Origin of the sequence: Pseudomonas sp. 2995-1, from assembly GCF_002742505.1 — a bacterium.
Taxonomy (GTDB): domain Bacteria; phylum Pseudomonadota; class Gammaproteobacteria; order Pseudomonadales; family Pseudomonadaceae; genus Aquipseudomonas; species Aquipseudomonas sivasensis.
The window spans coordinates 1-115,343 of sequence record NZ_LJSA01000349.1 but is presented as its reverse complement, the minus strand read 5'-3'; the positions used below and the strand labels follow the sequence as shown (position 1 = coordinate 115,343).

Genomic DNA, 115,343 nt, shown 5'->3' with positions numbered 1-115,343 from the left:
GTTATCCACTCCACCGCGAACACCATCCGCCCTGCCCTGCAGCTGATCAAAACGGCGCCGGGCTGCACCCTGGTGTCGTCGGTGTTCTTCATGCTGTTCCCCGAGCAGGTGCTGGTCTATGGCGACTGCGTGATGAACCCGCACCCAAGCGCTGCGGAGCTGGCGGAAATCGCCCTGCAAAGCGCCGATTCGGCGGCGGCATTCGGCATTACCCCACGTGTGGCGATGATCAGTTATTCCAGCGGTGATTCAGCCAGCGGAGAAGAAGTGGAAAAAGTCCGCGAGGCCACCCTGCTCGCCCACGAACAGCAAAGCTCGCTGCTGATCGACGGCCCGCTGCAATACGACGCCGCCGCCAACGAAAACGTAGCGCGGCAATTGGCGCCCAACAGCCAGGTCGCCGGCAAAGCCACGGTGTTCGTCTTCCCCGATCTGAACACGGGTAACACCACCCACAAAGCCGTGCAACGCAGCGCCGACTGCGTAAGCCTTGGCCCAATGCTGCAGGGCCTGCGCAAACCGGTCAACGACCTGCCCCGTGGCGCCCAGGTCGACGACATCGTGTACACCATCGCACTGACTGCGATCCAAGCCGCCAACCGACCAATGGATATCTAAATGCTGGATTTTCTACCTGCCGCCGTGCGCGGGGTCATCGCTTCGCTGTTGCTGGCACTGAACACGATACTGCTGTGTTCGTTCCTGTTCATCGTCGCGCTGTTCAAGGCGCTACCGTTTGCCAAACGCTTCAGCGAATGGCTGATGAACCACACCCACGAAGCCTGGGTAACTAACAACAAGGGCTGGATGAACCTGGTACAGCGAACGCGTTGGCATCTCAAAGGCCTTGAAGGGCTGGACTATCAGCACTCGTACCTGGTGACCAGCAACCACCAGAGCTGGGTCGACATCATGGTGTTGCAATACGTGCTCAATCGACGGATTCGCCCGCTGAAGTTCTTCCTCAAGCAGGAATTGATCTGGGTGCCGGTGATTGGTCTGGCGTGGTGGGCGTTGGGCTTTCCGTTCATGAAGCGCTACACCAAGGCTTATCTGGAGAAACACCCAGAGAAGAAAGGCAAAGACCTGGAAACCACCCGCAAGACCTGTGCGAAGTTTCGCGCAAACCCGGTAGGGATTTTCAACTTTGCCGAAGGCACGCGCTTTACGCCGGGCAAGCACGCACAGCAGAAGTCGCCGTTTCGTTACTTGCTCAAGCCCAAGGCGGGTGGTATCGCGTTTGTACTGGATGCCATGGGGGAACAGCTGAAATCACTGGTCAACGTGACCATTCACTACCCTGGCGGACGCCCTGGGTATTGGGACTTGCTCTGCGGCAAGGTGCAGGACGTGGTGGTGCAGTTTGAAGAGGTGCAGATTCCAGCCGAGTTCATCGGCAGGAATTATGAGCAGGATGCGGAGTATCGGCTGGCGTTCCAGGGGTGGATTAACCAGCTGTGGGAAACCAAGGATGCGTTGCTGGATCAGCTTCACACCGAATTCCCAAGCAAGCGATGATCAACCTGCGGGAGGGGGCTTGCCCCCGATGAGGGAGTATCAGTTGATGCAGCCGTAGCGGACCCACCGCTATCGGGGGCAAGCTCCCTGCCACATTTGACCGCGCCCGATCTTGAAGATGTGAAAAAGCCCGCCACCGATCACTCGGTGGCGGGCTTTTTTGTGGCCGCGAGGTTTAGATCGCGCCGCGCTGACGCAACAGCTCCAGCACTTGCTTGACGCTCTCTTCCAACGACAGAGCCTGGGTGTCGAGTACCAGATCGGCATTCAACGGCACGTCGTACGGGAAGGACTCGCCAGGGATGTTATCCCCACCGGCAGCGTACAAACCTTGCGGATCACGCTCGGCGCACACCAACGGCGACGCTTGCACGTAGACGGTCAGCAGGCGGTCGCTGCCAATCAGCGCCTTGGCCTGTTCACGGCCTTCGGCATCCGGGGCAACGAACGCCGCCAGGGTCAGCAGGCCGGCCTCGTTGAACTGACGCGCCACGTGAGCAGCACGACGCCAGTTCTCGGTGCGCCCGGCACGATCCTGAGGCAAGCCTTTGTTCAGGTCGTGGCGTAGGTTCTGGCCATCCAGTACGAACACTGCACGGCCCATGTCGAACAGCTTGCGCTCAACCGCGTAGGCCAAGGTGCTTTTGCCAGCGCCCGAGAGGCCGCTGAACAGAACGGTGGCCGGTTGCTGGCCAAAGCGCTGGGCACGTTCTTCAGTGGCCACATGAGCCAACTTGCCATGCTGCGCCGCGCTGCCGTGGGTAACAGGCGGTGCGATGATCATGCCCGCGGCGACGGTGCCGTTGGTCAAACGGTCGATGACAATAAACGCGCCCGTGGTGCGATTGCTGTCGTAACCGTCCAACGCGATGGCGGCGTCGAGGCTGACCTTGACCCGGCCAATCTCATTCAGTTGCAACGAACTCGCCGGGCCTTCGGCCAGGGTGTTCACGTCCACGCGGTGCACGATGCTGGTGATGGAACCCGGCACATAGCTGGTGGCGCGCTTGATGTCGTATTTCTTGCCCGGCAGCATCGGTTCTTCGGCCATCCACACCAGCATGGCATCGAAGGCGTCAGTCACTTGCGGCACGTTGTCGGCATGCACCAACAGGTCGCCACGGGAGATGTCGATCTCGTCTTCCATGGTCAGGGTCACGGCCTGACCTGGGCCGGCGTGCTCCAGTTCACCGTCGAAGGTGACAATGGATTTGACGCGGCTGCTCTTGCCCGATGGCAGAACAACGATTTCGTCGCCCTTATGCACGATGCCGCTGGCCAGGGTGCCGGCGAAACCGCGGAAGTTAAGGTTTGGACGGTTAACGTACTGCACCGGGAAACGCAGGTCGGTGTAGTTGCGGTCGTTGGCGATCTCGACGGTTTCGAGGATTTCCATCAGCGACTGGCCGGTGTACCAAGGCGAACGCTCGCTCTTGTTCACCACGTTGTCACCCTTGAGCGCCGACATCGGCACGAATGCCAGGGTGCTCGGCTTGAACGCGATACCGTCGGCGAACTTCAGGTAATCAGCCTTGATCGACTCGAATACGCTTTGGTCAAAGCCATTGATGTCCATCTTGTTGATGGCAACGACGATGTGCTTGATGCCCAGCAACGAGGCGATGAAGCTGTGGCGACGGGTCTGGGTCTGCACACCGTAGCGGGCATCGATCAGGATGATCGCCAGGTCACAGGTGGAGGCACCGGTAGCCATGTTGCGGGTGTACTGCTCATGGCCAGGAGTGTCGGCGATGATGAATTTGCGTTTGGCGGTGGAGAAGTAGCGGTAGGCAACATCGATGGTGATGCCCTGCTCACGCTCGGCCTGCAGGCCGTCGACCAGCAACGCCAGGTCGATGTCATCACCGGTGGTGCCGGACTTCTTCGAATCGCGGGTAATGGCTTCCAGGTGATCTTCGTAGATCATCTTGGAGTCGTGCAGCAGGCGCCCGATCAGGGTGCTTTTGCCGTCGTCGACGTTGCCGCAGGTCAGGAAGCGCAACATCTCTTTGCGCTCGTGCTGGCCCAGGTAGGCGAGGATGTCCTCGCTGATCAAATCAGATTGATGCGACATGACAGCCCCTTAGAAATAGCCTTGACGTTTTTTATCTTCCATCGAGCCTGCACCATCGTGGTCGATGACACGGCCCTGGCGCTCGGAAGTTCGCGTCAGGAGCATTTCCTGAATGATGTCCGTCAGCGTCTCGGCTTCGGACTCCACCGCGCCCGTCAACGGGTAGCAGCCAAGGGTACGGAAACGTACTTTCTTTTTGACGATACGGGCTTTGTCTTCGTCGGACAGGTGCTCGAGGATGCGGTCGTCGTCGATCATGATCAACGTGCCGTTCTTCTCGATGACATCGCGTTCGGCGGCAAAGTACAGCGGCACGATCGGGATGCCTTCAAGGTAGATGTACTGCCAGATGTCCAGCTCGGTCCAGTTGGACAGCGGGAACACACGGATCGACTCACCCTTGTTGACGTTGCCGTTGTAGACATTCCACAGCTCGGGGCGCTGGTTCTTCGGGTCCCAGCGGTGCTTGCTGTCGCGGAACGAGTACACGCGCTCTTTGGCACGGGATTTCTCTTCATCGCGACGGGCACCGCCGAAGGCAGCGTCGAAACCATGCTTGTCCAATGCCTGCTTAAGGCCTTCGGTCTTCATGATGTCGGTGTGTTTGGCGCTGCCGTGGGTGAATGGGTTGATGCCCTGCGCAACACCATCGGGGTTGACGTGGGTGATCAGGTCCAGGCCCAGTTCTTCGACCATCTTGTCGCGGAACGCGTACATCTCCTGGAATTTCCAGCGGGTATCGACGTGCATCACCGGGAACGGCAGTTTGCCCGGGAAGAAGGCCTTGCGTGCCAGATGCAACATCACGGCGGAGTCTTTACCGATCGAGTAGAGCATCACCGGGTTGTCGAACTCGGCGGCGACCTCGCGGATGATGTGGATGCTTTCCGCCTCCAGCTGTTTCAGATGCGTCAGTTTGTCGACCATGGCTACTCACGGAAAAACGATCTTATGGACGGCCAGCGGGCCGTGTTCGAGCGAGGCATGCTAGCACAGCACCTTCTTCTATTCAGGGAGCCAGCTAGATCGAAACGATATAAGAATATGCCCCCAGGTTTGGCGCTCAAATCGGGTTGGGACAATCGATAAACAGATGCTCCAGGGCGAAACGTCGCGCTAAATAATCTCCCAAAGCCTGCACACCGTAGCGCTCGGTTGCGTGGTGCCCGGCGGCGATGAAGCTGATGTCGTTTTCCCGCGCACTGTGGAAGGTTTGCTCGGAAGCTTCACCGCTGAGGAACAGATCAACGCCGGCGGCAATCCCATGGTCGATGTAGCCTTGGCCACCGCCGGTGCACCAGCCGACGCGGCGGATCATCTCGCTGCCTTCGATCAGCAGCGGTTCGCGGCCCATGACGTCCTGTACGCGGCGGGCGAAGTCACGGGGCGACAAAGGTTCGGCGAGGGAGCCGACGAGGCCGACGATCTTGGGGTTGCTTGGGTCCAGCGGGCCCTCGACGGTGATGTCCAACTGCTTGGCAAGCTGCACGTTGTTGCCGACGTCGGGGTGCAGGTCCAACGGCAGGTGGTAGGCCAGCAGACTGATGTCGTGCTTGAGCAGGGTTTTCAGTCGCCGTTGCTTCATGCCGGTGATGCAGGGGTTTTCGCCTTTCCAGAAATAACCGTGGTGCACCAGGATCAAATCGGCCTGGGCTTCGACGGCTGCGTCCAGCAGGGCTTGGCTGGCGGTCACGCCGCTGACGATGCGCATCACCTGCGGGCGACCTTCGACTTGCAGCCCGTTGGGGCAGTAGTCGGGGATTTTTGCACTGCCGAGGTAGCGGTCTGCTTCCTCAACGAGGGTGGTAAGGGGGACGGCCATAAAAGACTCCTAAATATCCCGTTCCGAGGCGCTCGCAGCCTCGTATAATGCGCGACATTATGGGCGCTCTCCCGCCCCCTGCAACCTGTCAGGACTTACTTGATGCTCAAGGCACTGCGTTTTTTTGGATGGCCATTGTTGGCTGGCGTGCTGATCGCGATGCTGATTATTCAGCGTTTCCCCCAATGGGTGGGCTTACCGAGCCTTGATGTGAACCTGCAACAGGCACCGCAAACCAGCGCGGTGGTGCAAGGCCCGGTGACATACGCGGACGCAGTGGTCATTGCCGCTCCGGCAGTGGTCAACCTGTACACCACCAAGGTCATCAACAAACCAGCGCATCCGCTGTTTGAAGACCCACAGTTCCGCCGCTATTTCGGCGACAACGGGCCCAAGCAACGGCGCATGGAATCCAGCCTGGGTTCCGGGGTGATCATGAGCCCCGAGGGCTACATCCTCACCAACAACCACGTGACCACCGGCGCCGACCAGATTGTGGTGGCCCTGCGTGATGGCCGCGAGACCCTGGCTCGTGTGGTGGGCAGCGACCCGGAAACGGATCTGGCGGTATTGAAGATCGATTTGAAAAGCCTGCCGTCCATCACTCTCGGCCGCTCCGATGGACTGCGGGTGGGTGATGTGGCACTGGCCATCGGCAACCCGTTCGGGGTGGGACAGACGGTGACCATGGGCATCATCAGCGCCACCGGACGCAACCAGCTGGGGCTTAACAGCTACGAAGATTTCATCCAGACCGACGCGGCGATCAACCCTGGCAACTCCGGCGGCGCGCTGGTGGATGCCAATGGCAACTTGACCGGTATCAACACGGCGATTTTCTCCAAGTCGGGCGGTTCCCAGGGCATCGGTTTTGCGATCCCGGTGAAGCTGGCGATGGAAGTGATGAAGTCGATCATCGAGCACGGCCAAGTGATTCGCGGCTGGCTGGGGATCGAAGTGCAGCCGCTGACCAAGGAACTGGCCGAGTCGTTTGGCCTGACCGGGCGCCCAGGCATTGTGGTCGCCGGGATCTTCCGCGACGGTCCGGCACAAAAAGCCGGGCTGCAATTGGGTGACGTGATCCTGAGCATCAACGGCGAACCGGCGGGTGATGGTCGCAAATCGATGAACCAGGTGGCACGGATCAAGCCGACCGATAAGGTGACGATCCTGGTGATGCGCAACGGCAAAGAGATCAAGTTGTCGGCGGAAATCGGACTGCGCCCGCCGCCGGCTCCGGTTAAAGAAGAGGAATAAGCCGCTTCGCTCAGGTGCCCGCTCGCGGGCACCTACAAGCCAACACTTCATAGCGATTCATTCTCATTGGTCATGTTATATTGTTTCAATATTGCTATTGGAACGCTCTATCATGCCGTCTCGAAGAATTGCCCCCTTAGCTGGCCTGGCCTTGGGCTTGCTGCTTGATCCCGCTTTTGCCGAAGAAACCACCGTCGAACTCGATACCATCAGCGTCACCACCGACGCCTATGAATCCGCAACCGGCCCAGTGAAGGGCTACCGCGCCACGCGTTCAGCCAGTGCGACTAAAACCGACACGACCCTGCGCGATATCCCACAATCCATCAGCGTTATTCCGGCAACGGTGCTCAAAGACCTGGGCAGCACCAACGTGGAACGCGCCCTGGAATTCGCGGGCGGCGTATCCAAGCAAAATAACTTTGGCGGCCTGACACTTTACGAATACAGCGTGCGCGGCTTCACCACCTCAGAGTTCTATCAAGACGGTTTCAGCGCCAACCGTGGTTACCCGAGCACACCGGACGCGGCCACTATCGAACGCATCGAAGTGCTCAAAGGCCCCGCGGCCAGTTTGTACGGGCGTGGCGACCCAGGGGGCACCGTGAATATCGTGACCAAAAAACCTCAGCCAGAAGCCTTCACTACCCTGCAAACCAGTGCCGGTAGTTGGGACCGTTATCGCACCGCTCTCGACGTCAACACGCCGCTGGACAACGAAGGCCACGTGCTGTCGCGGGTCAACCTGGCAGTGGAAGACAACCACAGCTTCCGCGATCACGTGCAGAGCAAGCGCGTGTTCGTCGCGCCCTCGTTCAGTTGGCAATTGGACCCAGACACCAGCCTGCTCGTCGAAAGTGAATTCGTGCGCCACAGCTCAACCTTCGACCGTGGCATCGTCGACGCCCCCGGCCTGTCACGCGAAACCTTCCTCGGCGAACCCAACGACGGTGACATCGACAACCACAACAATCGCATCCAGGCGACCCTCGAACATCACCTAAACGACGCCTGGAAACTGCGCCTGGCCAGCCACTACAAACAAGGTAGCCTGTGGGGCGACGCCTCGGAAAACCGCGCTCTCAATGCAGATGGCCATACCCTAAACCGCCGCTACCGCGAACGCTCCATGGGCTGGCACGACAGCATCACCCAGTTGGAACTGCGCGGCCTGTTCGACGTCGGCAGCTGGCAGCATGAACTGTTGATCGGCACTGAATACGAGGACTACCGCAAGAAGGAACGCGTGACGGCCATCGCCGGCAGCCCCGGTAGCTCGTACGCCATCGACATCTACAACCCGGTCTACGGCCAAACCAAACCCAATGGCATACGCTCCGGCACCGACTTTTTCGAGCACACCAAAAGCCACGCACTTAACCTGCAAGACCAAATCGTCTTTACCGATCGCCTACGCGGCATGGTTGGCGCACGCTTCGAGCATTTCCAGCAAACCGTCGACGACTTCACTGGAAATGTCCCACCGAGCCGGCAAACTCACGACGCTCTTACCCAGCGCGCCGGCCTGCTTTATCAACTCACCCCCGAAGTCGGCGTGTTCGCCAACGCCTCCACTTCGTTCAAACCCAACAGCGGCCTGGACGCGACAGGTAACACCTTCAAGCCCGAAGAAGGCGTGGGTTATGAAGTTGGGATCAAGAGCGAGCTGTTCGACGACCGCCTCAGCGCTACCCTCGCGGCGTTCCATATCGAAAAGGAAAACGTATTGGCCCTGGACCCGGCCACCAACACCAACCGTGCAATGGGCAAGGCGCGCAGCCAGGGCTTTGATCTGCAACTGACCGGACAACTGACCGACGCGGTGCGAGTGATCGGCGCCTTCGCCTACATTGACGCCGAGGTGACCAAGGGCGACAAGGCCATTCCGGCGGGCAGCCGCATTCTCGGCGTGGCCAGGCGCAGCGGCAGTCTGTTGGGGGTGTATGAATTCCAGGACGGCGCCTTGCGCGGCTCAGACGTCGGCGCGGCGTTCACCTCTGTGGGAGACCGCTCGGGTGAAGCCGGCAGCAGTTTTGAACTGCCGGCCTACCACACCGTGGATTTGCTGGCGCACTACAAGGCCACTGAGAACGTGACTATGGGCCTGAATCTGAACAACCTGTTTGACGAGAAGTACTACGAGCGGTCCTACAGCAACTACTGGATCAGCCCCGGCGAACCGCGCAATCTCACCGTCAGCTTGAGCCTCAGCCTATAGGGACAACGGCGCTCTTTCGCACAAAGTATTGAGCGCCGCCGCCCACTGCGGATCATCATTCAAGCACGGCACCAACACCAACTCCTCGCCCCCCGCCTCACGGAATTGCTCCACCCCCCGATCGCCAATTTCTTCCAGCGTCTCGATGCAATCGGCCACAAACGCCGGGCACATCACCAGCAGCTTTTTCACGCCTTGCTGGGCCAGCGCCTCCAGGCGAGCTTCAGTGTAGGGCTCGATCCACTTCGCACGGCCCAGACGCGATTGAAACGCCACCGACCATTTGCCATCCGGCAAACCCAGGCGGGCGGCTACATCGCGGGCAACACTGAAACATTGTGCGCGATAGCATTTGGCAAGCACTTCAGGCGAGGCTTTCTTGCAGCAGTCGGCATCCTTGAAACAATGCTGGCCAGTCGGGTCGAGCTTAGTCAGATGGCGCTCGGGCAAACCGTGGAAGCTCAGCAGCAAGTGATCGTAATCCTGCTCGACATAACGCCGTGCGCTCGCCGCCAGGGCATCAAGGTATTCCGGCTGATCGTAGAACGGCTGCAGAATCGACAGTCGCGCATTCAGTTTCTTGCTTCGCACCACGCGCCGGGCTTCTTCGATCACCGTGGTCACGGTGCTGTCGGCGAACTGCGGGTACAACGGCGCCAGGGTGATCTTCTGAATACCCTGGGTGGCGAGGCGCGTCAGTGTCGTTTCCAGGGACGGCTCGCCATAACGCATGGCCAGTTCCACCGGGCCTTGTGTCCACTGCGCCGTCATCTGCTGTTGCAGGCGACGACTGAGCACAACCAGCGGCGAACCTTCATCCCACCAGATCGACGCATAGGCATGGGCCGACTGCTCGGGGCGCTTGATCAGGATCAGCGACACCAGCAATCGACGTACCGGCCACGGCAAGTCGATCACATAAGGGTCCATCAAAAACTGGTTAAGGTAGCTGCGCACATCCGCCACCGAAGTGGACGCCGGTGAACCCAGGTTGACCAGTAACAACGCGTGATCCGTCATGCAACATCCTATTTCTAGAGGCGGCTGGACAAGTCATCCAAAGCCGTATGCAACTCAGTGAACTGGAAAGTGAAACCGGCGGCCATCAAGCGTTCGGGAATCGCCTTCTGCCCGCCCAGCAACAGCCCCGACAACTCCCCCAAGCCTACCTTCAGCGCAAAGGCCGGCATCGGCATGAACGCCGGGCGGTTCAGTACCTGGCCCAGGGTCTTGGCGAACTCGCGGTTACGCACTGGGTGTGGGGCGCAGGCATTATAAGGACCGCTGGCGTCATCCTTGTGCAGAAGAAAATCAATCAGGGCGATTTGATCCTTGATATGCACCCATGGCATCCACTGCCGACCATTACCGATAGGCCCGCCCAGCGCCAGTTTGAACGGCAGCAGCAGCCGCGACAAAAAGCCGCCCTCGGCCGCCAACACCAAACCGGTGCGCACCAGAACCACGCGCATGCCCAAGGCTTCGGCACGCTGGGCGGTTTCCTCCCAGGCGATACAGAGCTGGCTGGGAAAATCGTCCTGTACCGGACCACTGGCCTCGGTCAGTTCGCGCTCACCACCGTCGCCGTACCAGCCCACCGCCGAGCCGGAAATCAACACCGCCGGCTTTTGCGCAAGACCTTCCAGCCACGCCAACAGGGTTTCGGTAAGACCGATGCGACTGCTCCACAACAGCGCCTTGCGTTTGTGGGTCCAGGGACGATCGGCGATGGCGGCGCCGGCGAGGTTGACCACAGCGTCCACGACGCCGATCACCTCTTCCAGGCGCGCAACGCCCAGCACCTCGGCGCCACACAAGGCGGCAACCTCTTCGGGATGACGGCTCCACACGGTCAGGCGATGGCCTTGACCGAGCCAGTGTTGGCAGAGTTGGCGGCCGATCAAGCCGGTACCGCCGGTCAGCAAAATGTGCATGGGATCTTCCTCATGTAACGTTCGCCGCCGATCACTGGTCTATTTTATAAGCAGGGATCAATTTGTAATCGTGCGTGACTGTTGTTTAAGCCTCAGCTTTAACCATAGGTCACGCCACACGTTCAGGTACGCCAAAACTTATACCAAAAAACAATATTGTACAGCTATTGGTGTCGGCGTAGTCTGTACCCAACGGTAGAACGAGGCCCTCCATGACTGTCCCCATCGCGATCATCGGTACCGGCATCGCCGGTCTCTCCGCCGCCCGAGCGTTACGAGACGCCGGGCACGCTGTGCAACTCTTCGATAAAAGCCGCGGCAGTGGTGGCCGCATGTCCAGCAAGCGCAGTGATGCCGGTGCGCTGGACATGGGCGCCCAATACTTCACCGCCCGCGACCGACGCTTCGTCAATGAAGTGCAACGCTGGCAAAGCAATGGCTGGGCCGAGCAGTGGAAACCGCAGTTGTACAACTTCAAATCCGGCCAGCTCACCCCTTCCCCCGACGAGCAGATCCGCTGGGTAGGCTCACCGCGCATGAGCGCCATCACCCGTGCCCTGCTCGATGACTTGCCGGTGGAGTTCGGTTGCCGCATTACCGAGGTGTTCCAAGGGACTCAACACTGGAACCTGCTCGACGCTGACGGTGGCAATCATGGACCATTCAGCCACGTGATCATCGCCACGCCAGCGCCACAAGCCACCGCCCTGCTCGCCGCTGCGCCGAAGCTGGCCAGCGCCGCCGCAGGGGTAAAAATGGACCCCACCTGGGCCATCGCCCTGGCCTTCGACACACCCCTTGATACGCCAATGGAAGGCTGCTTCGTGCAGGACAGCCCCCTCGACTGGCTGGCGCGCAACCGCAGCAAACCTGGACGCGACACCACCCTCGACACCTGGGTGCTGCACGCCACCAGCGCCTGGAGCAAAGCCCACTTGGACCTGTCCAAGGAAGCCGTGATCGAACACCTGCACGGCGCCTTCGCCGAGTTACTGCACAGCGCCATGCCTGCGCCGTCGTTCAGCCTGGCGCACCGCTGGCTGTATGCGCGGCCGTCCAGCAGCCATGAATTCGGTGTGCTGGCCGATGCCGACCTGGGTCTGTACGTGTGTGGCGACTGGTGCCTGTCCGGTCGAGTGGAAGGCGCCTGGCTCAGTGGCCAGGAAGCCGCGCGACGCCTGATCGAGCACCTGCAATGAACCGCATCAACCCCGCTAAGCTGCTGCTGTCAAAGTGGACAGCAGCCCATCCCCGTAATAAGGAAAAACACTTTTTGGTCACCGAGCTGTTTCGGGATGAAGAAGGCACGGTGCTGGAAATCGAGCTGCAAGCCATCATGACCAAACGCGGCAAACGCCTTCCGTGGCAGACCTTGCAGAATGCCGAGGCATGGAAAATGGGCTGGAAATAGTCTCCCCCGCAAAAAACCTGTACAAATAATTTGACTTGTACAGCTTCAGACCTATGATGAGATTAGTTGTACAGAAATCAACGCTTGTACAAGAATCTTGCAGAGGTTTGGCCATGTCCAGCAGCGCAAAACCGAAGATCGCTATCAGCGCCTGCCTACTAGGCGAGAACGTGCGCTTCAATGGCGGCCATAAACAGTCCCTGCTCTGCAGCCAAACCCTCGCCGACTACTTCGACTTTGTGCCCCTGTGCCCCGAAGTTGCGATCGGCCTGGGCATCCCCCGCGAACCGATCCGCCTGGTTGGCGACCCTGCGCATCCGCAGGCCGTGGGCACTGTGCGCCGCGAACTCAACGTGACCCAGCCCCTGAACGAATACGGCCAGCAAATGGCTGAAGAACATACCGATCTGTGCGGCTACATCTTCATGCAGAAGTCGCCGTCCTGTGGACTGGAGCGAGTCAAGGTGTACCGCGAAAACGGCACACCGGTCGACGGTGGCGGACGCGGCATCTATGCCCAGGCATTTTGCGCGCGCCACCCCAACCTACCGGTCGAAGAAGACGGCCGACTGAACGACCCGGTGCTGCGGGAAAACTTCCTGACCCGCGTTTTCGTCTACGCCAGCTGGCAAAAACTGCTGGCCGAAGGGCTGACCCGTCACCGCCTGCTGGCCTTTCACTCGCGCTACAAATACCTGCTGATGGCCCACAGTCCCGCCCATTACAAAAGCCTGGGTCACCTGCTGGGCAGCATGGGCAAAGGCACCGACCTTAATGAACTCGCCGAGTCTTACTTCAGCGATTTGATGACCGGCCTGACCAAATGCGCCACTCGCGGCACCCACACCAATGTGCTGCAACACATCAGCGGCTACCTCAAGCAAGTGATCAGCGCCGATGACAAGCAGGAAATGCAAACCGTCATCGGCCAATACCGCCACGGCATCGTGCCGCTGGTGGTGCCGCTGACGCTGCTCAAGCATCACTTTCGCCAACACCCGGACCGCTACATCGCGCAGCAGGCGTACCTGCAACCGCACCCGGAAAATCTCAGCCTGCGTAATGCGATCTAGACCATGAAAGCTGCCCTGCAAGACGAACCCGGCGAAGACATCGCTCAAGCCCTGGAAGACGGCTGGCTGCCGATCCGCGAAGTGGCGCGCCAGACCGGCGTCAACGCTGTGACATTGCGCGCCTGGGAGCGTCGCTATGGCCTGATCGTGCCCCAGCGCACACCCAAGGGCCATCGGCTGTTCAGCGCCGACCATGTACAACGCATCCACGCCATCCTCACCTGGCTCAATCGCGGCGTGCCGGTCAGCCAGGTGAAGCACCTGATCGACTCTGCCCAGGCCAACACCGACACGGCGCAGAATGAATGGCACACCCTGCGCCAGACCTTGGTACAGGCCATCAGCGAACTGACCGAACGCCGGGTCGACGATGCCTTCAACCAGGCCATGGCACTGTACCCGCCGCGTACCCTGTGTGAACAACTGCTACTGCCGCTGATCAAGGAGCTGGAGCAGCGTTGGCAGGGCCAGTTCGGCGCGCAGATGGAGCGGGTATTTTTCCTGTCCTGGCTGCGCAGCAAGTTCGGTGCGCGCATCTACCACAATAATCGCCAGTTGCACGGTGCGCCGCTGCTGCTGATTAACCAGTCCGACCTGCCCCTGGAGCCGCATTTATGGCTCAGCGCCTGGCTGGCCAGCAGCGCCGACTGCCCCGTGGAAGTGTTTGACTGGCCGCTGCCCGCCGGCGAGCTGGCCCTTGCAGTCGAGCACCTGCAACCGCGCGCGGTCTTGCTGTATTCGAGCAAAGCCCTGCACCTGCCGGGCCTGACCAAGCTGCTCACGGGCGTCAGTCGCCCGACGCTGCTCGTCGGACCAACGGTCTGCATCCATCAGGCGGAGTTAGCCGTATTAACCCATGACACTCCTGAATTATTCGTGGCCGAAGATGTGTTGTCGGCCCACCAGCTACTGATACAGCGTGGACTTATTTAAATGCACTTGATCTGGCTGCGCACCGACCTGCGCCTACACGACAACACCGCCTTGGCCGCCGCGACCCAGCGAGGCCCGGTTGCCGCCGCGTACCTGATCACGCCTGAGCAATGGCTGGCCCACGATGATGCTCCGTGCAAGGTCGACTTCTGGCTGCGCAACCTGCAGCACTTGAGCAAAGACTTAGGCGAGCTGAACATTCCCCTGCTGATCCGCACAGCTGCCACCTGGGACCAGGCGCCCAGCGTGCTCAGCGAACTGTGCCGGGACCTGTCGGCGCAATCGCTGCACGTCAACGAGGAGTACGGCATTCATGAAAGCCGTCGTGACGCCGCCGTCGCCCAGGCGCTGGAAGCCGAGGGCGTGACCTTCCACAGTTACCTTGATCAATTGTTCTTCCAACCGGGCAGTGTGCTGACCAAGACCGGCACCTACTTCCAGGTCTTCAGTCAGTTCCGCAAGGTCTGCTACACACGGCTGCACAGCGCGCTTCCACAGTTAGTGCCCACGCCAAAGGCCCAGGCCAAACTCGACCTTAAAAGCGATCCGGTGCCGACCACCGTCGCAGGCTTCGAGCCGCCCAGCGACACCCTGCGTGCCCTATGGCCCGCCGGTGAGGACGAAGCCCGGCGGCGCCTCGATGCATTCGCCGACCAGCAGATCAGCTACTACAAAGACGAGCGCGACTTCCCCGCCAAGCCCGGTACCAGCCAGCTGTCGGCCTACCTCGCTGCCGGCGTGGTTTCGCCGCGCCAGTGCCTGCATGCAGCATTGCAGAGCAACCAAGGCGAATTCGAAAGTGGCGACATAGGCGCCATCACCTGGATCAACGAACTGCTCTGGCGTGAGTTCTATAAACACATTCTGGTGGGCTACCCACGGGTGTCCCGTCACCGTGCGTTCCGCCCCGAGACCGAGGACGTGGCCTGGCGTGATGCGCCCAAGGATCTGGCAGCCTGGCAAGAAGCTCGCACTGGCCTGCCGATCATCGACGCCGCCATGCGTCAATTGCTGGAAACCGGCTGGATGCACAACCGCCTGCGCATGGTAGTGGCAATGTTCCTGACCAAAAACCTGCTGATCGACTGGCGTGAAGGCGAGCGCTTCTTCATGCGTCACCTGATCGACGGCGACTTGGCCGCCAATAACGGTGGCTGGCAGTGGAGCTCGTCCACCGGTACCGACTCGGCGCCCTACTTCCGGATTTTCAGCCCGCTGAGCCAGTCAGAAAAATTCGACAGCGAAGGCGTGTTCATCAAGTACTGGCTGCCGGAATTGGCCGCACTGAATAAAAAGGAAGTGCATAACCCCGAAGCCGCCGGTGGTCTGTTTGGCGTGGCAGATTATCCGCGCTCGATTGTCGACTTGAAGAAGTCCCGCGAGCGCGCCCTGGCCGCTTTCCGCAGCCTGCCTTCACGTCAATCGGTCGTCGAACATGAGTGACTTCCTGCAACGCTTCGCCCAAACCTTCGCCACGCTGGACAAGCACAACTTGCACCTGCTCGACAGCCTGTACAGCAAGGACATTGCCTTTACCGACCCGCTGCACGAGGTCCATGGGCTGACCGCGTTGCACAGTTATTTCGCCGAGTTGTACAGCAACGTCAGCCAACTGCGCTTCGACTTCCACGGTTTCGACCAAGTGGCCGAAGGCGAAGGCTACCTGCGCTGGAAAATGAGTTTTTGCCACCCACGCCTGGCCAACGGCCAAGTCATCCGGGTGGAAGGATGCTCGCACCTGATGTGGCGGGACAAGGTGTACCGCCACCGCGATTACTTCGATGCCGGCGCCATGCTCTACGAGCACCTGCCCGTGCTGGGCAGAGTCGTCAGTTGGCTCAAAAGGAGAGTGGGATGAACGCAGTGTCGCCACGTCGTTATTGGCTGACCGGTGCCAGCAGTGGGATCGGCGCCGCCTTGGCCGTGGAGCTGCTTAACAGCGGCGCCCATGTCGCCTTGAGTTCTCGCACCCAGGCACCGCTGGATGCGCTGGCTCTACGCTACCCCGGCCAAGTGTTGGTGGTGGCCGGTGACCTGACCAACAGCCAGACCGTGCGCGAAATTGGCGAGCACATCGGTGACGTCTGGGGCTCGCTCGACACCGTGATCCTTAACGCCGGCACCTGTGAATATGTCGACGCCAAGCAGTTTGATTCATCGATCATCGAGCATGTGGTGCGCACCAACCTGCTGGCCAGCAGTTATTGCATCGAAGCGGCCCTGCCGTTGTTGCGTGTCGGGCGTGCACCGCATCTGGTGGGCGTCGCCAGCGCCGTGACCTACCTGCCGATGCCCCGCGCAGAAGCCTATGGCGCGTCCAAGGCCGGCCTGCGTTATCTGTTCGAGTCCCTGCGCATCAGCCTGTCGCCGGAAAATATCGATGTCACCGTGATCAGCCCGGGCTTCGTCGATACGCCACTGACCGAGCGCAATGACTTCCCGATGCCCCTGAGCTGGCCGGCCGACAAGGCTGCTCGGCATATATTCTCCAAGCTGGACAAACGCCCACTGGAAATCGCCTTCCCGGCCTTGTTTATCGCCACCCTGTGGCCGCTGTCGAAACTGCCTAATCGCGCGCAATTGATCATCGGCAAACGCATGCTGCGCAGCCCGCCACCGAAAAAGGACGACCTGTGAAGATCGCCATTATCGGCAGCGGCATTGCTGGCCTGACCAGCGCCTACCTGCTTAGCCGCAGTCACGAAGTCACCGTGTTCGAAGCGGGCGACCGTATCGGCGGGCATACCCATACGGTCAACGTCAGCGTCGACGGCAAAAGCTACGCAGTGGATACCGGCTTCATCGTGTTCAACGACTGGACCTACCCCAACTTCATCCGCTTGCTGGGGCAGATCGGTGTCTCGTTCAAACCCACCGAAATGAGCTTTTCGGTGTGTGACGAAAAAACCCGGTTCGAATACAACGGCAATAACCTCAACAGCCTGTTCGCCCAACGCCGCAATATCCTGTCGCCGGGCTTCTGGGGCATGTTGCGCGACATCCTGCGGTTCAACCGCCAGGCACCGCTGGACCTGCAGGAGCAACGCATCAGTGCCGAGATGACCTTGGGCGATTACCTCACGGCCGGCGGCTACGGCGAGCGCTTTGTGCGGCACTACATCGTGCCGATGGGTGCGGCGATCTGGTCGATGTCCCTGGCGGACATGCTGGGTTTTCCGCTGCAGTTCTTTGTGCGTTTCTTCAAGAACCACGGCTTGCTGTCGGTGAACAACCGGCCGCAGTGGTGTGTGATCGAAGGTGGATCCAGCAGCTATATCGAACCGCTGACCCGCGGCTTTCGCGAGCAGATCCGCCTCAACAGCCCTGTGCATAACGTCGAGCGCACCGAGCAAGGCGTAGTTATCCACAGTCCTGCCGGCTGCGAGGCATTTGATCGGGTGGTATTCGCCTGTCATAGCGACCAGGCGCTGGCATTGCTCGCCGACCCAAGCCAGGCCGAACAAGAGATTCTCGGTGCCCTGCCCTACGCCGATAACGACGTGGTTTTGCACACCGACACGCGCCTGCTGCCCGACCGCCAACTGGCCTGGGCCAGTTGGAATTACCGGCTGAGCGGTAACACCCAGACTCAGGCCGCCGTCACCTATGACATGAACATCCTGCAAGGCATCGACAGCGCTACCACCTTTTGCGTCAGCCTCAACCAGACGCCGATGATCAACCCGCTGAAGATCCTCGCGCGCTTCACCTACGCGCATCCGCAATACAGCCTGGCGGCGGTGGCCGCGCAAAACCGCTGGGAAGAACTGGCCGGCGTGCGCAACACGTTTTATTGCGGCGCCTACTGGGCCAATGGTTTCCACGAAGACGGCGTGGTCAGTGCGCTGCGCGTGGCCCAGGCCTTTGGGGAAACCCTGTGAACAGCGCCCTGTACAGCGGCTGGATTGCCCATCGACGGTTTGCGCCCAAGGCCCATGCCTTTCGCTACCGCATCGGCCTGCTGTACCTGGATTTGAGCGAACAAGACGAAGTCCTCGGACTGTCACCGTTGGCCGGACCAAGTCGCCTGGCGCCCTTCGGCTTTCGTCAGCAGGACTATCTGCGTGAATTCACGCGTCACGGCATGAGCTTGAGCGATGCCGTGCGCCAGGAAGTCGGCAAGGCTCTGGGGCATACGCCTCAGGGCGTTATCTGCCTACTGACCCAGGCCCGCAGTTGGGGCCTGGCTTTTAATCCCGTGAGTTTCTTCTACTGTTTCGAGGCCGATGGGCAACTGGCCGCGATCTTGTGTGAAGTGACCAACACCCCGTGGCGCGAGCGCTACCACTACGTACTGCCGGCCCAAGCCCTGGGCGCTGATGAGCACCAGCATTTCGCGGTGGCCAAGGCCTTCCATGTGTCGCCGTTCCTGCCTCGCGACCTGGAATACCGCATGAGCTTCAGCCCGCCCGCAGACAGGCTCGGCGTGCACATGGCCGACTGGCAGGGCGAGCTGAAAGTCTTCGACGCCACCTTGAGCCTGCAAAAGGAAGCGCTGACCCGCGCCAGCCTGCATCGCTACTTGTGGCGATTTCCGTGGATGACCGCCAAGACTTGCCTGGCCATTTACTGGCAGGCGATACGCCTGTTTCTTAAACGCACACCGATTTTTTCCCACCGGGCCGCCGATGGCGCCTCTCGTACAGCAGTCGGGTATACCAAGGATCGCCGCCATGAAATCCCCTAGCTTATCGGTCAAGACCAGCCGCCTGAACGTCAACGGCGTGACCAGTGCGCTGCTGCGCAAGGGCGTACTGCGCCAACTCAGCCAATTGCGCCATGGCCAATTGGTGGTGATCGAGGACGGCGAACGGCGAGTGTTCGGCGCACGGGAAGCGCACTTGCTGGGGGAAATCCAGATCCTCGACCCTGCGGTGTGGGGCCTGGTGGCGGCCAACGGTTCCATCGGCGCCGGCGAGGCGTTTATTCACGGTTATTGGAGCAGTCCGGACCTGACCGCGGTGGTACGTGTGATGGTCAGCAACCTGGACGTGCTCGACGCCATGGAAGGTGGCCTGGCGCGGCTGGCACGCCCGTTCACTCAAGGTCTGCACTGGCTCAACCGCAATACGCGCAAGGGCTCGCAGAAAAACATCGCCGCGCACTACGACCTTGGCAACGACCTGTTCGAAGAATTCCTCGACCCGACCATGATGTATTCGGCGGCGCAATTTCTGAGCGACGACGACACCCTGGAACAGGCGCAACTGAACAAGCTTGAACGCATCTGCCAGAAACTCGCGCTCAAACCCACCGACCACCTGCTGGAAATCGGCACCGGTTGGGGCAGCATGGCGCTATACGCGGCGCAACACTATGGCTGCAAGGTCACCACCACGACCTTGTCCAAGGAGCAATTCGCCTACACCGAAAAACGCATCGAAACCCTCGGTTTGCAAGGCCAGGTCACGCTGCTGCTGAGCGACTATCGCGACCTCACCGGCCAATACGACAAGCTGGTATCCATCGAGATGATCGAAGCCGTGGGCCATCGCTTTCTGCCCACCTACTTCAAGCAGTGCGCGCATTTGCTCAAGAGCGATGGGCTGATGCTGCTGCAGGCCATCACGATCCGTGAGCAACGGTTTGAGCAGGCCAAGAACAGCGTGGACTTTATCCAGCGCTACATTTTCCCCGGCGGCGCCCTGCCCAGTGTGCAGAACATGCTGCAGATCGTCAGCCGCGACACCGATATGAACCTGCTGCACATGGAAGACTTTGGCCTGCACTACGCGCGAACCTTGCGCCTGTGGCATGAGAACTTTCGCCGCGCCCACGGCCGTCTGACGGAGCTGGGCTACGACGAATACTTTTTGCGGTTGTGGGAGTTTTACCTCTGCTACTGCGAAGGTGGCTTTATGGAGCGCACCATCGGCACCGCGCAATTGCTGCTGGCCAAACCGGCAGCCATCAACCCGCCGTTGCTCGGGCGCTTCAATGCTTAAAACCCTGGCCAATGCCGCGCTGTTCCAGTGCGGCTGGTTTGCCTGTGTGCTGGGCGGCGACAGCCTGTGGCTGCTGGTTGGCCTGGCGGTGCTGGCCGTTCACCTGCTGTGGATAAGTGCGTGGGCCGAGGACGGTGTACTGATCATCAGCGTGATGCTGGTGGGCACCGCAGTGGACACGCTGCTGCGCGCCGTAGGGGTTTTCCAGTTCAGCGAGCCGGGGCCATTGATTCCGTTCTGGTTGATGCTGCTATGGGCATTGCTGGCGACCACCCTGCGCCATTGCCTGGCCTGGAGCGCGCGACCGTGGTGGCGTGCCGCACTGCTGGGCGCGATGGGCGGGCCGCTGTCCTACTACGCGGGGAGCCAATTGACCGATGTTCAATTTGGCTATGGCCTGGGCCCTACAATGGCCGGCCTTGCCGTGCTTTGGGCGGTGCTTTTTGTCGGGCTGCACCGGCTGGCACGCTGACGTCCGTCAGAGCATTCACACGTAAATGACCGGCTTGCCTTACACTGCTCGCCTATGACCAACATCCCCCACACCCAAATCACTGAGCCCACCGTCACCTGCTCGACGTGCGCGGCCTGCTGCTGCCAGCTGGAAGTCATGTTGATCACCGATACCGGCGTGCCGGAGCGCTATATCGACACCGACGACTGGGGCGGCGAAGTGATGCTGCGCCTGGACGACGGCTGGTGCGCGGCGCTGGATCGGGACACGATGATGTGCACGATTTATGAGCGTCGGCCGCTGATTTGTCGGGAATTCGAGATGGGCGCACCGGAGTGCCTGACCGAACGCGAAGGAATCGCCACGGCGTACCGCTGATCTCAGGCCAGTGACGACCTCAATGTGGAAGGGGGCTTGACCCCGATAGTGGTGGATCAGTTGGAAAATTCCGCGACTGACACTCCGCCATCGGGGCAAGCCCCCTCCCACAAGGTTTTGAATTACAGCGGCATCGTGTAGTGCAGTGAGTAGCTTTCTACACCGTCGTTATTGCTGCTGATCCCGGCATTGGAGTAGTGCGTGGCGCGAATGCCCACTTCATGCCCACCGGTGAAGCGCAGGCCGAAACCCAAGCGGTCTTCGAACTGGAAAGCCTGGCCGATGTTGTTGTCCTCCAGTTTGGTACGGGAGAACACCGCCACGCCGATCCCGGCTTCGATGTAGGGCTTGACCGACTGACCGGCAAATTCATACACAAAGACAGGCGAGAACGACAGGCTGCTGGCGCCTGCACGGTCATCACCTTCCCAATAGGTATAGGCGCCGCTCCAATAGCCGGTCAGGCGACCGACATCACTTTGCATCCAACTCTTGTCCCAATCCGACGTCAGCCCCAATCGATAGGTGAGCGTCGAATCACTGGTGGCCCCCAGGCCAAACTCAAGCCCGGCGGCCTGCGCCGAAAAAGAGTGTCCCACCACAGCGGCCGCAATCGCAGCCAAACAGAACAAGCGCTTCATAAGAAACATCCTTTCCGAACGAAGTTATATGGTTTTGTACAAGCAATCTGGCTATAGAAGCCTACGCAGTGCCAGAAGTTCAGCGTCTAATGGCGATATTTCACGAAATTTTCACGCGCCAAAGCTTCGCACAACTCCGGAATATTTCCACAGTGTCGGTAGGATATTTCTTAGGTGATACACATCACCGCTGGTCCAGAACTGCGCAGGCTCAGGATCACCGTGGGCAAGCAGGTCGCGCTCGCCCAATAAACGCTTGAGCTGGCGAGCCACGGCGGCGCCGGTGTCGATGAGGATGATGCTGGGGGGCAGCATCTGCGCCAGGAGCGGCTTGAGGAAGGGATAGTGGGTGCAACCGAGGATGAGCGTGTCGCAACCGGCGCTTAGCAGCGGCTCGATGTAGCCCTGCAACAACTGACGCAGGGCCGGGCTGTGCAGATCACCGGTTTCAATCAGCTCCACCAGGCCCGGGCACGGCTGGGTGATCACCTGCACATCGGCGGCGAAACGGTCGAGCAACGCGGCGAACTTGGCACTTTGCAGAGTACCGGTGGTGGCCAGCACACCGACCACGCCACTGCGCGTGGCAGCAGCCGCAGGTTTGACGGCGGGTTCCATGCCCACCAGCGGCCAATCGGGATAGTCCTGGCGCAAGTCGGCTACGGCGGCTACGGTCGCGGTATTGCAAGCGATCACGAACGCCTTGGCGCCCCGTTCGCGGAAAAACTCAGCGACCCGCCGTGAACGCTCACGAATAAAGTCGGGGGTTTTCTCGCCATAGGGGATATGTCCGCAATCGGCCACGTAAAGCAGCGATTCGTGGGGCAACAGTTGCTGGATTTCATCCAGCACCGACAAGCCGCCGACCCCGGAATCGAACACACCGATCGGCGCGTCCTTAATCATGTTGCGTCCCACAGACACTGCATCCGGGATCACGCTTGACCCGCAATTCACGAAAGCGCGTGGTCAAGGCATCAATCAATAACAAGCGGCCCACCAGCGGTTCACCAAAACCGGCAAGCAGCTTCAAGGCTTCCAAGGCTTGCAGGCTACCGACCAGCCCCACCAACGGCCCGACCACCCCCGCTTCGCTGCACGTAAGCTCGGTGTCGCTGCCATGCCCGTATAAACAGTGGTAACACGGGCTTTCGGCGCGACGCGGGTCGAAGACAGACAATTGGCCTTCAAGCCGAATTGCCGCGCCGCTGATCAACGGCTTGGCTGCGACGACGCAGGCGGCGTTGACCGCTTCGCGTGTGGAGAAGTTGTCGCTGCAATCGAGCACCACGTCTACCGCCGCCACTGCGGCCGCCAGGGAGTCGGCGTCCAGCGCGGTGCGATGGGCAACCAACGTGATTTCAGGGTTGATGGCGGTCAGGCGGCGCAGCGCCGAGTCGACCTTGGTCTGCCCAACGCTGTCGGTGTCATGGATGATCTGGCGTTGCAGGTTGGTCAGGTCGACGGTGTCGAAGTCGGCCAAATGCAGCTCGCCCACGCCCGCAGCGGCCAGATACAGCGCCACAGGCGCGCCCAGGCCACCGAGCCCGACGATCAGAGCTCGGCTGTTTTTCAGGCGTAATTGGCCCTCGATGTCGACATGTTGCAACAGAATCTGTCGGCTATAGCGCAACAGCTCCTGATCAGTCAGCACGGGCGACGTCCCAGGGTGATGCGTTCGTGACCACCGAGGTCGAGACGGCTATGCACTTCGTCAAAACCCTGGCTCAGCAACAGATCACGTACGGCCAAAGCCTGATCGTAACCGTGTTCGAGCAGCAGCCAGCCACCCGCATTCAGGTGGGCCGGCGCCTCGTTGATGATCAACCGCAAGTCGTCCAGACCATCATGGCCCGCCACCAGCGCACTGGCCGGTTCGAAACGTACATCGCCTGCGACCAGATGCGGGTCGCTGTCGGCGATATAAGGCGGATTACTGATGATCAGATCGTAGCTGCGACCTTGCAGTGAGCTGAACCAATGACTGCTCAGCACTGTGGCGTTATTCAGGTGAAGACGCTGGCGGTTGCGTTCGGCCAGGGCCACGGCTTCAAGCACACGGTCGACGGCCGTGACTTGCCAGGCCGGGCGCTCACTGGCCAGGGCCAGGGCGATGGCGCCGCTGCCGGTGCCGAGGTCGAGAACCTTGGCTGGCGTGGCCGGCAGTAATTCCAGGGCCGCCTCCACCAGCAGTTCGGTTTCCGGACGCGGGATCAGCGTGTGAGGCGCGACCTCCAAGTCCAGCTTCCAGAAGCCTTGCTGGCCGAGAATATAAGCGACCGGCTCACCCCCGCGGCGGCGCTGGAGATAGTCGGCAAAGGTCAGAGCGTCTTCGCTGCTGACGATTTTTTCCGGCCAGGTGTGCAGGTAGCTGCGGGATTTGCCCAGGGCAGCCGCCAGCAATAATTCCACATCCAGGCGCGCAGTGGGCGAGTCTGGCAAATCAGCGGCACGCAGCAGGCTGGCGATGATGGTCATTTATTCACCTATCGCGGCCAGTTGATCGGCCTGGTATTCGGCGAGCAAGGGCTCGATCACCGCATCGACGCCACCGGCGAGAATCTCGTCGAGGGAGTACAGGGTGAGGTTGACCCGGTGGTCGGTGACCCGGCCCTGGGCAAAGTTGTAGGTGCGAATGCGCTCTGAACGGTCGCCCGACCCCACCAGCAACTTGCGCTCACTGGCAATCGCATTGGCGGCGGCGCTGGTTTGCTGGTCGTTGAGTTTGGCCGACAACCAGGACATGGCCCGTGCACGGTTCTTGTGCTGGGAACGCTCTTCCTGGCATTCCACCACGATGCCCGACGGCAAGTGGGTGATGCGGATCGCCGAGTCGGTCTTGTTGACGTGCTGCCCCCCGGCACCCGACGAGCGGTAAGTGTCCACGCGCAAGTCCGCGGGGTTGATCTCGATGGCTTCCTGCTCGTCAGGCTCAGGCAGTACGGCCACGGTGCACGCGGAGGTGTGGATACGGCCTTGGGATTCGGTCGCTGGTACACGTTGTACGCGGTGCGCGCCGGATTCGAACTTCAGCTTGCCGTAGACATTCTCGCCTTCAACCCGCGCGATGACTTCTTTATAGCCGCCGTGCTCGCCCTCGTTCTCGGACAGGATCTCCACACGCCAGCCACGTCGCTCGGCATAGCGCGAATACATGCGGAAGAGGTCGCCAGAGAAAATCGCCGCCTCGTCACCACCGGTGCCGGCGCGGATTTCGAGGAACACGTTGCGTCCGTCGTTGGGGTCCTTGGGCAGCAGCATGCGTTGCAGATCGCCTTCCAGCGCGATCAGCTTGTCCTTGGCTTCGCGGACTTCTTCGACGGCCATTTCGCGCATGTCCGGGTCGCTGTCCTTGAGCAGCGCCTGGGCGCCTTCAAGGTCGGCTTGGGTCTTCAGCCATTGCCCGTAGGTGCTTACGATCGGCTCAACTTCCGCGTATTCCTTGGAATAGGTACGGAATTTGGTCTGATCGGAGATGACTTCGCCATCGCCGAGCAAGGCGGTCAGTTCTTCGAAACGGTCCTGGAGCACGTCCAGTTTATTGAGCAGTGACGCTTTCATTGCGATTTTTTATCCGAAGAGCTATCTGACGCGCCCTCACCGAGGGCAAAGAGTTCCTGGGCCATGGCCAGCGCATCGAGGCGGCCTTCGGCAGTCAATTTTTTAAGCTGCACGCTGGGAGCGTGGAGTAACTTGTTGGTCAGGCCACGGGCCAGTTGCATCAGCACCTCTTCGGCGCTACCGCCGTTGGCCAGCAAACGCTGGGCCTTGAGCAGCTCCTCGTCGCGCAGGCGTTCGCCCTGCTGACGATACGCCTTGAGCACATCCACCGCCGCCAGTTCACGCAGGCGCACCATAAAATCTTCGGCACCGGTGCTGACCATCTCCTCGGCAGCCTGGGCAGCCCCTTGGCGACTCTTGAGATTTTCGGCGACCACTTCGTGCAGATCGTCGACGCTATAGAGGTAAACGTCGTCCAACTCGCCGACTTCGGGCTCGATATCCCGGGGAACGGCGATATCCACCATGAAAATCGGTTTATGCTTGCGCAGCTTCAGCGCACTTTCCACCGCGCCTTTGCCCAGAATCGGCAATTGGCTGGCAGTGGAGCTGATGACGATATCGCTGCGCACCAGTTCAGCCGGAATATCCGCCAGCAGCACGGCGTGGGCACCGAATTGTTCGGCGAGGATGCTGGCCCGCTCCAGGGTGCGGTTGGCGACCACGATGCGCTTTACACCCAGGTCATGCAGATGACGGGCGACCAGGGTGATGGTCTCGCCGGCGCCAATCAGCAAGGCCTGGCTGCGCTGCAAGTCGCTGAAAATCTGTTTGGCCAGGCTGACGGCGGCAAATGCCACGGACACCGGGTTTTCGCCGATGGCTGTATCAGTGCGCACTTGCTTGGCAGAATTGAACGTGGCCTGAAACAGCCGACCCAGCAACGGACCAACGGTACCGGCCTCACGCGCCACGGCGTAGGCGGACTTCATCTGGCCCAGAATCTGCGGCTCGCCCAACACCAGCGAATCGAGACCAGCGGCCACACGCATCATGTGACGAACTGCCGCATCCTCTTCGTGCACATAAGCGCATGCGCGCAGGTCGTCGAGGCTCAAATGGTGGTAATCGGCCAGCCAGCGCAGGACGACATCCGCTGAAAGATGTTCCTGCTCTATATAAAGCTCGCTGCGATTGCAGGTCGAAAGGATCGCAGCTTCGCGGCTGTCGGTGAGCCGGCAGAGCTGCTGCAAGGCCTCAACCAACTGCTCTGGCGTAAACGCCACGCGCTCGCGCACGTCTACGGAGGCAGTCTTGTGGTTAATACCGAGTGCGAGGAAGGCCATTCAATATCGCTGATGATGTCGGGAAGCCGACAATTGTCCTACTTCGAAAGATTCAGAACAACCACCGTCGTCTATTGTCCTAATGCCTTGTGTCTATAAAGGCATCAACTGAGACTCGGTTATGTTTGGCCGAAGGCTTGTGTCATGATGATCCGACCGCAGGTTAGTCGTCCTCTTCCTATATGAATAGATCCTCCGCGTTGCTCCTTGCTTTTGTCTTCCTCAGCGGCTGCCAGGCCTTGGCCCCCGTGTCGTCGGACGGTACGCCGCCGGTAGAAGACAGCACCCCCGCCCCTGAAAAGCCCAAGGTTTATTCCTCGTTCAGTGAAGAAACGGTGTTCAGCCTGCTGAGTGCGGAACTGGCTGGCCAGCGCAACCGCTTCGATATTGCGCTGGATAACTATGTGACCCAGGCCATCAACACCCAGGACCCAGGCATCTCCGAACGCGCATTTCGCATCGCCGAGTATCTGGGAGCCGATCAGGCTGCGCTGGATACCTCGCTGATCTGGGCAAAAAACGCACCGGACGATCTGGAGGCGCAACGTGCCGCAGCCATTCAACTGGCGCGGGCCGGGCGCTATGACGACTCCATGGTCTATATGGAGAAAGTCCTGCAAGGCAAGGGTGATACCCATTTCGACTTCCTCGCGCTGTCGGCTGCCGACACCGACCAGGACACGCGCAATGGCCTGATGAAGAGTTTCGACCGCCTGCTTCAAAAGCATCCCAAGAACAGCCAACTGATTTTCGGCAAGGCCCTGCTGCTGCAACAGGACGACGAGCCTGACGCCGCGCTGAAGCTGCTGGAACAGAACCCGCCGGACGATGGCGAGATTGCGCCGATCCTGCTGCGTGCACGCCTGCTGCAGAATCTCAATCGCGGCAAGGAAGCCATTCCGCTGCTGGAAAAAAGCATCAAGAAGTACCCGGACGACAAACGCCTGCGATTGACCTATGCGCGAATGCTGGTTGAGCAGGACCGTATGGAGGACGCCAAAGTGCAGTTCGCCAATCTGGTCCAGCAATACCCGGACGACGATGAGCTGCGTTACTCACTGGCGCTGGTATGCCTGGAGGCCAAGGCCTGGGATGAGGCCAAGGGCTATCTGGAAGAACTGATCGAGCGTGAAAGCCATGTGGACTCCGCACACTTGAACCTGGGCCGTATCGCGGAAGAACGCAACGACCCACAAGCTGCCCTGCTCGAATACGCTCAGGTTGGCCCCGGCAACGACTACCTGCCCGCCCAGTTGCGCCAGGCCGACATCCTGATGAGTAACGGGCGCACTGATGAGGCGGAAAAACGCCTGACCGCGGCCCGCGATGCCGAGCCGGACTACGCGATCCAGCTGTACCTGATCCAGGCCGAGACCTTGTCGGCCAACAATCAGGGCGAGCGCGCCTGGAAACTGCTGCAACAAGCCTTGTTGCAATTCCCCGACGATTTGAACCTGCTGTACACCCGTGCCATGCAGGCGGAAAAACGCAATGACCTGGCGCAGATGGAAAAAGACCTGCGCCTGATCATCAAGCGCGACCCCGACAACGCCATGGCTCTCAACGCCCTGGGCTACACCTTGTCTGACCGCACCACGCGCTACGACGAAGCCAAGGTGCTGATCGAACAAGCGCACCAACTCAATCCGGAAGACCCGGCCGTACTCGACAGCCTAGGCTGGGTGAATTACCGCTTGGGCAACCTGGATGAGGCCGAACGCTTGCTGCGCCAAGCGCTGGAGCGCTTCCCCGATCAGGAAGTCGCGGCGCACCTGGGTGAAGTGCTGTGGGCCAACGGCAAGCAGCGCGAAGCACGTCAAATCTGGGAAAAATTCCTCAAGGAACAACCCGAAAGCCCCATCCTGCGCGGCACCATCAAGCGCCTGACCGGATCCGAGACCCTTTAAGCTTATGTTCTTGCGCCACGTTGTAGTGTTCAGTCTTATTGCCCTGCTCGCCGGTTGCGCGGGTGTAGGCACCCGTGAATCCGTTGAAGGCCAGGGCAACCCGGCGCAATGGAAACAGCATAAGGATCAGCTCAGCAGCATCGATGGCTGGCAGATCGAAGGCAAAGTCGGCGTTCGCGCCCCCAAGGACTCGGGCAGCGGCACCTTGTTCTGGCTGCAACGCCAGGACTACTACGACATTCGTTTGTCGGGCCCGCTGGGCCGTGGTGCCGCTCGCCTGACGGGTCGCCCGGGTCAGGTCAGCCTCGAAGTGGCCAACCAAGGTCGCTATGAGGCGACTTCGCCGGAAGCGCTGCTTGAAGAACAGATTGGCTGGAAGCTGCCCGTGTCACACCTTGTGTGGTGGGTGCGTGGCTTGCCCGCGCCCGACAGCAAGAGTCGACTGAGCCTTAATGGCGACAGCCGCCTCGCCTCGCTGGAGCAGGATGGCTGGCAGGTCGAATACCTCAGCTATACCGAACAGGGCGGTTACTGGCTGCCGGAGCGTATCAAGCTGCATGGCACTGACCTTGACGTCACGCTGGTGATCAAGGACTGGCAACCGCGCAAGCTGGGGCAATAACGTGACTGTAGAAAAACTGACCCTGCCCTCCCCCGCAAAACTCAATCTGATGCTGCACATTCTCGGTCGTCGTGAAGACGGCTATCACGAGCTGCAGACGCTTTTCCAATTTCTCGACTACGGCGATGAACTCACCTTCGCCGTACGCGACGACGGCGTGATTCAACTGCACACAGAATTCGAAGGCGTGCCCCACGACAGCAACCTCATCGTGAGGGCAGCAAAAAAACTTCAGGAACAATCCGGTTGTTCGTTGGGCATCGATATCTGGATCGATAAAATTTTGCCCATGGGCGGCGGAATCGGTGGTGGCAGCTCAAATGCCGCGACGACATTGCTGGGCTTGAATCACTTATGGCAACTCGGTTGGGACCATGATCGCTTAGCAGCGCTGGGCCTTACGCTGGGGGCCGACGTCCCGGTTTTCGTGCACGGACACGCCGCTTTTGCTGAGGGTGTAGGGGAGAAACTCACCCCGGAATACCCCGAAGAGCCGTGGTATGTCGTGCTTGTGCCGCAAGTATCTGTAAGTACAGCAGAAATTTTTTCAGATCCGTTGTTGACACGTAACTCTTCTCCCATTAAAGTGCGCCCCGTTCCCAAGGGAAACAGTCGAAATGACTGCTTACCGGTTGTAGCAAGGCGTTATCCAGAGGTACGTAACGCTTTGAATTTGTTAGGTAAATTTACCGAAGCAAAATTAACCGGAACTGGAAGTTGTGTGTTTGGGGGCTTCCCAAACAAAGCTGAAGCTGATAAAGTCTCGGCCCTTCTTACAGAGACCCTTACAGGGTTTGTAGCAAAGGGAAGCAACGTTTCGATGTTGCATCGCAAGCTGCAAAGTCTGCTCTAAAAGGAACTGAGTACTGGGTACTCGTTGCAACAGATACAGGGGCGTCGCCAAGCGGTAAGGCAGCAGGTTTTGATCCTGCCATGCGTTGGTTCGAATCCAGCCGCCCCTGCCATTTTCTAATACTCATCCAGGTTACCCTCAGCCTCTAGGTACTGCGCGTGTCCAAGATGATGGTCTTTACGGGGAACGCCAACCCCGATCTGGCTCGACGTGTCGTACGTCAGCTGCATATCCCTCTCGGTGACATCTCTGTCGGTAAATTTTCCGACGGCGAAATTACAGCCGAGATCAATGAAAACGTCCGCGGTAAAGACGTATTCATTATTCAGCCGACCTGCGCTCCGACCAACGATAACCTGATGGAACTAGTCGTGATGGCTGATGCCTTCCGCCGCTCCTCAGCGACTCGAATCACAGCTGTAATCCCTTACTTTGGTTATGCCCGTCAGGATCGCCGTCCGCGTTCCGCACGTGTGGCTATCAGTGCGAAAGTCGTTGCTGACATGCTCACCGTGGTAGGTATCGATCGTGTTCTTACGGTTGACCTGCACGCTGACCAAATCCAGGGGTTCTTCGATATTCCAGTAGATAACATCTACGGCTCGCCAGTACTGGTGGACGACATCGAAGACCAGCGCTTTGAAAACCTGATGATCGTGTCCCCGGACATTGGTGGCGTCGTGCGTGCACGGGCTGTTGCCAAATCCCTGGGCGTTGATCTCGGGATCATCGACAAACGCCGCGAGAAAGCCAATCACTCTGAAGTGATGCATATCATCGGTGATGTCGAAGGGCGTACCTGTATTCTGGTTGATGACATGGTCGACACCGCCGGCACCCTGTGCCACGCGGCGAAAGCCTTGAAAGAGCACGGTGCTGCAAAAGTGTTCGCCTACTGCACACACCCTGTGCTGTCGGGCCGCGCGATCGAGAACATCGAGAACTCTGTGCTGGACGAACTGGTGGTGACTAACACCATCCCTTTGTCCGCTGCTGCACAAGCCTGTGCGCGTATCCGTCAACTGGATATCGCACCGGTAGTTGCCGAAGCGGTTCGCCGCATCAGCAATGAAGAATCGATCAGCGCGATGTTCCGCTAAGGGTCAAACCTTCGGATCACCTCACTGACGAAAAGCGCCCCGCCCCAGCATTCTGCTGGGGCGGGGCTTTTTTGCCCATATCGCCTTTAGCGCTGGTCGCAAACGCTGGGGCGAATGTGGTTATTTTGGAGATACAACATGAACGATTTTACTCTGAATGCTGAAGTGCGTTCCGACCTGGGGAAAGGTGCGAGCCGCCGCCTGCGTCGTCTCGCAAGCCTGGTTCCAGCTGTAGTTTACGGTGGCGAAAAAGCCCCTGAATCCATCAGCATGCTGGCTAAAGAAGTTGCCAAACTGCTCGAAAACGATGCTGCCTACAGCCACGTTATCGAACTGAACGTTGGCGGCAAAAAGCAAAACGTCATCATCAAAGCTCTGCAACGTCACCCATCCAAGGGTCACGTCCTGCACGCTGACTTCGTACGTGTCGTAGCCGGCCAGAAACTGACCGCTATCGTACCTGTGCACTTTGTTGGTGAAGAAGCTCCGGTCAAGAAAGGTGGCGTTGTTTCCCACACCACTACCGAGCTGGAAGTAAGCTGCCTGCCGAAAGATCTGCCTGAGTTCATCGAAGTCGACCTGTCGGCTGCTGAAATCGGCACCATCATTCACCTGTCCGACCTCAAGGCCCCTAAAGGCGTTGAGTTCGTTGCACTGGCTCACAACGACGACAAGGCTGTTGCCAACGTCCACGCGCCACGTGTTGTAGCAGAAGATGAAGCAGGCGAAACCGCTGCAGAGTAATGCTCTCTGCGGCATCGGAGCTTGAGGAAACATCGCGGACCGAAACGTAGCGAGAAAGCGGGCGATAACGCGAAGTTTATCTCTGGATAAGTGAGCTCCTGTCGTCCACTTTCGCCGCACTCCGGTCAGGCGATGTTATCCACAACTCCAAAGGAAGGGCCCCTGTCGTGACTGCCATTAAACTGATCGTTGGCCTGGGAAATCCAGGCGCCGAATACGAACAGACCCGGCATAACGCGGGGGCCCTTTTTGTTGAGCGTATCGCCCATGCCCAAGGTGTAAACCTGGCGGCCGATCGCAAATATTTTGGCCTGACCGGGCGCTTTTCGCACCAGGGTCAGGATGTTCGTCTGCTGATTCCCACCACCTACATGAACCGCAGCGGCCAAGCTGTTGCGGCGCTTGCGGGCTTCTTTCGAATCAAACCCGAAGAAATCCTGGTGGCCCATGACGAACTGGATCTGCCACCCGGCGTAGCCAAGCTCAAGCTTGGCGGCGGGCACGGCGGGCACAACGGCCTGCGCGACATCATCGCGCAGTTGGGTAATCAGAATAATTTTTACCGTCTGCGGCTCGGCATTGGCCACCCAGGCGTTGCGAGTATGGTTTCAAATTTCGTCCTGGGTCGTGCGCCACGCGCCGAACAGGAAAAACTCGATGCCAGCATCGACTTTGCCCTCGGCGTGCTGCCGGATATCTTCGCCGGTGAATGGAACCGCGCGATGAAAAACCTGCACAGCCAGAAGGCCTGACTTTTTTCCGAGGGGAAACACCATGGGATTCAATTGCGGCATCGTCGGCCTGCCCAACGTCGGCAAATCCACCTTGTTCAACGCTTTGACCAAGTCCGGTATTGCGGCGGAGAACTTCCCCTTCTGCACCATCGAGCCTAACAGCGGTATCGTGCCGATGCCGGATACACGCCTGGACGCTCTGGCAGCGATCGTCAATCCGAAGCGTGTACTGCCGACCACCATGGAGTTCGTCGACATCGCAGGCCTGGTAGCCGGCGCATCGAAAGGTGAAGGCCTGGGCAACAAATTCCTGGCCAACATCCGCGAAACCGATGCCATCGCCCACGTGGTCCGCTGCTTTGAAGACGAGAACGTGATTCACGTCTCCAATAGCGTCGACCCGAAACGCGACATCGAGATCATTGACTTGGAATTGATCTTCGCTGACCTCGACAGCTGCGAGAAGCAACTGCAGAAAGTCGCGCGCAACGCCAAGGGAGGCGACAAAGACGCCGTGATCCAGAAAGGCCTGTTGGAACAGTTGATCGCGCACTTCACCGAGGGCAAGCCGGCACGCAGCCTGATGAAAAGCATGGGCGCTGACGAGAAGGCCGTGATCAAGGGCTTCCACCTGCTGACCACCAAGCCAGTGATGTACATCGCCAACGTGGCTGAAGACGGTTTCGAGAACAACCCGTTGCTCGACGTGGTCAAGGCCATCGCCGACGAAGAAGGCGCCATCGTGGTGCCGGTTTGCAACAAGATCGAAGCGGAAATCGCCGAGCTTGATGACGGCGAAGAAAAAGACATGTTCCTCGAGGCCCTGGGCCTGGAAGAACCAGGTCTGAACCGCGTGATCCGCGCCGGCTACGAAATGCTCAACCTGCAGACTTACTTCACCGCTGGTGTCGAAGAAGTCCGCGCTTGGACCGTCAAGGTCGGCGCCACCGCGCCACAAGCTGCTGGCGTGATCCACACCGACTTTGAAAAAGGCTTTATCCGCGCAGAAGTGATCGCCTACAACGACTTCATCCAATTTAAAGGTGAAGCCGGTGCCAAGGAAGCCGGTAAGTGGCGCTTGGAAGGTAAGGAATATATCGTCAAGGATGGCGACGTGATGCACTTCCGCTTTAACGTGTAAGCAGCCGCCGCAAATAAAAAAGCCGATGCAATGCATCGGCTTTTTTGTGGGCGACGATTAAAACTCAGACAAAGAAAACACCCACGCTCAATTATCAGATTCCCCCTACTCACTTCCCAGGTTTATAGATACAACAACACTCAAACAACTAAATAGCTATAACCAACGATGTTTTCCTACACCATTGCAGTACATACCCGCTTTAAGCGCACATCATAATCCTTATACGCTTCACTTTAGCGATCGGCGTCTGGATAACGCCGTTAAACAGTGAAACACTCGCAACAATGGAGCGCCCAGTGAATGCCGGCCCACTCTAATGGGGAAAATGAATCGACCATCTTACTCAATGATGGCCCGGATATTGAAAATACACTTAACAGTACGGCATCCCTCAACATTGACATTTTACTACTGGGGGAAACCGGTACTGGCAAAGATACATTGGCACAACGGGTTCATCGCTTATCGGGACGACGGGGTAATTTTGTTGCCGTGAACTGCGCAGCTATTCCTGAAAGCCTCGCAGAAAGCCAATTGTTCGGAGTCAACAGCGGTGCTTATACCGGGGCAATGCAATCACGGGCCGGATTTGTCGAAGCCGCCCATCTAGGTACCCTGTACCTCGACGAAATCGACAGCATGCCATTGTGCTTGCAAGCCAAACTGCTACGGGTGCTGGAGTCGCGTGGGGTGGAGCGCTTGGGCTCAACCCGTTTTATCCCGGTGGACATGCGTGTCATCGCGTCCGCACAGCATTCGCTTTATCAGATGGTCGAGCACGGCACTTTCAGGCGTGACCTGTACTTTCGCCTGAATGTCGTCAACATCCAGCTCCCGCCGCTGCGCGATAGGCGAGAACGCATCATCCCGCTGTTTCTGGAAATGATCCAACAAGAAGCTGCCCAGTTCAAATGCAATGCCCCGCCACCGCCTGGTGGGCTGTTGCAACAGCTGCTGTGCCACCCCTGGCTAGGCAATGTTCGTGAACTACGCTCGACGGCCAAAAGATTCGTGCTGGGCCTGCCACCGCTTTCGACGTCGTCGAGCCAGTTGCAGGATAACCAAATGAACCTTAAGGCACGCCTGCAGCACATTGAAAGGGCATTGATTGAAGAGTCCTTGTGCCGCCATCTCTACTGCGTGGATACCGTGGCGATTGAGTTGGGTATTGCGAAGCGCACGCTGTACTACAGGATGAAACAATTGGACATCTCATTGGCTTGAGGACACAGAGCTCATTAAAGGCTAAGTAAGGGGGCCATGCTTCTACCCTCAGCACTCCAATCATCCAGAAATATCTAGCCATAGACATATCAGGAACGCTTTAGCGTTGCGAGCCACATATTCAAAGCCTGGTTCAAGTTACAAAAAGTTCCAGACATCAGGGCTTGGCTCACGACACGTGAATCAACGTTCAAAATATCCAAATCGGAGTCTTATTATGAATGGTATATCCGGTAGCAGTTCATACGGTGGATACGCATACGGCAACAGCATGATGTCCAGTGAACTCGATGGAGTACAGAGTGGCAGTGGTTCCCGTTCCGCTTCTGAACGCGCAGAGGAAGTCGCCGAGCTTACGTTCCAAGAAAGTTTGAAATCAAAGATGATTTCGGGCTTGTACGCCGCGGCTAAAGAAATTCGCTCGTAACATGATTACCTCCCTGGCTCATTAGCCGGGGAGGTTGTCATATGAGTCGATGTAATAAATGCGGCATCAGCCATTATCAAGAACCTGCTTCAGACACCTCACCGCAGGCCCTATATGCAGATAGAAGCATTTGACTTTTCAACGCCAAACAAACTTCACAGCAACACGGGCGTCACACGGGAACCTTCAGCTTCTAGTACGGATGTTGGTTTCTTCACCTCAATGCTCGAAGGTTCGATATCAAACACGCCTGCCTCCGCCAACCATACTGTATTGGCCATGCTGACAGAGCCATCAAAACATATCGTAGATGCCAAAGATCGCCTTGCACGCGCGTTGAAATCATCAAGTAAAGGGATGGACGCTGACAAGTTCAGAGAGTATCCGCAGGAACTTTCTAATGTAGCGCTAACGACCCAACTTTTAGTAAAGAGCCTTGGCAAGACAAGCCAATGCATCGACAAAATCTGTAACCTGCAATAGTGAACATGACTAAATACCTGCCTGCCGCCCTACTTCTGACTTTTGCATTCATGCTAAACGGTTGCAGCGACCGCGTTGAACTTCATCGACAGCTTTCTGAGCAAGAAGCCAATGAAGTGGTAGCGGAATTGGCAGACAAACATATTCGCGCCCAAAAAATCCCGTCCAAAGACGGTGTCGTCGTGGCGGTTAACACCGCCGATATCGGGCGTGCCGTACGTACATTGGAAGCCGCAGGATTACCTAGAGTGGCACGAACCACGCTGGGCGATACCTTTCGCAAGGAAGGGGTTATTTCCACTCCACTGGAAGAACGAGCACGCTATATCTACGCCTTATCCCAGGAGCTTGAAGCCACCTTATCCAACATTGACGGGGTAATTATTGCCCGGGTGCACGTGGTATTGCCCGAACGCATCGCACCGGGAGAACCAGTCCAGCCCGCTTCAGCGTCAGTATTCATTAAGCATGACCCACGGCTGGATCCCGATAATATTCGCGCGCGCGTTCGCAGGATGGTGGCGAGCAGCATTCCAGGCATGACCACTGCAGTGGATAACCTGCAAAAACTCAGCGTGATCTTTGTACCTGCCACCACCTACCAGGAGCAGCAGCGGCTGGTGTATTTCGGCCCTTTCCTGGTGCCAAGCGATGATCTTGGGTTTTGGCGAGGCAGTGTTATCGCGGTACTGCTTGGCGTGGCGTCCTCCTTGGTTGCCGGGCTATTCCTGTTCAGCCGCCGCCAGCATCCTCCGCAAGAGCCGCGCATAGCCCACGAACAGGATGGCACCTCTCATGACACCTGAGCTGGATCACTCCATGAGTGAACATCTGGCCTGGGCTCAATGGTGGGCGTTCCCCTGGAGGCACGCCCACGAGGACTGGAGGGGCGACAAGTACCCCGCAATTAAAGTGCTTTATCGCAACAGGGGGTCCGCGCCGGACGACCTCACTGGCATTGTTGCGTGCTTGCCTCCTGCCCCTCACCCGACGGTACTTCGCTTGGCCCTTGCTTCAACTGAACAACTCAACCTGGCGCTGACACTGGTTCACGACACGTTCAATCCTGAAGCGGCGACGCCGTTGAGCGAGAGTCAGCACCTGTGGTGCATGCGTTTATCCAAGGCGCTGCCCCCTACCATGCTGTCGCACGATGCTGATCCATTGCAATTGCTCTCCAGCTGGGTAGAGCCCGATACCTGGCGGCGCCTTCGACTGAGATTCCCCCGTAACCGCGTACAGGCGGTTGAGAAAAGTACCGTCTCACTCGAAAACGCAAGCAGTCGACTGAACACGCTATGGCAAGCCGTAGTCTGGCGCGTGACGACATTGGCAAACGCCCCCCTGTCACCTGACCCGAACGCGTAAGGAAAACAGCGATGTTATGCCGACACACCATTGAGTTGCTCAAGGATGCTTCGGAATTGCCGCGTTGCCTGATCCCCCGGGAAGAGCTTGCAAACTGGGCACACGCTAACCAACTCATCAGTCGCGCCAAGGCACAGGCTGATGAACTGGTAATCCAGGCAGAGAAGCGATGCGAAATGCTGCTGGAAAAGGCGTCCCTGGATGTCTGGCAACGCGCAGACGCCCAACTCAAGCGCTGGGAGCGTGACCGTCAAGCGATGTGTGACAACCTGGAGGTGTATGCAACATCAATCACCAACCAGGCGATTCGCCGCCTGCTTGACGACACGGTGCCCCCCGAGCGGCTGGCCGCCCTTCTGAGGCAACTACTGGCAAACCAGATTCATGAGATCAACGCCTCGCTGCTCTGTCACCCACAGGACATTGAGGAGATAAAACAGTGTCTCGCCAATCAACAGGCAACACTCTGGAAGCTTCAGCCCGACGAAACAATCCCTGCGCAGACCCTTGTATTGAAAACCGATGAGGGTGATTTCCGTATTAGCTGGCACTCGATGCTCGATGCTTTTTTCAATCACGCAAAGGAATACCGGATAGACATTTAATTGAATCCGCCTGGCGTCCTGCACAACGCTACTTAACAACAATTGATCCACCCATGCACGTCCACCCAAGACAAAGGAACGCCCATGAGTCTTTCCAACAATCTTTCACAAGAACTTTCAAGAAGCAGCAGTATTGCCCACAAGCTGTATAGGCAGAGTTCAAGCAACGGCTCTAAAGACGGGGCTGACGCTGAATTATTCTATGAACTTGCCGTCAAGAACACCCTTTCCCAAATGGCGTATCTGGAACATAACCGCGTTTCGCATATGTTGCTCAAAAGTACTTTTGAGAGTTTCCAATAACATGCAATCGCTAGTTCGTGATTGGTTAAGTGGCTGTAGAGAACAACTCAGTTTGTTTGAGGGTGATGACCAAATCATGCTGAAACGTCAGGGAGACGCTTTGTTACTTAGCGCTCAACTGACCTCAATCCGCGCAGACACCACCACCTTGCAGCACTGGATGCGCCTGGGCGCGGCCAGCCTGAATCATTTCCATGGCGCACTGGCTCAAAAAGTTGACAGCGGCGCTTTATGGCTGATTCAGAAACTGCCAGGTGGGCAGGGAGAGGCTTACGTCCTCGGTTGCCTTGAGGCCCTGCTGAACCAACGCGACACCTGGCGCGCCACAGTCGCGCGCTTTGCTCGCCCGACTCAAAACCTCAAACCCACCTCGCTACGCTCACTGTCGTACTAACCCGAGAACCGACAATGCATAACAAGAACCATGAGCACAGTCGCTTACGCCGTGCTTCGCCCAAAGAATTTCCCTGGCGTAACGCTATTCTGCTTTCCTGGCTGCTGATCCCGGCACACACCGCATTGGCCGCCATCCCTTCCGATTGGAAAAACACCGCTTACGCTTATGAGGCAGAACATAAGCCCTTGCGTGACGTGCTCGTCGATTTCGCTCAAGCCTTTGGTACTCAACTGCAAGTCGAGGGGCTGCTGGAGGGCAACGTCAATGGCAAGATCCGCGCTAACACCCCGCAATCGATGCTCGACAGGTTGGGGGTGGAACACCGTTTCCAGTGGTACATGTACAACAACACCCTCTATATCAGCACGCTGGACCAGCAAGAGTCTGCGCGCCTGGAAGTCTCTTCCGAGACCATTGCCGATCTCAAGCAGGCGCTCACGGATATCGGCTTGCTCGATAGCCGCTTCGGTTGGGGTGAGTTACCAGAGGACGGCGTAGTACTCGTATCTGGCCCTCGTCGCTATATCGAGCAAATCAAACAGTTCAGCAGTCAGCGTCGTTCGCCGGATGAAAAACAGAGTGTGTTGAGCTTCCCGCTCAAGTTTGCCAATGCAACGGACCGGCAAGTGGATTATCGCGGCGAGAAACTCAACATTCCGGGTGTTGCGAGCATTTTGCGAGGGTTACTGGAGCCGCGCGCCAACTCGACCCTCAATCGACTGAATCAGGGCTCCACGTCACAGCCTGCGCCCCTCGTGCCGAACATCCCAAGATTGGGCAACCCGTTGCTGGGGCAAATGCTGGGTGCAAACGGCCATACCGCGCCGTTGGACGCTCCCCCCGCACTCACACCGCGCGCTGCGGCGCCTGGCAGCCGAATTCGCGTTGAAGCCGATGTGCGCAACAACGCCGTGCTGATTTACGACCTGCCTGAACGCCTGGCCATGTACCGCGAGCTGATCACCCAACTCGATGTCGCGCGCAAACTGGTGGAAATCGACGCGATTATTCTCGATATCGAGCGCACGCAATTGCGAGAGTTCGGGGTGAACTGGGGCTTTCAGAACAGTCGGTTCCGCGGCGGCGTCAATATGGCTCCGGGCACTTCGTCGCAGCTGTCGATTGAAAACCGCGAGCGCTTCTACGCGGATATACGCGCGCTGGAAGCCAAAGGGTTGGCAAGCATGGTGTCCAACCCCTCCGTTCTCACGCTGGAAAACCAACCGGCGGTAATTGACTTCAATCGCACCCAATACCTGACACCGGGTCGAGAGAACGCCACCATTTTACCGGTCACTGTGGGCACCAGTTTCCAGGTTGTTCCCCGTGTCATCACCAGCCGTGGCGGTCACCAGATCCACCTGGCGGTGGATATTGAAGACGGTAATTTCGACGAAACCAACCCATCTCCCGGCAATCTGGATGTGCGCCGAGGCAAGGTCAGCACCCAGGCGGTCATGGAGGAAAAACGCTCGCTGGTGGTCGGAGGCTTCCACGTCACCGAAAGCAGCGACCAGCGCAACAAGGTGCCCTTGCTGGGCGATATTCCATTCATAGGCAAGGCGCTGTTTTCGTCGACCGAACGGCAGAACAACCGGCGTGAACGCTTGTTCATCCTCACTCCGCGCGTCATTGGCGATCAAGCAGACCCTTCACGCTACCTGCCCCAGGCGGACCAGGTCGAATTGCAAGCGGCCCTTGCACCTCTGGCCAGGCGCGATGCCCCTCACCCGCCCGTGATAAAGCGCAGCGATATCATCAGCACACTGGCGCATATGGTCAGTGGTGAAATCCCCAAGGGCTTCAAGTCTGCGCCAATGCCACTGGGGCTGAACACCTTGTGCAGCACCCGCGACATCCTGGCACTGAACACCGAACGCAGCCAGTGGTACACCGGCCCGGATTACAACGTGGCGGTGGTAGTGCTGAGCAACCAGTCCAAGCGCTATGCCCGTATTGACGAAAATGAATGCAGCACGCCGCAGACCCTGGCTGTGAGCGTGTGGCCGCGGGCCTGGCTGAAGCCGGGTGAAGAAGCCGAGGTATTTATCGCCATGCGCCCAGTGGTGAAGGATGAACACCTCAGCGTGCCCCGCCCCTCCTTGATCACTCCTGCTCCGAAGGCCACGCCATGAAACATCGCCTATTGTGCGTCACCCTGATCGGCACGGCACTGCTCGTCGCCGGCTGCACGCCCACCTGCAAGGGCGACTCCTGCTCACGCCCTCAATCGAGCAAAGACAAGATGGTGATCTGGTGGCCACCTCAGATGCGCGCCGAACCTGGCCCCGCCGGGGAACGGGCGGACTACCAGACCATCTCGCTGGAACGGTGAGTCTCCAAGAAATGCCCGACACTCAACGCCAGGTATTTCTGGACAACCTGGTGAGCGGCGCTGCCGCTCACCTGGCACTCGCTCCCGGTATCACGGCCTGTGCACTGCACGCAGGCAAGCGTTCGGGGCTGGCGTTGCAGGTGGCGCGTGAAGCGTTGCAGGCCGGGCAATTGCAGCGGATGCTGGAGCGGCGCTTTGAGCAGGCCGTCGTATTTGATGGCTGTTTTATCTACCTCGACGCCCAACACACCTTGGTAATCTGGCACGCACTGTCCGCACCGCGTAGCGCGCTCGACAGGATCCTCAGCCGGATGCTATCGCTGGCCAATCTCGAAGCCTTGGACACAAGTTCCGGTCGCTGATCAGCGCCGCTCCAACTCTGGCAACTCCAAGGTTTCGCGTTTGGCTTCATCATCGAGTTCACGCAAGGTGCGGTAGATCAGCGCCACAGCCTGCAAGGTTTCACGGGGAATGCTTGCGCCCAACTCCTTTGTGTAGAGCAACCGGGCCAGCCATACACATTGGATGACCGGCACCTCGGCGGCCTTCGCCTGCACAATTAATTGGCGGGCCACGGCATCCGTACCTTTGCTCACCAACAACGGCAGCGGCGTCGTGCCGGGGCGGTAATACAAGGCGACTGCAAAGTGGGTCGGGTTGACCACCAACATATCGGCCTCTTCCAGCTTGGGCAGCTTGACCTTCGGTTCTTCCTGGGCCAATTGCTGCGCCAATGCACGACGTTGGCCCTTCACATGGGGGTCGCCTTCCATGTCCTTGTACTCTTTGACAACCTCGACTTGCGTCATGCGCATGCGCTTGGCGAAGAAGTGCTTCTGCAATGTAAAGTCGAGAATTGCCAGTATCAGCAATAGCCCAAGACAGGCATGCAGCAGGTAGCGGAACAATGCGATCAGTGCCAGGAGGTAACTTTGCAGATCGCTGTTGGCAAGGTTGATCAACGCCCCAAGAGAAGGCCAGACCACTACATACACGATCACACCCAAAAGCACGGCTTTGACGATGCTCATCAACAGCGTCATTAGCGACTGGGCAGAAAAAAATTGCTTGAATTGACTGATCGGGTTGAGGCGATTGAAATCGAGCTTCAGTGTTTCCGGGGCAAACAGCAGACCGAATTGCATCCAACTGCTGATCAGCTTGGTGGCAATCGCTACGCCGGCCATCAACAGGCCGAATGAGAAAAACACCACCAGGCTTTCAAACAGCACTTCTTCCAGCGCCCGCACAAAGGGCTGGTCAAGACGTGAGATCGGCAACACCATCAATTGCTGGAAACGCTGCAAGCTGCTCTCGGCGGTGAATAAGGCAATTTCACTGATGGCGGCCAGCACCAGCAACTTGGCCACATCCTGACTTTGAGCAACCTGGCCTTTTTTACGCTGATCGCGCAATTTCTTGGCTGAAGCCGGGTGCTTTTTTTCCCCCGAATCACTCATGGCATTGAGGCCTTAAATAAAAGGCCCAGCGAGTGTTTCAGATCATCCAACTGGCTCATACGTCCAACGATCAGGTCCTGCAGCAGCGCAAAGTACAACAGCAGAATACCGATACCCGCCAGACACTTCACGGGAGGTGCCAGCGTACTCACCTGTAACTGCTGGCTGTAGACCCCCAGCAGCGCAATGCCGAACTCCAGCAACAGCAGCACCGCAATAAAGGGTGCTGCGTAGAGCATCATATGCATGAAGGTGTCCCCAAGCAGGCCGAGGAATACGCTCATGCCATTCGGTGCAGGGAGTGGAAACCACACGGTGGGTGGCCAGATCAGGTAACTGTCCCAGATCACCTGGGTCAATGCGCCTAACCCCAACGTCACCATCAATAGAAAAATCGCCAATTGCTTGAACAGATGTCCAATCGGTGTGGCGTCCGGACCCAGTGAAGGATTGAGCTGACCACCCGCCAAGGCCCCGCGCTGGTTATCCAATAGCGCGCCCACCGCTTCGAACATCCAGAACGGCATCGCCAGCAGCACCCCCAGCAACAAACCCAGCGCTACCTCCTTGATTATCAGCGCCGCGAGTATCATCGCCGAGTAGTCCTGGCCCTCCAACATTGCGTGAATGCCCGGCGCCGGCATCAGCGCCATGACCATCACAAGGACGTGCCTGAGCATGCCGCGTATATGCTGGAAACAGAACGCAGCCACCAGGATGCAACAGGGGTAGATACGTGCCATGCCGATGACCAGGCTGGGCAGGTAGTCGAGATAGAGCAACACAGGCGAGACCTCAGTTCAGGGCCGAGCGGCCAATCATGTCGAAGGTCAAATTGATCAGTTGGATCAACTCCACGCCAATCCAGCGTCCCGTCAGGATCAATGTGATCCCTACTGCCACCAGCTTGATGCCAAACGGCAGCGTCTGGTCCTGGATCTGCATCAGTGCTTGCACCAGGGATGTCAGCACCCCCACCACCACAGCCACAATCAACGGTGGCGCCGACAGCACCACCACCAGCAACATGCCCTGCTTGAACAGCACGATCGGTTCCATACGCCACTCATAGATAGGAAAGGAACAAGCTGTCGAGCAACCGCGACCAGCCGGACACCAGCACGAACAACAGCAATTTGAGTGGCAGGGAAATGGTCATTGGCGAGACCATTTGCATGCCCAGTGCCAGCAGCAGGTTGGAGACAATCAGGTCGATCACGATGAAGGGAATGTAGATCAGGAAGCCGATCTCGAACCCTGCCTGCAGTTGCGACAGTACGAACGCCGGAATCAGCAGGATCAGGTCTTCGCGCTGCACCTCCCGCGCCATTTGCTCAGGCCACAGGCGCGTGGTGTTTTCCTGCAGATGCGTCAATACATCTGCATCCACATTGCGCAGCATAAATGCGCGCAACGGTTGGATGGCCTCACTGCCCGTCTGCAGAAACGTTTGCACGTTACTCATGTCCAGGGGTGAGACCTTGACGCTCTCGGCAATCTCATAGCCAACCGGCGCCATGATGAACAGCGTGGCCGCCAGCGCAATACCATTGATGGCCATGCTTGGCGGCACCTGCTGCACGCCGATAGCGTTGCGGGTGATCATCAGCACAATGACGATCTTCAAAAACGATGTGCAGATGATCAGCAGCATGGGCATCAACGCCAATGCCCCCAGAAATACCGCCAGGATAAGGGGGTCTATCCCCTGAAGTGTCATGGGCCGAACATCACACGGGACAACTGCAACCCCAGGCGCCCGTCGACTTCCACCAACTGGCCCACGCCAATGGGCCGATCGCCGTAATACAGACCGGCCATACCGGGAGCATAACCAGCAATGCCCAGCACCGAGCCGGGCGCGAGGTTACGCAGTTCGCCCAAGGTCAGGTTCAGTGTTCCGCAGCGTACGTTCAGCGCCATGCTTAACTCATCGAACGGCTCATTGCCGAATACATCCATCACGGGCTCCTCTTCCTCATGTCCCGAGTGGTGGGGGGGTGCAAAATCTTCGTCCACAGACGTGTCCTCGATAGATGTAACAGTCAGACACAACTGCCTGGTGTCGTCGTCAATGCAGCCATGCAGCCGCTGCCTGCCAGCCTGTACATAACCGGTGCCCTGAGCTTGGAAAAAACTCTGCTCGAACACCAACACATCACCGGTGCGCAGGCTGCGTAGTTGTGCAATTGGTAACTTCATGCACCCGAGGGTGACGGCAATGGCCAGTTGAAAAGACGCCGGCATCGGCGCAGCAATGGCACGCCACGGTCCGGCCTCACACAAGGCCAGAAAGCTTTCACAGGCCAGCCAAACGTAACCGCCGACCCGGGAGCCTCCCAGGGTCACGCTGAGCCGACAGCCAAACTCCGTCGGGCGATCCGTTTCCAGCAAGCGCACATAACCCAGCAACGACCGTATCTCGGGGCTCAGGTGGTACTGATACAACGCCCAGAACCAGGAATCCGGATCGTTGCCAAACTGGGCCAAGGTCATCGGGCACTCACTCATCAGGCTGAGCAACGGCCCTGCTTCATCGAGCGCCAGCACACCACACGCCGTCTCAAAGCACACAGGCTTGCCACCGCCAGCAGGCGCACGCCCCGGCTCAAGCCGCAACTCGCCGGCCTGCCCGGCAACCTGAAACGGCAGGCTTAGCCCGCGCCCCAATCGACGGCGGGCGGCAACCGTATCGCCATTCATCAAGGGAACTGTCAGTGCCGGCATCAGCATGCGCAACCGACGACAGGCAGACGCAGGCTCACCGCAAGGCCCAGCTCTCCTGCGAGGCGACCCTCACACTGCTGGCGTACGCCACTGAGCCAGCGCGCCGTAGCGTCCTGTTCCGCCTCCAACTCGATCGCCCAGCCCCCCTGCTCACGGCGCACGCTGGCGTTGATTCGCCCCAAGCGAGGCAAGTACAAAACCGCCTGCAACGGCCAATGCGAAGCGAGCTGCACACGAGGCGCCAGTTGCTCGGTCAGTGCCACGATCATGGCAATGTCAGACGACGCCTTCTTGCTGGACAAGGAAGCCCCCGCCCCAGAAGCATTACCGTCGTCGGTAAAGAGTTGGGCGAACACTCGCCCGAGTTCCAGAGGCACACCTCCTGTCGCGCGTGGCTCAACATCTTCGCGTGGCTCACGGGGACGTGTGCGCTCCGTGGGTTTATTTGAAACCTGGGTCATGTCGGTTCCTCAGCAAGTAAACGGGACAATTCCTGAAGTTTTTCTACCTGCCGCAGGCACTCGGTGACCTGCTTCTGGGCGCTGCCAACGCGACTTTCTCTTTCACCCTGCTGGCTGCGTAACGCCTCCAACTGGCCCATGTCCCGCTGGGTGCTAGCAGAGAGGGATCGCTCCTTCGCACCCCACGATTTCAGAGCCTTCAGGCTCAGCACCTGACCCTGATGTTGACTGAACAATTGAGCACTCTTGCGGGCTTCCTCTTGCCGCGTTTGTTCAAGCGCATCCTGAGCCCGCTGGATATGTGCGAGCAGGGCCTGCTGGGCTCGCTTCGCCTCACGCAGGGCGCGCTCGGCCCGGTCAGCCCTATGCCTGCGCAGGCGCCGCAGCATTTCGACTTCACCAAGGTGCACATCAGAAGGGGACATGAGTGGTCAGATCCTTGAGTTGCTCCAGCGTCGTTTGCATGGGTGTCGGCTCACGCAGATCCTGGCGCAGGAAGCCATCGACCGCCTGACGACTGTCCACCGCCAAATCGGTCAGAGGATCGCTGCCTGGTTGGTACTCCCCCAATTTGAGCATCAGTTCGATCTGCTGGTACGCCGACAACAAACGACGCAATGCCGTACCCGCCTGGATATCCATGGGTTGCGCGACGTTGCTCAATATCCGCGAAAGACTTGCCAGTACATCCACCGCCGGGTAATGCCCACGCTCGGCTAATTTGCGCGACAGCACGATATGCCCGTCGAGTAGCGAGCGAACCTCATCAGCGACCGGATCATTCATCGAGTCCTGCTCAATCAGCACGGTATAGATCGCGGTAATCACGCCCTCACGGGTCAACCCGGCGCGCTCCACCAACCGTGGTAACAAGCTGTACACCGACGGCGGCAAACCTCCACGACCCAAGGGCTCACCGGCAGCCAGGCCGATTTCGCGCTGCGCCCTGGCAAAACGAGTCAACGAATCAATCAGCAGCAATACCCGCTGCCCCTTGCGCCGGAACCCCTCGGCCAACGCCGTGGCCGTGAACGCGGCACGGGCGCGCTCCATGCTCGATCGGTCGGAGGTGGCGCACACCAGCACGGCTTTGGCACGTAGTTGCTCATCCAGTTCATGGTCGAGAAACTCGCGCAGCTCCCGCCCCCGCTCACCGATCAGGCCGAAGACGATGACATCGCACTCCACGTTACGGGCGATTTCGGCCAGCAAAGTGGTCTTGCCGCAGCCCGCACCAGCGAATAGACCGACACGCTGACCTTCGCCAAGCGTCAACAACCCATCAATCGAACGCACGCCGGTAGCCAGCGCCCGGCTGATCCTCGGTCGCTCGGTGGGCAATGGCGCTTCACACAACACCGCGCTGGTATCCGGTAAGTCAGTCTCGACAAACGCACTCACGCCCTGCCCTGTAATCGGCCGTCCGAACCCATCCAACACTTGGCCCAACAGTGCCTCGCTGACGCGCACACGGTGCGATACCCCAAGGCGCTCCACGCTGGCACCTACCCGTACGCCTTCCAAATTTCCCAGGGCACTGAGCACCGCGTCCTGCTGATCGAAACCAATGATTTCGGCGAGCATGGAGTCGCCTGGATTTTTTTCCACTTGGCACAAGTCACCGATGCGCGCGTGGGGCAGCCGACACTGCAGCAGCATGCCGTTGACGCGTTGGATTCGGCCACGCATCGTCACCGGAGCAAAGCTGATCAGTGATTGGGCCTGGCGCTGCTGCCAGGCGTGGAGACGTGCCTGCATATCTTCACTCACCAGCGCACCTCGTAACGCTGCTCGCCATCGAAAACCACCTTGCCGTTATCGATCTGCACCAGTCGCAACCCTTCCACTTCGTCCCCAAGAAACAGTCGAATGCCCTCTTCCAAGAGAACGTGACCGTTCGGCCCTCCGACGATCTGAACAATCCTGAATGGAAGTGCGTTATCACGCACACGCACACGGCTGATCACCGGCACCGAGCTGTCGAACTGCTCACCAAAACGGCTGAGCATGCGCGTCACCAGTTCCACTTCGTCCTGGGAGACATCGCCATTGAGCGCGACCTGGCCATTGATCACTTGCAAGCTGACGCGCTGACCCAACTCCCGCTCGCTGAGCATCTTCAACAACTGCTGGCGCACCTCGAAGGGCGATGCCAATTCGTGCTTTTGAACCACAGGAGCCTTCAAGGACGCCTGTGCCTCGCGCTCCCCAGTGGAAACCATGCCAACCACAATGATGATGACCGCCAGCACTAACACCAGGCTGATCAAACGCTTTTGCTGCGAGTGGGAGATCGACGATAACTTCAGCTCCCACTCAAGCACACGTAGCTCAAACATCTTCAAAACCTCCACGCTGGCCATGGCCAAGTACTCATGCCACCGCACCACGCATCAGTTCGTCCTGGCCCAGGTCGATGCGCCCCAGCACTTTGACCTTTGAGGTACTCCCTAACTCGGCAAACGACAGCACCGGGACATGGTTGAACTCTTCCAACAGCAAGGTCCGCAAGGGGCTACGCAGGTCCTGCGCCACCAACATCACGCTCTTGCTCTTGGCCCTCAAACTAAAAGCTTGATTGAGCAGGTTGATCAACGCGGCGCTGTTGTCGTCGTCAAGCGCGAAAAACACACCCGTCTGAGTCTGTCGCAATGCTTCACGCAGGATGTTTTCAGTGTGTGGTGACAGCAGCCAGGCATGCAGACCGTCGGCCTCGCTGTACTGGTGGAAGATCTGCGCCTTGAGTGCAATTCGCGCATAGTCAGCCAATGCTTCCGGCTCACGCTCATGCTGGCCGTACTCGATCAGCGATTCGACGATCAGTCGCACAGCCCGCAGCGGTACCCCTTCGCTGGCGAGGCGTTGCAACACTGCCGAGAACCGTGACAGCGGCATGATTCGCTGCAGTTCCTGCACCAGTTCCGGCTGGTTGTGCTCCAGCCAACTGAGGATCGACTTGCTCTCCTGGATCCCCAGGAACTGAGGCCCACTGAGCATCATGGCCTGCTTCATGCGTTCAAGGATCAGGCTTGTCGCCGTGAAACGCTCCAATTGCGGATCATCAAGCAATGGATCATCCGGCTCCAGCCAGATCCATTCCTGCTCATCACGCTCAGCCAGCCCCCGTACTCCGTGCTCATGCTCACCCTTCAACGCGTTACGATCAACGGCAAGCAGGCTGACAACCGACGCCTTGACCATCGGCACTTCATGCACACAGAAACGCATCTCGTCGATGGCCAGCGAGTCATCGAGTTCGACTTCGAAGGGCGGCAGTGTCAGGCCGATGTTGGCAACCAGAGCATTTCGAGACTGGCGGATCCCGTGAATCAGCTCCATCACCTCCGGCGTTCCACGCAAAACTGGCGGAAACTGCAACAGGTAGGGGCGAGACGGGTCGAACCCGCGCAAGTCCTCTTTTCCGTTCTCCTCAGGACGCACGGCTTCGCTGGTTTCGGACGCGGGTTGCGCTTGTCGTTGACGCTGGCGCATCAGGTAATACCCAAGGCTGCCGGTTATGAGCGAAATAAAGACAAATACCCCGGTAGGCATGCCGGGCACTATCGCAAACGCGAGCATCCCCACCGAAGCGATCATCCAGCTCTTGGGCTCGCTGGTCATTTGCCGGGCGATTTCAGCGCCCATGTTGCTGACGCCCTTGCGCCCCTCCGGTGCAACACGGGTGATGATCATGCCGGCAGTCAGGGAGATCAGCAGCGCCGGAATCTGCGCAATCAGGCCATCGCCGATGGTCAGGACCGAATACAACGCCATCGAATCAGCCGCACTCAAGCCGTGCTGAAACATGCCCGTAGAGAAGCCACCCAACAGGTTGACCACAACGATGATTAACCCCGCGATGGCATCACCCTTGACGAACTTCATGGCCCCATCCATGGCGCCGAACAATTGGCTCTCACGGGACAACTGCTCCCGCTTGTCTCGTGCTTGCGCGCCGTCAATCAGACCAGCACGCAAGTCGCTGTCGATGGACATCTGCTTGCCCGGCATCGCATCCAGACTGAACCGCGCCGCAACCTCGGCAACCCGCTCCGAGCCCTTGGTGATCACCAGGAAGTTGACCAGGGTAAGGATCAGGAAAATCACCATCCCCACCGCCAAGTTGCCTCCCACCACGAAATTACCGAAGGCCTCGACGATGTCGCCGGCGTCTTGCTCCAGCAGGATCAAACGCGTGGTTGCAATCGACAGTGCCAATCGAAACATGGTGGTCAACAACAGGATCGACGGGAAGGACGAAAATGCCAGGGGGCCCGGCAGGTAGAGCGCAAGAACGATCAACAGGCACGATATGCAGATATTGAGGGCAATCAGAATGTCCACCAGCCAGGTGGGCAGCGGCACGATAAAGATAAATACGATGGCCATGACCACCACAGCGCCCAACACCTCGGCGCGCTGTGCCACTTTGAGCAATATACGGTTGACGGCTGACACAGCCGTCACGTCATGGGCCTCGGCTCACCGGCAAACCGTAAGGGGCCACGCACGGCTCGGTCCAACTCACCGATCAGCGTCAAAAGAATCTGCAGGGACTCCTGGCGGACCCGCTTGTCGGGCCACAAGGCCAAGGGCAACTGCTGAAACAGCGGGTAGAGCGCATTGAGGGATGCCATTTGTCGGTCAACCGGACCGCCACCCAAATCGTTTCCCAACCGCAGCATTTCATCGACAGAGATACAGCCGCCGGCGTACCCCAGTATGCGTTGCAGCAAGCTCACGGCGTCATGCTCAATACTCAAACGCTGGATCAACGTGTGACAACCGGATAACACCGCGCTCAACTGCCCGCAGCTTTGCAGACCCAGCAGCAAAGTGCGCAACAAAGGTGTGGGCATTGACGACACCAGGGCCGCCAGGTCATCCGCCAAGGCCTTACGCATCGCGTTGAGCACGTCGCGAAACCGCTCGCCACCGTAATCACCCAGCAAAGCCTGCATCATGGTTGCCAAGGACTGGCGCGTGACCACACTGGCGTAGTAAAGCTGGCGCAGTTTCTGGCGCTCATGCGGGTCGGCCACAGCTGCCTGCAACGCCGTAGCAATGTTCAGGCCTGCCTGAATTTCCCCTTTGAACCGGAGTTGCAACTGGGCAATGGCATCGCGTGCCAATGCAGCCTCGGACGGACGCACTTCGCTGTCTGCCTGGGCCGTCACGTAGTTGAGCACTACGAAGGCGCGTGCTGGGTCACCTCCCGCGAGGCTGACCAATTCCTCAGTACTGACGCTCTTGCGCAACTGCTCAATGATGCTTCGTGAAATGGAAGCCATGCTCTTCTGGGCCGGATGGCCCAACTGATTATAAAGCTGCACAAGCTGCTCAACCGGGGACACACGCAACCCCATCTTCCGCCCGCTCAGCGCCCGGCTATTGAGCTCCACCTCCTGATTGAAAATATGTCCCATCTCATCAACGCCCTTCGCGGGCACAGGCACTGAGGAGGGGCTGGTAACCGCTTGATCCAAGGGGCGGATTGTTTGCACATCGTTGTTGGATTCAACTTTCATGGGCACGCCAGTACAGGGAGAGAGTGTGTCCCTCTGTGGCAGTGCCTATGCATACGGTTCCATCGAAATCTGATCGCACACAGCGTGTGAAAAAATTTGCACGAGCCTTCCGTGCTCCATGCAAAGTACTGCGTGAAATCGTCACGATTCAAAATATTTATATAAATAAATCAATAACTTACGATTTTTTTCTTTTGGCACAGGGAGTGCAAAAGGGTGCTGTCGACTCCCGCTCGACTGCGTCTACCCTAAGGAAAAAAATCATGAATATCCCTATCGGAGCTTTAGCTCAGCTCGTTGGCAGCTCACCTCAATTCATGCTTCACCTGACAGACGACCAGCAAAAAAAACTCAAACGTTTCATTCACAAGCGCGTACTCAATCCGGAAGATGCGGATGATCTTCTGCAACTCACGTACCTGGAAGCCTGGCGCAACCGCGAGCGATTCTGCGGGAATGCTTCGCTTAGCACCTGGATGTGCGGCATCGCACAGAACCTGATCCGTAATCACTTCAGGCGCATGTACGCCAAACCCGTACATTGCGAATTTGATGAGTCGTTGTGGCATGGCCACGAGGAAACCAACAACCTGGATTGGGAATTTGAGATCAACCGCCGCTTGGAGAACACGTTGAGCGCCATCGACCACTTGCCGACGGAAATGCGAAAGACGATGTACGCCTCGCTGGAAACCGACGGCAGTTACCAGGATACGGCCAACGTATTGGACATCCCTATCGGCACCGTTCGCTCCCGTCTGTCGCGTGCACGCGAACAGCTCAAGCGCGCCACCCACAACCCTTTTCAACCTTAAATCTGGCTGACTAGCCAAACGTTGGGCGACAGGGATATTTGCCCAACCGAATCAGGCCTCTTGCATGCGCGCAAGAAAGAGCGCCAATCTCCCAAACAGCGTAAAGACCGAGCCCAGTGTGTAAACCCACTTGATGTCATGAGCATCCGCCCGGTGTCCCAGCAGCGCCGCCATCCCGGTAAAACCAAACATCCGCCCGAGCAATCCCCCGGCAATCATCCGCACGTTGCCCTGCCCCATACCTGTGTAGACGCCGCCTACGGCCAGCCAACACGGCCATTTTCGATAAACAATTGAAAGCGTAGAAAAATTCTTAATAAAAATGCTTGACGCATTCCCGTTCTGCGCGAATAATGCGCGCCACTTGGCTACATAGCTCAGTTGGTTAGAGCATAGCATTCATAATGCTGGGGTCCGGGGTTCAAGTCCCTGTGTAGCCACCAAGTACCGATCCATAGACGTCTACAGCAGTCTATGAATCACCTCAAGAAGCCCGCCTAGTGCGGGCTTTCTTGTTTCTGACTGTTCACCTCTATCTACCCCTATCCTTCCCCACCGTGTATGCCCACGTGTATGCTTCATAAATAATTGAACTGAAGGCATACAAGGATGAAACGCACCGATATCAAGCGGCGCCCTCTCGCTGACACCACACTTTCCAGCCTGGAGCCTGAGGCCGGGGCATACCGCGAACTAGACAGCCCAGGGCTGTATTTCAGGGTCAAGCCGAACGGCCAAAAGTCTTGGGAGTTACGCTACAAGAAGCCAGACGGCAAATGGTCGTGGCTTGGCCTTGGCGGCTACCCGGAAGTGGGCGGTGCTTTCGCTCGGCAGAAAGCGGCTGAACTACGCGCAGACGCATCGGAAGGTAAGAACCCGATCACCTCCAAGAAAGCTCGCCAAGCTGCCGAGATCGACGCGGCCAACGACACCTTTGAAGCATTGGCAAGGGAGTGGCACACGTCTCGCTTGAGCGGCTGGGATGCTGGTACGGCCAAAAGAATACTCGGTGCACTCGAACGCCATGTATTCCCCTCGCTCGGTAAACGTCCCTACACCTCAATCATGTCGATGGAGTGGATGGAGCTATTGAGAGGGCTTGAACGTCAGGGGATTCTGGAACAGATGAGCCGTGTGAGGGCCTACTGCAAAGATATCTATGACCTGGCTCGCGTAACAGGCAGAGCCGTCAACAACCCGTTGGAGGGTGTACATAAATTTCTGTCCTCGGGAAAGGCAGAGAACTATGCCCACGTCTCCCCCGATGAGCTTCCGGGGTTACTTCGAGCGATACGCTCCTACCCCCACGCCAAAGATGTTCAGCTTGGTCTAAGGCTGTTGACCCTGATGGCCGTACGCCCCAGCGAACTCCGAGAAGCACATTGGGTAGAGTTCGATTTCGACAAGAAGCTGTGGACCGTTCCAGTCGAGCGCAAGGGTCGCAAGAAAGGTCGTGAGCACCTGGTGCCACTCTGCATTCAAGCAGTGGAAGCACTGTTAGAGCTTCGGCAACTAACCGGCGCTTACCCACTCCTGTTTCCAGGTAGAAGCGACCGCACCAAACCCCGCAGCGATACCGTTTTCCTAATGGCACTAAGACGCCTTGGTTACGAGGGGCGCCAGACAGGCCATGGCTTCCGCCACATCGCCAGCACGATCCTCAACGAGCACGGATATCCAGCGGACCATATCGAGGCCCAACTCAGCCACAAGGCACAAGGTGTTCGCGGGATTTACAACAAGGCTCAGTACCTTGAGCAACGCACACAGATGATGCAATGGTATGCCGATCACCTTGACGCCCTAGAGGTCGGAGATGTAGTGCAAGGTCAATTTGGGAAGGCCGTGTGAAGCCGTTAACTCTATACCCCTTCAAAAATCGTGTTACGGGTGTTACGCGTGTTACGCCTAACAATAACCCATTGTATTTATTGAATATATTTAGTGTTACACGCACTGCAAAGCTTCTGAGCGCCGCGTGTTACATCGGGCAGTCGTGTTACAGAAAGGCCATACCCGCAACCCTGCTGGCATCCGCGTTTCCCTCCGAAAACCGCTGCGTTAGCCCACTGGTCTCGGGGCGTCGGGGAGAACTCAATGGACATTGATTACGGCATAGAACTAGAGATCGCCGGTGTGGATGTCGACTGCCTACTTTGGGATCTCGACGATGTTGAAATCGCTGTTCGTACGTTGTCGTTGTATCACCAATTCTCGGAAACATTTAGCGATGCGTTTCACTGCATCGACAACGCGATGTCCTACTGGTTAGAGGACGGCCGCTACGCTGACTGCGCAGAATCAACTACGACGAGGATGTTTCATCTTCGAAGCGTGATTGAACAGCACGTTTGTTTTTCCGAAGCGACCTCACTACCTAGAGTCATTCGAGGCGTCTTAGGGATCAGTCACCCAGCCAGCGACACCCAGCTTGTAGCAACCTACGCGCTCATTCAGGCAGTCGAGGCAGTAGCGGCACTTGGCAACTGGCTTTTCAACCTAGAGCTGAGTCTCTATGACCTTGACTATGATCTGGTCGAGCAGATCAGGCTAACTGACGCCACCCAGTATGCTTCTCTCCTCAAAAGGGAAAGGGAGCGTAATAGCGAACTTGAAATAGAGGCCCGGGAGGAGTTCGCCATTCGGTATGGCGAGACCTCAAAAGCATTGATGTTAGCTTCGCTGTACCAAGAAGCCGACCACATGGACAACCTCAGAAACGACTTGATCGCATCTCGGTTTCTGCGAACTGCACTCGATCAGGCATTTGCAGCAAAAGCGTCGGAAAGGGCCAAAGCAGCTGGGAAAGCCAATGGCAAGCCGGGGACAGCGAAGCAAGAGAACACCAAAAATCTTCTTGACGAGATAAGCAAATCGGCAATAAAGCAAATCGCTATTGACCCCAAAATATCAGCGGCCGACCTCATCAAAATACTCGTTCAACAGGGCAAGGGCTCTATACCCACCGTAAGGAAATACCTAAAGATAGGCGGTTTTCTACCAAGATAATTTTTACGCAGTGGAAGAAAAGCAAACCATGTTTGCTTTTTTTTTGCCTCTTAGTCTGTACCTGTCTTTCACTTTACAGGCACGACTATGACGAGCTCTCTCCCCTCCAAACCGACACACACCAAAGATCTGGCGCCTGCAACAAGGTTGATCAGAGTTACTGAAGTGATGGCCATTGTAGGCCTCGCCCGCCCCACCATTTACAAGCTCATGAGCCAGCCTGAAAGCGGCTTTCCACAAGCAGTAAAACTCACCGACAGCACTGCTCGTGGGGCCCCCGTCGCATGGGTCCTTTCTGAAGTTTTGGATTGGACTCACGCGCGCATCGCTGCTCGCGACAGGGTGGCGGCATGACTCCTATTTTCCTGCCACAAACGAATTTAGACACCGGCGATTTACTCGGCATCGGGCTCCTACCCAACGTTACTCCAAAAGGCCAAGACCGCCTCCGCACATTGCGCGATGACGCCATATCAAAAGGGGCCCACGTAATGCTTCTCGTCTGGCCGTCTCGCGAGTGGGTGATGCTTTCAATCGAGCCGCCAGAAGGGATCCCGGCTGAGGATACCGAGCAGCTCATTCCGAGTGTCCGGGCCAACGTGACTGCGCTCGAGCTCATGCTTACGAACTCTCGGCATGGCAATCACCTGTTCTGGATGAGCTTGAGTCGTGTCGCTTCCCAGCACTAACGAAAACGCCCCCGGCGGCAACCGGAGGCGTTGAGGTAAATCTACATGCTTGATCAATTTATGCCGCATCAAAAAAAACCGCAAGAGATCTGCACAGTTGCACTTTCAAAAAACGGACGTTACTCTCTGGCTGTCGCTGCAAATTCAGCGACCGGGTTTGACGGCCCGTTCAACAATAGGCGCACAGGCGCCCCCATTACGATTGCAGGCGCTTTTTTTGTGCCCGCATATCCGTTTTATGGTGGCTGTGCGTGGGAGACCTTCGGGTCTGCCGGGTTCCTATTGTCCCGGTCCGTCAACCTGCGCACAGCTGCCACCCTAATTCGTTTGACGGCGAACCGTGGCAGCTCCTCAACAATAGGAGTTTCGCCCCATGCACGCCCTCAATCCGTCCAAAATTCGCGCCGCTGCTCATCGAGCAATGGCTCTCGCCGCTTTACACGCAAACTCCAGCCTCGCTACACGCCTTTCCCGTTACAACGCCCATATGTCCAAGGCTCGCGCCCTGGAAGCCGCAGGGGGTGCCCAATGAGCATGCTCCCAGGCTTTTCACTGCCCGAGGATCTACTCTGCGTCAGCCAAGATGCTGAAGCCGGTATTCCAATCGACGCCATCACCTGCGCCCTGGACCGAGCCGATTCAGTTCTGATGCTGCTGGAAGATCATTTAGACGGCGATAAACCTGCGCTCTCCAACCGCGTACTGTCATCCGTTATTTGGGACGTGCGCGGCACCCTGGGCTTGATCAAAACACTCGCCTTGTACGGTGATGCCTCCTCTGTGCCAATGGGCCAGAAAGGCGGTGCGCTGTGAACACTGCCACTACTCTTGGGCGTGCTGAATTTTCGTGTGTTAACGACACCCACCAGAAATTATTTCGGGTGAATGCAGGCGTGCCGATCGAGGACGCACTTGAGGCCATATCGCTGTTTCAGTACTACGCCAATCAACTGACCCTCGACGCAGCCATGAGTGACAAAGGCGAGCGTTTCAGTTGGCCAGCGTTCTACCTGGGCGAGATGGCAAAAGCGCTGATCGATGACGTGAACGATGCTCTGTACGCAGCGAGTACAACGCCATGACTCAGCGCACCGGCAACACCTCAAAACGCCCCAGCTTTGCCGACGTAAAAAACGCTGCCCTCAAGAACATCGACCGCGTACTTGCTCACTGGCTGCCAAACGGCAAACGTGTTGATGGCGGCAAGGAATACACCGCACCGAATCCCACGCGCACTGACAAACGTGCGGGCTCACTCAAGGTCAATTTGAACAAAGGCACCTGGGCGGATTTTGCCACCGGCGATAAGGGGGGCGACCTGATCGACCTGGTGCGTTACATCGACGGCGGAACGGACGTTCAGGCCTGTAAAAAACTGGCAGATCTGCTCAACGTTTCCGCAGGATCTGCAACCACCAAAAGCACACCAGCCAAGAGTGCAACGCCGGAGTGGGTCGCGATTCAACCGATCCCGGCCGAGGCCATGAACAAGTGCCCTGCCAAACACCGGCAACACGGTGTTCCGTCCAAGGTGTGGATCTATCGCGATGCGCAGGGCCAACCGGTCATGGCGCTGTATCGCTTCGACCTAGGCCCAGATGAAGAGGGCAAACCGAGGAAGGTCTTTGCACCGTTGACCTGGTGCAAGCGCTCCGATGGGCAAACCACGCAATGGCGCTGGCAAGGATTGCTGGAGCCTCGGCGACTGCTGCGCCTGGATGAGCTGGCGCAGCGGGCCGATGCGCCTGTGGTGCTGTGTGAAGGCGAAAAGGCTGCTGATGCCGCCGCTGAACTGATGCCCGACCATGTAGCCACGTGCTGGCCGAACGGCTCCAACTCTTGGCACAAGGCCGACCTGACGCCACTCAAAGGGCGCACGGTGGTGCTATGGCCGGATAACGATGCCAGCGGGAAGACCTGCATGGGCGCCATCGAGCTCAAGTTGATTGAGCTGGGTGTCGCTTCGGTACAACGAATCTCGCTCGACGTGTTCAAGCTCAAGCCCAGCAGCAAAGGCGGAAAGCCCACGCTCATCAAGGGTGGAAAATGGTCAGACGGCGACGACGCAGCGGATGCATTAGCCAAAGGCTGGACCGCTGGCCACGTCGCCGAGCTGGTGCGCAGCGGTGAGTTTTTCGACGGTGCCTCTGAGCCAACTGAACCCCAAGAACAGACGACCAAGGCGCCCGCCAAACGCCCCGCGAAATCGAAAAATGATCTGTTGCCGGGCGGCTTTCGCCTGACCGCTGAAGGGGTGTTTTATTCCGGCGATGATGGTGAGGCACGCCCCGTGTGTTCGCCTCTCGAAATCATCGCTCGCACTCGCGACGACAAGGGCCAGAACTGGGGTTTGCTGGTTGAGTTCGACGACCCGGACGGCGCCAAAAAACGCTGGAACATTCCAGCCCGAACCATGACCGGCGATTTTGGCAAGGATGTACTCGGGCCACTGGTAGACATGGGCCTACGCCTTGCCGGAAGTCGGTCGGGGCGCAATGCCCGTAATGACCTGCAGAGCTATCTCGGCGGCTTCGACAGCGCCCAGCGCGCACGTTTGGTAACGCGCCTGGGTTGGCACGACAACGCATTCCTTCTACCCGAACAACAGATCGGCTCACACTCCGAGCACCTGCATTTTTATGAAGCCGGTGCTCAACTGCCACCGATCAGCGAGGCCGGCTCTCTGGAGCAATGGCAGCAACAAATCGGCGCGCTGTGCGTTGGCAACCACCGCTTGGCGTTTGTCGTCTCTGTGGCGTTTGCAGGGCCTTTTCTGAACCTACTGGGGCATGAGTCGGGCGGCTTCCACCTCTACGGCGACAGCTCCGGCGGCAAGACCACTCACTTGCAAGTCGCAGCCTCGGTTTATGGCGGGCCGCGTCTGGTGCGTTCGTGGCGCTCGACAGATAACGCCTTGGAGTCCATCGCCGCTGCACACTCAGACGGCCTCCTGGTGCTGGATGAAATCGGCATGTGCGATCCGCGCATTATCGGCGAGACGGTCTACATGCTTGGCAACGGCACCGGCAAGGCTCGGGCGAATGATCGAGGACAAGCGGGCCGACAGGTGCAGGAGTGGCGCTTGCTGTTTCTCTCGACCGGCGAGAAGACGTTGGCGCAGCACATGGCGGATGCCAACAAGGAACTAAAAGCCGGTATGGAGGTGCGCATGCTCGCCGTGCCTGCGGATGCCAGCAAAGGCCTCGGCATGTTCGACGTGCTAAACGGTTTTGAAGACGCAGCCGCCCTCTCCGATGCGCTCAAGGCCCGTGTAGCCAAATACTACGGCACGCCCCTCACCGCCTTCCTGAACGCGCTGTGCGCGCCTGGAGAAATGCTCAGATGGTCGGTGATCATTCGCCGCACTGTGGAGCAGTTCATCACTCAAAACCTACCCGCATCGGCCAGTGGGCAAGCCCAACGTGCCGCCCTTCGCTTTGGCCTCGCAGCAGCGGCCGGAGAGTTGGCCACCGCCTTCGGCGTCACCGGCTGGCCGGATGGTACGGCCACGACTGCTGCACGGGTTTGCCTGCATGCGTGGCTGGCTGAGCGTGGCGGCGCCGGTAACTTCGAGGGTGACGCGATCTTGGCGCGGTTACACCAAGTCATCGAACGGTTCGGAGAAAGCCGCTTTACCCGCTGGGAATCTGCCGCCGCCAAGATCGATGAGCATGGCCCACGCACGATTGATCGACTGGGCTTTCGCAAGACGATGGAACACGGCATGGGGGATGCCCTGCACACCACCAATACCTACTACGTTCTGCCTGAAGCTTGGAAGGCCGAGATCTTCAAGGGCATGAATATCAGTGCGGTGAACAAGGAGCTGCTGCAACGGGGCGTGCTCGAGCCGGGAACCGACGGAAAGGCGTACAGCTTGACTCGCCTGCCCGGGTTAGGACCTCAACGCTGCTACGTGGTGAAGACCGTTCCAGGAACGGATGAAGGCGAGGCAAAGGCCGCCTGACGGCATGCCTGCTGATCGAGGTAGCGCCGGCTCATTCCCGGCCTCGCCAGCCAATCAACCATTCCCATCAAACGTAATGCTCAGAGACAACACAGATGAACACAATCCAAGACCTGAAAGACCGCCGCGCCAAACTGACCGTCGAAATGGAGAGCCTTCAACTTGAACTAGGCCCCCTCGAGGCAGAGCTAGAGAATCCCGAAGGCATGGCGAGAGGCCGAGAAAGCACCGTTCGCAGTGAAATCAGCACTCGTAACATCCGCATCAACTCTCTCGAACGTCAAATCGAGGCGCTGGATCGTGGAGTTAATCGCCAAGAGACTCTCGCAGATCGTGAAAACATAGCAGCAGGCTATATCAGTGCTATAGCGAACTGGAAAGCCGACGAGATGGAACTCAACGAAAAACGCAACAGCATTGAGACCCGGTTGCAGCAGGTCCGCCAAAGCGCTCAGGAAGACATTGCAAAGGCTCGACAAGCTGAAACGGACGCAGCAACCGCTTATGCGCAGGCTGTAGCCTGGGGCGATGTGGAGGGCGAGAAAGCCGCAAACGCGGAGGCTCAAAAGGCAGCTAAAAATCTCACGACAGCGGTTGAGCATCACCGCCGCCAACAACTGCTGATCACCGCGCTAGACCAAGAGCTGGTGACGATTGATCTGCATATCACGGAGGCACAAACAGAACGCGCCAAGTTCGAGAACAAAGCGGCTCACTTGGCGAACACTGTGCTGGAAGAACAGTGGAACGAGGCTGCGAAAGCACTGCTGGAGGCCGGCGGCAAACTGTGGGCTGCGCGAAGACTGATTAATCGGGATCCGGTTTCATTGATGAAGCTGGATATCCCTGAACAGGGCGAGCGCTTTGGAAGCTGGACCTGGCACGAACTCGCAGATCGCTCGCGCCAGCATAGCCTACTTGACCTGCTGGCGGCCTAACCTGAACCTTCCCCGAAGCAACCAGCGAGGGTCGGCTGCTTCGGGCCAACCATCGGTCTAACCATGAATAAACCACCACAGAACAACGCCCAGATACCTGATTACCTAAAGGCCCGAAAGCTGCATTTGAACGGAATAATTGTCGTCTTGGCCGGCCTGAAAAAGCTCAATGCAAGAGCAAACAAAGCCACTAAGGTAGAGACACTCACGATTGACGCAATCAAGGCAGAGCTTGATTTCATTGAAGTCCAACTCAAAAGAAAGGGAGGGTGATGAAGAAGCGGAAGCCTAAGAAGCTTCCATCTTGCTAGATCCTTCCATTACAAAAAACACTCCAGATTTTTCGGCTTCCGGCCTGTGGCGGCTGCGAGCTTATGACCGCTTCCAGCCAGAAGCGGTCATCGGCCGTCTAGGATATTCGCGGCAACTCACCTGTCGGCCAGCTCCTTGTCAAAAAATAGTGAGCATCAGGTAGCCGGTGTCACGAAGTCGTCCCGCATTCTGAACGCTGCGGATGAGCCGCTTTCGACAAGCAAGTCGAGCACATACAGAATCGCCTCGCGCAGGTTTGGATCACGCTTGAGTTCTAGCGGTCGCGAGTAGACATGCCGCTGGAGCAGGCTTTCGAGTATGAAAACGGTATTGGACTCGCGCAGCATGTCGGCGCTATTTCCCAGTCTGAGCGCATTTGCGATGTGTACAAAAGCTGTTGGCATGGAGCGCTCGCCTATGTGGTAGAGAAAACGGGCGTAGCTGTCCATTACTAGCGAGACCGGCGGCAGAGCATTGAACAGCGAGTCGACGTTATGGGCGTAGCCTTCCAGGCTCCGCCAGTGCCGGACATCGTCCTTCCAATACGCGGTCAGGAAGATCGTCGAGAGTACCTCACTGCCGTATGGATGCTCATTTTCCAGATGGGCAAGCCACTTAGCGTTCTTGACCCTCTCAGCCAACAGACTCCACAAAAACCAGTACTGCTTGGTGTTGGGGTTGCGATCTTCGCTGCTGGTCAATCCTTGGATGACGCTATGGATTTCGCGTGGATGCCTGTCAACCGCATCCAGGATGGGCTGCAGGACTTGGGCCGCATCGACATCTGCCACACGCATGACAAATTCTTGCACGCAGTTCGATATCGACTGTTCACTTTCGTAGTTTCGGTCACGACGACCGTTAGAGCTGCCGTACTCGCGGTTCCAGCAGTCGACCAAGTATTCACTAGCGCGTCTGTACACAGCCACAGCGAGAGGTTCGTTGGGGACCTGTCCGAGAATCACGAGGACTTTTGCGAACGCCTCAGCACCGAATGTCTCGGTGATTTCGAGTCGGATGTGCGCATCTTCGGCGATGGCTCCGTCAGTCCAGAAACGCTCGCGGACCGCTGAGGCTGCGGCAGCGACGATTGCTTCCAGCGGGTTCCGCTTGTCGTGACGCTTCTTCTCTTCGGCTGTCCAATGATAATTGGAAATAGAGGCCTCTGTAGAAATAGCATTGACAGTGAGGAGGGCGAGAGCGGGATTTGCTGTCCAGAACTGGTCGTCAATGCCCCTGGTGGCATACCAACGGATTTCGTCAATCGGGTGGGTTATTGCAGTGATAAAGGCCAGGCGCACGCGCGGTGTTTGGCTTTGGGTCAAGGGCTTGGATAGAAGCAGCGGGACCACAAAAGCACACGGACGGTCTGCCTGCATCGAGAACCTCTGCATTCGGTTTATGCTTCCCCATGAGTCCGCGTGCCTGGAGATTTCCGAGCAGATGACATCAATGCACCAGTCCTGCTCTTTAGGTGACATCTCCTCCCAGTGATCGCGGACGCAGACCGCGGCGGCGAAGCCGGGGGCATTTCGGCTGCTGTCCGGGTATTCATTGGTGCGGTCCATCTCCTGCGCATCTGACAGTATCTCCCTCCATTGTGCCGGTTCAGCAGAGCCAAGTTTGTATTGGAAGATCTGAAGTCCCCAGTTGTAGATGCCTAGCCGGGCATTCGCTTCTCCCGTGTCTTTTACGCTCTCCTCAATGAATTGTTGCACTTCCGGGGCCGCGGGTTTGGGTTCCAGACTGATGTAGCTCTTCGTTGGCTTTTGGCTGTCCACTGTGGATGTCGCGGCCAATGCTGGCTGGGCTTCAGATACGACATACTGGCGCAAGTCCATCCGATGAAGTGCAAGTTGCCATATGAGGTCATCTTCTATGCGCTTATCCAATGCAGGCAGTTCAGCCAGGTGCTTGTCGATGATAGCGTGAACCCTTGGGGCAAGAGAGCCGAATTGCAGGTTCGCGATAGCTAATTCGAGGTCATGTTGACGATGCGGTAGCTCGTTCGACTGCTTCCTTTCCTCTTCGTAGATTTTGTCCTCGGTGCGCAGGGTAGGGAACATTCCCGCAAACATGGAAGTCTGGTGCTCGCTGGCCATGCGACTGCGGTCTATAAGGATATAGTCTTGCACAGAGAGCAGTGCCAGAAGAACCTCCCCGGATTGGTGAGGATGGGCGGTTGCCACGCTTGCTACGACAGCTGCGAGTGCTGCGGAATCGCTGCGGTGCAGGATCCCAAGCAGCACGGTGCCCAATCCCTCAGGGTGGGATTTGGCATAGTCGAGCAGCCATTTCTCGAGAGCCATCAGCAGCGACTGGAGCACATAAGGGCTGACGCCCAAGCCTCGGTACATCCCCCAGAGCCGCGGGTTTACCCATTGTTTCCGCACTAGCCCATCTGCGAGCGTCAACTCGACTTCCCAAGCGGGCTCCAGTCGGTCACCAAGGCGTGGATGCGCGTACCACTCGGCACTGTGATTGAAGACTTGTACCAGGAAATCGAGGCCCTTTCCCGGATGGCACTTGAGCAGGTTGACCCATGGTCCTCGAAACGCACTGGCAGGGAGAGAATGGCGGCTCAGGTGTTCCTTGATGCCGAAGTAAAGCTCAATGTCGAGGGATGAACGGCCAAAGGGTTCCTCTCTCAGGTACTCCTCCGTGGCGAGAAAGTTATCTAGTGCGATGGAGACCAAAAGGTCCGGCATGTCGCGGGCCGCAGGTGCACCGTCGAGACCCGCAAGAATAATGTCGCGGAACTCTTCGGCGACGGGGTCGTGATTCCAGCCATCCCTGATCTTTCCGCGCATAACAGCTTCGAAGCGAATAGGGTTGGCCTTCGGAATCTTGGCAATGACCTTGAGAACGCGTTTACGTGCATCGCCCCTTCTGTAGCTGTCAACGCGCGGGAGGAGCCAATGAGCAATCCCGGCGATCTGTTCAGCTCCTTCGATGTCCGGTGCCCACCAACTGACGCCGCGTACCGCATCCTCGATCAATGCAAGTAGCAGTGGAGAATCTTCCGAACCAAAACTGCCAATGTTGCGATGAACAAGCCCTGCCACGGTCGCCCAGACTACGCCGTCCGGCACGTTCAGGATCGAACTATGGCCGCGCACGCCGACAAGCCACGCAGGTGATGTCATGCAGGCAACCCGCAGTAGGTGGATTACCCGCTTGAGTACGGCGCGATCATTGGCGAGTAAATCAGCCTCGTGCCGCGCCAGAAATTCGGGGGCCGACGGTGCCTTCAACAGCGAAACCAGCGTGTCGTCGCGGAATTGAGCAGGAGCATCTGCTTGCGTGATGGCTGCTCGGAAGATCCGGTCTGCAGCAGGCTCATCGCGATCGACCAGTTCGGCAACCCACTTCCGGTAAGAGCGGCGCAGTGCGGGATGCGGACCAATCGCGGAGGAGAGCGCCTTGAATGCCATTTCATCCGTGAAGTGCTGCTCCTCAATCCATTGTAGGATGGCCCAGTCTTCAAGTACGTCGTGCGCCGTCGCAACGAGCAGGGGCTTCCCGTCCGGAGAAACAACGAGGGAATCCTGTTTCAGCAGAGTGATGGCTACCGGGTCGAGTCCAGAAGCGGGCACATGATCTGAAAGGGCACGCGCCCGGCGTACAGCCACCTCCTGCAAAGCCTCTTCGCGCAGACGCGGCATGCCGTTGGCCGGGTTGTGATCCGCACGTACGATCTGCCGCCAAAAAACAGCCCGAAAATCCCTCTCGCTTTCTGGAAGTGGGCGTCCTGCATCCCAGGGAATCTGGCGTGCCTTGTCAATAAAGTACGGGTTGCGCAGAATCTTGCGCAGAGTTGGATTGCCCAGCGGGATCGCCATTGATGGAAACGCTGTCTGAATCTCTTCTAGTTCGGAGTCGTCGAGTGTAGGTATCTCGATGACAGCGTGATCAATTCCTGCCGGTAGAAGGAAGCTGGCCTGTACCTGCTCCACGGAATAGTCCCGACAGGTCATGACGATACCGAGACCGTTGTCTCCCTGGGCAAGGGTCATCAGATCACTGAAGGCGTCACGTGTGGGCTTTTCGAGCAGGCGTTCGACGCTCTCGATGACGAGTACTTTGCGGTCCTGTGCTCCGAGAATGGCCTGTAGCTCCGTGGCGCGTGCAGGAATCTGACTGTTGTGCAGGGTTTCATCAATATGGGCGACGGCGAACTCCTCAACCCGGAAGCCAAAGGCGAAGAATTCGCGAGAAAGGAAAGACACTGCTTCCTTGCCAATGACCGACTTGCCGCTACCAGCTGGCCCCGTGATCAGGACTACTTGCTTCGTTTCGAGGGCTTCAAGAACTTTCTGAATAATCCCAGCGCGCTGCAGGTGTAAGGTTGGTCCAATCGTTTTGCGGATTTTCCTCAGGACGAAATCCGTATGGTTTCGCAGGGCCATCAGTACGTGTCTCTCGTGCGTTCCCACCTCGCTGTATGAAAGGACAAGAGAATCTGGAAGGTCAGTGCGCTTCAGGCTTCGAGCGGCTGGATTGGCGTCGCTGGTAAAGGACAGAAGTCTGTTCCAGGCTGCAGTCGCGCTTGCGAGCGGATCTGAGTCAGTGGACTTGAGAGCGAGCAATGTTTTGATATGTGCTTCGGTCTGACGGGTCGATGTTTGCAGATCGAGGCTCAGGACGTGTAACACGCACAAGAAGGGCCACAGATCTTTGGCAGTGACGGGCGTGTCCTCCAGTGCGCTTACAATCGTGCAAAGTTCATTGCACTGGGAGACTGACTTCTTAGAGATGAATCCGTTGAGAGACAGTCGCCGCTGGAAATCTTTGCCGTCAGCTGCCCCCCTGGCGCAATCGAGCAGCCCAGAGAAATTTTCGAGGAGCGTGTTCGTGCCACGTAGAGTGACGAGGACAAAGCGATCGTACTGGGGGTTGAAAGGACCGGCTTTCTTGAAGTCTTTCCAGAAATCTCCAAAAGCTTTCTTGCACTCATCGTCGGCAGCACTGATCGTGAGACTGCGCTTCACTTGACCAACAAGTTGTGCGGGGGCTTCACCTTCCCGCTCGCAGACGACGAGGAAGTCATCGGTGTTGAAACCGAGATGCTCTGTCTGAAAGTGGACCTCTGCAACACCTCTATCAGTCAGTATCGGTGGGATGCTGCGGACGAGCAGTTGCGCCAGCCAATACGCCTGAACGTGCTGCTCGAAATAAACGCCTGCGCCCCCGGTGGCAGCGGGGCTTGAAACTCGCTCCCGGTTTTGACCATCCATAGTGTCCACCTAATATATTCTCCGTCTTCCGAATGGGGGGCGGCTGCTTTGAAAGCCTGCCTCGATAGCAACATCATGCGAGCGCTCACACGGCCCGCGCAACGTACAAACTGATCAAGAATAACAAGAATGTAGGAATATCATTAGTTTGGTGGGGTTCTACTGAGAGTCCGCTTTTGGCCGCTTGCTGCCCCTCATGACATGCAGCAATCGGCCAAAAGCTGCCGTTGGTCAAAAGCAGCCAATCGGACGCGCGTAGGAAACGAGGGGCGGTTCATTCCACTCCTATCATCGCCATTTATATCTACTTTAAAGCTGAGTTTACAGCCTTAAATAATGCAGCAAACCGCTTAATCGTACCTTCTGAAAACTTTCTATTTGGCATCATGGCAATACTTGCGGCGACTGAGTAATGGTTGTATCCGCCAGAAGGCCTCACTTTTAGCTTATTATCATTTAGATAGTGCTCAATACGCTTAACAATTTGATCTCCTGCAGGAATTCTTTCCTCACTAAGTAAAACCCCACCCAGCTCCTTTTTGAACACTATATTAAAGTATTCCAAATATACGTCAGGATCAATCAAATCTTCTAAATCTGAAGCAATAGTATTTACACCCAAGGCTTCACAGTTTCTAAATTGAGAAAAGTTAAAAACTGATTTTTTCGATAGTAGCTTTTGACTTATCATAAAATCCAGCTTTTGCTCTGGTTTTCCAGTATAGTCATGAAGTACGGCAAAGCTAAGCCCGTTGCTGCCAAGCAAAGAAACAAAGGTTGCCACATTATTTAGGCCACCAACCGGAACAATTGTAATGGAATTATTTAAACCTTTCTCTCCATTATCCTCTACAACCTTTGACATGGCTTGGAGAAGTGCTAACTCACTAACACCTTCAACTAGCAAATTATGCTTTGCAATGAATAGGTTTTGCGCAATGTTCCATCCAAGTGCGGCCTGCAAAGGAAAAATAGTTCTCGCGTCAGACCCAGACAGATTTGATGATATAATAGTTCCCTCATCTCCTTTATCTTCTACCACGCGTATCTGATGCAAGCGATCCGCATGGACCATGAATGGTGAGTGAGTAGTATATAAGACCTGGTGATTTTCAGCCAATTGATCAATATAGTTCAAAAAATCTTTTTGCGCTAACGCATGAAGTGCCAGCGCTGGCTCATCAAGCAGTAATATCTGTTTTCTGTCCGAAGACTTCCCAACCAGATCCAACTGATATTGGATACTATCAAACCACACTAGAAAACTAAAGAACCAGATAAAACCCCTACTGCGCTGGTCGAAGGAAGTGGAAACCCCTCTGTGTCTTTTGTTTTTAATCCGCAAGTATAAATTAGGACCGTCATTAAACGGCGCAGAGTCTGAAGGATCAGATCGAATATCAACTTCAACTTCGATATCCTCATTTTGCTTCCAAAACTCAAGAACTCGATCTGTAAGGCTTATAGAAACCGATTCTATTTGTGATTTAAGCTGATCATATCCAGGACCGTTAGAAAAGTCATCCAGATCTACTTCTGCCATCCTTAGCAATGCTAGAATGGCTTGGTGCTTAGGTTCGATCTGTTTTTGATCACTTGTGGAGCCACCGCTAACCATCGCCTGTCGACGTTTGAGGTCATTTAGATTTAGCTTGCCTGGTAGCAAATCATAATCACTAAAATACAAAAACTGCGGAACTTTCTGGCTTAGGTGCACCCATACTTCTAATGCCGTCACATTACTCCAACCACTATAATTTTTTTCTTTATCTATCTTGGCTTTTAGTGCTTCAATTAGCTTAACATCCTCTTCAGTTGGCAATACAATTTTTTGAAGAAGCTCAAACGCCTTCTTAATCGCACCGCAGCTTTTAAGAGTCTTAACTGCTTCCAGACTTAACCCTTCCTCCTCGCTGAGTTTTTTTAGAACTGGCTTCTCATCTACTGCTATGCCTATATTCATTGCGCCGTTATAAAGATGATAAACACTGAACTCGAATCCTTGTTGAATTTCCGTGCCTATGCTTTGATTAACGTCCTCAATTTCCTCATCTGATAGCATGTACGTAAGTACTACGGCTTGATCAGGTTTTTTTTCATGGCGCTTACGATATGCTGCTAAGTCTTTGCGAGGATAGTCCTCTTGAATAACAAACTTTTCGTTTTCTAACGCATCTCTAGCTTTATGTAATGCTTTGAGAAAAACAGTTTTCCCTGCTTCATTCATCCCAACCAGACCGGTTATGCTGGTATCGATCTCAACTTCCTGGGGGGTGTTTATAGATCTAAACGGACCGACTTTCACACGCACTAATTTCATTGATAATCCCTCATCTAATAAATGCAAAAAATTTATACAGGCTGTCTTCCCCAAAAATTCATATGCTTTTAACAATGACTTTACATGCCATGACGCCCAAAAAGCCATCACTGTTTTTTTGTGATGAGATAGGTTGTTACCAGTGAAGTTAATCCTCCGAGGCAGCGGTTTCGATAGAAATCTGCAATAAACTCACAAGCGACGTGAATCGCCCCGGGTTTCGTAGGCGCTTCCGAGCCTCAACGGAGGCATGATAAGACGCTGCAGAACAGTCCTCTTTTGGCCGGTAAGCGCCCTAATGAGCGAACCCCCGTAGGTCGATGCCCCCCCCGCCTTAATAATCTCAAACCGCTCCTCCAGAGCACTCATTGATGTAACACCTATTTGCCATGTAACACGTACATCGGCAAACCAGCCACAGCGGTGTTACACCATAAAAATTGTTTATAATCATATGCTTATGCATTTTCGTAACACGCGTAACACCCGTAACACGATTTTATTAGGGCCTCCCCCTAGCCCCATTACTATTGCTCCTCCAGCGAAGCGAGAACGATCGTGGTCTTGGCTTTGGATCGATGATGGGGACCCTGGAGCATTCTTGAAGGTACGGGGTAGGAAACCCGCGTGATCGTGTCAGCGGAAAGGAGCCCAGCTTAGTGAACAGGTGAACCGGGTGAACTGCTGTCCACCAGTGCATTTGCCCTATGAATCTGAAAGCCGCTGGGGACCCTGGGCATTTCCGATAGACACGGGGCATAGAACCCGCGCGTTCGTGTTAGCGGCTGGATTTTTTAAGTTGGTTGACAGGTTGACGTGGTTGACACCCATCACCATGGTTGACGGCATGCAAGGTGTTCACTATCAGCAACAGATACAACCACCTTTACCGATGCTGTAACGATGGCCCTTTTTCTTCAACATCCTTTCAATTTCAACGATTGAAATTTCAGTAACTTCCTAGGCCTCCCACTATCTCGATCCCGCGGGTTTCTGACCCCGTACCCTCGGAATATCACCAGGGTCCCCAGCGGTTTTACAGTTCAGATGTGGCAGTAACCACGCCCAGAGCAGTATGCCGGTGGAGGATATTTGCTAAACCATTTGGCAACCTTTCAAATTGTTGGGGTGAGCACACAATTTGATCGGAATGCTCAACCCAATGGGGTAAAAATGGATCTGAACTTGATATGGGCGCCAATGCTTGGCTGTGCTGGTGGCATTACGCCATTCACAGCTGTGAATGCTCTGGGTACTAAGGGATAGAAGGGAAAAACGGCCCAGATAGGTGATTTATGGCTGTGGCTGTGGCTGCTATAACTACCGGCGAGCGATCCATAACATGGATCACCGCCACTCCTCCGATTTGGGAAAGGAAACTCAAACCTTGATATGCATAATCTGCAGACTTGATAAAGATGACATGAGCCTTGAACACGTCATCCCGCAATCGCTCGGTGGCTACTACCACATAAAGACCGTGTGCGTCGCTTGCAACTCGATGATGGGGAATAACATCGACTCCCCCTTGGTGAACCATAAGCTGGCCGAGCTCTACAGATTTGCCCAGAACATAGCTGGGAAAAACGGGGCTGTGCCCAACCCTTTTTCTGGTGTATTCACGGCAAAGGAGGCGCCCAAGAACAAGGCCAGATTGGATGTTGGAGAAGACGGAAAGCTCGAGATCTACCATCACCCGTCTATCGAGGTGAAAGAAGAAAACGGTCAGGTAGTGTCTATCGAGATTTCCGTCGACAGTAAGGACACAGACAAAATCGACGCAATGGCCGAAAAAATCTTGAGGCGTAGGGACATTCCCAAAGAAGCGATTCGGCGCGGTGAACGAAGAGTAGAAATTTCTACGGGAAGTTTTGGGTCAAGATGGCAGCTAGACACGCAGCGCTTCAAGATAGGTCTCCTGAAAATTGCGTATGAATTCGCTGTCGATACCATCCCAGGTTATTTCGAAGATGAGGACGCCATCCGGATCTCAGAAATATTGCATGACGCCCGATACGACGCCGTCTTGGATTACGTAAAAATCGGCAACGGCCTCCAGCAAGAAATCTGCAAACCCTTTGAGGATTTCATCGACTTTGAGCAAAAAAAACACTACCTCATCATGATGCCAACTGAAGATTGGGGACTTATGTGTTTGGTCAAGTTGCACGATCTATTCGCAGTTGGCGTCGTCCTTTCGAACAAAAGATACCTGCATGAGGGCGCGCTTCGGATCGGGGTTAACTCCATCGAAGATCGTAGCTTCACCAAGCTAACAGGGGAGGAAATGATAGGAGGCTGCTTGGGCTCAGGGTCGAGCATGTTCAGGTACTTTTTCGACAAAGCGGAGTTCGAGCAGTGTGTGCAGGAGGTCAATAATCCAGCCTTTAGATATGAAGGGCAAGCCAACGAGGCGGTGCCCCTTTACCGCCGATCAGGAGAGAAATTCTGTTATTTGGAGGATGCGCTCAAGCAATCGCGAATCACCATGGAAAGGAAACCAGGCGAGATGGTCAGTATTTTCGAATTTGATCCTGGGCAAGAGTATTTCATTCGGGCAGTTAGCACCGGGAAGCTCTACCAGGTCGCGGGCTATTGGAGATCTCAATCCATAGTCAGAACGATCTGACACCTACTCAGGCTCTTAAAGTGCTGGTCAAGGCTTACAGAAAAATGTGAGTCGGTGTAGCGGAGCTATAGGGATGCAGTTACACAAAAAAGAGCTGATGGCCCATGTCGCTTGGATGCACTTTGCAACCAACAACGCGCAGCGTGTATGCCCATATGTATGCCTTAATTAAAAATACAAAATAAAAGCGTTTAAAAACAAATCATTACATACTCAGTTCAAATGACTGTGTACCACCAAGTACTAAAAACGGCTTACCGAAAGGTAGGCCGTTTTTTTATGCCTGTAGAAAAGTGCTGAGGCATACTCGCAACGGTCTACCTCCACGACGCGGCGCTGAACCCCACAGGACATCCCTTCATGAGCCTTGATGTGTTCGTAATCATCATGCTGGGCGCTGCGCTGCATGCCACGTGGAATGCAGTGGTCAAGGGGGGTGACGACAAGCTGCTGACCACGTGCATGATCGCGTCCTTCGCTTCACTGATCGCGCTGGCGGTCATTCCGTTCCTGGCAGTGCCTTCGACGCAAAGCTGGCCCTTCATCGGCGCGTCGGTGATATTCCAGGTGCTGTATTTCGTACTGGTCGCCTCGACCTACCGCGTTGCGGACATGAGCCAGACCTACCCGATCATGCGGGGCACCGCGCCGTTGCTGGTGGCGACGGCGAGCTTAGGGCTGCTGTCCGAATCCTTGTCCGCGTTTGCCTGGCTCGGCATTGCCGTGATCTGCATCGGTATTTTGAGCATGGCAGCAGCCCCTTCAGCCGGTCAGCGTAAAGGGATACTCCTTGCGCTGCTTAACGCGGCTGTCATCGCGGGCTACACCCTCATCGACGGAATAGGTGTGCGCAAATCCGGCGCCCCGGCGGCCTACACGTTGTGGATATTCCTGTTGACCGGCATCCCACTCGGCGCATGGGCATTGGCCCGCCGTCGACGCGAATTCAGCCGCTATCTGGCGCGTCACTGGCGCCCTGGCGTGATAGGTGGCTTCGGTACCGTCGCGTCCTATGGCCTGGCGCTGTGGGCTATGACCGCGGCCCCCATTGCCACGGTTGCGGCGCTCAGGGAGACCTCGATTCTGTTTGGCGTCGTGATCTCGGCGCTGGTGCTCAAAGAGCAGTTGACCCGCGCCCGCATCGTGGCCGCGTGCATCATTGCCGCCGGGGCGATGGTGTTGCGACTGGGCTGACGCGTCGACAAACAAATCTTCCATCACCCTATCAAATGAGACAGCTTCTCATTAGTATGCCCGCTATCCGCGCAATGCAGCATCAAGGTATCAGGGGCCATGGAGACAGGGACGCCAGGGGATCAGGAAAAACTCAGCGCCGTTTTCATCGGGCAGCGCAGTGCGTTAATCCGTATGCTGTCGCGCGTCGTCGGCTGTTCGAGCCAGGCGGAGGACTTGGCCCAGGAAACCTATCTGAAGGTAGCTAAGGCGCTGTACACCCGCCCGATCGAACACTTGAAGCCGTTTCTTTATCAAACTGCGCAGTATCTGGCCTTTGATCATTTGCGCAGTGTGCGCAGTAAAAGGCGCTACGAGTGCCACTTGGCCGAAAGCCTGGTTGTCGAGGTGCCCACAATGGCACCCGGACCGGAGAGCCAGGCTCAGGGCCAGCAGCAACTGCAGCGGTTTCAACAGGTGCTCGCTACCTTGCCCAAACGCCAGCAACAAATCCTGGTATTGCATCGACTGCACGACCTGTCCCAAGGCGAGATCGCCCAGCGCCTGCAGGTGTCGTTGAGTACGGTGGAAAAAGACCTGCGCCAAGCCCTCACCGCCTGCGTCAAGCAAACGACCTATCATGATTGACCGTCCCGTCATTCCCGAAGCAGTACGTGAGCAGGCGGCTGATTGGTTCGCCCTGCGCGATGAAAGTGCGCGCAACCTCATCACCCGTCAGCGCTTTGAGCAGTGGCGCGCGGCCGATCCCCTGCACGCCACTGCCTATGCCGAAGTGGAGACGCTGTGGGAAAACCGCGCCTTTGAACAAGCCTTGAAAGACCTCGCCGTCGACCTAGAGTTGCCCTCTTCCCCGCTAACCGCCGAGCCTCCCAAGACGCGTTTTGTGGCTGCCGCCGCGACCCTGTTGCTCGCACTGGGCATCGGTTGGATGGCCGACGTGCCGATGCGCCTGCAAGCCGATCACATGACCGACGTCGCGCAGCTGGAACGCTTTGACCTGGAAGATGGCTCTCACATCGTGCTGGGCAGCCACAGCGCAATCAGCACCGCCTTCGACGGCGCCCAGCGGCGCATCAAGCTATTGCGTGGCGAGCTCTACGTCGAGGCCGCCCACGACTCTAAACGCCCACTGAGCATCGAGACCAACGAGGCCAGCGTGACCGTGGTCGGCACGCAATTCAGCGTCAGCCAGCGAGACTCGGGGGTCACTGTCGCCGTGCGCGAAGGCCAGGTGCGCTTCGCCAACCGCAAGGGCGAGCAGAGCCTGCTGCAGGCGGGTAACTGGCAACAGCTACGAGATGGTCAACTGCAACCGCGGTCCCTGGAAGGCAGTGAACGGCAGATGGCCTGGATCAACGGGCGACTGTCATTCCAAAACGCGCCACTGGTGCAGGTGCTGAAAGAGATCCAGCGTTACTACCCGGCGCCGATCCTGTTATTCAACGATGCCGCCGCCGGTGAGCGGGTCAGCGGGAATTACCAGTTGGACGACCCCCTGGCGATCGTACAGGCGTTGAGTAAAGTCACGTCCACCCACGCCCAGCGACTGCCCGGTGGCATCCTGGTGATTCGCTGACACAGAGCCCCCGATACCTTCGAAAAGTTTTACGGCTTTCGAAGGTTCAACCCGTCAAGAACTTTGCCTTTGCAAATCATTCCTATTTCTAACGGGGCTCACATGCACTTTCCAACACTCAATCCGACCCATGCCCGCAGCATGCTCGCGCTCGCCATCTGCCTGGCGTGCAGCCCGGCGGTTGCGGTGGAGCCAGCAGGCCAGCCAGCCACTCGCGAAGCGGCGGACACCCGCAGCTTCGCGATAGCGCGTCAGTCACTGGTCAATGCCCTGGATCAATTGAGTGTGCAGAGCGGGCTGCAAATTGCCTACGCGGCGGACCTCGCTCAGGGCGTCGAATCGCCCGGCGTCAGCGGCCGCATGACCGCCCTGGAAGCGCTGGCCCAACTGCTCAAAGGCACGCCCCTGAGCTTCGAGCCCAACGGCCCCAACGCGGTGATACTGAACCGCACCGAACAACCCGGCGCGGCCTTGCAACTCGGCACCACCACGGTGATCAGCAACCAACTGGGCACCGTCACCGAAGGCACTGGTTCCTACACCCCGGGGACCATCGCCACGGCTACGCGCCTGGTACTGACGCCCCGGGAAACACCACAGTCCATCAGCGTCGTCACGCGCCAGCACATGGATGACTTCGCCCTCGACAGCGTTGACGACGTGATGCGCCACACGCCCGGCATCACCGTTTCGGCCTACGACACCGACCGCAGCAACTACTATTCGCGCGGTTTCTCGATCAACAATTTCCAGTACGACGGCATCCCCTCGGCCGTGCGCAACGTGGCCTATTCGGCTGGCAACACCCTGAGCGACATGGCGATCTATGACCGTGTCGAAGTACTCAAAGGCGCCTCTGGCCTGCTCAGCGGCGCCGGTTCCCTGGGCGGCACCATCAATCTGGTACGCAAGAAACCCACGTCGGAATTCCTCGGCCATATCACCACAGCGGCGGGCACCTGGGATCACTACCGCACGGAAGTGGACGTCAGCGGCCCACTGACCGAAACCGGCAATGTGCGCGGGCGGGCGGTAGCGGCATATCAGGACAACAAGTCCTGGATCGACCGCTACTCCAACAAAAGCTCAGTGTTCTACGGCATCCTCGAATTCGACCTGTCGCCCGACACCCTGCTCACCGTGGGCGCCGATTATCAGGACAGCAAACCCAAAGGTTCGACTTGGTCCGGCAGTTTCCCGCTGTTCAACTATTCGGGTGCGCTCAACGACGCCAAGCGGTCTTTCAGTAATGCCACCGACTGGAGCAGTTGGCAGCAATACACCCGCACGGTGTTCGCGAACCTGGAGCACGACCTCGGCGACGGCTGGGTCACCAAGCTGCAACTGGACCACAAGCTCAATGGCTACGATGCCCAGATGGGTGCGATCCAGTTCTACCAGCCGGCAGCGGATGGCACTGCCGACATTAACGCCCAGCGCTACAAAGGCGAGACCACCAGCGATTCCGCCGACCTGTACCTCAGCGGTCCGTTCAACTTCCTCGGTCGCGAACATGACCTGGTGGTCGGCGGCTCCATCAGCACCGCCCACTGGAAGGGCAAGGGCTATTGGGACGAAACCTTCCCCACCGCCAACCTGGTCGACTACTTCAACTGGCACGGCAACCTGGCCAAGCCGGACTGGGGCGTGGCCTCACAAGTCATCGACGACACCATTCGCCAGACCGGCATGTACGTCACCACCCGCTGGAACCTCACCGACGATCTGAAACTGTTGCTCGGCGGGCGCGTGGTCGACTACACCCTGACCGGCACCACTGACACCTACCGAGAGACCGGGCGTTTCATTCCCTATGCCGGGGCCATCTATGACCTCACGGACAACCTGTCGGCCTATGTCAGCTACACCGATGTGTTCATGCCCCAGGAAAGCTACAACCTCGACCGTAACCGCAAGCTGATCGACCCGGACGAAGGCGAGAACTACGAAGTGGGCCTCAAGGGCGAATTCCTCGACGGTCGCCTGAACGCCAGCCTGGCGTACTTCGAAGTCAAGGAAAGCAACCGCTCCCTGCCCGACGATGCATACAACAACCAGACCCCAACCCCGCCCAACTTTGCCTTCAAGGGCACCGACGCGACGACCAAGGGCTATGAGCTGGAGCTGTCCGGCGAAATCGCCCCCGGCTGGCAGTTGCAGGGCGGCTACACCCACAAAGTGGTGCGCGACGATGCCGGCAAAAAAATCTCGACTTTCGAGCCCGAGGACCAGGTGAGCATGTTCACCATCTACAAGCTCAAGGGCGATCTGGACAAAGTCAGCGTCGGCGGTGGCCTGCGCTGGCAGAACACGGTGTGGCAGGACATCTACAACGGGCCCAAAGGAACGACGGACGCGTTTTCCCAGGAGTCCTACTGGGTGGTGGACTTGATGACGCGCTACCAATTCACCAAAAACCTGTCGACGACGCTGAACCTGAATAACGTATTCGATAAGTACTACTACACCAACGTGGGTTTCTATAACTCCGCCATCTACGGCGCGCCGCGTCACTTCATGCTGACCACCCGCTGGGACTTCTGATCACTTGAGCCACACGGCCTATCCCAGGGTAGGCCGCTTTTGACGCCCTCCTTTGCCACTGTTAGTGTCCAGCCTCCCCACACACGGAGTGCTCACTGCGACGCACCTGTAAACCGCTGCCCCCAAGGACAACAGATCATTCTCAAAATGAACGGAGTTCAGCACGTGCTTTCGATTTCTCGCCGTCAGTTGTCGGTTATTGCCGCAGCCCTGGCCCTTGCGGCCTGTCACACCCCGGTCAACGAACAGCCGCCGGCACCGGAGCTGGGCTCGGGCTATCGCACCGATCTGATCACTCAACACGCCGAACGCCATATGGCCGCCGCCGCCAACCCGCTGGCCGCAAAAGCCGGGCGCGAGATGTTGCGCAAAGGCGGTTCGGCGATTGATGCAGCGATCGCCATGCAGGCGGTGTTGACCTTGGTGGAGCCGCAATCCTCCGGCATTGGCGGCGGCGCGTTCATCATGCTGTGGGACGGGAAAAAGGTGCACGCCTATGACGGTCGGGAAACAGCGCCGGCAGGCGCGACGGAGCGGTTGTTCTTGAACGCCGACGGCACACCGATGACCTTCACCGACGCGCAGATTGGCGGGCGCTCGGTGGGTACGCCCGGTGTGCTGCGTGCCCTGGAGATGGCCCATAAGAAGACCGGTCAACTGCGATGGGCCGAGCTGTTTGAGCCAGCGATTCGTTTGTCGGAACAGGGCTTCGCCATTTCACCACGCTTGCACAGCCTGATCGCGGCTGACCGATTTATTGCGCAATCGCCGGAGATGGCCGCCTACTTTCTGAATGCCGATGGCACACCCAAAGCCACCGGCACGCTGCTGAAAAACCCGGCGCTGGCCGCTGTGTTCAAGCGCATCGCCAACGAGGGCCCTGACGCGCTGTACCACGGGCCAATTGCCGATGAAATTGCGCGCAAAGTGCAGGGCAATCGCAATGCGGGCAGCCTCTCCCAGGCCGACCTGAAGGGTTACGCCGCCAAGGAGCGCGAACCGCTGTGCACCGACTACAAACGCTGGAAAATCTGTGGCATGCCGCCGCCGTCGTCAGGCGCGGTTGCGGTCGCGCAGATCCTTGGTACGTTGCAGGCCCTGGAAGCCCGCGACCCGCGCCTGGCTATCGCACCGATGACACCGATAAAAAGCGCGTTGCCTGCCGGGTTTGAGCCGACGCCCGAGGCCGTGCACCTGATCGCCGAGGCCGGTCGCCTGGCCTTCGCCGACCGCGCGCTGTACCTGGCTGATTCAGACTTTACGCCGGTGCCGACCGCCGGCCTTGTCGCGCCCAACTACCTGGCCCAACGCGCCGCGCTGATCGGTGAGCGCAGCATGGGCATCGCCAAGCCAGGCCAGCCTGCGGGCATACAAGTGGCCTACGCGCCGGACCGTTCGCCACTGCGCATTTCCACCTCCCAAGTGGTGGCCGTGGACGACATGGGCGGCGCCGTGTCGATGACCACCACGGTGGAAGCCGCGTTTGGCTCCCATGTGATGGTCCAGGGCTTTTTGCTCAACAACCAGATGACCGACTTCTCATTCATCCCCGAAGAAAACGGTCAGTCGGTAGCCAACCGCGTACAACCCGGCAAACGCCCGCGCTCGGCCATGGCGCCGACCCTGGTGTTCGACCGCGAGAGCGGTGAGTTGCTGGCCACGGTCGGTTCGCCGGGCGGCTCCCAAATCATCGAGTACGTGAGCAAATCCCTGGTGGCCATGCTCGACTGGAACCTCGACCCGCAAGCCGCCATCAGCCTGCCCAACTTCGGCAGTCGCAATGGCGCTACCGAGTTGGAGGCCGGTTTGTTCAGCCCAGGGCTGAAGCAGGCGTTGAAGGACAAGGGCCATGCACTGAGCGAGATCGACATGACCAGCGGCATACAGGCCATCGTGCTCAAGCGGGACGCCCAGGGCAAGGTATCGCTGAGCGGTGGCGCCGACCCTCGTCGCGAAGGCGAAGCGCTCGGCGACTGACTTTATTGAACGGAGGTGATCCCTTGCATCAGGCTGAAAATCTCGCTGCCATCCCTGGCATCGACCACGGTTTCTGTTCGATAGATGACCCACTGCGCCCGGATGACGTGTTCATCTGCAAGCAAGTGCACAGCGCCTCAGTGATTGAATGGCAGGCGGGCCAGGTACCCAACACGATCGAGGCCGATGGTGTGTTGACGCACCACACTCACCCGATCGCGGTGATCACCGCAGATTGCCTGCCCATTCTGTTCGCGTCGAAAACGGGCGAACGGGTCGCCGCAATACATGGCGGTTGGAAGGGGCTGCAACGCGGAATTATCGCCAACGTCATGCAGCGCTTTGCTGCCGAGGGGATTTCAGCCAACCAGTTGCAAGTGGCTATCGGCCCTTCGATCAAGCCGTGCTGTTATGAGGTGAGCGAAGGGTTTATCGCCGAGTTCCAGATTGACCAGGGGCGCCTGTGGCAACACGGCCTGGCACCGTGGAGCTTGGAGCAACCGGCACCGCTGCGGTCACCGGAAATTAGCCCGCCCCATGCAAGGCAAGCAGGTAGCGCATGGTTTGACTTGAGCGGCTATGGGTTGTTGTTGCTGCAAGCGGCGGGTATCAAGCGAGAGCAGATCGACGTGAGCGAGGTATGCACTTACTGCACCTCGCCGACGTTTGCCAGCTATCGCAGGAGAACCCACCACCCGGCGGAAGCGAAGACGTTGATTTATTCGTGGATTGCTCGTAAACCCTGACGAACCTACGTCTCACCTTGTGGCGAGCGGGCTCGCCACAGGTATTTACCCCATCCGTTAACGGCTAATTTTCAACCCCTTACGCCCCGCATGCCGCTCCAACGCCAGCTCAATCAACCGGCTCACCAACTCGCTGTAGCTCATGCCCGCGGCCTGCCACAACTTGGGGTACATGCTGATGCGGGTGAAGCCGGGCAGTGAGTTAATTTCGTTGATCAGCACTTCGCCGTCGTCGGTCAAGAACACATCGACCCGCGCCAACCCTGCGCAGCCCAGCACGTCAAACGCTTCAAGGGCCAAGCAGCGAATACGCTCACTGGCTTCATGGCTGATATCAGCCGGCACCACCACCTGGGCCGCCTGGCCGTCGATGTATTTGCTGTCGTAGGAGTAGAAACCGCCGCTCACCACGATCTCGCCGCAGCCGCTTGCGACGGGGTTTTCGTTACCCAGCACCGCGCATTCTATTTCGCGGCCGCGCACGGCGGATTCCACCAGCACCTTTTGATCAAACCCCAGGGCCAATTCAACGGCGGCGTGGTACTCGGCCTCGTTGCCAACCTTGCTCACACCCACCGAAGAGCCCTGGTTGGCCGGTTTGACGAACATCGGCAGGCCGAGTTTATTCACCGCAGTTTCAAAGGAAGTACGCGCGGCGTTGCTGCGGGTCAGGGTAATGAACGGCGTCACGGCAATGCCGGCGTCGCGCAGCAAGCGCTTGCTGATGTCCTTGTCCATGCACACTGCCGAGCCGAGCACGTCGGAGCCGACGAAAGGCAAGTCAGCCATGCGAAGCAGGCCTTGCAGGCAGCCGTCTTCGCCGAGGGTGCCGTGGACGATGGGGAAGATCACGTCGATGTGTGCCAGCAGGCCGTTGCCGGAGGTTTCCACCACCTGCTGGCTGGCTTTGCCGGGCACCACCGCCAGTTCGCGGTTGGATTGGTTAAGGGCGATGAGTGCCGGGTTTTCCTGGTTGATCAGGAAGTTCGAGGTGTCGTTGAGGTGCCAGTGGCCGGCCTTGTCGATGCCGATCAGGACCGGCTCAAAGCGTGCACGGTCAAGCGCATCGACAATATTGCGCGCCGACTGCAACGAGACCTCGTGCTCAGCCGAACGACCACCAAAAATAATCCCCACCCGCACCTTGCTCATGACTCGCCTCACTGTTGAAAGTAAGGCTTCTTACCACGGGCGGTCAGCGATTCGCTACCAGATGTGCGCCGAACAACACGTAGCAACCACCGGCAAAACGATCGAGCCATTTGCGTGAGCGACTGTAGAGGTTGGCCATGCGCGCACTTGAAAACACCAACGCCACGCAGGAATACCAACTGAACGACAAGCTGGCCATGGTGATCACCGCCAGGGTCAGCAGCATCGGCGACGGAGACGGCGGCATGGTGGAGGCGAAGATGGTGGCGACGAACAACGCGGCCTTGGGATTAGACAGGTTGCCCAACAACCCCAGGCGCCAGGCGGAAAACAGCGAACGTCGCGTGTCATCCGGCAATAGGCTCTGGCCCATCGCCGGTGCCGAGCGCTTGAACAGTTTCAGCCCCAGGTAAATCAGGTAGCAGCCGCCGATGATCTTGAACGCCAGGTACAACATGGGCGCAGCGGTAAACAGCGATTTGATGCCCAGGCCACCCGCCAGCCCCCACATGATCGTGCCGGTGGACACGCCCGCCGAAGCCACCACGCCATGGCGGCGCGAACAACTGGCAGCCAACTGTGCCGTGTTGAAGAAGTTGGGCCCAGGCGTGACCACCGCCACCGTCCACAACAGGGCCAGCGAGACCAGGGGAGCCACGTAGGCGGGGTTGATAACTTCCATTGGGCAGCTCCATCAGCGCAGGGACGAGCAAGGAGAATAGACCTCGCCCACCGCCTGCACAATCGTACAAGACCCCGGCAGACAAGGGTTGCAGACTGGGTTAACGTATTTCCATCTCTTCTTGTGACACGCCACCATGGGCAACCCTACCCACACTCTCGACTGGCTGCACCGCGCCCCGCATGCCAGCGGCCTGGATCGTATCGAGGCGTACTTTGCGGGCTTTGCGTTCGACCCCCATCGCCATGACACCTACGCCATCGGGCGTACCTTGTCTGGGGTGCAGAGTTTTCACTACCGCGGCGACATGATCCACAGCCTGCCCGGCACGACCATGGTGCTTCATCCCGACGAGACCCACGACGGCCACGCCGGCAGCGACGAAGGCTTCAAGTACCGGATGATCTACGTGGAGCCGTCACTGATTCAGCAGATACTCGGCGGCAAGCCGCTGCCGTTTATCCCCAGTGGTTTATCCACTGACCCAAGGCTGTTCCGCGCCAGCGAAGTGCTGCTGCAGAACCTCGATCATCCGATTGACCCGTTGCAGGAACAGGACGCGATGTTCGACCTGGCCCATGCGCTCAACAATGCGTCGGGGGCGATCGTCAGCCGTAAGACCTTCGATTACGTAGCCGCCGAGCGCGCCCGGGAGTTTATCCACAGCACCCTGGGCCGCAGCATCACCCTGGACGAAATCGCTGATCACGCTGGCCGCGACCGCTGGGCATTGTCGCGGGATTTTCGCGTGCTGTTCGGCACCAGCCCCTACCGCTACCTGACGATGCGCCGCCTGGACCTGGTGCGCAGTCTGCTGGCGCAGGGACAGTCGCTGGTGGACGCCGCGCTGATCGCCGGCTTCACCGACCAGAGCCACATGACCCGGCAGTTTCGCAGCACCTACGGCATGCCGCCGTCCCGGTGGGTGAAGATGCTCGGGCGCTGAGTCAGCGTTTTAAACATGCACTCTAAATGTGGGCTTGCTGTGATGAGTTCGACATGGGATGGCGCTCTTTCAGCGCCAGCACCAACACCGCTCCCACCAGCGCAATCGCCGCACTCCACCACAACGCCAACTCGATCCCACCCGCATTGGCCACCGACACCAACACCGCCAACCCCAACGCGCCACCAATCTGCTGGCTGGTAGACGCCATCCCCGCCGCCACGCCCTGCTCCCCAGGACGGATGCCTAGCCCGGCTGCCACCCACATCGCCGTCCACGTCATGCCCTGGCCAATGCTCAGGATGAAAATCCCCGGCAGCAGCGACCAGAATCCCACCCCGGTGGGCAATGCCCAACACACCAGCGCAATCCCCACCGCGCCGGCCAATTGCCCGCTGACCAAGGTGTTGCGCAGCCCCAGCCGCGCCATCGAGCGTTCCGCTAGCCAGATGCCAAATGTACACACCAAGGTTGCCGGCAAAAACGCCAAGCCCGCTTGCAACACGCTGTAGCCGTAGACCTGCTGGTAATACAGCGCCAGGAAGTAGTACTGCACGCCAAAGCTGCTCATGAACACCGCCGTCAGTACCATGGCCATGCGCAATTCTCGATAAGCCAGCAAGCGCAGCGGCATCAGCGGATCGCGGCCGCGATGCTCAATCCAGGCGAACAGCCCCAGCAATGCCACAGCCAAGGCGATACAACCGAGGGTCGACGGTGCCGCCCAGCCCCACTCGGGGCCTTGCACCAGGGAAAACACCAGCAACGTACCGCCGACGGTCACGGTCAGCGCGCCGCTGATATCGAAATTACGGCCGTGGGCCCGCGCGCCATCGGCAGGAATCCAATAACGCGCCGCCCATGCACAACCGCCAGCCAACGGCACGTTGACCAGAAACACCGCCTCCCAACCCCACACCTGGGTCAGCACACCGCCGAGCAAGGCGCCGAGCGCCAACCCCGCGGCTGACGCTGCGCTCCATACCGCGAACGCACGGTTGCGTGCCGGACCTTCGGCGTAGTGGGTGTTGATCAACGCCAGGGTCGCCGGGAACAACAGCGCGCCGCCCACGCCCTGCACTGCTCGCGCCAACACCAGCAACACCGCGCTGCCGCCGACCACTGCCGCCAGCGACGACAGCGCATACAGCGACTGGCCCACGCGATACAGGCGGCGCTTGCCCAACAAGTCAGTGGCACGGCCACCCAGCAACAAGAAACCGCCAAACGCTACGCTGTAGGCACTGACCACCCACTGCAATTGCTGGGCAGAGAAATCCAAGTGAGTGCCGATCTGCGGCAGCGCCACAAATACGATGGTGGCATCAAGGGCGATGATCAACTGAGCGGTGGCCAGTAACGCCAGCATCCAGCCTGAAGGTCGTGAGGGAGACATCACAGCGTCCTGTCCGAAAATGAAGTGCCGCCAGTGTCTTTTATGCGGGCCAAGTGATAAATAGCCCTACCACTCTTTCAGTAATGACTTTAATCATGGATCTGAATGCTGTTCGCCTACTGGTCCGCGTGGCCGAAGCCCGCAGTTTTACCCGTGCGGCGGGTGATCTGGGGCTCACTCAGTCGGGCCTGTCCCGCGCCATCTCACGCCTGGAAAACGAATTGGGCGTGCGCCTGCTGCAACGTAATACGCGCAGTGTCAGCCTGACCCCCGATGGCCAGATGCTCTACGAGCGCAGCGCGCCGCTGCTGGCGGAACTGGCCGAAACCGAAAAGCTGATGCTCGACCGTCGCTGCAGCCCATCGGGCCTGTTGAAAATCAGTACACCTTCATTGTTCGGCCGCAAGGTGGTGATGCCGGTCATCGGCGAGTTGACCTTGCGTTACCCCGAGTTGCGCATCGAAGCCGTAATGACCGACCGCCTGGTGGATATCGTCGATGAAGGCTTCGACGCGTTGTTGCGCACCGGAGAAATCCAGGACCAACGCCTGATCGCCCGCAACCTGGCACCCCTGCGATGGATCACCGTTGCCGCACCCGCCTATCTGGCGCGCTTTGGTACTCCGCAGACAATTGATGAACTCAAAGACCACCACTGCCTCACCGTGCGCAACTTACGTACCGGCCGTATGGTGGATTGGCAATTCATGATCGACGGCAAAGTGCAGGACGTCAGTGTCGAGGGGCGGCTGATCTTTGATATCGGTGATGCGATGGTCGACGGCGCCGTGGGAGGCTTTGGCATTGCCCAGGTAATGGATTTCGCCGTGCGGGATGACCTGGCCACAGGACGCCTGGTGCCAGTATTGGAGACAGTCGCCGGGCGCAGCCGGGGCATCTCGTTGGTCTACCCGCCATCCCGGCAGTACTCGCCAAAATTGATGGCGTTTGCCGAGGCGCTGGCAAACGCACGCTGGTGAGGCTTAGAGCTGCAGCCCCACAATCGGCTGGCCGATGCTCAGGAAATTGCCGCCGGCTACATGGTGCAACGTGCGCAACTCATCATGACCTTCAAAGTGCCAGTGGCCTTCACTGAACACCCGCTCGTCGGCATAGGCCGCGACCACTTCGCCGAGGAACAGGTCATAGGTCTGCTGGTTGTGGGGTTCGGGAAGCAGGCGACATTCCAGCCAGGCTACGCAGCCTTCCAGCAAGGGCGCATCGGTGTATTCACCGCTGAAGGTTTGCAAGCCATACGTGGCGAACTTGTCGCGCTCGGTGCCGGTGGTATTGCCGACTGTCTGAACCAGGTCGGCCTGGGCCGCGCAGGGCACCTGCAGCACGAACGTGCCGGCGCCTTCCAACAGCTGACGGGTCCAGGTGGCCTTGTCCAGCACCACAGCGACTTTCGGCGGTTCGAAGTCCAGCGGCATGGCCCAGGCCGCCGCCATGATATTGCGCTGGCCGTTGTGGGCCGCACTGACCAGCACGGTCGGGCCGTGGTTGAGCAAGCGATAGGCCTTGGACAGCGGAACGGGGCGGCAGTGGGCAGGGCTCATGGAGGATCGGCTCTTCTAAACGGAAAAAACCTACGATACCTCAAGCATGAACCCTACGGGTCAGGTCGACAGCTGGTTAGCGAATTGCACCACAGCGCTGACCACCTTCTGTGCGCCGTCCTGGATCTCCACAATCACCGTGCCCGCTTCCGCCGCCAGGGCCAGACCTTGCTCGGCTTGCAGACGGCCGTCGGTCATCAGGGCTACCGCATCGCGGGCCATGTCCTGGTTCTGACGCACCACGCCGACGATTTCCTCGGTGGCTTTGCTGGTACGCGACGCCAATTGGCGGACCTCATCGGCCACTACCGCAAAACCGCGGCCCTGCTCGCCGGCGCGCGCCGCCTCGATGGCCGCGTTGAGCGCCAGCAAGTTGGTCTGCTCGGCGATGCCGCTGATGGTCTTGACGATGGTGCCTATCACCTGGGATTGCGCGTTCAGCGCCTCAATGCCTTCACCGGCCTGCTGCATGTGCGTAGCCAGATCGCGCATCACTTCCACCGCCTGAGTCACCACCGTGGTGCCGCGTTGGGCGCTGTTGTCGGTTTGCAGGGAGGTGGTGTACGCAATGTTCGCGGCGTCGGCCACCGTTTGTTCACGGTTGACCTGATCGGTGATCACCGTAGCGAACTTGACCACTTTGTACAGGCGTTCATTGGCGTCCATCACCGGGTTGTAGGTAGCTTCCAACCACACCACATGCCCACGGCTGTCCACACGTTTGAAGCGCGCGGCGACGAACTCACCGTTGTTCAGACGATTCCAGAAGTTCTGGTACTCGGCGCTGTTGTACTCCTGCGGCTCACAGAACATACGGTGATGTTTGCCCTGGATCTGCGCCAGGCTGTAACCCATGCCGCCGAGGAACCGATCATTCGCGGTGAGCACATGGCCGCCCAGGTCGAACTCGATCACAGCGGTGGAACGCACCAGTGCAGTAATCAGATTTTCATGCTCGCGCGATGCTTCGATGGTGCGGGTCAGGTCGCTGGCGTAAATCGAAAAATGCTTGATGCGCCCATCGGAACTGCGCACCGGCTGCACGATCGAGCGCAGCCACACTTCCAGGCCATTGCCACGCATCAACCGCACAGTGCCAGCGAAGTGCTCGCCACGTCGCAGTGCGTTGTTGAAGCGCTGCTGGAACTCATCCCTGCGTACATGAACTGGCACCAAATCTTCGATGGGGCGCCCCACAATATTGCTCGACTGGTAAGCCAGCTCCTGCAGGAAATTGGCATTCGCCCATTCCACCCGACCTTCGGCGTCCAGCGTCAGGCACAACATTTCGCTTTCCAGGCTCTCCTTAACCTGCTGCAAGCTGGACAATTCTTCGCGAAGAGCCGACAGCTCCTGCTTCAAACGGGTGTTGAACATTGGTCACCGATGGTCAAATGGAGAAAGAAAGATCTGACATGCATCGGCCCTGCGGAGCCTTTCTGAAGCGTACTTTAGTGCCATTCCCGACTCTTTTTTTTGACGCCATTAACTGCCGTTATTTCGACACACGCCCATGACTTGATATTCCAAGGTAGTGAGTGTTCCGCTGGAGTCCTCATAGGTCATGCGCGAGGGCACAGGGTTACAGGCGCGGATCGGCGGTGTGACGTTGACCACCTTGGCAATGTCCAGGTCCATGCCATAGCGATACACCTGCACCTGGGGCGCGGGTTTGCCGTTTCTCTCCGCGTAGGCGGCCATGGCTTTTTCATTGCGCTCCATCATTCGGTCAAAGGTGCGGTCACCGCCGCCTTCGGCCAGTGCCCCGAATGACAACGTAGCGATCAATACACCCAAGCCAATGCGATAAAAGTTCATGGTTAATTCCTCGACTGAAAGTTCAGTGCCGAGACTAACCAACCCACCCTGTCACGATGTTCACCAGAACATTACTTATTTGTTAGACGGCGGGGAGTTTCCAGAATTGTAATGTTCAAGCCATCCAATCGTTATCCACGGTTTGCAACTATCAGCCCGGGCCAAATCAATAAAAACGCCCACCTCCATAAGAAGCTGATAACTGCCAATACCGAGGAGCGAAACATGCAGATCCGTTATTACACCCTTCCCCTATCACTGTGCGCCGCTTTACCCCTGGCGGCGGTAGCGGTTGAAGACACGCCCGAAGGGTTTATCGAAGGCAGCAGCCTGAACGTGCTGGCGCGCAATTTTTACTTCAATCGCGATGATCGCAAGGGCCAATCCAGCCCGACCGGCAATGGTTATTCGGAAGCCTGGGCCCAGGGTTTGATCGGTAAATTCGAGTCTGGCTTTACCCAGGGCACCGTGGGGTTTGGCCTGGACGCCTTCGCCATGGTCGGCGTGAAGCTCGACTCGGGCACCGGCCGCAGCGGCGGCAAGGGCTCGTTCGGCGTGATGCCGGTGGACAGCAACAACCATCCCGAAGACAGCTACAGCAAAGTGGGCGGCGCGGCGAAATTGCGCGTATTGGACACGGTGATCAAGGCCGGCGACGTGTTCCCGCTTACGCCGGTGGTGGCCTACGGCGATTCACGGGTGCTGCCGGAAAGCTTCCGTGGCGTGACCGCGCAGAACACCAGCATGGAAGGCCTGACCTTGCAGGGCGGGCGCCTGAGCGGCATGAGCCAACCGGCTGAAAGCGGCATGAACAAAGGCTTTGCGACGTTTTACGCAGGCCCCGTGGACTCGCCATGGATCGCCTATGGCGGCGGCGATTACCAGTTCAACAAACACCTCAGCCTAAGCCTCTATAGCAGCCGACTCAAAGACGCGTGGAACCAGTATTACGCGGGCAGCGCGGCCAGTTACCCGCTGAGCGACGACGTCTCGTTGTTCGGCGACGTCAACGTCTATAAGGCTGTGGACGAAGGTAAAAAACTGCTCGGTGAATTCGATAACACCATCTGGAGCGCCCGACTCGGGGTGAAGGTCGGCGCCCACAGCCTGGCCGTGTCCCATCAACGCAACAACGGCGATGACGACTTCGACTACCTGCGCAACTCGGACTCGATCTTCCTCAACAACTCGATCCAGTACAGCGACTTCAACTCGCCCAAGGAACGCTCGTGGATGGTTCGCTATGACCTGGACATGCAGGCCTTCGGCATCCCCGGCCTGTCGTTCATGACCCGCTACGCCAAAGGCACCGGCGCCGATTACAGCAACGCCAACGCGGTGTACATGCGCCGCGATTCAGCCGGCGATCCGCTCACCGATCAACGCCGATGGGAGCGGGATATCGAAGCCAAGTACGTGGTGCAAAGTGGCAACTTGAAAGATCTGTCGCTCAGGCTGCGCCAGGCCACCGTGCGTTCAAGTGCGTTCGAGTCGGACCTGGAAGAAGTTCGCGTGATTATCGAGTATCCGTTGGCCGTGCTCTAGGTTTTCCACTTACATTCAGTTGCCGATGCCGTACATCTGTTCACAAGTTGAAGTCTGTCAGAAATGTAATATCGGCCCCACCTTCTCGTTAAGTTGCACTTTTTATACTGCACATCGAACACACTTCATCTCTGCAGCTTTTGTGTAGCTCCTTTGGAACAGAGATGAATTTTTACGCCCCGTCTGGGGCGTTTTTTTTGTGCGTGTGTTCAGCGACGAATCGTCGCAGCGGCCTGGGCTGCCTTGACCCTAAAGCTACTTCAGGCTTCAGAGTTTTCCTACAGATCCCTCAGAGCCTCTATGAGGCCATCTCCTTTCGTTTCCTTGAAGGTAAATCCCCATGCGTATCCTTGTGGTTGAGGACGAGCAGAAAACCGCCGATTACTTGCAGCAAGGCCTGACCGAAAGCGGTTACGTCGTCGACTGCGCCGCCAGCGGCATCGACGGTCTGCACCTGGCCAGGCAAAACACCTATGAACTGGTGATCCTCGACGTCAACCTGCCCAACACCGACGGTTGGGAAGTGCTGGAGCAACTGCGCCGTGAGGGCAATCAGCGCGTGATGATGCTCACAGCGCGCGGGCGCCTGGCCGATAAGATCAAGGGCCTGGACATGGGCGCCGACGATTACCTGGTCAAACCCTTCGAATTTCCCGAGTTGCTCGCCCGCGTGCGCACCCTGCTGCGGCGCAGTGAACATATCCCGCTGCCGGAGGTGCTGCGCGTCTCGGACCTGGAGTTGGACCCACGCCGGCATCGTGCCTATCGCGGCAACCGGCGCATCGACCTGACCACCAAGGAGTTCGCCCTGCTGCATGTGCTGATGCGCCAGACCGGCGAGGTGATGACCCGCACGCAGATTATTTCCCTGGTGTGGGACATGAACTTCGATTGCGACACCAACGTGGTGGAAGTCTCCATCAGCCGCCTGCGCGGCAAGGTCGATGACCAGAGCGAGGTCAAGCTGATCCACACCATTCGCGGCGTGGGTTATGTGCTGGAAGCGCGCCAATGAAGACCAGCAGCCTATCGATGCGCCTGGGCCTGACGGTCAGCCTGATGGGCGCGGGGCTGGTCGTACTGCTCGCCACCCTCGCCTACCTGGCCCTGACCCACGAATTGGAAAACCTCGCGCGCAAAGGCCTGGAAAACAAGATGGAGCAGTTGGAACACAGCCTGCGCCAGGATTTAAAACCCCACGACATCGCCGCACGCCCTCACTCGTTGCTGGACTTGGTGATGGGCCACGACAACATCTACCTGACCATCACCGGCACCCAGCCTGACGCGCCGGTGCTGCTCAGCGTCGGCGCCAAACCTCAGCAGCCGCTGTTGCTCGACGCCCCCGCCGGCAAAAACCTGGCCTACGTGAATTGGGTGGACGGTCGCGACAATCGCATCCTCACCGCCACCCACGTGATGCCCTTGCGCGGCGGCGAGTATGTGCGGGTATTGCTGTCGCTGGACCGCTCCGACGATGAAGCGTTACTCAGCGCCTACCTGCGCTCCACGGTGATCGCCTTGCCGTTGTTGTTGATCCTGATCGGCATGGGCGCCTGGTGGCTGGTGCAACGCGGCTTGGCGCCATTGAAGCAGTTCAGCCATGTGGCGGCCCAAGTCACCACCCAGGACCTGACCCATCGGTTGTCTGTGGATAACCTGCCCAAGGAACTGGGCGAGTTGGCACAAGGTTTCAACGTGATGCTCAATCGCCTCGATGCCGGGGTGCAGCAGCTGTCGCAATTCTCCGACGACCTGGCCCACGAACTGCGCGCGCCGTTGACCAACCTGATGGGCAAGGCCCAAGTGACCCTGTCCCGCGAGCGCCCTTCGGACGAGTACAAAGCCGGGCTGGAATCCTGCACCGAGGAAATGGAACGCCTGTCGCGCATCGTCTCCGACATGCTGTTTCTCGCCCAAGTCAGCCACCCGGCGGCACGGGCCGGGTTTGGCGCGGTGTCACTGGGGGACGAAGCGCAGCGGGTGATCGAACTGTTCTCCCTGAGTGCCGAGGACAAGCAGGTCACCCTGAGCCTGCGCGGCGACGCGTGGGTGACCGGGGATCGCCTGATGATCCAGCGCGCCATCTCTAACCTGCTGTCCAACGCGATCCGCCACACGCCCAGCGGCGCCAGCGTGTTGCTGCTGGTGGAAACCTACGACCAGAGCGTGGCGCTGTCGGTGGGCAACCCCGGCCGAGGCATCGAAACGCAGCACCTGCCGCACCTGTTCGAACGTTTCTACCGCGCCGACAGCAGTCGCACCCGCGCCGAAGGCGGCACCGGGCTGGGACTGGCCATCGTGCAATCGATCATGCACCTGCACCAAGGGCACGCCGACGTCAGCAGCCAACCAGGGTGCTTTACGCGGTTCAGACTGGTGTTTCCCCTTCCTTGAACACGCCGTTTTTTAGTGATCAGGCTTGTTGTGGTGACCGGGCTTATTGTGGTCACCGCACTTGTTGTGCCGATCGAGCTTATTGCGGTCACCGCACTTGTTGTGCCGATCGAGCTTATTGTGATCACCGCACTTATTGTGCCGAGCGGGATTATTGTGGTGAGCGGGCTTGCCCCGCGCTGGGCTGCGAAGCAGCCCTGAAAACAGGCGCTGCGGTTTGTCTTGAAAACCTCGGTGTCCGGATTAGGGCCGCTTCGCAGCCCAGCGCGGGGCAAGCCCGCTCACCACAGACACCACAGAAGCCCCACTTCAACCACCTCAACCATTGCCCTCTTCCTTGCGATGCGCCCACTGGTAAAACGCCGGCAACACCAACAAGGTCAGCAACGTAATCGGGCTTATTTTGGTCACCGCACTTGTTGTGGCGATCGAGCTTATTGTGGTCACCGCACTTGTTGTGCCGAGCGAGCTTATTGTGGTGAGCGGGCTTGCCCCGCGCTGGGCTGCGAAGCAGCCCCAAAAACAGGCGCTGCGGTTTGTCTTAAAAACCCCGGTAGCCGGATTAGGGCCGCTTCGCAGCCCAGCGCGGGGCAAGCCCGCTCACCACAGACACCACAGAAGCCCCGCTTCAACTACTTCAACCATTGCCCTCTTCCTTGCAATGCGCCCACTGGTACAACGCCGGCAACACCAGCAAGGTCAGCAACGTGATCGGGCTTATTTTGGTCACCGCACTTGTTGTGGCGATCAAGCTTATTGTGGTGAGCGGGCTTGCCCCGCGCTGGGCTGCGAAGCAGCCCCAAAAACAGGCGCTGCGGTTTGTCTTAAAAACCTCGGTAGCCGGATTGGGGCCGCTTCGCAGCCCAGCGCGGGGCAAGCCCGCTCACCACAGACACCACAGAAACCCCGCTTCAACTACTTCAACCATTGCGCTCTTCTTTGCGATGCGCCCACTGGTACAACGCCGGCAACACCAGCAAGGTCAGCAACGTCGAAGAAATAATCCCCCCGATCACCACTGTCGCCAGCGGCCGTTGCACCTCGGCCCCGGTGCCGGTGGCCAGGGCCATGGGGATAAATCCGAGGGACGCCACCAGCGCGGTCATCAACACTGGGCGCAGTCGGGTAAGAGCGCCTTCGTTGATCGCCACCGACAATGAGCGCCCTTCCTCGCGCAGGTTGCGGATAAACGCAATCATCACCAGGCCGTTGAGCACCGCCACACCGGACAACGCGATAAAGCCCACCCCTGCCGAGATCGACAGAGGAATATCCCGCAGCCACAAGGCCATGATCCCACCCGTTAACGCGAACGGAATGCCGGTAAACACCAGCAGCCCGTCCTTGAGGTTGTTGAACATCATAAACAGCAAGCCGAACACCAGCAGCAACGCCACCGGCACCACGATGCGCAAGCGCTCGGAGGCTTCCTTGAGCTGTTCGAACTGGCCGCCCCAGGTGGTCCAGTAGCCCGCCGGTACTTTCACCTGATCGGTGATGGCCGCTTCGGCCTCTGCCACAAACGAACCAATATCGCGCCCACGCACGTTGGCGCTGACGATCACCAGGCGCTTGCCGTTCTCGCGGCTGATCTGATTCGGACCGAGCACCAAGTCCAGGCTGGCAACTTGGGACAAGGCAATAAAACCCAGTTGCCCGGAAGCCAGCGCCGGCACCGGGATCAGCAGCCGCGACAGGCCGTCGATATCGGTGCGCAGGGCGTCGGACAAACGCACAACCATGTCAAAACGGCGGTCGCCTTCATACAACGTACCGGCCTGGCGCCCACCGACGGCCACCGCAATAGTGTCCTGCACATCACCGACATTCAGGCCAAAACGCGCAGCCTTGTCGCGGTCGATATTGATGGTCAGCACCGGCAAACCGGAGGTCTGTTCCACCTTCACCTCCGAGGCGCCATCAAGCTTCTGCAAGGTCTCGGCGATTTCCCCGGCGGTCTTATTCAACACCGCCATGTCATCGCCAAACACCTTGACCGCCACATCACTGCGTACCCCGGAGATCAGCTCGTTGAAGCGCAGTTGGATCGGTTGCGACAGTTCATACGCGCTGCCTGGCACGATCGCACTGGCGCGCTGAATGTCCGCAATCAGCGTTTCGCGGGTTTTGTCCGGATCGGGCCATTGGTCCTTGGGTTTAAGCATCACGTAGCTGTCGGAAATATTCGGCGGCATCGGGTCAGAGGCGATTTCTGCGGTACCGGTGCGCGCAAACACCCGCTCGATTTCCGGCACCTGGGCCATCAATACTTTCTCAAGCTGCTGCTGCATCTGCACCGATTGCGTGAGGCTGGTGCCGGGCACACGCAGGGCCTGTTGGGCGAAATCGCCCTCGCTGAGGCTGGGGATAAATTCACTGCCCATGCGGCTGGCCACCGCGCCCGAACCAACGATGGTCAGCAGCGCCAGACCGAACACCAGCGGACGGCGCGTCATCACCCAATCCAGCACCGGCGCGTAGACCCGGCGTGCGCTGCGCATCACCAGATTTTCCTCTTCCTTGACCTTGCCAGTGACAAACAGCGCAATCGCCGCCGGTACGAAGGTCACCGACAGAATCATCGCGCCCAGCAGGGCGATCACGACAGTGAAGGCCATGGGGTGGAACATCTTCCCGGCCACACCGGTGAGGGCGAAGATCGGCAGGTAGACGACCATGATGATCAACTGCCCAAAGATCAACGCACGCCTTGCCTCCTTGGCGGCGGCGAACACTTCGTGCAGGCGCTCGCTGCGGGTCAACAGACGACCGTGGCGCTGTTGCGCGTGGGCCAGGCGGCGGATGGCGTTCTCGACGATCACCACCGCGCCGTCGACGATAATGCCGAAGTCCAGCGCGCCGAGGCTCATCAGGTTGGCGCTGACTTTGTTGGTGAACATGCCGGTGAAGGTGAACAGCATCGCCAGGGGAATCACCATCGCGGTGATCAACGCCGCCCGGATATTGCCCAGGAACAGAAACAGCACCGCGACCACCAACAGCGCCCCTTCAAAGAGGTTCTTCTTTACCGTGGCAATGGCTTTTTCGACGAGGTTGGTGCGGTCGTAGACCGTCACCGCCACCACACCTTCGGGCAGCGAGCGGTTGATGTCTTCGAGTTTTTTCGCCACGGCCTGGGACACGCTGCGGCTGTTTTCGCCGATCAACATAAACACCGTGCCCAGCACCACTTCACGGCCGTTTTCCGTGGCGGCGCCAGTGCGCAGTTCACGGCCGATCTCGACCTGGGCCACATTACGCACGCGAATCGGCGTGCCGTCCGCAGACGTGATGACGATATTGGCGATGTCATCAATGGACGCCAATTGCCCCGGTGCGCGGATCAGCAGTTGCTCGCCACTGCGCTCGATATAACCGGCGCCGACGTTGGCGTTGTTGCGCTCCAGCGCGGTGACGAGATCGTTCAAAGTCAGGTTGTAGGCCGCCAAACGCTTTGGATCTGGGGCGATCTGGTATTCCTTGGCAAAGCCGCCGATGGTGTTGATCTCGGCCACGCCGGGCACGTTGCGCAGTTGCGGCTTGATAATCCAGTCCTGGATCACCCGCAGGTCCGTCGGCGTGTAAGGCGTGCCGTCGTCCTTGAGCGCGCCGTCCTTGGCTTCCACGGTCCACAGGAAGATTTCCCCAAGCCCGGTGGAGATCGGTCCCATCGCCGTTTCGATGCCGCTGGGCAATTGCTCGCGCGCGACTTGCAAGCGTTCGTTGACCAATTGACGGGCGAAGAACAGATCGGTGCCGTCCTTGAAAATCACCGTGACCTGGGACAAGCCGGAGCGCGACAGCGAACGCGTCTGCTGCAAACCCGGCAGACCGGCCATCGCAGTTTCGATGGGAAAAGTAATGCGCTGCTCGGTTTCCAATGGCGAGAAACCAGCCGCCGCCGAGTTGATCTGTACCTGCACGTTGGTGATGTCAGGCACCGCGTCGATGGGCAATTTCTGATAGCTGGCGATGCCGACACCGGCCATCAACAGCACCGCCAGCAGCACGATGATGCGCTGCTCAATGGCGAATTGGATAAGGCGCTCAAACATGGGGAATCACTCGCAGGATCAATGGGCGTGCTCGGCCGAGCCTTTGCCCAGTTCGGACTTGAGGATGAAGCTGCCGACCGTGGCCACCTGCTCGCCGGCGTCCAGCCCCTGGCGCACTTCGACGTAGCCGTTTTCACTGACGCCCAGTTCAAGATGGCGAGTGATAAAACCGTCCGGGGTGCGCACGAACACCGAGGGTTTGTCCTCGACGGTCTGGATCGCTTCCTGCGGTACGGTGACCTTGGCCTGGGCGGTGTCCGTGGCCAGTTGCACCGTGACAAACAGCCCAGGGCGCCAGGCATCGTCAGGGTTGGGCACGCTCACGCGCACGGTGGCGGTGCGCGTTTGCTCGCCGAGTAGATTGCCGACGTAGGCCACGGTGCCGCGCACGTGGGTACCCATTTCCGTGGAACTGACGGTCACCGGTTTGCCGATGCGAACCTTGTTCAAGTCCTTGGGAAACACGCCGAAGGTGACCCACACCTGGGACAAGTCCGAGAGGGTAAAGGCGTTACTGGTTTCGCTCACGACCTCGCCAACACCGAGGTGTTTTTCAACCACCACACCGGCGAACGGCGCACGCAGTTCATACCGATTGCCGCCGACCAACACCGCACTGCCACTGAGGGCGGTCATCTTCTGGCGTGCATTGTTCAGCGCGATTTCGGCCTCTTGCAGGGCCTGACGCGCCAGCAGGTAATCCTGCTCGGCGGAGATCTTGTCCTGCCATAACTGGCGCTCACGCTGGAAGGTCGTACGCGCCAGTTCCACCCGGCGCTCGCTGGCAGCCAGCTCGCTGCGCTGGTCAGAAATCTGTTGGCTGGCGATCACCGCCAGCAACTCGCCCGCCTTCACTGATTGACCGAGATTGACCTTCACCGACTCCACAACCCCGGCAGCACGCGGGACGATGTGCGAGGTGCGGTCTTCGTCAAACCGCACTTCTCCCGGCAGCGTCAGCAAAGTACTGATCGGCCTGGGTTGGGCCTGGGCAAGTTGAATGCCGGCGGCCTCGATTTGCTGCGCGGTGAGTTCGAGTGCGCCTTCTTCTTCCTCGGCATTTGCCAGGCTGGACAGCATCAGGCCCAAGGCGAGGGCAAGCGCCACGCCGTGTTTTCTATTCATAGGGGACTCCAGAAAAAATCAGAACCGGGCGAGGTCGCCGTAAATCCGCTCGATGCGCAGCCAGGCGTCGGTGGCCTGGGAGGTGGCCGTCAGGTATTGGGTGCGTGCCGCAATCAGGGTGCGCTGGGCGTCGAGCACGTCGAGGAAGTTGAACTTGCCCATCTCGAAGCCACGGGTGGCGGCGTCTACCGCGCTTTGGGCGGCGGGCAGGATCTGCTGGTTGAACGCGCGCACCTCGTTATTGGCGGCTTGCCACAGGTCGAGGGCCTGGCGGGTTTCGGTGCGCAGGCGAAGTTCGGCGGCATTGCGCAGATCGCGGGCCTGATCAGCGCGGCGGGTGGCGGCAAGCACGTTGCCCTGGTTGCGGTTGAACAGCGGGATCGGCATCGACACCCCCACCAGGTTCACGCGCTCGCGCACGCTCGCGTCGTATTGGCTGCCGATGGACACATCGAGGTCGGGAATCCGCTGGGCTTTCTCCAGGCCCACATTGGCCTCGTTCTGCAGGATCTGCAGTTCGGCCAGGCGCAGCTCGGTGGTTTGCTCAAGGCGCGCCAGCAATTGCGCAGCGGGCGGCAACGCAGGTGTGGATTGACTTGGCGGGGCGACGGACGCGAAGTCGGCGCTGGCGCTGCCCGTGCTGGCGGCCAGGCGGCGATAGGCGTCGGTAAGGCCGATCTGTGCGCGGTTGAATTCCAGGCGGATTTCCGACAACTGCACTTGCGCGCGCGTGGCTTCCACCGGAGACGACTTGCCTGCGGTGACGCGACCATTGGCGATCACCAGACCACGCTCGGCCAAGGCCAGGGAGCGTTGCGCCAGATCGAGCCGCTCCTGGGCGCGAAGGGCCGCGTAATAGCTGTCGATCACGTCAGTGCGCAGGCTGTTGCGGCGCTGTTCCAGGGTCAGCGCGGCGGCGTCCTGAGTACGGGAAGCGACATCGATGCGTGCACCGCGCTTGCCGCCCAGTTCCAGAGTCTGGCTGAGCTTGATGGTGGTGGTGCGTGAGTCGCGGCGGGTATCTTCGGCGTCCCAGGAAGCGACCGGATTGGGGATCAGCCCAGCCTGTTGGCGACCGCCCGCAGCGATGTCAATTTCCCACTGCGCAGCGGCCAGGTCCGGGTTGTTGGCGAAGGCGTTTTGCAGGGCGCTATCGAGGGTCAGGGGTTGCGCCAGGGCCGCGTTTGCAGCCAACCACAACACTGTCGCCCCCATCAGTTTTTTAACGGAAATTGCCATAACGAGAGTTCCACGGCCATGAAGTCCAAGCGCTGGCAATGTAGCGCTCGCGACTTATCAGGTCGGTGGAGCAAAGATTACAAAATCGACAGCAAGGGCTCTGGGGCGGGCTTTTTCGTTGACGCTGCAAACGACCGTTTCAGTGACCAGGTTGATCAGTGCTCGGGCAAATTCCTAGCTGATCTTCATGCGGCTAACGTGTGACGCTTGCCAAACAGCGCCACACTCGCCACCCCCACCGCCCCCATCACCACGCAATACCCCACGCAAATCCATGGGCTCGTAGGCATTAACGCGATCAGCATCAGCGGTGTGGTGCTCGCCCACAGCGCATAGGCAATGTTGTAGGTAAAGGAAATCCCCGACACCCGCACCTGCGCCGGAAACAGCCCGACCATCACCGACGGCACCGCGCCCACCACGCCGCAGCTCAAGCCCGCCAAGGCGTACGCCGCGCCCAGCCACACGCCGCCATTGATCAGGCTGGCGTACAACACCGCGATGCCCATTGGCAGCAACAGGCTGTAAACCAGCACCGCGCGCCAGGCGCCGATGCGGTCAACCAGCAGGCCGGCGAGGACGCAGCCGATGTTCAGGAACACGATGCCCAAGGCGCTCAGGGCGAAGGTGTGGCTGGGGCTCATGCCGAAGGTTTTTTGCATCATGGTCGGGGTGATGACGACAAGGACCACCACCGCAGAGGTGAGCACACAAGTGAGGATCATCGCCGGCAACAATACGGCGCGGTGGTCGCGCAGTACGGTGCGCAGGGGCAGTTCGGCAGCGGCTTGGCGGCGGGCCTGCATTTCGAGGAACACCGGGGTTTCGCTGAGCCAGCGGCGCAGCCATACGCCGATCACGCCGAACACACCGCCGAGCAGGAACGGGAAACGCCAGGCGTAATCGAGGATTTCGGCCGGGGTGAAGACTTGCGCCAGCAGCGTGGCCGTCAAGGCACCTAGCAGGTAACCGAAGGTCAGGCCAGCTTGCAGGAAGCCCAACGCATACCCACGGTGATTGCGCGGCGCGTGCTCGGCGACGAAGGTCCAGGCACTGGGCACTTCACCGCCCACCGCCGCGCCTTGCAGCACGCGCAGCGCCAGCAGGATCAGCGGGGCGAAATAACCGATTTGCGCGTAGGTCGGCATAATCCCGATCAGCAGGCACGGCAGCGCCATCATCAGGATGCTTAGGCTGAACACGCGCTTACGCCCCAAGTGGTCAGCAAAATGCGCCATCAGGATCCCGCCCAACGGGCGCGCCAGGTAGCCGGTGACGAAGATGCCGAAGCTTTGCAGCAGGCGCAGCCACTCGGGCATTTCCGGGGGGAAAAACAGTTGGCTGAGGGTCAGCGCAAAAAACACGAAAATAATGAAATCGTAGATTTCCAAGGCACCGCCAAAGGCGGCCAGGCCCAGGGTTTTGTAGTCGGAGCGGGAAAAACGCTGCGCCTGTGAGGAAAAGGTGGCAGTCATGTAGAGGCTCGGCAGACAAACAAAATGGCGTGCAGGTTATGAGGTGAGCCGAAGGATGGCAATCGCCGCAGATATATTTGTTTTCCTCATGGATCGATGAAGATAACTGCATTCCCATATCAATGGCCGTGGAGGAACATGCGCGAAAACTGCCGCCCTCATAATAAATACAAGAGGTATGACCCGTGGCCGATGCTATCGAAGAAAGCCGCTATGCCCGATTTGCCCTGCGCTGTTCCAACTTCGCCGAACGCTGGTTCCCTGACTCCTGGGTATTTGCAGCCCTCGCGGTGATCATCGTCGCTGTGGCGACCCTGGGCATGGGCGCTGCGCCCACCGAGGCCGCCAAGGCGTTTGGCGATGGGTTCTGGAGCCTGATCCCGTTCACCATGCAGATGGCCTTCGTGGTGATCGGCGGTTACGTGGTCGCCAGTTCGCCGCCGGCAGTGAAACTGATTGACCGCCTGGCGCGCATCCCCAAGAACGGCCGTTCGGCCGTGGCCTGGGTGGCGTTGATTTCCATGGTCGCGTCGTTGCTCAACTGGGGCCTGTCCCTTGTGTTCGGGGGCTTGCTGGTAAGGGCACTGGCGCGGCGTACGGATCTGCGCATGGATTACCGCGCCGCGGGTGCTGCGGCGTATCTGGGTCTGGGCGCGGTGTGGGCACTGGGCTTGTCGTCGTCGGCCGCGCAGTTGCAGGCCAACCCGGCCAGCCTGCCGCCGTCGATTCTGTCGATCACCGGGATGATCCCGTTTACCGAGACCATCTTCCTGTGGCAATCCGGCGTGCTGTTATTGGCGCTGATCGTGGTGTCGCTGATCATCGCCTATGCCACCGCGCCCGGCCCGAACAGTGCCCGTGACGCCAAGGCCTGCGGCGTCGACCCAGCCTTCAACCTGCCCAAGCCGCAAGCACCGACCCGGCCTGGCGAATGGCTGGAACACAGCCCGCTGCTGACCATCTTGCTGGCACTGCTGGCGGCCGGTTGGCTGTTCCATGAGTTTTCGACCAAACCGGCGATCAGCGCCATCTCGGGACTCAACACCTACAACTTCCTGTTCATCATGGCCGGCGCCCTGCTGCACTGGCGCCCGCGAAGCTTCCTGGATGCCGTGGCGCGCGCAGTGCCAACCACCACTGGGGTGCTGATTCAATTTCCGCTGTACGGCTCGATTGCGGCACTGATGACGGTGGTTAAAGGCGGCGACGGCCAGACCCTGGCGCACCATATCTCGACCTTCTTCACCTCCATCGCGTCCCACGACACCTACGCGCTGCTGATGGGCGTGTACTCGGCGGTGCTGGGCTTCTTTATCCCGTCGGGCGGCGGCAAGTGGATCATCGAAGCACCGTACGTGATGCAGGTGGCCAATGACCTGCAATACCACCTGGGCTGGGCGGTGCAGATCTACAACGCAGCCGAGGCGCTGCCGAATTTGATCAACCCGTTCTATATGTTGCCGCTGCTGGGTGTGTTGGGGCTGAAGGCACGGGATCTGATCGGTTTTTCGTTTGTGCAGTTGCTGGTGCACACACCGTTAGTGTTGTTTTTGCTGTGGGCATTGGGGACAACGTTGAAGTATTTGCCGCCAGTGATGCCGTAGGTCACGACGTTTCTGATGAAACGCATAGGGGTTGTCCCACGCCATGCGGCGACAACCCCTGACTCCTCCTGCCCGCGCCCTTGATTAACCTGACCCGGATAAATCCTCACACTAGACCAAGGAATATCCGATGACCCCTCTATCCAAGACCCTGGAAACGCTGCTCAACGAAATTTACCAGGACGACAACGTATCGTTCGTCGAGTACAAGACCCTGCGCGACGAGGCCGATCGGCGCATGGACGCTGTTATCAGGGAGTTCGGCCTGCACAACAACGTGACGGCCTTCCAGAAAGCCATAGATGTGGCCATGCAGTTGCTGCAGACCAGCGTCATCGACGCCAAGAAAGACAAACTGACCGACACGGGCGAGGCCATCGTAAAAGATGCGATAACAGCCCAAGTAGAGTACTTGCGTGCCGGCAGCCAGTTGGCGCTGCGGCTGCTTTAAGCGCCTGTCTTCGTTCCGTCATATTGCGTTGCTACCGTCCTGCGAAATATCTTGCAACAACTCGCCAGCAAGGACTCCCGCAATGAGTGACGAGCACGAAGACCGCCCTTCCCCTGATTCCATCCCCCAACCATCTGTAGACAGCAGCCGCCGGCGTTTCCTGGGTGGTGCGGCGGTGTTGGGGGTGGGTGCGACCTTGAGTGCCTGCGGCAACACCAGCGAAGTGCCCGGAAAACCGGTAGCGCGACCGCTCACACCTCAAGAGCTGGACAAGGCCTTGCACGACCAGGTGAAAACCGTGGTAGTGATCTATGCCGAGAACCGCAGTTTCAACAATCTGTTTGCGGATTTCCCAGGTGTCGAGAAACCGCTCTCCGCGCTTTCCGCGACCGATACTCAGCAACGCGACCGCGACGGCAGCCTGTTGACCACCCTGCCACCGGCCTGGGGCGGTGTGCTGCAAGTCGGCCCGCAAACCGTGGACGGGGTGACCTACCCCAGCGAAGTGCAATTCCAGGAAAACCTGCCCAACGCCCCTTTCGACCTCAAGGGCCCGAGTGGCGAGGACCTGCCCTTGAGCCTTGTCACCCGCGACTTGTGGCACGTGTTTTACCAGAACCAGATGCAGATTAACGGCGGCAAGAACGATGGCTTCGTTGCCTGGGCGGACTCCGGCGGGCTGGTGATGGGCCGTTACGCCCAAAGCCGCTATTCCCTGCGCCTGTGGGACGTGGCCAAGGAGTTTGTGCTCTGCGATAACTTCTTCCAGGGCGCATTCGGCGGTTCATTCCTTAACCATCAATACCTGATCAGCGCTACGGCGCCGGTGTATCCGAACGCAGCAGCGTCGGTGGCCAAGGCGCAGATCGCCACGCTGCAAAGCGATGACCCCACCGACACGCGCCTCAAACCGCTGGAAAAATCTCCAGCAAGCGCCATGACCGGTCCACCGCAATTCGGCCCCAGCGCGCTGACGCCGGACGGTTACGCAGTCAATACCTTGGCCCCGCCCTACTGGCCGACCTGGATTCGCGACCCGCAGAATCCGGACTATTCCAAGCCCGACCTGCCAAACGTGCTGGTGCCACAGACCCACGAGCACATCGGCGACAAGCTGTCGAAAAAAAACGTCGACTGGGCTTGGTACGCCGGAGCCTGGCAAGCGACGCTGGATCAGTTCAAGGATTCAGGAGGTATTCCGAAAATCCCGAATTTCCAATACCACCACCAGCCGTTCAACTACTTCAAAAAACAGGGCCCCGAGAACCGTGCCGAGCGCGACAAGCGCCTGCGCGATGGGGGATTGGGCGATGAGTCCAGCACCAACAAGTTTTTCGCCGATGCCCAGGCCGGCAAGCTGCCGGCGGTGACGTTCTATAAACCCCAGGGCAACCTGAACATGCACGCTGGTTACGCCGACGTGGCCTCGGGCGATCGCCATATTGCCCGCGCCTTGAAGGTACTGCAGGAAAGCCCACAGTGGAAAAACATGGTCGTGGTCGTCACCGTCGATGAAAACGGCGGCTGGTGGGACCACGTCGCACCGCCTAAGGGTGATCGCTGGGGCCCTGGCACGCGGGTTCCGGCGCTGGTGGTATCGCCGTTCGCACGTAAAGGCACGGTGGACCATACGGTATACGACACCGCATCAATCCTGCGATTGATCACCCGAGTCTTCCAATTGGAGACGCTGGACGGTCTCAAACAGCGCGATGATGCAATGATCGCCCGTGGCCAGAAGCCCATGGGCGATTTGAGCAACGCGTTGCAGTTCAACGTGTAGGACGCTTATCCAATAGCGACACGCCCGGCGATTTAGCACGCGGTTTTCCTGGTCAGCCGCTACTGTGAGGAGGTGGGCTTTCATCCCGCGCAGACGGGCTTTCGCTGACAAGGAACCAACTATGCTTACATCGACCAGGCTGTATTTGACCCTGGCCGCACTGATGGCCAGTGCGGTCGTTCAAGCCGATATCGAAGTACCGCTGGGCAGCACGCAGCGTGTCACCCAGTTGTTCGCTTACCCCAACAACTGCAACGTCATCTGCTTTCGGCCTTGGACGCTGGAGCAGACCGTCGAGCACTACCTGAACCAGAGCGTGCAGCGCGACGGCTACAGCCGGGCCAAGGTCAGCGTCAAAGTCCATGATGGCCTGGTGGCCGCGACCTTCAGCGGCGTACCTGACAGTTATGGCCAGCCCCTGACGGCACTGCTCAATACCGCCGACCTCGCCTACCAAGGCGCCAGCAAGCTCAACAGCGACGGTAAATGGGCGTTTAACTGGTACCTGTTCCTGCCGTTGGGCATGGCGTTGGAAAACCGCAAAAGCATCGAGTTGATGCACTTCCCGCCGGACTACTCACTCACTCAGGCACAGGATTACCTGGAATCGAAAACCACGGATCGCTGGGCCGACTTGCTCACCGACAACGGGGTGCCGGCCGCCGAAACCCCGGCCTACCAGACCATGATCGACATCGCCCCCATCGCCGCACCGTCCACGGCGGGCAAAGAGCTGGAGGGCGTCTACAGCTACTTCACCAATTATCAGACCCGCATGGTCAAGGAATTGAGCCTCCAGCCCGACGGCTCGTTGCCGATGGTGGCGTTCGGGGCACCGGTGCGTAGCTGGATCAAGCAGCAATACGGGCAAACCGTGAATGTGCTCGGGCTGGCGCAGATAAGCCCGGCCGAGGGCAAAAGCGTTTCAGTACTGGGTGCCAACCATCCCAGCTACATTTGGTATGCAGCCGACCCCGAATCTTATGACGGCGATGAGCAAAAGGCCGACGAGGCGGGCTTGAAGGTGATGGGCCAGGATCTTAGCGCCGCCTGCTGGCAGGCCGGGATGGGCCAGAAACCGGCGAGCGATCCGAATGTGCTGCTTAAGGCCTGCATGAATACCTGGCAGGTCACGCGCAAAGAACAGACCTGTGAATTGTTCTACACCTCGGTGCGCAAACTGAGCCAGGAGCAAGCCAATGCCAAGTGTGCAACGCCAGCAATAAAAACTCAGTTGAAACAATTGAGGAACGCCGCCCCAGCTCCCTTCAATACGGAACCTGCGTTGTAAATCCCACAAAAAAAAGATCCGATTTCTACTGTCAGATTTGACAGTAGAAATCGGATCCAACTTAAGCGAATGTTTAGCCGCGCCCATCCGCTGCAAGACTGGTAGTCAGACACCACCCGCAGGTCGATGCAGCCTAACCAAGGAGAGTTATGAAAACTCAGGCCATGGACAAGGCTAGAACTGCTGTGACTGAATGCTTATATCCGTTCAAGACGCTGCGAATTGAGCAAGGCTACCCCTCGTCCGAGCATTTCAAAGTCGTAAGCACCGCAAATGACATGGAAGGCGGGGTCAAGGCGCGCACAGCCTTTGACAGCCGCATACGCATTGCTCATGTCTCCGGCTATGCCGTGGGCGAGAGACGCCCGCATACGCTGCAGCTATCACCGCGCATCCACTTGTACGATTGCTGGTTCTGCGGCCTGTTGCGGCACTCCTGCAATCCGAATGTATTCTTCGACACCACGTACCTGGAGCTCTGGACCGTGCAACCTATCGCCGCCGGCGCCTGGCTGACCCTGGACTACGCCAGCACTGAGGACGTGCTGTTCCGGCAGTTCGCTTGCCAATGCGGCGAACTGAACTGCCGGGGCTGGATCACTGGCAGCCAGGAGCCATTGAACGCCGAAGGCCAAGCGTTCATGGCGCAGTGGCGAATGCGCAAACGACCTTAGGCTTCGCCCAACGGCCGCAAGCGATATTGCGGCGGTAGTTGCTCGAAGCCACTGATGGTGGTGTTCAAACTCTTCCAGCGGCCATCCTTGATGCCGTAGATGCAACCATGGATCGACAGGCTTTGCCCCCGGTGCCAGGCGTTTTGCACAATGCTGGTGTGGCCTACGTTGGCCACCTGCTGAATCACGTTCAGCTCGCACATGCGATCGACGCGTTCCTCTTCGGTCGGCAATTGGGCCAGCACGTCGCGGTTTTCGTAATACAAGTCGCGAATGGTGCGCAGCCAGCCGTCGATCAGGCCGAACTGGCGATCCTGCATCGAAGCCCGCACACCGCCACAGCCATAGTGGCCGGTAACAAGGATGTGTTTGACCTTGAGCACGTCGACTGCGTACTGGATAACCGACAGGCAGTTGAGGTCGGTGTGCAACACCACGTTGGCCACGTTGCGGTGCACGAACAGATCACCCGGCAGCATGCCGACGATCTCGTTGGCCGGTACGCGGGCGTCGGAGCAGCCGATCCACAGGTATTCCGGGGTTTGCTGGCGGGCGAGCTTGGCGAAGAATTCGGGATCTTCCTGTTTGATCGCGTCCGCCCAGCGTTCATTGTTATCAAGCAGGTCTTGTAGTTCGTTCATCAGGGAAAGCCTCAGGAATGATGCGCAGTTTTGTGACTGACGACCTTTCGTCCAGGTCACGCGATGCGCAAATTAGCTTGAATCTTTGGCGAGCCGTGCCTGTCCACACACTATAAGCCCCACAGTATGAGGATTGGCCATGACTGAATCACGACGTCCCTACGGCGCTACACAGCCCGAACCGATTGACGACAACGAAGATCGCATGGGCTCGATGCGCGAGCTGGATTTTGACGATGAGGCGCCGACGGCGGAAATCGGCGATGAAATCCCGCCCCGCGAACGCGAACACCTGATGCCCGACGAACGGGTACGTGAAGCCGGTCTGACTGGCGCTTCGACGGATGACCACGAGCCGACCGATGACGATATGAGCCCGGAAACCCTGATCCATGAAGATGGCGCACGGGATGCCCGGGAGGCGGGTGAAGACAACCCGGCAGATTTTGACCTGAGCATTGTGGATGAAGATGAAATTGGCGGCGGCAATGGCTTGGATGAAGCGGAGCTGGCTGATCTGGACCCGGTAGACGGAAACCGCTGACACTGCGCAAATCCAAATGTGGGAGGGGCGGTAAGACGATTCGACTTGCCTCTCCCACACTGGATCGCGTGTTTAATCGACCAAGGTGCAGGCCATGACGACCGCATCTTCGCGCCCGCCGACAGCCGGGTAGTAGTCCCGGCGACGCCCAATCTCGTTGAAGCCATAACGCTCATACAGGCGGAAAGCGCCGGTATTGCTGTCGCGCACTTCCAAGAAGCATTCGCGCGCCTTGGCAGCATAAGCGCGGGACATCAGGTGCTCCAGCAACGCCAACCCCAGGCCACGGCCCTGGTTTTCCGGCTTGACAGTGATGTTCAGCAAATGCGCCTCATCAAGGATGATCTGCACTACGCCGTGGCCCACTTGCTGCTCGCCTTCGAACATCAGCCAGATCTGGTACTTGCCCAGCCCATCGAGAAAGATCCCGCGAGTCCAGGGGTGGCTGAACGCCGCGTATTCGATTTTCAGCACGGCATCGAGGTCAGCCTCGGTCATCGGGCGGAAGGATAAAGCCTCACTCATCGGTTGTTTTCCAGCGCGCCATCAGCCGGCGCATGGCTTGCCAGACATCAGCCTTACGCTGTGGCTCTTCCATTAATAATTCCAGGCCCGGCAGGGCCCATACAGAACCCAGGCCCTCGACCTGCAGTTCGCGGTACCAGGACTCGGCATTCGCCTCGCCGGCAAACCGCACGGCGGGGAGGCCGATCAGCCACAGGCATACACAGGGTTCGTCTTCCAGGCGCGCCGAGACAAAGCCTTGCACAAAGTCCCGCGCCGCTTCAGGGCCCTGGTCCATGGTGCCGCGCACCAACAGCGGCCAGCGTACCGGGTCCCCGACGATTTGCGGGCTGTCAGGCAGACCCGCAGCGCGCAGCATGTCTTTGAGCAGCATGTAGGCGGGGTCGCGCGTCTGGAAGCGTTCACCGGTGGGCAATTCCACCAACAGCAGACAGCGCCCGGCCCGCAGCAATTGCAGGGCAAAGCGCGGCGGCGGCACTACCGGGGCCTTGACCACCGGGGCTTCTGCTTCGGCGACCACGGGCTTGGCCACCGGCGACGGACGTGGCACTTCGATCTTGGTGCGTTCGACCGCCGGGCGCGCCTGCGGCTCTGGCTTGACGACTGCCACCGGTGCAGCGGCCTCCTCGCCAGAGGTCTCGAACGCGTCATAAGGCTCAAGCGCCTGCAGCAACTCGGGCCGCGACGGCGCGGCAAACGGCAGTTCGGTGCGGGGCAGCCAGTTGACCACCTGCATGGCGGTCAAGTAAGCGCGACGTCGGGACTCGATAAGCACAGCTCGGCCACTTGTGGATAAGTAAAGAGCGGGGATTCTACCGCTGTTCGGTAACAATCGCCCACTGCGCACTGACCGGCTGTGGATAAATCCCACGCCTGATGCAGTACAATCGCGACTTTTAATCGCCAACCAGCCGGCCATTCCCATGATCGAACCCAAGCGCGTCCTGCGCGCCCTCGCCGAACACTGGGCCTTACTTGAGCCACTGTGCGAACACTTCGACCAAGGCACCCTGAGCCTGAGCGAGCTGCGCGCACAACTGGCCGCCCAACAACTGGACAGCACGCCCCAGGACATCACTAGCCTGCTGGACGTGTGGATTCGCTTGGATATCCTGGTGCCTGTCGCCAAGAGCCCGAACCGTTTCGAGCTCAACGCGCAGATCCACGACTTCCTGGCGTATCTTCGCAAGGAGCACCGGCTTGGCCTGTGCCTGGAAATCGAAGCTTACCTGCGCCATCTTGAGCGCCTGGCCGGTTATATCCAGGACGCCTTCGACATCCGCGATGGTCACGACCTGGCCCGGCAACTGCGCCTGCTGGATATGCGCGTGCGGGATGTGCTGAAAAAACTCGCCAACGACGAACAAGCCCTCGCGGCCGTGGCCGACCGTGCCAAGACCAGCGACCGGCAGATCCCGTTGCGCCAGCGTTACGCCGAAGTCCTGGCGACCTGGGACGAATATGTCGAACCGATGATCCAGTTGGTGAACGCCGACGGCGCCTTCGAGCAAGGCGTGCGCAAGGTCGAGAATGTGCTGCTGCGCATGCTCACCGAGCAGCAGCGCCTTGGCCACCTGGTGGACGACGACATGCTGCTGCGCACCCACGCGCGCATCCTCGAAATGCAGACCAGTGCCCAACTGACCTTGCGTCATGCGCGGGAGCTGCTGTTGCCACTGCGAGAGGAAGCACGCCGGCACAACGCCGTGACCCGTGGCGCCGCGCTGGCATTATCGGCCATCCGCCGTAAAGGCCTGGACGCTGTGCCGCAGGCGGCGATGCCCATGTTCACCCGGCCGCAAAGCACCTTCCTGGGTAGTGCCAGCCAGGTCGAGGCCTATGTGTACGCCCTGGCGAATTTCGAGCCGAAACCGGCGCGATTCCCCAAGGCGCACAAATCCCACAAGGGCGAAGCCCAACGCGCGCCGCGTACGGTCAAGGAAATGCTGGAGCGTTGCGAAGATGCTCTGCCAATGCCGGACCTGATGAACTGGCTGCTGGAGCAGGAACCGGACGGCGCCACCGACGAATTGCTGTACTGGTTCTCGCGGCTCTCGCGGGAAAAACGCTTCAAGCGCGAACGCCTGGAACGCCGCGATTACCACACACACGAGCACCAGGTCAGCCTGCGCTCCTTCGCCCTGCTCCCGGCCAGCACCGACTCCGCCGAGAATTCTGCGAGCACCCCTTATGCATCTTGATCTATCCGAACTGTCCCAGCTGGCGCCGATCTTTCGCGAGCTGTTCAAGGGTTACCACGTCAGCCGCCGCGACCCGGAGCTGTACGCGCAACTGTCGAACTTCCAAGACCAGTACCGCACGCTGTTCCGGGCGCTGGGTTTTGAGCTGGTCTGCGATACACGAGGCTTCTACTACTTCGTGCCGGACTCGGCGATCACCAGCGCACAGGTCAACAAGACCGCGCAACGCCTGGCGCTGTTCACCTTCATCATCGTCGAGCACTTGGCCGACCAGGGCCGCGATCCGATCGCCGTGCTCGACGGCGGCAGCCTTGGACGGGATGAGTTGCCGTCGCTGCTGGAAAAATACCGCGATCTGTTTATCCAGGCCGAAGTGCAGACCCAGGAAGAACTCGAAGAAAAAATCATGCGCCGCATGACGCAGTTGGGTTTTGCCAGCGAAGACAACGGCATCTATCGCTTCCTGCCGCCGATGCACCGCTTCCTCGACGTGTGCCTGTCGGTGCAACAAGACCGCGACCTCGCCGCCAGCGTGCACAGCGTATTGCCATTGCCAGCGCCAGTGATCATCGACGAAGACAGCGATGAAAAACTGCTGAAAACCGATGATCCGCTGGACCTAAGCGACTTCGCAGAAGAAAGCGAAGAAGACGCACTGGCCCGTGCCATTGCCGAAGAACAGGAGACCGACGCATGAGCAAGGAACGCTACGGCATCCGCCGCTTCGCCCTATTGAACACCGCCGGTTACAGCCTCGGTTTGTTCCCGCTGGAAGAGCCGCTATCGGTGTATGGCGCGAACAACCTGGGTAAATCCGCATCGATCAACGCCTTGCAGTTCCCGATCCTGGCGCGCATGTCGGACATGAGTTTCGGCAAGTACACGTTGGAGCAATCGCGCCGTTTCTACTTTGCAACCGACACCAGCTACATCCTGGTGGAAGTGTCCCTGCCCCACGGTCCGCACGTGATCGGTGTGGTAGGACGCGGCCCGGGTGGCGGTTTCGGTCACCAGTTCTTCGCTTACGCGGGCAAGCTGGACCTGGCTCACTACCAAAAGAACGACACGTGCCTGCGTCAGAAAGAACTGTTTACCAACCTTGAGCGCGAGGGTCTGAAAGCCTACGAACTCAAGCCGGATGAACTGCGCCGTTTGCTGGTGGGCGGCCACACGTCGATCCCCCTGGACCTTACGCTGATCCCGCTGCGTTCCACCAGCGAACAGAGTCTGAAGACCTTCCGCGCGCTGTTTATCAACTTGCTGCATATGCGCGAAATCACGGCGGCCAAGCTCAAGCAATTGTTCCTCGATGCCTTCGAACACAGCCTGCGTTCCGGCAGTGTGGACTACATCGCCGCGTGCGAAGAAGCCTTCCGCGATGTGCGACGTATGGAACAGGATTACAACTCCCTGGTCGCAGCGGGCCCGTTGGTCGAGGCACTGGCCAATGGCGTTCGGCAGCGCGACACATTGCGCGGCAAACTGCATCGCCTGTCGCCATTGCTCGACTCGTTGCTGGGCACTTGGTCGGACTACGCCAGTGCACGTAAGGAAGAGCTGACGATCCAGGCCGAACACTATCGCAACGAGCAGGACGCGCTGCAGAACGACCAGCGTGGCGGCACCCAAGAGCTGATGCGCCTGGAGCGTGAGATCAGCGGCATCCAGCGTTGGTTGGGCGAGCTGTCGGTGCTCAAGCATCGCTTTGCCCTGGTGGATGACGTGAAGGTCCTGGAGCAACAACTGCTGGCGGCCAAGGATGCTCACGATGAACTGGCCGGCGCTTTGGCGCAGTCACGCCAGTTCAGCGCCGAGGATTTGGACGAGCGTCTGCGGGATCTGGAAAAGCGTTTGAAGTCGGTCAAGCAGCAGCTTGATCACGCAGACAACAACAGCTACGCCAAGCTGCGGGAAGAATTCTCACAGCAGGATGTCGAGCGTCTGATGCGTCTGTTCAACAGTTCGTTGTTCAGCCTCCCGTTGGGTGAACACGGCATCACGCTGGATGAGGACGGCCAGTGGGTCAAATCCCTGGAGCAGATCCTCGATGGCTTCAAGGGCGAGCGTTTCGAAGTGCCGGGGCTGTCCATCGACATCTCGCACATCGAACCACCGGCGTTGCAGGCCCTGGCAGATCGCGCCGCATTGCGCGACCAGAAAGAGCGCCTGGAAAAAGAACTCAAGCAGCTCAAGACGCAGCAGGCTGTAACTTCCGACCGCGCGGCGAGCAAGACCCAAACCGAGGCTCTGTACCAGCAAGTGCTGGACGCGCAAAAGGCCTTGGAAGATTTCCGCCGTGCGCAAACCCTGAGCGCCGAAGAAGGCGAGAAGCTGGAAAACCTGGCGCAGATGGAAGCCGCTCAGGACGAATTGAAGCGGTCCAGTGATGCATTTACCGAGCGCGTTCAGCAACTGTCGGCCAAGCTCCAACTGGTCGGTCGGCAGATCGGTGATATGGAAGCCAAACAGCGTACGCTTGATGACGCCTTACGCCGTCGTCAGTTGCTGCCCGCGGACTTGCCGTTCGGTACGCCGTTCATGGACCCGGTCGACGACTCCATGGACAACCTGTTGCCATTGCTCAACGACTATCAGGACAGCTGGCAAGGTCTGCTGCGCGCTGATGGCCAAATCGAGGCGCTGTATGCGCAGGTGCGCCTCAAGGGCGTCGCCAAGTTCGACAGCGAGGATGACGTCGAGCGTCGCCTGCAACTGTTGATCAATGCCTATGCGCACCGCACCGATGAGGCGCTGACCCTCGGCAAGGCACGCCGTGCGGCGGTCACTGATATCGCGCGGACCTTGCGTAACATCCGTAGCGACTACGACAGCCTTGAGCACCAACTGGCGCTGTTCAACCGCGAGATCAACAAGCGCCAGGTGTCCAACCTGCAAAGCTTCCGTATCGTGCTGGCGCCGAATAAGGAAGCCCTCAAGCATATCGACCAGATCATCCACAGCGCGGGTCAGTACGAGGAAGGTGAAACCTTGTCGGTCTTCGACCTCAGCCAGAGCGCCGAGCAAGACAACAAGAACGAAGAGGCCAAGGAATACCTCGCACGCCTGGTGGCGGCTAACCATAACCAACTGGGCCTCAAGGATCTGTTCGAGCTGGCTTTCGAGATCACCAAGGTGCATGGCCAGCCGGTGATTCACACCGACATCGACGGTGCGGCGTCCAACGGCACCACCATGACCATCAAGGCGCTGACCAACATGTATTTGTTGCTGCACTTGATGGACCGCGACCAGGCCGGGCGTGTGCGCTTGCCGTATTACCTTGATGAAGCAGCGGACATCGATGAAAAGAACCAGGCCGCATTGCTGGAAACCAGCTTGCAGCTGGGCTTCGTGCCGATCCTGGCCAGTGTGAAGCCGCAGGTGTCTGCCCAGGTGGCAATCGACCTGGAAGGCGGCAGCGGGCCGAACGGGATCTACATCGATGAGGCGGACTGGAAGTACATTCGTCGCCATGATGCAGTGAAGGCGACGGTGAATGCGCAGACGGATGAGCCGGAGTTGGATGAGGTCTGACGTATTGCGCTGAAATGCAAAAAGGCCGCGATCTTATGGATCGCGGCCTTTTTTTAGGGCAGGTTTTTGCAGTGCTTTTGAGGGCGCTATCGGACCTACTTGCCGAGCGGAATTTTAGGCGCCCAGGTCAGCCATTCATCCTCAACCTTGTCGAACAGCGGAAAGGTTTGCTGCGGCCGTGCAGCGTTGCCCATGCGCTCGCCGTCTGGCGTGGCGAAGGCGATACCGCCGGAAACCAGCGTCTCAAGGGATTCGGTGCGCACGGTGGCGCCTTTGAACAGGCCGAAGTCGAGACCGAAGCCACTGGTATTCCAGAAACGACTGCCACCGCGCACCAGCGATGCGTACTTGGGCTCGATCAGGATATGGATCAGCACACGGTCAGCGGTTTGGCCCAATTCGTAGCCAGTGACTTTGCCCACGGTAACTTCGCGGTAGGTAACGGGGACACCTTCCTTCAACGAGCCACGACGTGCGGCGCTGAGCGTGAGGCTCAAACCGTCTTCTCGTCGGACAGCTTCAGGCGGCTGGTCCAAGGCGACAAAGCTCTTTTGCGGACCGGAGCTTTTTACCGCTGGTTGCACTTCGATGTATTGGCCAGTGACCAGGGTTTCCAGGTTGGAGGTTTTCATCAGGCCCAGTTCCGGCTTGACCACCCAGAACTGGCTACCTGCACGCGCGATGCGGTCTGCCACCTGAGTGATGCGGGCGCTGAGGAGCACCGACTGCATATCGGCACTCAGGTCGACACTCTCGATCTTGCCGACATCAAGGCCTTTGAAACGTACGGCAGTGCCTGGGCGCAGGCCGTCGGCGCGGTCGACCTTGATGGTCACCAGCGTGCCATGCTGATTGGCGGCTTCACGGTCAGCGAACAAACGGAAACGCGGAATACGTTTTTTCAGCGGCACGTTTGGCTGGGGGGTTTCGAAGGCGATACCACCGGCCATCAGGCTGGCCAGAGATTCACTCTTGACCTGGATGCCGCCGGTGAGGCCGCCGGTCAGGGTGACACCGCTGGCATTCCAAAAGCGCGTGGAGCCATTGACCAGGTTTTCGTATTCCTTCTCGATGTGAACGCCAATCACCAGTTGCTTGTTCTTGCGCGAGAACTGGTAGCTCTGCACCGAACCGACCTTGACCTGCTTGTAGAGGATCGGGCTGCCAACATCCAGGGAGCCGAGGTTATCGGTGAACAGCACCATGTGCAGGCCCGGTGAACGCAGGTCCAGTGGTGGCGCTTTGGCGCGGGCAACATATTCGCGCTGCGGGGCGCTGCCCTTATCGCCAGGGCGGATGGCGATGTAGTTACCTTTTACCAACGCTTCCAGACCGGTGATGCCTGCCAGGGAGATGGACGGTTTCACAACCCAGAATTGGGTGTCCTGCACCAGGTAATCTTCGGCCAACGGATCGAGAGTCAACTCGGCATTGGCGCTGGAGAGGTCCGGGTCGATCTTCAGGGTTTTCAGACTACCCACCTGGATGCCTTTGTACATCACCGGCGTACGCCCAGCCTGCAGGCCTTCGAAGTCGGTAAGCTTGACCTTCACCCTGATACCAGCAGCGGCGGCGTCGAAGTCTTCATACAGACGGAAAGGCAGGCTTGGGTCGGTCGGGGGGCTGTCTTTGCGGTTCTCCGGCGTGGCGAAGGCGATACCACCCGCGACGATGCTGGAAAGAGACTCGCTGCGCACTTTTACACCGGAAAGGTTAGCGTCGATGCTGATGCCGCTGGCGTTCCAGAAACGCGTGTGTTTGCGCACCAGGTTGGCGTAAGTCGGCTCGATGTAGACCTTGATTTCAACGGTACTTTGATCTTCGGACAACAGGTAGCTTTTGACCTGGCCGACTTGGATTTGCTTGTAGAAGACTGGGCTGCCACGGTTCAGCGAGCCGAGACGATCAGCCTTGATGGTCAAGTGCAGACCGGGCTTGGCGTCGGATAACGGGGGCTCTTCAGAGAGCGCTTTGAATTTACGCGTGGGCTCACCATCGCCAGGGCTGGCGGCGATGTAGTTACCCGAGACCAGGGTTTCCAGGCCGGTGATGCCGGCGAGGCTGACGCTGGGCTTGACCAGCCAGAAGCGCGTGTTGGTCTTGAGGTATTGATCGACGTCCTTATTCATCTCGATGGTGGCGATCACCCCGCGATTGTTGCCCTCGTCATCCAAAGCCAAGGCTTTGACCTTGCCCACGGGCATGCCCTTGTAGACCACTTCAGTCTTGTTGACCTGAATGCCTTCGCCACTTTCGAAGCGCACTTGGATCTCGATGCCCTGTTGGGAATAGGCACGCCATCCCAGCCAGCCGCCGATGATCAGAGCAATCAGGGGCAACACCCAAATGGCCGACCAGTTGGAGGCTGGGCGGGTTTTAGCTTTAGGCAATTCACTCATGGTCGTCGTCCGACTCCGTGTTATCCCAAATCAGTCGGGGATCAAAAGTTACAGCGGCAAGCATCGTCAAGATCACCACACTGGCGAACGCCGCTGCGCCGAGGTTGGCCTCGACGCTGGCAAGCCGTCCAAAGTTTACGACCGCCACCAGGATGGCGATCACGAAGATATCCAACATGGACCAGCGCCCAATGAATTCGATAAAGCGGTACATCACAATGCGTTGTTGTGCAGAGAGCGGCTGGTGACGCTGCACCGAGAACAGTAGCAGGCCAATGCCAACCAGCTTGAATGTCGGCACCAGAATACTGGCGATAAATACCACGGCGGCGATGGGAAACATACCGTGCTGCACCAGTTGGATCACGCCAGCCATAATGGTGCTGGGGTCTCCCTGGCCCAATGAGTTGATGGTCATGATTGGCAGCAGGTTGGCGGGGATATATAGAATTGCGGCAGTGATCAGCAATGCCCAGGTGCGGGTAAGGCTGTTGGGACGGCGAGCATGGATCAGCGCACCGCAACGCGTGCAAATTTGCTCATCGGTATCTGCTTGCTGCTTGTTTAACTCGTGGCATTCGGTACAGATCAGAATGCCCGCATCAATCGCCCGCATGATCATCTTCCCCTGACAGTGCTTGCCAGATCTGATGCGGCGACATCACCACCTCAAGCAGAACCTGAACCATTAATAGACTGACGAAGCAGACCAAACCCAGGCCAATCGTGATGGAGGCCATGTCGGCAAGTTTTACGATAGCTACCAGTACGCCCATCAGGTAGACCTCCAACATTCCCCAATCTTTCATGTGGTGGTAGATGCGGTACAGCAGCAGGCCGTAACTACGCCCGATTTTCCAACGAATACTGAGCAGCACCGCCAATTGGCAAAGCAACTTGAGCAAGGGAATGCCCATGCTGCATAGAAACACTACAGCTGCGACGCCCTGCATGCCGGTGTCGAACAAGCCAACTACGCCACTCCAGACGGTGTCCTCTGAGGACTGCCCGAGTAGATTGAGCTTCATGATGGGAAGAAAGTTCGCGGGGATGTACAGCAACAGCGCCGCGAGAACCAGCGCGAGGCTACGTTCGACGACATTGTGGCGATGAGCGTACAGCTCATAGCCGCAGCGCGGACATTGCGCTTTTTCGCCGAGGGCGAGCACGGGTTTGCGCATCAGCAAGTCACACTCATGGCATGCCACTAGATCGTCCAGTGGTAAATCCGACACCTCAAGGGCATCAACCGGATCGGGCATAGTAGGGCTCTGGCTCTAAAAAAGGTTAGGTGCCTATTCTAGTGGTCTGGTTCAGAAATAACTGTGCAAATTTGTCGTGGACCTCTTCGCACTTTCCGCCCGCCCAAAACAAAACCCCATCTGCTTTCGCAAATGGGGTTTCGGAATTTAATCTTGACGATGACC

103 protein-coding genes, 2 tRNA genes and 2 pseudogenes (1 of these 107 running past the window's edge) are annotated in these 115,343 nt (G+C 58.5%); 66 read left to right on the top strand and 41 right to left on the bottom strand.

The window, feature by feature from the left end; genetic code table 11:
* Positions 1-618, top strand: partial view of a phosphate acetyltransferase gene (pta, locus tag AOA61_RS13495; RefSeq protein ID WP_099601957.1) — the end only. Its footprint begins 1,482 nt before the window's first position; the window shows 618 of its 2,100 coding nt (coding positions 1,483-2,100); its start codon lies off the left edge, out of view; it ends in the stop codon at positions 616-618.
* On the top strand, positions 619-1,518 hold the full coding sequence (locus tag AOA61_RS13490) for an acyltransferase (protein WP_099601956.1): 900 nt from the start codon (positions 619-621) through the stop codon (positions 1,516-1,518). It abuts the gene before it with no gap.
* Positions 1,519-1,693: 175 nt separating this feature from the next.
* On the opposite strand, the gene cysN is transcribed toward AOA61_RS13490, so the two are convergent.
* From cysN to AOA61_RS13475, 3 genes are all read right to left on the bottom strand, one after another.
* Positions 1,694-3,592 carry a sulfate adenylyltransferase subunit CysN gene (gene cysN, locus AOA61_RS13485; RefSeq protein ID WP_099601955.1) on the bottom strand — a complete coding sequence of 633 codons (1,899 nt, stop codon included), beginning with the start codon at positions 3,590-3,592 and terminating at the stop codon, positions 1,694-1,696.
* Positions 3,593-3,601: 9 nt separating this feature from the next.
* A complete protein-coding gene (cysD, locus tag AOA61_RS13480) occupies positions 3,602-4,519 on the bottom strand; it encodes a sulfate adenylyltransferase subunit CysD (protein WP_032886164.1) in 918 nt (305 codons plus the stop codon).
* Between the two features lie 136 nt (positions 4,520-4,655).
* Positions 4,656-5,414, bottom strand: coding sequence for a Nif3-like dinuclear metal center hexameric protein (locus AOA61_RS13475; RefSeq protein ID WP_032886163.1), 759 nt, complete (start codon positions 5,412-5,414; stop codon positions 4,656-4,658).
* A gap of 102 nt (positions 5,415-5,516) precedes the next feature.
* Between AOA61_RS13475 and algW the strand changes: the two genes are divergently transcribed.
* Positions 5,517-6,671 (top strand): Do family serine endopeptidase AlgW, encoded by a 1,155-nt coding sequence (algW, locus tag AOA61_RS13470; protein ID WP_032886161.1) that lies wholly within the window; start codon positions 5,517-5,519, stop codon positions 6,669-6,671.
* A 112-nt stretch (positions 6,672-6,783) separates the two neighbouring features.
* Positions 6,784-8,889, top strand: a complete 2,106-nt coding sequence (locus AOA61_RS13465; protein WP_099601954.1) for a TonB-dependent siderophore receptor — start codon at positions 6,784-6,786, stop codon at positions 8,887-8,889.
* On the opposite strand, the gene hemH is transcribed toward AOA61_RS13465, so the two are convergent.
* Positions 8,884-9,909 (bottom strand): ferrochelatase, encoded by a 1,026-nt coding sequence (gene hemH / locus AOA61_RS13460; protein WP_099601953.1) that lies wholly within the window; start codon positions 9,907-9,909, stop codon positions 8,884-8,886. The genes AOA61_RS13465 and hemH overlap by 6 nt on opposite strands.
* A gap of 14 nt (positions 9,910-9,923) precedes the next feature.
* Positions 9,924-10,823, bottom strand: coding sequence for a TIGR01777 family oxidoreductase (locus tag AOA61_RS13455; protein WP_099601952.1), 900 nt, complete (start codon positions 10,821-10,823; stop codon positions 9,924-9,926).
* A gap of 212 nt (positions 10,824-11,035) precedes the next feature.
* Here AOA61_RS13455 and AOA61_RS13450 point away from each other — a divergent pair, with 212 nt between their 5' ends.
* The 12 genes from AOA61_RS13450 to AOA61_RS13395 all read left to right on the top strand — a co-directional run bounded on the left by AOA61_RS13450 (position 11,036) and on the right by AOA61_RS13395 (position 21,017).
* On the top strand, positions 11,036-12,022 hold the full coding sequence (locus AOA61_RS13450; RefSeq protein ID WP_095183781.1) for an NAD(P)/FAD-dependent oxidoreductase: 987 nt from the start codon (positions 11,036-11,038) through the stop codon (positions 12,020-12,022).
* The gene (locus AOA61_RS13445) at positions 12,019-12,234 is read left to right on the top strand and encodes a TIGR02450 family Trp-rich protein (RefSeq protein WP_099601951.1); all 216 of its coding nucleotides are present in this window, start codon (positions 12,019-12,021) and stop codon (positions 12,232-12,234) included. The genes AOA61_RS13450 and AOA61_RS13445 overlap by 4 nt, the downstream gene beginning before the upstream one ends.
* Positions 12,235-12,347: 113 nt before the next feature.
* A complete protein-coding gene (locus AOA61_RS13440) occupies positions 12,348-13,307 on the top strand; it encodes a DUF523 and DUF1722 domain-containing protein (RefSeq protein ID WP_095183780.1) in 960 nt (319 codons plus the stop codon).
* 3 nt (positions 13,308-13,310) lie between these two features.
* Positions 13,311-14,240, top strand: a complete 930-nt coding sequence (locus tag AOA61_RS13435) for a MerR family transcriptional regulator (protein ID WP_099601950.1) — start codon at positions 13,311-13,313, stop codon at positions 14,238-14,240.
* The gene (phrB, locus tag AOA61_RS13430) at positions 14,241-15,683 is read left to right on the top strand and encodes a deoxyribodipyrimidine photo-lyase (protein ID WP_099601949.1); all 1,443 of its coding nucleotides are present in this window, start codon (positions 14,241-14,243) and stop codon (positions 15,681-15,683) included.
* On the top strand, positions 15,676-16,098 hold the full coding sequence (locus AOA61_RS13425) for a nuclear transport factor 2 family protein (RefSeq protein ID WP_032886136.1): 423 nt from the start codon (positions 15,676-15,678) through the stop codon (positions 16,096-16,098). Before phrB ends, AOA61_RS13425 begins: the two co-directional genes overlap by 8 nt.
* Positions 16,095-16,877 carry an SDR family oxidoreductase gene (locus tag AOA61_RS13420; protein WP_032886135.1) on the top strand — a complete coding sequence of 261 codons (783 nt, stop codon included), beginning with the start codon at positions 16,095-16,097 and terminating at the stop codon, positions 16,875-16,877. Before AOA61_RS13425 ends, AOA61_RS13420 begins: the two co-directional genes overlap by 4 nt.
* Positions 16,874-18,121, top strand: a complete 1,248-nt coding sequence (locus AOA61_RS13415; protein WP_099601948.1) for an NAD(P)/FAD-dependent oxidoreductase — start codon at positions 16,874-16,876, stop codon at positions 18,119-18,121. The genes AOA61_RS13420 and AOA61_RS13415 overlap by 4 nt, the downstream gene beginning before the upstream one ends.
* Positions 18,118-18,927 carry a DUF1365 domain-containing protein gene (locus tag AOA61_RS13410; RefSeq protein WP_095183775.1) on the top strand — a complete coding sequence of 270 codons (810 nt, stop codon included), beginning with the start codon at positions 18,118-18,120 and terminating at the stop codon, positions 18,925-18,927. Before AOA61_RS13415 ends, AOA61_RS13410 begins: the two co-directional genes overlap by 4 nt.
* The gene (locus AOA61_RS13405) at positions 18,914-20,185 is read left to right on the top strand and encodes a cyclopropane-fatty-acyl-phospholipid synthase family protein (protein ID WP_099601947.1); all 1,272 of its coding nucleotides are present in this window, start codon (positions 18,914-18,916) and stop codon (positions 20,183-20,185) included. Before AOA61_RS13410 ends, AOA61_RS13405 begins: the two co-directional genes overlap by 14 nt.
* Entirely contained in the window at positions 20,178-20,657 is a 480-nt protein-coding gene (locus tag AOA61_RS13400; protein ID WP_032886128.1) for a DUF2878 domain-containing protein, read from the top strand. The genes AOA61_RS13405 and AOA61_RS13400 overlap by 8 nt, the downstream gene beginning before the upstream one ends.
* A 54-nt stretch (positions 20,658-20,711) precedes the next feature.
* Positions 20,712-21,017 carry a YkgJ family cysteine cluster protein gene (locus AOA61_RS13395; protein WP_032886126.1) on the top strand — a complete coding sequence of 102 codons (306 nt, stop codon included), beginning with the start codon at positions 20,712-20,714 and terminating at the stop codon, positions 21,015-21,017.
* A 122-nt stretch (positions 21,018-21,139) separates the two neighbouring features.
* Here AOA61_RS13395 and AOA61_RS13390 read toward each other — a convergent pair whose 3' ends face one another.
* The 6 genes from AOA61_RS13390 to hemA all read right to left on the bottom strand — a co-directional run bounded on the left by AOA61_RS13390 (position 21,140) and on the right by hemA (position 26,505).
* Positions 21,140-21,658: an acyloxyacyl hydrolase gene (locus AOA61_RS13390; RefSeq protein ID WP_032886125.1), complete on the bottom strand. Its 519-nt coding sequence runs from the start codon at positions 21,656-21,658 to the stop codon at positions 21,140-21,142.
* Positions 21,659-21,769: 111 nt separating this feature from the next.
* Positions 21,770-22,564, bottom strand: coding sequence for a glutamate racemase (gene murI / locus AOA61_RS13385; protein WP_099601946.1), 795 nt, complete (start codon positions 22,562-22,564; stop codon positions 21,770-21,772).
* Positions 22,557-23,312, bottom strand: coding sequence for a molybdopterin-synthase adenylyltransferase MoeB (locus tag AOA61_RS13380; RefSeq protein WP_099601945.1), 756 nt, complete (start codon positions 23,310-23,312; stop codon positions 22,557-22,559). Before AOA61_RS13380 ends, murI begins: the two co-directional genes overlap by 8 nt.
* The gene (prmC, locus tag AOA61_RS13375; RefSeq protein ID WP_099601944.1) at positions 23,306-24,136 is read right to left on the bottom strand and encodes a peptide chain release factor N(5)-glutamine methyltransferase; all 831 of its coding nucleotides are present in this window, start codon (positions 24,134-24,136) and stop codon (positions 23,306-23,308) included. The genes AOA61_RS13380 and prmC overlap by 7 nt, the downstream gene beginning before the upstream one ends.
* Positions 24,137-25,219 (bottom strand): peptide chain release factor 1, encoded by a 1,083-nt coding sequence (gene prfA, locus AOA61_RS13370; RefSeq protein WP_032886121.1) that lies wholly within the window; start codon positions 25,217-25,219, stop codon positions 24,137-24,139.
* Positions 25,216-26,505 (bottom strand): glutamyl-tRNA reductase, encoded by a 1,290-nt coding sequence (gene hemA, locus AOA61_RS13365; protein WP_032886119.1) that lies wholly within the window; start codon positions 26,503-26,505, stop codon positions 25,216-25,218. The genes prfA and hemA overlap by 4 nt, the downstream gene beginning before the upstream one ends.
* A gap of 182 nt (positions 26,506-26,687) precedes the next feature.
* Between hemA and AOA61_RS13360 the strand changes: the two genes are divergently transcribed.
* The 18 genes from AOA61_RS13360 to AOA61_RS13275 all read left to right on the top strand — a co-directional run bounded on the left by AOA61_RS13360 (position 26,688) and on the right by AOA61_RS13275 (position 41,113).
* The gene (locus tag AOA61_RS13360; protein ID WP_032886118.1) at positions 26,688-28,412 is read left to right on the top strand and encodes a tetratricopeptide repeat protein; all 1,725 of its coding nucleotides are present in this window, start codon (positions 26,688-26,690) and stop codon (positions 28,410-28,412) included.
* 4 nt (positions 28,413-28,416) lie between these two features.
* A complete protein-coding gene (gene lolB / locus AOA61_RS13355) occupies positions 28,417-29,034 on the top strand; it encodes a lipoprotein insertase outer membrane protein LolB (protein WP_095183772.1) in 618 nt (205 codons plus the stop codon).
* A gap of 49 nt (positions 29,035-29,083) precedes the next feature.
* Positions 29,084-29,887 carry a 4-(cytidine 5'-diphospho)-2-C-methyl-D-erythritol kinase gene (gene ispE / locus AOA61_RS13350; RefSeq protein ID WP_185168227.1) on the top strand — a complete coding sequence of 268 codons (804 nt, stop codon included), beginning with the start codon at positions 29,084-29,086 and terminating at the stop codon, positions 29,885-29,887.
* Between the two features lie 37 nt (positions 29,888-29,924).
* A tRNA-Gln gene (locus AOA61_RS13345) sits at positions 29,925-29,999 on the top strand.
* A gap of 46 nt (positions 30,000-30,045) precedes the next feature.
* Entirely contained in the window at positions 30,046-30,987 is a 942-nt protein-coding gene (locus tag AOA61_RS13340; RefSeq protein ID WP_003171603.1) for a ribose-phosphate pyrophosphokinase, read from the top strand.
* A gap of 138 nt (positions 30,988-31,125) precedes the next feature.
* A complete protein-coding gene (locus AOA61_RS13335; protein ID WP_032886113.1) occupies positions 31,126-31,731 on the top strand; it encodes a 50S ribosomal protein L25/general stress protein Ctc in 606 nt (201 codons plus the stop codon).
* A gap of 167 nt (positions 31,732-31,898) precedes the next feature.
* A complete protein-coding gene (gene pth / locus AOA61_RS13330) occupies positions 31,899-32,483 on the top strand; it encodes an aminoacyl-tRNA hydrolase (RefSeq protein WP_003171596.1) in 585 nt (194 codons plus the stop codon).
* A gap of 22 nt (positions 32,484-32,505) precedes the next feature.
* A complete protein-coding gene (gene ychF, locus AOA61_RS13325; RefSeq protein ID WP_099601943.1) occupies positions 32,506-33,606 on the top strand; it encodes a redox-regulated ATPase YchF in 1,101 nt (366 codons plus the stop codon).
* Positions 33,607-33,909: 303 nt separating this feature from the next.
* Positions 33,910-34,833, top strand: coding sequence for a sigma 54-interacting transcriptional regulator (locus AOA61_RS13320; protein ID WP_099601942.1), 924 nt, complete (start codon positions 33,910-33,912; stop codon positions 34,831-34,833).
* 541 nt (positions 34,834-35,374) lie between these two features.
* On the top strand, positions 35,375-35,743 hold the full coding sequence (locus AOA61_RS13315; RefSeq protein WP_099601941.1) for an EscI/YscI/HrpB family type III secretion system inner rod protein: 369 nt from the start codon (positions 35,375-35,377) through the stop codon (positions 35,741-35,743).
* 5 nt (positions 35,744-35,748) lie between these two features.
* Positions 35,749-36,549, top strand: coding sequence for a type III secretion system inner membrane ring lipoprotein SctJ (gene sctJ, locus AOA61_RS13310; protein WP_032886108.1), 801 nt, complete (start codon positions 35,749-35,751; stop codon positions 36,547-36,549).
* Between the two features lie 13 nt (positions 36,550-36,562).
* On the top strand, positions 36,563-37,111 hold the full coding sequence (locus tag AOA61_RS13305) for a type III secretion protein (RefSeq protein WP_099601963.1): 549 nt from the start codon (positions 36,563-36,565) through the stop codon (positions 37,109-37,111).
* An 11-nt stretch (positions 37,112-37,122) separates the two neighbouring features.
* The gene (gene sctL / locus AOA61_RS13300; RefSeq protein WP_099601940.1) at positions 37,123-37,716 is read left to right on the top strand and encodes a type III secretion system stator protein SctL; all 594 of its coding nucleotides are present in this window, start codon (positions 37,123-37,125) and stop codon (positions 37,714-37,716) included.
* Positions 37,717-37,800: 84 nt separating this feature from the next.
* Positions 37,801-38,019: a hypothetical protein gene (locus AOA61_RS13295; protein WP_099601939.1), complete on the top strand. Its 219-nt coding sequence runs from the start codon at positions 37,801-37,803 to the stop codon at positions 38,017-38,019.
* A gap of 76 nt (positions 38,020-38,095) precedes the next feature.
* A complete protein-coding gene (locus AOA61_RS13290) occupies positions 38,096-38,413 on the top strand; it encodes a type III secretion protein (protein ID WP_306668095.1) in 318 nt (105 codons plus the stop codon).
* A 14-nt stretch (positions 38,414-38,427) separates the two neighbouring features.
* The gene (sctC, locus tag AOA61_RS13285; RefSeq protein ID WP_099601937.1) at positions 38,428-40,551 is read left to right on the top strand and encodes a type III secretion system outer membrane ring subunit SctC; all 2,124 of its coding nucleotides are present in this window, start codon (positions 38,428-38,430) and stop codon (positions 40,549-40,551) included.
* Positions 40,548-40,751 (top strand): HrpT family type III secretion system protein, encoded by a 204-nt coding sequence (gene hrpT, locus AOA61_RS13280; RefSeq protein ID WP_095183767.1) that lies wholly within the window; start codon positions 40,548-40,550, stop codon positions 40,749-40,751. Before sctC ends, hrpT begins: the two co-directional genes overlap by 4 nt.
* Before the next feature lie 11 nt (positions 40,752-40,762).
* On the top strand, positions 40,763-41,113 hold the full coding sequence (locus AOA61_RS13275) for a hypothetical protein (protein WP_032886099.1): 351 nt from the start codon (positions 40,763-40,765) through the stop codon (positions 41,111-41,113).
* On the opposite strand, the gene sctU is transcribed toward AOA61_RS13275, so the two are convergent.
* From sctU to AOA61_RS13220, 11 genes and pseudogenes are all read right to left on the bottom strand, one after another.
* Positions 41,114-42,211: a type III secretion system export apparatus subunit SctU gene (sctU, locus tag AOA61_RS13270; protein WP_099601936.1), complete on the bottom strand. Its 1,098-nt coding sequence runs from the start codon at positions 42,209-42,211 to the stop codon at positions 41,114-41,116.
* The gene (sctT, locus tag AOA61_RS13265; protein ID WP_032886097.1) at positions 42,208-42,996 is read right to left on the bottom strand and encodes a type III secretion system export apparatus subunit SctT; all 789 of its coding nucleotides are present in this window, start codon (positions 42,994-42,996) and stop codon (positions 42,208-42,210) included. The genes sctU and sctT overlap by 4 nt, the downstream gene beginning before the upstream one ends.
* A 10-nt stretch (positions 42,997-43,006) precedes the next feature.
* Complete coding sequence (gene sctS / locus AOA61_RS13260; protein WP_032886096.1) at positions 43,007-43,270, bottom strand: type III secretion system export apparatus subunit SctS; 264 nt, start codon at positions 43,268-43,270, stop codon at positions 43,007-43,009.
* Between the two features lie 7 nt (positions 43,271-43,277).
* Complete coding sequence (gene sctR / locus AOA61_RS13255) at positions 43,278-43,931, bottom strand: type III secretion system export apparatus subunit SctR (RefSeq protein ID WP_032886095.1); 654 nt, start codon at positions 43,929-43,931, stop codon at positions 43,278-43,280.
* Positions 43,928-44,944: a FliM/FliN family flagellar motor switch protein gene (locus AOA61_RS13250; RefSeq protein ID WP_099601935.1), complete on the bottom strand. Its 1,017-nt coding sequence runs from the start codon at positions 44,942-44,944 to the stop codon at positions 43,928-43,930. The genes sctR and AOA61_RS13250 overlap by 4 nt, the downstream gene beginning before the upstream one ends.
* A complete protein-coding gene (locus AOA61_RS13245; RefSeq protein WP_099601934.1) occupies positions 44,938-45,399 on the bottom strand; it encodes a type III secretion system HrpP C-terminal domain-containing protein in 462 nt (153 codons plus the stop codon). The genes AOA61_RS13250 and AOA61_RS13245 overlap by 7 nt, the downstream gene beginning before the upstream one ends.
* Positions 45,396-45,824, bottom strand: a complete 429-nt coding sequence (locus AOA61_RS13240; RefSeq protein ID WP_032886091.1) for a YscO family type III secretion system apparatus protein — start codon at positions 45,822-45,824, stop codon at positions 45,396-45,398. The genes AOA61_RS13245 and AOA61_RS13240 overlap by 4 nt, the downstream gene beginning before the upstream one ends.
* Positions 45,811-47,169, bottom strand: a complete 1,359-nt coding sequence (locus AOA61_RS13235) for a FliI/YscN family ATPase (RefSeq protein WP_032886089.1) — start codon at positions 47,167-47,169, stop codon at positions 45,811-45,813. Before AOA61_RS13235 ends, AOA61_RS13240 begins: the two co-directional genes overlap by 14 nt.
* A pseudogene (locus AOA61_RS13230) lies at positions 47,166-47,708 on the bottom strand (type III secretion protein); the annotation flags it as partial. The gene AOA61_RS13235 and the pseudogene AOA61_RS13230, both read right to left, overlap by 4 nt.
* A 64-nt stretch (positions 47,709-47,772) precedes the next feature.
* Positions 47,773-49,866, bottom strand: coding sequence for a type III secretion system export apparatus subunit SctV (gene sctV / locus AOA61_RS13225; RefSeq protein WP_032886088.1), 2,094 nt, complete (start codon positions 49,864-49,866; stop codon positions 47,773-47,775).
* A complete protein-coding gene (locus tag AOA61_RS13220; RefSeq protein WP_099601933.1) occupies positions 49,863-50,927 on the bottom strand; it encodes a TyeA family type III secretion system gatekeeper subunit in 1,065 nt (354 codons plus the stop codon). Before AOA61_RS13220 ends, sctV begins: the two co-directional genes overlap by 4 nt.
* Before the next feature lie 263 nt (positions 50,928-51,190).
* Here AOA61_RS13220 and AOA61_RS13215 point away from each other — a divergent pair, with 263 nt between their 5' ends.
* Positions 51,191-51,742, top strand: a complete 552-nt coding sequence (locus tag AOA61_RS13215; RefSeq protein WP_032886085.1) for an RNA polymerase sigma factor — start codon at positions 51,191-51,193, stop codon at positions 51,740-51,742.
* A gap of 51 nt (positions 51,743-51,793) precedes the next feature.
* On the opposite strand, the pseudogene AOA61_RS32225 reads toward AOA61_RS13215, so the two are convergent.
* Positions 51,794-51,973 (bottom strand): annotated as a pseudogene (locus AOA61_RS32225) (MFS transporter); the annotation flags it as partial.
* Between the two features lie 135 nt (positions 51,974-52,108).
* On the opposite strand from AOA61_RS32225, the gene AOA61_RS13205 reads away from it, so the two are divergent.
* From AOA61_RS13205 to AOA61_RS13160, 9 genes are all read left to right on the top strand, one after another.
* A tRNA-Met gene (locus AOA61_RS13205) sits at positions 52,109-52,185 on the top strand.
* Between the two features lie 166 nt (positions 52,186-52,351).
* A complete protein-coding gene (locus AOA61_RS13200) occupies positions 52,352-53,593 on the top strand; it encodes a tyrosine-type recombinase/integrase (protein ID WP_099601931.1) in 1,242 nt (413 codons plus the stop codon).
* Positions 53,594-53,839: 246 nt separating this feature from the next.
* The gene (locus tag AOA61_RS13195) at positions 53,840-54,751 is read left to right on the top strand and encodes a hypothetical protein (RefSeq protein WP_099601930.1); all 912 of its coding nucleotides are present in this window, start codon (positions 53,840-53,842) and stop codon (positions 54,749-54,751) included.
* Positions 54,752-54,838: 87 nt separating this feature from the next.
* Positions 54,839-55,105 (top strand): AlpA family transcriptional regulator, encoded by a 267-nt coding sequence (locus AOA61_RS13190; protein WP_099601929.1) that lies wholly within the window; start codon positions 54,839-54,841, stop codon positions 55,103-55,105.
* Positions 55,106-55,968: 863 nt separating this feature from the next.
* Positions 55,969-56,253: a hypothetical protein gene (locus tag AOA61_RS13180; RefSeq protein ID WP_015636993.1), complete on the top strand. Its 285-nt coding sequence runs from the start codon at positions 55,969-55,971 to the stop codon at positions 56,251-56,253.
* Positions 56,250-56,522: a DUF3077 domain-containing protein gene (locus tag AOA61_RS13175; protein WP_099601927.1), complete on the top strand. Its 273-nt coding sequence runs from the start codon at positions 56,250-56,252 to the stop codon at positions 56,520-56,522. The genes AOA61_RS13180 and AOA61_RS13175 overlap by 4 nt, the downstream gene beginning before the upstream one ends.
* Complete coding sequence (locus tag AOA61_RS13170; RefSeq protein ID WP_099601926.1) at positions 56,519-59,407, top strand: DUF927 domain-containing protein; 2,889 nt, start codon at positions 56,519-56,521, stop codon at positions 59,405-59,407. Before AOA61_RS13175 ends, AOA61_RS13170 begins: the two co-directional genes overlap by 4 nt.
* Positions 59,408-59,502: 95 nt before the next feature.
* A complete protein-coding gene (locus AOA61_RS13165; protein ID WP_099601925.1) occupies positions 59,503-60,345 on the top strand; it encodes a chromosome segregation protein SMC in 843 nt (280 codons plus the stop codon).
* A gap of 63 nt (positions 60,346-60,408) precedes the next feature.
* Entirely contained in the window at positions 60,409-60,618 is a 210-nt protein-coding gene (locus tag AOA61_RS13160; RefSeq protein ID WP_099601924.1) for a hypothetical protein, read from the top strand.
* Positions 60,619-60,812: 194 nt separating this feature from the next.
* On the opposite strand, the gene AOA61_RS13155 is transcribed toward AOA61_RS13160, so the two are convergent.
* Both AOA61_RS13155 and AOA61_RS13150 read right to left on the bottom strand, forming a co-directional pair.
* Complete coding sequence (locus tag AOA61_RS13155) at positions 60,813-65,894, bottom strand: AAA family ATPase (protein ID WP_099601923.1); 5,082 nt, start codon at positions 65,892-65,894, stop codon at positions 60,813-60,815.
* A gap of 304 nt (positions 65,895-66,198) precedes the next feature.
* Complete coding sequence (locus AOA61_RS13150; protein WP_099601922.1) at positions 66,199-68,214, bottom strand: AAA family ATPase; 2,016 nt, start codon at positions 68,212-68,214, stop codon at positions 66,199-66,201.
* 1,342 nt (positions 68,215-69,556) lie between these two features.
* On the opposite strand from AOA61_RS13150, the gene AOA61_RS13145 reads away from it, so the two are divergent.
* The 7 genes from AOA61_RS13145 (at position 69,557) to pgeF (ending at position 78,880) form a co-directional block, all read left to right on the top strand.
* Entirely contained in the window at positions 69,557-70,843 is a 1,287-nt protein-coding gene (locus AOA61_RS13145) for an HNH endonuclease (RefSeq protein ID WP_099601921.1), read from the top strand.
* Positions 70,844-71,203: 360 nt separating this feature from the next.
* Positions 71,204-72,037, top strand: coding sequence for an EamA family transporter (locus tag AOA61_RS13140; protein ID WP_099601920.1), 834 nt, complete (start codon positions 71,204-71,206; stop codon positions 72,035-72,037).
* A gap of 99 nt (positions 72,038-72,136) precedes the next feature.
* Positions 72,137-72,664, top strand: a complete 528-nt coding sequence (locus AOA61_RS13135; protein WP_099601919.1) for an RNA polymerase sigma factor — start codon at positions 72,137-72,139, stop codon at positions 72,662-72,664.
* Positions 72,657-73,613 (top strand): FecR domain-containing protein, encoded by a 957-nt coding sequence (locus AOA61_RS13130; RefSeq protein WP_099601918.1) that lies wholly within the window; start codon positions 72,657-72,659, stop codon positions 73,611-73,613. The genes AOA61_RS13135 and AOA61_RS13130 overlap by 8 nt, the downstream gene beginning before the upstream one ends.
* Positions 73,614-73,715: 102 nt before the next feature.
* A complete protein-coding gene (locus tag AOA61_RS13125) occupies positions 73,716-76,157 on the top strand; it encodes a TonB-dependent siderophore receptor (protein WP_081797674.1) in 2,442 nt (813 codons plus the stop codon).
* Between the two features lie 147 nt (positions 76,158-76,304).
* Positions 76,305-78,134: a gamma-glutamyltransferase gene (gene ggt, locus AOA61_RS13120; protein WP_099601917.1), complete on the top strand. Its 1,830-nt coding sequence runs from the start codon at positions 76,305-76,307 to the stop codon at positions 78,132-78,134.
* 23 nt (positions 78,135-78,157) lie between these two features.
* Positions 78,158-78,880 (top strand): peptidoglycan editing factor PgeF, encoded by a 723-nt coding sequence (pgeF, locus tag AOA61_RS13115; protein ID WP_099601916.1) that lies wholly within the window; start codon positions 78,158-78,160, stop codon positions 78,878-78,880.
* 57 nt (positions 78,881-78,937) lie between these two features.
* On the opposite strand, the gene ddlA is transcribed toward pgeF, so the two are convergent.
* Both ddlA and AOA61_RS13105 read right to left on the bottom strand, forming a co-directional pair.
* Entirely contained in the window at positions 78,938-80,032 is a 1,095-nt protein-coding gene (ddlA, locus tag AOA61_RS13110; protein ID WP_099601915.1) for a D-alanine--D-alanine ligase, read from the bottom strand.
* Between the two features lie 43 nt (positions 80,033-80,075).
* The gene (locus AOA61_RS13105) at positions 80,076-80,714 is read right to left on the bottom strand and encodes a LysE family transporter (protein ID WP_095183754.1); all 639 of its coding nucleotides are present in this window, start codon (positions 80,712-80,714) and stop codon (positions 80,076-80,078) included.
* Between the two features lie 136 nt (positions 80,715-80,850).
* Here AOA61_RS13105 and AOA61_RS13100 point away from each other — a divergent pair, with 136 nt between their 5' ends.
* Positions 80,851-81,660 carry an AraC family transcriptional regulator gene (locus tag AOA61_RS13100; protein WP_032886066.1) on the top strand — a complete coding sequence of 270 codons (810 nt, stop codon included), beginning with the start codon at positions 80,851-80,853 and terminating at the stop codon, positions 81,658-81,660.
* 22 nt (positions 81,661-81,682) lie between these two features.
* Here the strand turns inward: AOA61_RS13100 and AOA61_RS13095 are convergent, their stop codons facing one another.
* Entirely contained in the window at positions 81,683-83,029 is a 1,347-nt protein-coding gene (locus AOA61_RS13095; RefSeq protein ID WP_099601914.1) for an MFS transporter, read from the bottom strand.
* A 122-nt stretch (positions 83,030-83,151) separates the two neighbouring features.
* Here AOA61_RS13095 and AOA61_RS13090 point away from each other — a divergent pair, with 122 nt between their 5' ends.
* Entirely contained in the window at positions 83,152-84,036 is an 885-nt protein-coding gene (locus AOA61_RS13090) for a LysR family transcriptional regulator (protein WP_032886062.1), read from the top strand.
* 3 nt (positions 84,037-84,039) lie between these two features.
* Here the strand turns inward: AOA61_RS13090 and AOA61_RS13085 are convergent, their stop codons facing one another.
* The 3 genes from AOA61_RS13085 to AOA61_RS13075 form a co-directional block, all read right to left on the bottom strand.
* On the bottom strand, positions 84,040-84,615 hold the full coding sequence (locus AOA61_RS13085) for a flavin reductase family protein (RefSeq protein WP_099601913.1): 576 nt from the start codon (positions 84,613-84,615) through the stop codon (positions 84,040-84,042).
* Positions 84,616-84,675: 60 nt separating this feature from the next.
* Positions 84,676-85,992: a methyl-accepting chemotaxis protein gene (locus AOA61_RS13080; RefSeq protein WP_099601912.1), complete on the bottom strand. Its 1,317-nt coding sequence runs from the start codon at positions 85,990-85,992 to the stop codon at positions 84,676-84,678.
* Between the two features lie 108 nt (positions 85,993-86,100).
* Positions 86,101-86,433, bottom strand: a complete 333-nt coding sequence (locus AOA61_RS13075) for a DUF2790 domain-containing protein (protein WP_099601911.1) — start codon at positions 86,431-86,433, stop codon at positions 86,101-86,103.
* A 225-nt stretch (positions 86,434-86,658) separates the two neighbouring features.
* On the opposite strand from AOA61_RS13075, the gene AOA61_RS13070 reads away from it, so the two are divergent.
* The 4 genes from AOA61_RS13070 to AOA61_RS31200 all read left to right on the top strand — a co-directional run bounded on the left by AOA61_RS13070 (position 86,659) and on the right by AOA61_RS31200 (position 90,576).
* A complete protein-coding gene (locus tag AOA61_RS13070) occupies positions 86,659-87,978 on the top strand; it encodes an OprD family porin (RefSeq protein ID WP_099601910.1) in 1,320 nt (439 codons plus the stop codon).
* 340 nt (positions 87,979-88,318) lie between these two features.
* Entirely contained in the window at positions 88,319-88,993 is a 675-nt protein-coding gene (locus tag AOA61_RS13065) for a heavy metal response regulator transcription factor (RefSeq protein ID WP_032886055.1), read from the top strand.
* Positions 88,990-90,375: a heavy metal sensor histidine kinase gene (locus tag AOA61_RS13060; RefSeq protein ID WP_099601909.1), complete on the top strand. Its 1,386-nt coding sequence runs from the start codon at positions 88,990-88,992 to the stop codon at positions 90,373-90,375. The genes AOA61_RS13065 and AOA61_RS13060 overlap by 4 nt, the downstream gene beginning before the upstream one ends.
* Positions 90,376-90,408: 33 nt before the next feature.
* Positions 90,409-90,576: a hypothetical protein gene (locus AOA61_RS31200; RefSeq protein ID WP_158234802.1), complete on the top strand. Its 168-nt coding sequence runs from the start codon at positions 90,409-90,411 to the stop codon at positions 90,574-90,576.
* A 719-nt stretch (positions 90,577-91,295) separates the two neighbouring features.
* Here AOA61_RS31200 and AOA61_RS13040 read toward each other — a convergent pair.
* The 4 genes from AOA61_RS13040 to AOA61_RS13025 form a co-directional block, all read right to left on the bottom strand.
* Positions 91,296-94,430, bottom strand: a complete 3,135-nt coding sequence (locus AOA61_RS13040) for a CusA/CzcA family heavy metal efflux RND transporter (RefSeq protein WP_099601908.1) — start codon at positions 94,428-94,430, stop codon at positions 91,296-91,298.
* Between the two features lie 18 nt (positions 94,431-94,448).
* Positions 94,449-95,555 carry an efflux RND transporter periplasmic adaptor subunit gene (locus AOA61_RS13035; RefSeq protein WP_099601907.1) on the bottom strand — a complete coding sequence of 369 codons (1,107 nt, stop codon included), beginning with the start codon at positions 95,553-95,555 and terminating at the stop codon, positions 94,449-94,451.
* An 18-nt stretch (positions 95,556-95,573) separates the two neighbouring features.
* Positions 95,574-96,794, bottom strand: coding sequence for a TolC family protein (locus AOA61_RS13030; protein ID WP_099601906.1), 1,221 nt, complete (start codon positions 96,792-96,794; stop codon positions 95,574-95,576).
* A 185-nt stretch (positions 96,795-96,979) separates the two neighbouring features.
* On the bottom strand, positions 96,980-98,269 hold the full coding sequence (locus AOA61_RS13025) for an MFS transporter (RefSeq protein ID WP_099601905.1): 1,290 nt from the start codon (positions 98,267-98,269) through the stop codon (positions 96,980-96,982).
* A 185-nt stretch (positions 98,270-98,454) separates the two neighbouring features.
* Between AOA61_RS13025 and AOA61_RS13020 the strand changes: the two genes are divergently transcribed.
* The 5 genes from AOA61_RS13020 (at position 98,455) to AOA61_RS13000 (ending at position 104,072) form a co-directional block, all read left to right on the top strand.
* Positions 98,455-99,873, top strand: a complete 1,419-nt coding sequence (locus tag AOA61_RS13020) for a short-chain fatty acid transporter (RefSeq protein WP_032886043.1) — start codon at positions 98,455-98,457, stop codon at positions 99,871-99,873.
* A 130-nt stretch (positions 99,874-100,003) separates the two neighbouring features.
* Entirely contained in the window at positions 100,004-100,324 is a 321-nt protein-coding gene (locus AOA61_RS13015; RefSeq protein ID WP_095183744.1) for a hypothetical protein, read from the top strand.
* Positions 100,325-100,406: 82 nt separating this feature from the next.
* Positions 100,407-102,107, top strand: coding sequence for an acid phosphatase (gene acpA / locus AOA61_RS13010; RefSeq protein WP_099601904.1), 1,701 nt, complete (start codon positions 100,407-100,409; stop codon positions 102,105-102,107).
* A 121-nt stretch (positions 102,108-102,228) separates the two neighbouring features.
* Positions 102,229-103,398: a hypothetical protein gene (locus tag AOA61_RS13005; protein ID WP_099601903.1), complete on the top strand. Its 1,170-nt coding sequence runs from the start codon at positions 102,229-102,231 to the stop codon at positions 103,396-103,398.
* Positions 103,399-103,547: 149 nt separating this feature from the next.
* Positions 103,548-104,072, top strand: a complete 525-nt coding sequence (locus tag AOA61_RS13000; protein WP_095183741.1) for an SET domain-containing protein-lysine N-methyltransferase — start codon at positions 103,548-103,550, stop codon at positions 104,070-104,072.
* Here AOA61_RS13000 and can read toward each other — a convergent pair.
* A complete protein-coding gene (gene can, locus AOA61_RS12995) occupies positions 104,069-104,713 on the bottom strand; it encodes a carbonate dehydratase (RefSeq protein WP_003188288.1) in 645 nt (214 codons plus the stop codon). The genes AOA61_RS13000 and can overlap by 4 nt on opposite strands.
* Before the next feature lie 139 nt (positions 104,714-104,852).
* Between can and AOA61_RS12990 the strand changes: the two genes are divergently transcribed.
* Complete coding sequence (locus AOA61_RS12990; protein ID WP_099601902.1) at positions 104,853-105,257, top strand: serine kinase/phosphatase; 405 nt, start codon at positions 104,853-104,855, stop codon at positions 105,255-105,257.
* A gap of 72 nt (positions 105,258-105,329) precedes the next feature.
* On the opposite strand, the gene rimI is transcribed toward AOA61_RS12990, so the two are convergent.
* A complete protein-coding gene (gene rimI, locus AOA61_RS12985) occupies positions 105,330-105,782 on the bottom strand; it encodes a ribosomal protein S18-alanine N-acetyltransferase (protein WP_032886035.1) in 453 nt (150 codons plus the stop codon).
* Entirely contained in the window at positions 105,775-106,518 is a 744-nt protein-coding gene (locus tag AOA61_RS12980) for a hypothetical protein (RefSeq protein ID WP_050442822.1), read from the bottom strand. The genes rimI and AOA61_RS12980 overlap by 8 nt, the downstream gene beginning before the upstream one ends.
* Positions 106,519-106,705: 187 nt before the next feature.
* Between AOA61_RS12980 and mksB the strand changes: the two genes are divergently transcribed.
* The 3 genes from mksB to mksF are packed head-to-tail and all read left to right on the top strand — an operon-like array spanning position 106,706 to position 111,517.
* Positions 106,706-107,983, top strand: coding sequence for an Mks condensin complex protein MksB (mksB, locus tag AOA61_RS12975; RefSeq protein WP_032886033.1), 1,278 nt, complete (start codon positions 106,706-106,708; stop codon positions 107,981-107,983).
* Entirely contained in the window at positions 107,973-108,680 is a 708-nt protein-coding gene (mksE, locus tag AOA61_RS12970; protein WP_099601901.1) for an Mks condensin complex protein MksE, read from the top strand. Before mksB ends, mksE begins: the two co-directional genes overlap by 11 nt.
* Positions 108,677-111,517, top strand: coding sequence for an Mks condensin complex protein MksF (mksF, locus tag AOA61_RS12965; RefSeq protein ID WP_099601900.1), 2,841 nt, complete (start codon positions 108,677-108,679; stop codon positions 111,515-111,517). The genes mksE and mksF overlap by 4 nt, the downstream gene beginning before the upstream one ends.
* A gap of 95 nt (positions 111,518-111,612) precedes the next feature.
* On the opposite strand, the gene AOA61_RS12960 is transcribed toward mksF, so the two are convergent.
* From AOA61_RS12960 to AOA61_RS12950, 3 genes are read right to left on the bottom strand one after another with little or no spacing between them, the layout of a single operon-like run.
* Positions 111,613-113,916: a PqiB family protein gene (locus AOA61_RS12960; protein ID WP_095183739.1), complete on the bottom strand. Its 2,304-nt coding sequence runs from the start codon at positions 113,914-113,916 to the stop codon at positions 111,613-111,615.
* Positions 113,909-114,532 (bottom strand): paraquat-inducible protein A, encoded by a 624-nt coding sequence (locus tag AOA61_RS12955; RefSeq protein WP_032886029.1) that lies wholly within the window; start codon positions 114,530-114,532, stop codon positions 113,909-113,911. Before AOA61_RS12955 ends, AOA61_RS12960 begins: the two co-directional genes overlap by 8 nt.
* Positions 114,519-115,178: a paraquat-inducible protein A gene (locus tag AOA61_RS12950; RefSeq protein WP_032886028.1), complete on the bottom strand. Its 660-nt coding sequence runs from the start codon at positions 115,176-115,178 to the stop codon at positions 114,519-114,521. The genes AOA61_RS12955 and AOA61_RS12950 overlap by 14 nt, the downstream gene beginning before the upstream one ends.
* Between the last annotated feature and the right edge of the window lie 165 nt (positions 115,179-115,343).

Coding starts and splice junctions, on each gene's coding strand:
- AOA61_RS13490 (WP_099601956.1), top strand. CDS start 619: ATGCTGGATTTTCTACCTGCCGCCGTGCGCGGGGTCATCGCTTCGCTG.
- cysN (WP_099601955.1), bottom strand. CDS start 3,592: ATGTCGCATCAATCTGATTTGATCAGCGAGGACATCCTCGCCTACCTG.
- cysD (WP_032886164.1), bottom strand. CDS start 4,519: ATGGTCGACAAACTGACGCATCTGAAACAGCTGGAGGCGGAAAGCATC.
- AOA61_RS13475 (WP_032886163.1), bottom strand. CDS start 5,414: ATGGCCGTCCCCCTTACCACCCTCGTTGAGGAAGCAGACCGCTACCTC.
- algW (WP_032886161.1), top strand. CDS start 5,517: ATGCTCAAGGCACTGCGTTTTTTTGGATGGCCATTGTTGGCTGGCGTG.
- AOA61_RS13465 (WP_099601954.1), top strand. CDS start 6,784: ATGCCGTCTCGAAGAATTGCCCCCTTAGCTGGCCTGGCCTTGGGCTTG.
- hemH (WP_099601953.1), bottom strand. CDS start 9,909: ATGACGGATCACGCGTTGTTACTGGTCAACCTGGGTTCACCGGCGTCC.
- AOA61_RS13455 (WP_099601952.1), bottom strand. CDS start 10,823: ATGCACATTTTGCTGACCGGCGGTACCGGCTTGATCGGCCGCCAACTC.
- AOA61_RS13450 (WP_095183781.1), top strand. CDS start 11,036: ATGACTGTCCCCATCGCGATCATCGGTACCGGCATCGCCGGTCTCTCC.
- AOA61_RS13445 (WP_099601951.1), top strand. CDS start 12,019: ATGAACCGCATCAACCCCGCTAAGCTGCTGCTGTCAAAGTGGACAGCA.
- AOA61_RS13440 (WP_095183780.1), top strand. CDS start 12,348: ATGTCCAGCAGCGCAAAACCGAAGATCGCTATCAGCGCCTGCCTACTA.
- AOA61_RS13435 (WP_099601950.1), top strand. CDS start 13,311: ATGAAAGCTGCCCTGCAAGACGAACCCGGCGAAGACATCGCTCAAGCC.
- phrB (WP_099601949.1), top strand. CDS start 14,241: ATGCACTTGATCTGGCTGCGCACCGACCTGCGCCTACACGACAACACC.
- AOA61_RS13425 (WP_032886136.1), top strand. CDS start 15,676: ATGAGTGACTTCCTGCAACGCTTCGCCCAAACCTTCGCCACGCTGGAC.
- AOA61_RS13420 (WP_032886135.1), top strand. CDS start 16,095: ATGAACGCAGTGTCGCCACGTCGTTATTGGCTGACCGGTGCCAGCAGT.
- AOA61_RS13405 (WP_099601947.1), top strand. CDS start 18,914: ATGAAATCCCCTAGCTTATCGGTCAAGACCAGCCGCCTGAACGTCAAC.
- AOA61_RS13400 (WP_032886128.1), top strand. CDS start 20,178: ATGCTTAAAACCCTGGCCAATGCCGCGCTGTTCCAGTGCGGCTGGTTT.
- AOA61_RS13395 (WP_032886126.1), top strand. CDS start 20,712: ATGACCAACATCCCCCACACCCAAATCACTGAGCCCACCGTCACCTGC.
- AOA61_RS13390 (WP_032886125.1), bottom strand. CDS start 21,658: ATGAAGCGCTTGTTCTGTTTGGCTGCGATTGCGGCCGCTGTGGTGGGA.
- murI (WP_099601946.1), bottom strand. CDS start 22,564: ATGATTAAGGACGCGCCGATCGGTGTGTTCGATTCCGGGGTCGGCGGC.
- prmC (WP_099601944.1), bottom strand. CDS start 24,136: ATGACCATCATCGCCAGCCTGCTGCGTGCCGCTGATTTGCCAGACTCG.
- prfA (WP_032886121.1), bottom strand. CDS start 25,219: ATGAAAGCGTCACTGCTCAATAAACTGGACGTGCTCCAGGACCGTTTC.
- hemA (WP_032886119.1), bottom strand. CDS start 26,505: ATGGCCTTCCTCGCACTCGGTATTAACCACAAGACTGCCTCCGTAGAC.
- AOA61_RS13360 (WP_032886118.1), top strand. CDS start 26,688: ATGAATAGATCCTCCGCGTTGCTCCTTGCTTTTGTCTTCCTCAGCGGC.
- lolB (WP_095183772.1), top strand. CDS start 28,417: ATGTTCTTGCGCCACGTTGTAGTGTTCAGTCTTATTGCCCTGCTCGCC.
- ispE (WP_185168227.1), top strand. CDS start 29,084: ATGCTGCACATTCTCGGTCGTCGTGAAGACGGCTATCACGAGCTGCAG.
- AOA61_RS13335 (WP_032886113.1), top strand. CDS start 31,126: ATGAACGATTTTACTCTGAATGCTGAAGTGCGTTCCGACCTGGGGAAA.
- ychF (WP_099601943.1), top strand. CDS start 32,506: ATGGGATTCAATTGCGGCATCGTCGGCCTGCCCAACGTCGGCAAATCC.
- AOA61_RS13320 (WP_099601942.1), top strand. CDS start 33,910: ATGCCGGCCCACTCTAATGGGGAAAATGAATCGACCATCTTACTCAAT.
- AOA61_RS13315 (WP_099601941.1), top strand. CDS start 35,375: ATGCAGATAGAAGCATTTGACTTTTCAACGCCAAACAAACTTCACAGC.
- sctJ (WP_032886108.1), top strand. CDS start 35,749: ATGACTAAATACCTGCCTGCCGCCCTACTTCTGACTTTTGCATTCATG.
- AOA61_RS13305 (WP_099601963.1), top strand. CDS start 36,563: ATGAGTGAACATCTGGCCTGGGCTCAATGGTGGGCGTTCCCCTGGAGG.
- sctL (WP_099601940.1), top strand. CDS start 37,123: ATGTTATGCCGACACACCATTGAGTTGCTCAAGGATGCTTCGGAATTG.
- AOA61_RS13295 (WP_099601939.1), top strand. CDS start 37,801: ATGAGTCTTTCCAACAATCTTTCACAAGAACTTTCAAGAAGCAGCAGT.
- AOA61_RS13290 (WP_306668095.1), top strand. CDS start 38,096: ATGCTGAAACGTCAGGGAGACGCTTTGTTACTTAGCGCTCAACTGACC.
- sctC (WP_099601937.1), top strand. CDS start 38,428: ATGCATAACAAGAACCATGAGCACAGTCGCTTACGCCGTGCTTCGCCC.
- hrpT (WP_095183767.1), top strand. CDS start 40,548: ATGAAACATCGCCTATTGTGCGTCACCCTGATCGGCACGGCACTGCTC.
- AOA61_RS13275 (WP_032886099.1), top strand. CDS start 40,763: ATGCCCGACACTCAACGCCAGGTATTTCTGGACAACCTGGTGAGCGGC.
- sctU (WP_099601936.1), bottom strand. CDS start 42,211: ATGAGTGATTCGGGGGAAAAAAAGCACCCGGCTTCAGCCAAGAAATTG.
- sctS (WP_032886096.1), bottom strand. CDS start 43,270: ATGGAACCGATCGTGCTGTTCAAGCAGGGCATGTTGCTGGTGGTGGTG.
- sctR (WP_032886095.1), bottom strand. CDS start 43,931: ATGACACTTCAGGGGATAGACCCCCTTATCCTGGCGGTATTTCTGGGG.
- AOA61_RS13250 (WP_099601935.1), bottom strand. CDS start 44,944: ATGCTGATGCCGGCACTGACAGTTCCCTTGATGAATGGCGATACGGTT.
- AOA61_RS13245 (WP_099601934.1), bottom strand. CDS start 45,399: ATGACCCAGGTTTCAAATAAACCCACGGAGCGCACACGTCCCCGTGAG.
- AOA61_RS13240 (WP_032886091.1), bottom strand. CDS start 45,824: ATGTCCCCTTCTGATGTGCACCTTGGTGAAGTCGAAATGCTGCGGCGC.
- AOA61_RS13220 (WP_099601933.1), bottom strand. CDS start 50,927: ATGAAAGTTGAATCCAACAACGATGTGCAAACAATCCGCCCCTTGGAT.
- AOA61_RS13215 (WP_032886085.1), top strand. CDS start 51,191: ATGAATATCCCTATCGGAGCTTTAGCTCAGCTCGTTGGCAGCTCACCT.
- AOA61_RS13200 (WP_099601931.1), top strand. CDS start 52,352: ATGAAACGCACCGATATCAAGCGGCGCCCTCTCGCTGACACCACACTT.
- AOA61_RS13195 (WP_099601930.1), top strand. CDS start 53,840: ATGGACATTGATTACGGCATAGAACTAGAGATCGCCGGTGTGGATGTC.
- AOA61_RS13190 (WP_099601929.1), top strand. CDS start 54,839: ATGACGAGCTCTCTCCCCTCCAAACCGACACACACCAAAGATCTGGCG.
- AOA61_RS13180 (WP_015636993.1), top strand. CDS start 55,969: ATGAGCATGCTCCCAGGCTTTTCACTGCCCGAGGATCTACTCTGCGTC.
- AOA61_RS13170 (WP_099601926.1), top strand. CDS start 56,519: ATGACTCAGCGCACCGGCAACACCTCAAAACGCCCCAGCTTTGCCGAC.
- AOA61_RS13165 (WP_099601925.1), top strand. CDS start 59,503: ATGAACACAATCCAAGACCTGAAAGACCGCCGCGCCAAACTGACCGTC.
- AOA61_RS13160 (WP_099601924.1), top strand. CDS start 60,409: ATGAATAAACCACCACAGAACAACGCCCAGATACCTGATTACCTAAAG.
- AOA61_RS13155 (WP_099601923.1), bottom strand. CDS start 65,894: ATGGATGGTCAAAACCGGGAGCGAGTTTCAAGCCCCGCTGCCACCGGG.
- AOA61_RS13150 (WP_099601922.1), bottom strand. CDS start 68,214: ATGAAATTAGTGCGTGTGAAAGTCGGTCCGTTTAGATCTATAAACACC.
- AOA61_RS13145 (WP_099601921.1), top strand. CDS start 69,557: ATGGATCACCGCCACTCCTCCGATTTGGGAAAGGAAACTCAAACCTTG.
- AOA61_RS13140 (WP_099601920.1), top strand. CDS start 71,204: ATGAGCCTTGATGTGTTCGTAATCATCATGCTGGGCGCTGCGCTGCAT.
- AOA61_RS13135 (WP_099601919.1), top strand. CDS start 72,137: ATGGAGACAGGGACGCCAGGGGATCAGGAAAAACTCAGCGCCGTTTTC.
- AOA61_RS13130 (WP_099601918.1), top strand. CDS start 72,657: ATGATTGACCGTCCCGTCATTCCCGAAGCAGTACGTGAGCAGGCGGCT.
- AOA61_RS13125 (WP_081797674.1), top strand. CDS start 73,716: ATGCACTTTCCAACACTCAATCCGACCCATGCCCGCAGCATGCTCGCG.
- ggt (WP_099601917.1), top strand. CDS start 76,305: ATGAACGGAGTTCAGCACGTGCTTTCGATTTCTCGCCGTCAGTTGTCG.
- ddlA (WP_099601915.1), bottom strand. CDS start 80,032: ATGAGCAAGGTGCGGGTGGGGATTATTTTTGGTGGTCGTTCGGCTGAG.
- AOA61_RS13105 (WP_095183754.1), bottom strand. CDS start 80,714: ATGGAAGTTATCAACCCCGCCTACGTGGCTCCCCTGGTCTCGCTGGCC.
- AOA61_RS13100 (WP_032886066.1), top strand. CDS start 80,851: ATGGGCAACCCTACCCACACTCTCGACTGGCTGCACCGCGCCCCGCAT.
- AOA61_RS13095 (WP_099601914.1), bottom strand. CDS start 83,029: ATGCTGGCGTTACTGGCCACCGCTCAGTTGATCATCGCCCTTGATGCC.
- AOA61_RS13090 (WP_032886062.1), top strand. CDS start 83,152: ATGGATCTGAATGCTGTTCGCCTACTGGTCCGCGTGGCCGAAGCCCGC.
- AOA61_RS13085 (WP_099601913.1), bottom strand. CDS start 84,615: ATGAGCCCTGCCCACTGCCGCCCCGTTCCGCTGTCCAAGGCCTATCGC.
- AOA61_RS13080 (WP_099601912.1), bottom strand. CDS start 85,992: ATGTTCAACACCCGTTTGAAGCAGGAGCTGTCGGCTCTTCGCGAAGAA.
- AOA61_RS13075 (WP_099601911.1), bottom strand. CDS start 86,433: ATGAACTTTTATCGCATTGGCTTGGGTGTATTGATCGCTACGTTGTCA.
- AOA61_RS13070 (WP_099601910.1), top strand. CDS start 86,659: ATGCAGATCCGTTATTACACCCTTCCCCTATCACTGTGCGCCGCTTTA.
- AOA61_RS13065 (WP_032886055.1), top strand. CDS start 88,319: ATGCGTATCCTTGTGGTTGAGGACGAGCAGAAAACCGCCGATTACTTG.
- AOA61_RS13060 (WP_099601909.1), top strand. CDS start 88,990: ATGAAGACCAGCAGCCTATCGATGCGCCTGGGCCTGACGGTCAGCCTG.
- AOA61_RS13040 (WP_099601908.1), bottom strand. CDS start 94,430: ATGTTTGAGCGCCTTATCCAATTCGCCATTGAGCAGCGCATCATCGTG.
- AOA61_RS13035 (WP_099601907.1), bottom strand. CDS start 95,555: ATGAATAGAAAACACGGCGTGGCGCTTGCCCTCGCCTTGGGCCTGATG.
- AOA61_RS13030 (WP_099601906.1), bottom strand. CDS start 96,794: ATGGCAATTTCCGTTAAAAAACTGATGGGGGCGACAGTGTTGTGGTTG.
- AOA61_RS13025 (WP_099601905.1), bottom strand. CDS start 98,269: ATGACTGCCACCTTTTCCTCACAGGCGCAGCGTTTTTCCCGCTCCGAC.
- AOA61_RS13015 (WP_095183744.1), top strand. CDS start 100,004: ATGACCCCTCTATCCAAGACCCTGGAAACGCTGCTCAACGAAATTTAC.
- acpA (WP_099601904.1), top strand. CDS start 100,407: ATGAGTGACGAGCACGAAGACCGCCCTTCCCCTGATTCCATCCCCCAA.
- AOA61_RS13005 (WP_099601903.1), top strand. CDS start 102,229: ATGCTTACATCGACCAGGCTGTATTTGACCCTGGCCGCACTGATGGCC.
- AOA61_RS13000 (WP_095183741.1), top strand. CDS start 103,548: ATGAAAACTCAGGCCATGGACAAGGCTAGAACTGCTGTGACTGAATGC.
- can (WP_003188288.1), bottom strand. CDS start 104,713: ATGAACGAACTACAAGACCTGCTTGATAACAATGAACGCTGGGCGGAC.
- AOA61_RS12990 (WP_099601902.1), top strand. CDS start 104,853: ATGACTGAATCACGACGTCCCTACGGCGCTACACAGCCCGAACCGATT.
- rimI (WP_032886035.1), bottom strand. CDS start 105,782: ATGAGTGAGGCTTTATCCTTCCGCCCGATGACCGAGGCTGACCTCGAT.
- AOA61_RS12980 (WP_050442822.1), bottom strand. CDS start 106,518: ATGCAGGTGGTCAACTGGCTGCCCCGCACCGAACTGCCGTTTGCCGCG.
- mksB (WP_032886033.1), top strand. CDS start 106,706: ATGATCGAACCCAAGCGCGTCCTGCGCGCCCTCGCCGAACACTGGGCC.
- mksE (WP_099601901.1), top strand. CDS start 107,973: ATGCATCTTGATCTATCCGAACTGTCCCAGCTGGCGCCGATCTTTCGC.
- mksF (WP_099601900.1), top strand. CDS start 108,677: ATGAGCAAGGAACGCTACGGCATCCGCCGCTTCGCCCTATTGAACACC.
- AOA61_RS12960 (WP_095183739.1), bottom strand. CDS start 113,916: ATGAGTGAATTGCCTAAAGCTAAAACCCGCCCAGCCTCCAACTGGTCG.
- AOA61_RS12955 (WP_032886029.1), bottom strand. CDS start 114,532: ATGCGGGCGATTGATGCGGGCATTCTGATCTGTACCGAATGCCACGAG.
- AOA61_RS12950 (WP_032886028.1), bottom strand. CDS start 115,178: ATGCCCGATCCGGTTGATGCCCTTGAGGTGTCGGATTTACCACTGGAC.